102 protein-coding genes and 1 tRNA gene (2 of these 103 only partly in view) are annotated in these 115,343 nt (G+C 64.2%); 39 read left to right on the top strand and 64 right to left on the bottom strand.

What is annotated here, in order from left to right; genetic code table 11:
* From rnd to ACQY4Y_RS22705, 4 genes are all read left to right on the top strand, one after another.
* Nucleotides 1–195: the 3' portion of a ribonuclease D gene (gene rnd / locus ACQY4Y_RS22720; protein WP_428492845.1), read on the top strand. 987 nt of this gene lie to the left of the window's left edge; the window shows 195 of its 1,182 coding nt (coding positions 988–1,182); its start codon lies off the left edge, out of view; it ends in the stop codon at nt 193–195.
* Nucleotides 196–271: 76 nt separating this feature from the next.
* Nucleotides 272–1,594, top strand: a complete 1,323-nt coding sequence (ahcY, locus tag ACQY4Y_RS22715; RefSeq protein WP_428492844.1) for an adenosylhomocysteinase — start codon at nt 272–274, stop codon at nt 1,592–1,594.
* Nucleotides 1,595–1,779: 185 nt separating this feature from the next.
* On the top strand, nt 1,780–2,040 hold the full coding sequence (locus ACQY4Y_RS22710) for a hypothetical protein (RefSeq protein ID WP_428492843.1): 261 nt from the start codon (nt 1,780–1,782) through the stop codon (nt 2,038–2,040).
* A 133-nt stretch (nt 2,041–2,173) separates the two neighbouring features.
* Nucleotides 2,174–3,130 (top strand): acetamidase/formamidase family protein, encoded by a 957-nt coding sequence (locus ACQY4Y_RS22705; RefSeq protein ID WP_428492842.1) that lies wholly within the window; start codon nt 2,174–2,176, stop codon nt 3,128–3,130.
* Nucleotides 3,131–3,189: 59 nt separating this feature from the next.
* Here the strand turns inward: ACQY4Y_RS22705 and ACQY4Y_RS22700 are convergent, their stop codons facing one another.
* Nucleotides 3,190–3,372 (bottom strand): hypothetical protein, encoded by a 183-nt coding sequence (locus ACQY4Y_RS22700; RefSeq protein WP_428492841.1) that lies wholly within the window; start codon nt 3,370–3,372, stop codon nt 3,190–3,192.
* A 52-nt stretch (nt 3,373–3,424) separates the two neighbouring features.
* On the opposite strand from ACQY4Y_RS22700, the gene ACQY4Y_RS22695 reads away from it, so the two are divergent.
* Nucleotides 3,425–3,595, top strand: a complete 171-nt coding sequence (locus ACQY4Y_RS22695) for a hypothetical protein (RefSeq protein ID WP_428492840.1) — start codon at nt 3,425–3,427, stop codon at nt 3,593–3,595.
* Between the two features lie 168 nt (nt 3,596–3,763).
* On the opposite strand, the gene ACQY4Y_RS22690 is transcribed toward ACQY4Y_RS22695, so the two are convergent.
* Both ACQY4Y_RS22690 and ACQY4Y_RS22685 read right to left on the bottom strand, forming a co-directional pair.
* Complete coding sequence (locus tag ACQY4Y_RS22690; protein ID WP_428492839.1) at nt 3,764–4,414, bottom strand: hypothetical protein; 651 nt, start codon at nt 4,412–4,414, stop codon at nt 3,764–3,766.
* 41 nt (nt 4,415–4,455) lie between these two features.
* Nucleotides 4,456–4,704 (bottom strand): helix-turn-helix domain-containing protein, encoded by a 249-nt coding sequence (locus tag ACQY4Y_RS22685; protein WP_428492838.1) that lies wholly within the window; start codon nt 4,702–4,704, stop codon nt 4,456–4,458.
* A 138-nt stretch (nt 4,705–4,842) separates the two neighbouring features.
* On the opposite strand from ACQY4Y_RS22685, the gene ACQY4Y_RS22680 reads away from it, so the two are divergent.
* Nucleotides 4,843–5,814 carry an IS1595 family transposase gene (locus ACQY4Y_RS22680; protein WP_428493698.1) on the top strand — a complete coding sequence of 324 codons (972 nt, stop codon included), beginning with the start codon at nt 4,843–4,845 and terminating at the stop codon, nt 5,812–5,814.
* A gap of 14 nt (nt 5,815–5,828) precedes the next feature.
* On the opposite strand, the gene pyrF is transcribed toward ACQY4Y_RS22680, so the two are convergent.
* The 6 genes from pyrF to ACQY4Y_RS22650 form a co-directional block, all read right to left on the bottom strand.
* Entirely contained in the window at nt 5,829–6,593 is a 765-nt protein-coding gene (pyrF, locus tag ACQY4Y_RS22675; RefSeq protein WP_428492837.1) for an orotidine-5'-phosphate decarboxylase, read from the bottom strand.
* A 618-nt stretch (nt 6,594–7,211) separates the two neighbouring features.
* Nucleotides 7,212–7,376, bottom strand: coding sequence for a hypothetical protein (locus ACQY4Y_RS22670; protein WP_428492836.1), 165 nt, complete (start codon nt 7,374–7,376; stop codon nt 7,212–7,214).
* Nucleotides 7,377–7,497: 121 nt separating this feature from the next.
* Nucleotides 7,498–7,926 carry a hypothetical protein gene (locus ACQY4Y_RS22665; RefSeq protein WP_428492835.1) on the bottom strand — a complete coding sequence of 143 codons (429 nt, stop codon included), beginning with the start codon at nt 7,924–7,926 and terminating at the stop codon, nt 7,498–7,500.
* Between the two features lie 78 nt (nt 7,927–8,004).
* A complete protein-coding gene (locus tag ACQY4Y_RS22660; protein ID WP_428492834.1) occupies nt 8,005–8,160 on the bottom strand; it encodes a hypothetical protein in 156 nt (51 codons plus the stop codon).
* Between the two features lie 502 nt (nt 8,161–8,662).
* A complete protein-coding gene (gene gltA / locus ACQY4Y_RS22655) occupies nt 8,663–9,970 on the bottom strand; it encodes a citrate synthase (RefSeq protein WP_428492833.1) in 1,308 nt (435 codons plus the stop codon).
* Between the two features lie 181 nt (nt 9,971–10,151).
* The gene (locus tag ACQY4Y_RS22650; RefSeq protein ID WP_428492832.1) at nt 10,152–10,358 is read right to left on the bottom strand and encodes a hypothetical protein; all 207 of its coding nucleotides are present in this window, start codon (nt 10,356–10,358) and stop codon (nt 10,152–10,154) included.
* Nucleotides 10,359–10,471: 113 nt separating this feature from the next.
* On the opposite strand from ACQY4Y_RS22650, the gene ACQY4Y_RS22645 reads away from it, so the two are divergent.
* From ACQY4Y_RS22645 to ACQY4Y_RS22605, 9 genes are all read left to right on the top strand, one after another.
* A complete protein-coding gene (locus ACQY4Y_RS22645) occupies nt 10,472–11,332 on the top strand; it encodes an LpxI family protein (RefSeq protein WP_428492831.1) in 861 nt (286 codons plus the stop codon).
* Nucleotides 11,329–11,715: a lactoylglutathione lyase gene (gene gloA, locus ACQY4Y_RS22640; RefSeq protein WP_428492830.1), complete on the top strand. Its 387-nt coding sequence runs from the start codon at nt 11,329–11,331 to the stop codon at nt 11,713–11,715. The genes ACQY4Y_RS22645 and gloA overlap by 4 nt, the downstream gene beginning before the upstream one ends.
* 134 nt (nt 11,716–11,849) lie before the next feature.
* The gene (locus ACQY4Y_RS22635) at nt 11,850–12,962 is read left to right on the top strand and encodes a CaiB/BaiF CoA transferase family protein (protein ID WP_428492829.1); all 1,113 of its coding nucleotides are present in this window, start codon (nt 11,850–11,852) and stop codon (nt 12,960–12,962) included.
* 159 nt (nt 12,963–13,121) lie between these two features.
* The gene (locus ACQY4Y_RS22630) at nt 13,122–13,796 is read left to right on the top strand and encodes a lipid-binding SYLF domain-containing protein (RefSeq protein WP_428492828.1); all 675 of its coding nucleotides are present in this window, start codon (nt 13,122–13,124) and stop codon (nt 13,794–13,796) included.
* A 57-nt stretch (nt 13,797–13,853) separates the two neighbouring features.
* A tRNA-Gln gene (locus ACQY4Y_RS22625) sits at nt 13,854–13,927 on the top strand.
* Between the two features lie 297 nt (nt 13,928–14,224).
* Nucleotides 14,225–15,466 carry an ABC transporter substrate-binding protein gene (locus tag ACQY4Y_RS22620; RefSeq protein ID WP_428492827.1) on the top strand — a complete coding sequence of 414 codons (1,242 nt, stop codon included), beginning with the start codon at nt 14,225–14,227 and terminating at the stop codon, nt 15,464–15,466.
* Nucleotides 15,467–15,717: 251 nt separating this feature from the next.
* Nucleotides 15,718–16,587 (top strand): branched-chain amino acid ABC transporter permease, encoded by an 870-nt coding sequence (locus ACQY4Y_RS22615; protein ID WP_428492826.1) that lies wholly within the window; start codon nt 15,718–15,720, stop codon nt 16,585–16,587.
* Complete coding sequence (locus tag ACQY4Y_RS22610) at nt 16,588–17,502, top strand: branched-chain amino acid ABC transporter permease (protein ID WP_428492825.1); 915 nt, start codon at nt 16,588–16,590, stop codon at nt 17,500–17,502. It abuts the gene before it with no gap.
* On the top strand, nt 17,499–18,962 hold the full coding sequence (locus ACQY4Y_RS22605; RefSeq protein WP_428492824.1) for an ATP-binding cassette domain-containing protein: 1,464 nt from the start codon (nt 17,499–17,501) through the stop codon (nt 18,960–18,962). The genes ACQY4Y_RS22610 and ACQY4Y_RS22605 overlap by 4 nt, the downstream gene beginning before the upstream one ends.
* 210 nt (nt 18,963–19,172) lie before the next feature.
* Here the strand turns inward: ACQY4Y_RS22605 and ACQY4Y_RS22600 are convergent, their stop codons facing one another.
* The gene (locus ACQY4Y_RS22600) at nt 19,173–19,787 is read right to left on the bottom strand and encodes a PEP-CTERM sorting domain-containing protein (RefSeq protein ID WP_428492823.1); all 615 of its coding nucleotides are present in this window, start codon (nt 19,785–19,787) and stop codon (nt 19,173–19,175) included.
* 573 nt (nt 19,788–20,360) lie between these two features.
* On the opposite strand from ACQY4Y_RS22600, the gene ACQY4Y_RS22595 reads away from it, so the two are divergent.
* The 3 genes from ACQY4Y_RS22595 (at nt 20,361) to ACQY4Y_RS22585 (ending at nt 22,654) form a co-directional block, all read left to right on the top strand.
* On the top strand, nt 20,361–21,251 hold the full coding sequence (locus ACQY4Y_RS22595; protein ID WP_428492822.1) for an NAD(P)-dependent oxidoreductase: 891 nt from the start codon (nt 20,361–20,363) through the stop codon (nt 21,249–21,251).
* A 103-nt stretch (nt 21,252–21,354) separates the two neighbouring features.
* Entirely contained in the window at nt 21,355–21,723 is a 369-nt protein-coding gene (locus ACQY4Y_RS22590) for a response regulator (RefSeq protein ID WP_428492821.1), read from the top strand.
* 175 nt (nt 21,724–21,898) lie between these two features.
* Nucleotides 21,899–22,654 (top strand): LexA family transcriptional regulator, encoded by a 756-nt coding sequence (locus ACQY4Y_RS22585; RefSeq protein ID WP_428492820.1) that lies wholly within the window; start codon nt 21,899–21,901, stop codon nt 22,652–22,654.
* Between the two features lie 64 nt (nt 22,655–22,718).
* On the opposite strand, the gene ACQY4Y_RS22580 is transcribed toward ACQY4Y_RS22585, so the two are convergent.
* The 9 genes from ACQY4Y_RS22580 to ACQY4Y_RS22540 form a co-directional block, all read right to left on the bottom strand.
* Complete coding sequence (locus ACQY4Y_RS22580) at nt 22,719–22,895, bottom strand: hypothetical protein (RefSeq protein WP_428492819.1); 177 nt, start codon at nt 22,893–22,895, stop codon at nt 22,719–22,721.
* Nucleotides 22,888–23,880 (bottom strand): ABC transporter ATP-binding protein, encoded by a 993-nt coding sequence (locus ACQY4Y_RS22575; RefSeq protein ID WP_428492818.1) that lies wholly within the window; start codon nt 23,878–23,880, stop codon nt 22,888–22,890. Before ACQY4Y_RS22575 ends, ACQY4Y_RS22580 begins: the two co-directional genes overlap by 8 nt.
* A complete protein-coding gene (locus ACQY4Y_RS22570) occupies nt 23,873–24,838 on the bottom strand; it encodes an ABC transporter ATP-binding protein (RefSeq protein WP_428492817.1) in 966 nt (321 codons plus the stop codon). Before ACQY4Y_RS22570 ends, ACQY4Y_RS22575 begins: the two co-directional genes overlap by 8 nt.
* 10 nt (nt 24,839–24,848) lie before the next feature.
* Complete coding sequence (locus ACQY4Y_RS22565) at nt 24,849–25,769, bottom strand: ABC transporter permease (protein WP_428492816.1); 921 nt, start codon at nt 25,767–25,769, stop codon at nt 24,849–24,851.
* Entirely contained in the window at nt 25,769–26,737 is a 969-nt protein-coding gene (locus tag ACQY4Y_RS22560) for an ABC transporter permease (RefSeq protein WP_428492815.1), read from the bottom strand. The genes ACQY4Y_RS22565 and ACQY4Y_RS22560 overlap by 1 nt, the downstream gene beginning before the upstream one ends.
* A 230-nt stretch (nt 26,738–26,967) precedes the next feature.
* The gene (locus ACQY4Y_RS22555; protein ID WP_428492814.1) at nt 26,968–28,491 is read right to left on the bottom strand and encodes a cation:proton antiporter; all 1,524 of its coding nucleotides are present in this window, start codon (nt 28,489–28,491) and stop codon (nt 26,968–26,970) included.
* Nucleotides 28,492–28,633: 142 nt separating this feature from the next.
* Nucleotides 28,634–30,451, bottom strand: a complete 1,818-nt coding sequence (locus ACQY4Y_RS22550) for a TRAP transporter large permease subunit (RefSeq protein WP_428492813.1) — start codon at nt 30,449–30,451, stop codon at nt 28,634–28,636.
* Between the two features lie 14 nt (nt 30,452–30,465).
* Nucleotides 30,466–31,473, bottom strand: coding sequence for a TRAP transporter substrate-binding protein (locus tag ACQY4Y_RS22545; protein WP_428492812.1), 1,008 nt, complete (start codon nt 31,471–31,473; stop codon nt 30,466–30,468).
* Nucleotides 31,474–31,577: 104 nt separating this feature from the next.
* Entirely contained in the window at nt 31,578–32,432 is an 855-nt protein-coding gene (locus ACQY4Y_RS22540) for a LysR substrate-binding domain-containing protein (protein WP_428492811.1), read from the bottom strand.
* 91 nt (nt 32,433–32,523) lie between these two features.
* Between ACQY4Y_RS22540 and ACQY4Y_RS22535 the strand changes: the two genes are divergently transcribed.
* Nucleotides 32,524–33,024, top strand: coding sequence for a DinB family protein (locus ACQY4Y_RS22535; protein ID WP_428492810.1), 501 nt, complete (start codon nt 32,524–32,526; stop codon nt 33,022–33,024).
* 14 nt (nt 33,025–33,038) lie between these two features.
* Here the strand turns inward: ACQY4Y_RS22535 and ACQY4Y_RS22530 are convergent, their stop codons facing one another.
* Genes ACQY4Y_RS22530 through ACQY4Y_RS22520 form a run of 3 tightly spaced genes read right to left on the bottom strand, consistent with a single transcriptional unit; the run spans nt 33,039 to nt 34,888 of the window.
* Entirely contained in the window at nt 33,039–33,803 is a 765-nt protein-coding gene (locus ACQY4Y_RS22530; RefSeq protein ID WP_428492809.1) for a TerC family protein, read from the bottom strand.
* 33 nt (nt 33,804–33,836) lie between these two features.
* A complete protein-coding gene (locus tag ACQY4Y_RS22525; RefSeq protein ID WP_428492808.1) occupies nt 33,837–34,556 on the bottom strand; it encodes a Bax inhibitor-1/YccA family protein in 720 nt (239 codons plus the stop codon).
* Entirely contained in the window at nt 34,553–34,888 is a 336-nt protein-coding gene (locus ACQY4Y_RS22520) for a hypothetical protein (RefSeq protein ID WP_428492807.1), read from the bottom strand. The genes ACQY4Y_RS22525 and ACQY4Y_RS22520 overlap by 4 nt, the downstream gene beginning before the upstream one ends.
* Before the next feature lie 377 nt (nt 34,889–35,265).
* Here ACQY4Y_RS22520 and ACQY4Y_RS22515 point away from each other — a divergent pair, with 377 nt between their 5' ends.
* Entirely contained in the window at nt 35,266–37,356 is a 2,091-nt protein-coding gene (locus ACQY4Y_RS22515; RefSeq protein ID WP_428492806.1) for an acetate--CoA ligase family protein, read from the top strand.
* Between the two features lie 75 nt (nt 37,357–37,431).
* Here the strand turns inward: ACQY4Y_RS22515 and rsmA are convergent, their stop codons facing one another.
* The 10 genes from rsmA to ACQY4Y_RS22465 all read right to left on the bottom strand — a co-directional run bounded on the left by rsmA (nt 37,432) and on the right by ACQY4Y_RS22465 (nt 50,585).
* Complete coding sequence (rsmA, locus tag ACQY4Y_RS22510) at nt 37,432–38,253, bottom strand: 16S rRNA (adenine(1518)-N(6)/adenine(1519)-N(6))-dimethyltransferase RsmA (RefSeq protein WP_428492805.1); 822 nt, start codon at nt 38,251–38,253, stop codon at nt 37,432–37,434.
* 17 nt (nt 38,254–38,270) lie between these two features.
* Entirely contained in the window at nt 38,271–39,641 is a 1,371-nt protein-coding gene (locus ACQY4Y_RS22505; protein WP_428492804.1) for a peptidylprolyl isomerase, read from the bottom strand.
* Nucleotides 39,642–39,653: 12 nt separating this feature from the next.
* Nucleotides 39,654–41,819 carry an LPS-assembly protein LptD gene (locus ACQY4Y_RS22500; protein ID WP_428492803.1) on the bottom strand — a complete coding sequence of 722 codons (2,166 nt, stop codon included), beginning with the start codon at nt 41,817–41,819 and terminating at the stop codon, nt 39,654–39,656.
* A 155-nt stretch (nt 41,820–41,974) separates the two neighbouring features.
* Nucleotides 41,975–43,087 carry an LPS export ABC transporter permease LptG gene (gene lptG, locus ACQY4Y_RS22495; protein ID WP_428492802.1) on the bottom strand — a complete coding sequence of 371 codons (1,113 nt, stop codon included), beginning with the start codon at nt 43,085–43,087 and terminating at the stop codon, nt 41,975–41,977.
* Between the two features lie 3 nt (nt 43,088–43,090).
* On the bottom strand, nt 43,091–44,266 hold the full coding sequence (gene lptF / locus ACQY4Y_RS22490; RefSeq protein ID WP_428492801.1) for an LPS export ABC transporter permease LptF: 1,176 nt from the start codon (nt 44,264–44,266) through the stop codon (nt 43,091–43,093).
* Nucleotides 44,263–45,588 (bottom strand): NAD(P)/FAD-dependent oxidoreductase, encoded by a 1,326-nt coding sequence (locus ACQY4Y_RS22485; protein ID WP_428492800.1) that lies wholly within the window; start codon nt 45,586–45,588, stop codon nt 44,263–44,265. Before ACQY4Y_RS22485 ends, lptF begins: the two co-directional genes overlap by 4 nt.
* Nucleotides 45,570–46,265 (bottom strand): methyltransferase domain-containing protein, encoded by a 696-nt coding sequence (locus tag ACQY4Y_RS22480; protein ID WP_428492799.1) that lies wholly within the window; start codon nt 46,263–46,265, stop codon nt 45,570–45,572. Before ACQY4Y_RS22480 ends, ACQY4Y_RS22485 begins: the two co-directional genes overlap by 19 nt.
* A 24-nt stretch (nt 46,266–46,289) precedes the next feature.
* Nucleotides 46,290–47,345, bottom strand: a complete 1,056-nt coding sequence (locus ACQY4Y_RS22475) for a type III polyketide synthase (protein ID WP_428492798.1) — start codon at nt 47,343–47,345, stop codon at nt 46,290–46,292.
* A 269-nt stretch (nt 47,346–47,614) separates the two neighbouring features.
* A complete protein-coding gene (locus ACQY4Y_RS22470; protein WP_428492797.1) occupies nt 47,615–49,081 on the bottom strand; it encodes an FAD-binding oxidoreductase in 1,467 nt (488 codons plus the stop codon).
* A 202-nt stretch (nt 49,082–49,283) separates the two neighbouring features.
* Nucleotides 49,284–50,585: a substrate-binding protein gene (locus tag ACQY4Y_RS22465; RefSeq protein WP_428492796.1), complete on the bottom strand. Its 1,302-nt coding sequence runs from the start codon at nt 50,583–50,585 to the stop codon at nt 49,284–49,286.
* Between the two features lie 371 nt (nt 50,586–50,956).
* On the opposite strand from ACQY4Y_RS22465, the gene ACQY4Y_RS22460 reads away from it, so the two are divergent.
* From ACQY4Y_RS22460 to ACQY4Y_RS22445, 4 genes are read left to right on the top strand one after another with little or no spacing between them, the layout of a single operon-like run.
* On the top strand, nt 50,957–52,291 hold the full coding sequence (locus ACQY4Y_RS22460; RefSeq protein ID WP_428492795.1) for a substrate-binding protein: 1,335 nt from the start codon (nt 50,957–50,959) through the stop codon (nt 52,289–52,291).
* 15 nt (nt 52,292–52,306) lie between these two features.
* Nucleotides 52,307–53,182 (top strand): branched-chain amino acid ABC transporter permease, encoded by an 876-nt coding sequence (locus tag ACQY4Y_RS22455; RefSeq protein WP_428492794.1) that lies wholly within the window; start codon nt 52,307–52,309, stop codon nt 53,180–53,182.
* Between the two features lie 37 nt (nt 53,183–53,219).
* Nucleotides 53,220–55,139 carry an ATP-binding cassette domain-containing protein gene (locus tag ACQY4Y_RS22450; RefSeq protein WP_428492793.1) on the top strand — a complete coding sequence of 640 codons (1,920 nt, stop codon included), beginning with the start codon at nt 53,220–53,222 and terminating at the stop codon, nt 55,137–55,139.
* Nucleotides 55,126–55,824 (top strand): ABC transporter ATP-binding protein, encoded by a 699-nt coding sequence (locus ACQY4Y_RS22445; RefSeq protein ID WP_428492792.1) that lies wholly within the window; start codon nt 55,126–55,128, stop codon nt 55,822–55,824. Before ACQY4Y_RS22450 ends, ACQY4Y_RS22445 begins: the two co-directional genes overlap by 14 nt.
* Before the next feature lie 110 nt (nt 55,825–55,934).
* On the opposite strand, the gene ACQY4Y_RS22440 is transcribed toward ACQY4Y_RS22445, so the two are convergent.
* Together ACQY4Y_RS22440 and ACQY4Y_RS22435 are read right to left on the bottom strand one after the other, a co-directional pair.
* A complete protein-coding gene (locus ACQY4Y_RS22440; protein WP_428492791.1) occupies nt 55,935–57,182 on the bottom strand; it encodes a cytochrome P450 in 1,248 nt (415 codons plus the stop codon).
* Between the two features lie 237 nt (nt 57,183–57,419).
* Nucleotides 57,420–58,793, bottom strand: a complete 1,374-nt coding sequence (locus ACQY4Y_RS22435; protein ID WP_428492790.1) for an MFS transporter — start codon at nt 58,791–58,793, stop codon at nt 57,420–57,422.
* Nucleotides 58,794–58,902: 109 nt separating this feature from the next.
* Between ACQY4Y_RS22435 and ACQY4Y_RS22430 the strand changes: the two genes are divergently transcribed.
* From ACQY4Y_RS22430 to ACQY4Y_RS22385, 10 genes are all read left to right on the top strand, one after another.
* Nucleotides 58,903–60,150: a glutamate-5-semialdehyde dehydrogenase gene (locus ACQY4Y_RS22430; RefSeq protein ID WP_428492789.1), complete on the top strand. Its 1,248-nt coding sequence runs from the start codon at nt 58,903–58,905 to the stop codon at nt 60,148–60,150.
* Nucleotides 60,151–60,238: 88 nt separating this feature from the next.
* On the top strand, nt 60,239–60,658 hold the full coding sequence (gene acpS, locus ACQY4Y_RS22425) for a holo-ACP synthase (RefSeq protein WP_428492788.1): 420 nt from the start codon (nt 60,239–60,241) through the stop codon (nt 60,656–60,658).
* A gap of 180 nt (nt 60,659–60,838) precedes the next feature.
* Nucleotides 60,839–61,594 carry a signal peptidase I gene (gene lepB, locus ACQY4Y_RS22420; RefSeq protein WP_428492787.1) on the top strand — a complete coding sequence of 252 codons (756 nt, stop codon included), beginning with the start codon at nt 60,839–60,841 and terminating at the stop codon, nt 61,592–61,594.
* Entirely contained in the window at nt 61,595–62,275 is a 681-nt protein-coding gene (rnc, locus tag ACQY4Y_RS22415; RefSeq protein ID WP_428492786.1) for a ribonuclease III, read from the top strand.
* A 136-nt stretch (nt 62,276–62,411) separates the two neighbouring features.
* Nucleotides 62,412–63,323 carry a GTPase Era gene (era, locus tag ACQY4Y_RS22410; protein WP_428493697.1) on the top strand — a complete coding sequence of 304 codons (912 nt, stop codon included), beginning with the start codon at nt 62,412–62,414 and terminating at the stop codon, nt 63,321–63,323.
* A 227-nt stretch (nt 63,324–63,550) separates the two neighbouring features.
* A complete protein-coding gene (locus ACQY4Y_RS22405) occupies nt 63,551–65,368 on the top strand; it encodes an acyl-CoA dehydrogenase family protein (RefSeq protein WP_428492785.1) in 1,818 nt (605 codons plus the stop codon).
* 57 nt (nt 65,369–65,425) lie between these two features.
* Nucleotides 65,426–66,196 carry a DNA repair protein RecO gene (recO, locus tag ACQY4Y_RS22400; protein WP_428492784.1) on the top strand — a complete coding sequence of 257 codons (771 nt, stop codon included), beginning with the start codon at nt 65,426–65,428 and terminating at the stop codon, nt 66,194–66,196.
* On the top strand, nt 66,186–68,405 hold the full coding sequence (gene parC, locus ACQY4Y_RS22395; RefSeq protein WP_428492783.1) for a DNA topoisomerase IV subunit A: 2,220 nt from the start codon (nt 66,186–66,188) through the stop codon (nt 68,403–68,405). The genes recO and parC overlap by 11 nt, the downstream gene beginning before the upstream one ends.
* A gap of 153 nt (nt 68,406–68,558) precedes the next feature.
* Nucleotides 68,559–70,505 (top strand): acetate--CoA ligase, encoded by a 1,947-nt coding sequence (acs, locus tag ACQY4Y_RS22390; protein ID WP_428492782.1) that lies wholly within the window; start codon nt 68,559–68,561, stop codon nt 70,503–70,505.
* Nucleotides 70,506–70,981: 476 nt separating this feature from the next.
* On the top strand, nt 70,982–71,365 hold the full coding sequence (locus ACQY4Y_RS22385; RefSeq protein ID WP_428492781.1) for a hypothetical protein: 384 nt from the start codon (nt 70,982–70,984) through the stop codon (nt 71,363–71,365).
* A gap of 284 nt (nt 71,366–71,649) precedes the next feature.
* Here ACQY4Y_RS22385 and ACQY4Y_RS22380 read toward each other — a convergent pair whose 3' ends face one another.
* The 9 genes from ACQY4Y_RS22380 to ACQY4Y_RS22340 all read right to left on the bottom strand — a co-directional run bounded on the left by ACQY4Y_RS22380 (nt 71,650) and on the right by ACQY4Y_RS22340 (nt 83,392).
* Nucleotides 71,650–72,963, bottom strand: a complete 1,314-nt coding sequence (locus tag ACQY4Y_RS22380; RefSeq protein WP_428492780.1) for an AAA-associated domain-containing protein — start codon at nt 72,961–72,963, stop codon at nt 71,650–71,652.
* 12 nt (nt 72,964–72,975) lie between these two features.
* Nucleotides 72,976–74,703 carry an ABC transporter permease gene (locus ACQY4Y_RS22375; RefSeq protein ID WP_428492779.1) on the bottom strand — a complete coding sequence of 576 codons (1,728 nt, stop codon included), beginning with the start codon at nt 74,701–74,703 and terminating at the stop codon, nt 72,976–72,978.
* A gap of 97 nt (nt 74,704–74,800) precedes the next feature.
* The gene (locus ACQY4Y_RS22370) at nt 74,801–76,255 is read right to left on the bottom strand and encodes an N-acyl-D-amino-acid deacylase family protein (RefSeq protein WP_428492778.1); all 1,455 of its coding nucleotides are present in this window, start codon (nt 76,253–76,255) and stop codon (nt 74,801–74,803) included.
* Between the two features lie 179 nt (nt 76,256–76,434).
* Nucleotides 76,435–77,424: an oligopeptide/dipeptide ABC transporter ATP-binding protein gene (locus ACQY4Y_RS22365; RefSeq protein ID WP_428492777.1), complete on the bottom strand. Its 990-nt coding sequence runs from the start codon at nt 77,422–77,424 to the stop codon at nt 76,435–76,437.
* Nucleotides 77,421–78,398: an ABC transporter ATP-binding protein gene (locus tag ACQY4Y_RS22360; protein ID WP_428492776.1), complete on the bottom strand. Its 978-nt coding sequence runs from the start codon at nt 78,396–78,398 to the stop codon at nt 77,421–77,423. The genes ACQY4Y_RS22365 and ACQY4Y_RS22360 overlap by 4 nt, the downstream gene beginning before the upstream one ends.
* A complete protein-coding gene (locus ACQY4Y_RS22355) occupies nt 78,395–79,279 on the bottom strand; it encodes an ABC transporter permease (RefSeq protein WP_428492775.1) in 885 nt (294 codons plus the stop codon). Before ACQY4Y_RS22355 ends, ACQY4Y_RS22360 begins: the two co-directional genes overlap by 4 nt.
* Nucleotides 79,276–80,301 (bottom strand): ABC transporter permease, encoded by a 1,026-nt coding sequence (locus ACQY4Y_RS22350; RefSeq protein ID WP_428492774.1) that lies wholly within the window; start codon nt 80,299–80,301, stop codon nt 79,276–79,278. Before ACQY4Y_RS22350 ends, ACQY4Y_RS22355 begins: the two co-directional genes overlap by 4 nt.
* The gene (locus ACQY4Y_RS22345) at nt 80,226–81,779 is read right to left on the bottom strand and encodes an ABC transporter substrate-binding protein (RefSeq protein WP_428492773.1); all 1,554 of its coding nucleotides are present in this window, start codon (nt 81,777–81,779) and stop codon (nt 80,226–80,228) included. Before ACQY4Y_RS22345 ends, ACQY4Y_RS22350 begins: the two co-directional genes overlap by 76 nt.
* A gap of 311 nt (nt 81,780–82,090) precedes the next feature.
* Complete coding sequence (locus ACQY4Y_RS22340) at nt 82,091–83,392, bottom strand: NtaA/DmoA family FMN-dependent monooxygenase (protein ID WP_428492772.1); 1,302 nt, start codon at nt 83,390–83,392, stop codon at nt 82,091–82,093.
* Between the two features lie 249 nt (nt 83,393–83,641).
* Between ACQY4Y_RS22340 and ACQY4Y_RS22335 the strand changes: the two genes are divergently transcribed.
* The gene (locus ACQY4Y_RS22335; protein ID WP_428492771.1) at nt 83,642–84,031 is read left to right on the top strand and encodes an MAPEG family protein; all 390 of its coding nucleotides are present in this window, start codon (nt 83,642–83,644) and stop codon (nt 84,029–84,031) included.
* A gap of 72 nt (nt 84,032–84,103) precedes the next feature.
* Here ACQY4Y_RS22335 and ACQY4Y_RS22330 read toward each other — a convergent pair whose 3' ends face one another.
* Nucleotides 84,104–85,837 carry a hydantoinase B/oxoprolinase family protein gene (locus ACQY4Y_RS22330; protein ID WP_428492770.1) on the bottom strand — a complete coding sequence of 578 codons (1,734 nt, stop codon included), beginning with the start codon at nt 85,835–85,837 and terminating at the stop codon, nt 84,104–84,106.
* A gap of 310 nt (nt 85,838–86,147) precedes the next feature.
* On the opposite strand from ACQY4Y_RS22330, the gene ACQY4Y_RS22325 reads away from it, so the two are divergent.
* Nucleotides 86,148–87,533, top strand: a complete 1,386-nt coding sequence (locus tag ACQY4Y_RS22325) for an MFS transporter (protein ID WP_428492769.1) — start codon at nt 86,148–86,150, stop codon at nt 87,531–87,533.
* 127 nt (nt 87,534–87,660) lie between these two features.
* Here ACQY4Y_RS22325 and ACQY4Y_RS22320 read toward each other — a convergent pair whose 3' ends face one another.
* Together ACQY4Y_RS22320 and parA are read right to left on the bottom strand one after the other, a co-directional pair.
* Nucleotides 87,661–88,101 (bottom strand): CopD family protein, encoded by a 441-nt coding sequence (locus ACQY4Y_RS22320; protein ID WP_428492768.1) that lies wholly within the window; start codon nt 88,099–88,101, stop codon nt 87,661–87,663.
* Nucleotides 88,098–88,718, bottom strand: coding sequence for a ParA family partition ATPase (gene parA / locus ACQY4Y_RS22315; protein WP_428492767.1), 621 nt, complete (start codon nt 88,716–88,718; stop codon nt 88,098–88,100). The genes ACQY4Y_RS22320 and parA overlap by 4 nt, the downstream gene beginning before the upstream one ends.
* A gap of 136 nt (nt 88,719–88,854) precedes the next feature.
* Here parA and ACQY4Y_RS22310 point away from each other — a divergent pair, with 136 nt between their 5' ends.
* On the top strand, nt 88,855–89,295 hold the full coding sequence (locus ACQY4Y_RS22310; RefSeq protein WP_428492766.1) for a GNAT family N-acetyltransferase: 441 nt from the start codon (nt 88,855–88,857) through the stop codon (nt 89,293–89,295).
* Between the two features lie 206 nt (nt 89,296–89,501).
* On the opposite strand, the gene ACQY4Y_RS22305 is transcribed toward ACQY4Y_RS22310, so the two are convergent.
* Both ACQY4Y_RS22305 and ACQY4Y_RS22300 read right to left on the bottom strand, forming a co-directional pair.
* The gene (locus ACQY4Y_RS22305) at nt 89,502–91,580 is read right to left on the bottom strand and encodes a hydantoinase/oxoprolinase family protein (RefSeq protein WP_428492765.1); all 2,079 of its coding nucleotides are present in this window, start codon (nt 91,578–91,580) and stop codon (nt 89,502–89,504) included.
* Between the two features lie 71 nt (nt 91,581–91,651).
* Nucleotides 91,652–93,301, bottom strand: a complete 1,650-nt coding sequence (locus ACQY4Y_RS22300) for an amidase (protein WP_428492764.1) — start codon at nt 93,299–93,301, stop codon at nt 91,652–91,654.
* 248 nt (nt 93,302–93,549) lie between these two features.
* Between ACQY4Y_RS22300 and ACQY4Y_RS22295 the strand changes: the two genes are divergently transcribed.
* Both ACQY4Y_RS22295 and ACQY4Y_RS22290 read left to right on the top strand, forming a co-directional pair.
* Complete coding sequence (locus tag ACQY4Y_RS22295; RefSeq protein ID WP_428492763.1) at nt 93,550–93,984, top strand: hypothetical protein; 435 nt, start codon at nt 93,550–93,552, stop codon at nt 93,982–93,984.
* A complete protein-coding gene (locus ACQY4Y_RS22290; RefSeq protein ID WP_428492762.1) occupies nt 93,981–95,120 on the top strand; it encodes an AI-2E family transporter in 1,140 nt (379 codons plus the stop codon). The genes ACQY4Y_RS22295 and ACQY4Y_RS22290 overlap by 4 nt, the downstream gene beginning before the upstream one ends.
* A 12-nt stretch (nt 95,121–95,132) precedes the next feature.
* Here ACQY4Y_RS22290 and ACQY4Y_RS22285 read toward each other — a convergent pair whose 3' ends face one another.
* From ACQY4Y_RS22285 to ACQY4Y_RS22210, 16 genes are all read right to left on the bottom strand, one after another.
* Nucleotides 95,133–96,161 (bottom strand): ABC transporter permease, encoded by a 1,029-nt coding sequence (locus ACQY4Y_RS22285; RefSeq protein ID WP_428492761.1) that lies wholly within the window; start codon nt 96,159–96,161, stop codon nt 95,133–95,135.
* 35 nt (nt 96,162–96,196) lie between these two features.
* On the bottom strand, nt 96,197–97,690 hold the full coding sequence (locus ACQY4Y_RS22280) for a sugar ABC transporter ATP-binding protein (protein ID WP_428492760.1): 1,494 nt from the start codon (nt 97,688–97,690) through the stop codon (nt 96,197–96,199).
* 81 nt (nt 97,691–97,771) lie between these two features.
* A complete protein-coding gene (locus tag ACQY4Y_RS22275) occupies nt 97,772–98,797 on the bottom strand; it encodes a sugar ABC transporter substrate-binding protein (RefSeq protein WP_428492759.1) in 1,026 nt (341 codons plus the stop codon).
* Between the two features lie 216 nt (nt 98,798–99,013).
* A complete protein-coding gene (locus ACQY4Y_RS22270) occupies nt 99,014–101,224 on the bottom strand; it encodes a xanthine dehydrogenase family protein molybdopterin-binding subunit (protein WP_428492758.1) in 2,211 nt (736 codons plus the stop codon).
* A 10-nt stretch (nt 101,225–101,234) separates the two neighbouring features.
* On the bottom strand, nt 101,235–102,209 hold the full coding sequence (locus ACQY4Y_RS22265) for an FAD binding domain-containing protein (protein WP_428492757.1): 975 nt from the start codon (nt 102,207–102,209) through the stop codon (nt 101,235–101,237).
* A gap of 3 nt (nt 102,210–102,212) precedes the next feature.
* Nucleotides 102,213–102,803 (bottom strand): (2Fe-2S)-binding protein, encoded by a 591-nt coding sequence (locus tag ACQY4Y_RS22260; RefSeq protein ID WP_428492756.1) that lies wholly within the window; start codon nt 102,801–102,803, stop codon nt 102,213–102,215.
* Nucleotides 102,804–102,898: 95 nt separating this feature from the next.
* A complete protein-coding gene (locus ACQY4Y_RS22255) occupies nt 102,899–103,348 on the bottom strand; it encodes a PTS sugar transporter subunit IIA (protein WP_428492755.1) in 450 nt (149 codons plus the stop codon).
* 14 nt (nt 103,349–103,362) lie between these two features.
* Nucleotides 103,363–104,061 carry a response regulator gene (locus ACQY4Y_RS22250; protein WP_428492754.1) on the bottom strand — a complete coding sequence of 233 codons (699 nt, stop codon included), beginning with the start codon at nt 104,059–104,061 and terminating at the stop codon, nt 103,363–103,365.
* Between the two features lie 10 nt (nt 104,062–104,071).
* Entirely contained in the window at nt 104,072–106,858 is a 2,787-nt protein-coding gene (locus ACQY4Y_RS22245) for an ATP-binding protein (RefSeq protein WP_428492753.1), read from the bottom strand.
* A gap of 1,081 nt (nt 106,859–107,939) precedes the next feature.
* Nucleotides 107,940–108,545, bottom strand: coding sequence for a K(+)-transporting ATPase subunit C (locus ACQY4Y_RS22240; protein WP_428492752.1), 606 nt, complete (start codon nt 108,543–108,545; stop codon nt 107,940–107,942).
* Nucleotides 108,546–108,690: 145 nt separating this feature from the next.
* Nucleotides 108,691–110,793, bottom strand: a complete 2,103-nt coding sequence (gene kdpB / locus ACQY4Y_RS22235) for a potassium-transporting ATPase subunit KdpB (protein WP_428492751.1) — start codon at nt 110,791–110,793, stop codon at nt 108,691–108,693.
* 72 nt (nt 110,794–110,865) lie between these two features.
* Nucleotides 110,866–112,593 carry a potassium-transporting ATPase subunit KdpA gene (gene kdpA / locus ACQY4Y_RS22230; RefSeq protein WP_428492750.1) on the bottom strand — a complete coding sequence of 576 codons (1,728 nt, stop codon included), beginning with the start codon at nt 112,591–112,593 and terminating at the stop codon, nt 110,866–110,868.
* A gap of 31 nt (nt 112,594–112,624) precedes the next feature.
* A complete protein-coding gene (gene kdpF, locus ACQY4Y_RS22225) occupies nt 112,625–112,714 on the bottom strand; it encodes a K(+)-transporting ATPase subunit F (protein ID WP_428492749.1) in 90 nt (29 codons plus the stop codon).
* A 249-nt stretch (nt 112,715–112,963) separates the two neighbouring features.
* A complete protein-coding gene (gene lpdA / locus ACQY4Y_RS22220; RefSeq protein ID WP_428492748.1) occupies nt 112,964–114,364 on the bottom strand; it encodes a dihydrolipoyl dehydrogenase in 1,401 nt (466 codons plus the stop codon).
* Complete coding sequence (locus ACQY4Y_RS22215) at nt 114,357–114,896, bottom strand: N-acetyltransferase family protein (protein ID WP_428492747.1); 540 nt, start codon at nt 114,894–114,896, stop codon at nt 114,357–114,359. The genes lpdA and ACQY4Y_RS22215 overlap by 8 nt, the downstream gene beginning before the upstream one ends.
* Nucleotides 114,880–115,343: the final stretch of a glycosyltransferase gene (locus ACQY4Y_RS22210; RefSeq protein WP_428492746.1), read on the bottom strand. Its footprint extends 622 nt past the window's final position; 464 of the gene's 1,086 nt are visible here — the last part of the coding sequence; its start codon lies off the right edge, out of view; the stop codon is at nt 114,880–114,882. Before ACQY4Y_RS22210 ends, ACQY4Y_RS22215 begins: the two co-directional genes overlap by 17 nt.

The following is a 115,343-nucleotide window of genomic DNA, read 5'->3' as shown; positions in this document are numbered from 1 at the left end:
GAACAGCATCATGTGGCGCCGCGCCTGGTTGCGAATTCGGACGACATCGAGCGACTGGCGCTGGAGGACAGCCCCGATATCGGGGCGTTGCATGGCTGGCGGCGCGAAGTGTTCGGCCATGATGCCCTGCTGCTGAAACAGGGACGTGTGGCGCTCGGGGTCGATGGCAGACGGGTGAAGTTCATCGCGATCTGAGCCGGCCGCCCGACTTATCTTGCAAACATGCAGATATCTTTATATAGCGCCGCGACCAGTCAGGAGCAGGCACACCATGGCAACCACCGCGACGCAGGATTTCAAGGTGAAGGATCTTTCCCTCGCCGAGTGGGGCCGCAAGGAAATCAGCATGGCGGAGACCGAGATGCCCGGCCTGATGGCCATTCGCGAGGAATTCGGCAAATCGCGGCCGCTGAAGGGCGCGCGCATCGCCGGTTGCCTGCACATGACCATCCAAACCGCGGTGCTGATCGAGACGCTGACCGCGCTCGGCGCGTCGGTGCGCTGGTCGTCGTGCAATATCTTTTCCACCCAGGATCATGCCGCGGCCGGCGTCGCGGCGGAGGGAACTCCGGTGTTCGCCTGGAAGGGCCTGAGCGAAGAAGAGTTCTGGTGGTGCATCGAGCAGACGGTGCGGGGTCCCGCCCAAGGGACTGGTGAAGCCTGGACCCCGAACATGATCCTCGATGACGGCGGCGACCTGACGCTGCTGATGCATCAGAAATATCCTCAAATGCTGGCCAATGTCCGCGGCATCTCGGAGGAGACCACGACCGGCGTGCATCGGCTGTGGGACATGGCGACGGCCGGCACGCTGCTGACCCCGGCGATCAACGTCAACGACAGCGTCACCAAGTCGAAGTTCGACAACCTGTATGGCTGTCGCGAATCCCTGGTGGACGGCATCCGCCGCGGCACCGATGTGATGATGGCCGGCAAGGTCGCGGTGGTGAACGGCTTCGGCGATGTCGGCAAAGGGTCATCGGCGTCGCTGCGCAATGCCGGCTGCCGGGTGATGGTGACCGAGATCGACCCGATCTGCGCGCTGCAGGCCGCGATGGAAGGTTACCAGGTTGTCACGATGGACGACGCCGCGGCGTTGGGCGATATCTTTGTCACCGCCACCGGCAATGTTGACGTGATCACCCTCGACCACATGCGGGCGATGAAGCACCGCGCGATCGTCTGCAACATTGGCCATTTCGACTCGGAAATTCAGATCGAATCGCTGCGCAACTACAAGTGGGAGAACGTCAAGCCACAGGTCGATGAGGTCGTGTTTCCAGACGGCAAGCGACTGATCGTGCTGTCCGAGGGCCGGCTGGTCAACCTTGGCAACGCCACCGGCCACCCCAGCTTTGTGATGAGCGCCAGCTTCAGCAATCAGGTGCTGGCGCAGATCGAATTGTTCAATGCGCCGGCAGGACGCTATGAACGCACCTTAGTGTACACCCTGCCGAAGCACCTCGATGAAAAGGTCGCGGCGTTTCATCTGGCCAAGGTCGGCGCGAAGCTCACCAAGCTGTCCAGCAAGCAGGCGGGGTATCTCGGCATCGCCGAAACCGGGCCTTTCAAACACGATCTGTATCGCTACTGATTAGGTCGCGTTATTCAATTCACCGGCTTGTCATGGTAGCAGGCTGGTGGACTCGACCGGGTCATCCTAACTGACCTCGGTGTCGCCTCACTGACCTCGGTGTCGCCTCGGGCTGCGCTGGGTTGCCGGACTGTCCGAACGGGGCGCAACGCGGCGAGAATACGACCCGATTAGGAAACATCCCAATGTTGACTGGTCATCCCCTGCAGAAGCCGCCGTTCACGACTGCGGTGCGTCAGGCGTTGCAAGGTGTTAACAACTCGATGATCGAAGCCGACTTGTTGTTCCTGGAAGCCTGGGAGATGCATCGATCATCGCATCTGGGCGTCACCCTGCGTGTCAGTCAGATCCGGCGGGCCAACCCAGTGCTTGCCGCGGCGATCGATGCCGAACTCAAGGGGGCAAGGTTCGAAGCGACTGGTTCGACCGAGGCCAAGCACAACTAACCCGACGACGCGTTTCAGCGGTGCGCCTGCGGATGCCGGTGAGTGTCGCGCCGGTTGGCATCGTGATCGGCCGGACCGGTTGTGCGTGTCCGACCGATGTGGTGGCATCACGGTCCACCGAGGGGACCGATGAATGCCCACCCATAAGCTTGCCGCCACCCCCGAAACCGTGCGCTGGGGCGTCTTCAACGCTGCCTTTCCGCCCCTCATTACGGCAGCGTCGGGCGATACGGTGGTGCTCGAATGCGTCTCCGGCGGTCCGGAGGTGATGCCCGGGGCGAGTTCTGGTTTGAAGGTTCCGCCGGCTCTGGCGGCGATCCATGCGGCTAACGTGCCGCGGGCACCGGGCCACATCATCACCGGTCCGGTCGCCATTGCCGGTGCCGAATCCGGCGATGCGCTGGAGGTCCATATCGACAAGATCGAGTTCGGCAGCGACTGGGGGTATTGCGGTTTCCGCCCGTTGGCCGGGACCATCCCGGAGGATTTTCCCGAACAATTCCTGTCCCACATCCAGGTCGACCGCGCGCGCAAGACCTGCCGCATGCCGTGGGGCACCGAGCTGAGCCTTTCGCCGTTTTTCGGCGTGATGGGGGTCGCGCCGCCGCCGCATTATGGTGCGATCTCGACCGTGCAGCCGCGCGAGCACGGCGGCAATCTGGACAACAAGGAACTCGGCGCCGGCTCGACGCTGTTTCTGCCGGTCTGGGCCCCAGGCGCGCTGTTTTCCGCCGGCGACGGGCATGGCGTGCAAGGCGATGGCGAGGTCTGCATCAACGCGCTGGAAATTTGTTTGACCGGCACTTTCACCCTGACGGTTCACAAGGGCGGCGGGGCGCGCGACCCGCTGCTGACCTACCCGAGGGCCGAGACCGCCAGCCACTATATCTCGATGGGCATGCACGAAGACCTTGACGTCGCGATGAAGACCGCGTTGCGGCAAATGATCGCCTTCATCACCGAACGCACCAACCTGTCGCGTCAGGAAGCCTATCAGTTCTGCTCCCTGGCGGTCGATTTCCATGTCACGCAGACGGTCAACGGTGAAAAAGGCGTGCACGGTCTGCTTAAAAAGGGGCTGCTGATTTAGCTTCGGGTCGCTGGGTTGGCCGCGCCCCTGGGGCCCCTGGGGATAGGGCGCGGCATGCCTCAGGGACTGAAGAAGTTCGCCGAAACCGAGGATCGCGCGATCAGTTCGCGCAGCGCGGGGTTGTCCTCGCTGTTTTCAGCGGCCAGTGTTTCCATCGGCACGAAGAACTCGTGCGCGTGAGGAAGCTGGTGGCGAGCGAAGCCCTTGTAGTGATCGCTTTTGAGTCCGTAGAGAACCCGCATCTCACGAACCGGTATCACCACGTCGTTGAATGGTTCGTGCGGGATGATGCCCGTGGTCCTCCATCTCGGTGTCGGATCGGTCTCGGTAATCGGTGCCAGCAGCCACTCGATCGGGCAGACGCACATCATCGAGTGGGTACTGGGGGCGAAGCGCGATCGCTTGTCGAGCAAGTTCTGGATCGTGCTGCAGGCCTCGATCGCCAGGATGTCCGGTATTATGTAGCAGATACACCAATATCGTTGACATCAACTAATAGCGAGGATATCATGAAGACTATGGAGCAGCTAAAGATTGAGGTGACAGAGGAAATGATCGACGCGGGAGTCGACGTATTGTTGGACTCTCGTTATGGCCGTGACTCCCTCGCTCGGTCGGATGAAGTAGTTTATACTATCTTTCTTCGGATGTTTGAGGCATCCGAACCTTCTCCGCCAGAGCCTTAACCTCTTGTGTCAAGGATTGGAAGAGACGCTGCACTTGCGTTATGTCTCGAATTGTCATGGATGTTTTTGTCTCGGCCGGCTTCGGATTAAATCTCAGGTTGGGGTCGTCCGAGTTTGGTTGAAGTAACAGGCTGACGCCGGCAGGGTGAGGATCAACCCCGGCTGGGTCTCCCATAACCACAAATCCGTCCTCCGATATGCGGAGAATTGCCAGATTGAGCTTTGGACCAAACGTTCCTGATTCAGAAGCGCCTGGCAGTTGCACGACTAAGCGAAAATGCGCTAGCGAATTTCTTCGTTCCGACGCTAGTTGCAACCTCCTTCTAAGTCCCGGCTTCTTTGTGACCCCTATCCATTCGATTAAACCAGGATGATCTGCGGAAAGACTTAATCGAGCAGCACGGTGGACAAGATCAAGTTTGTCTGAGAAGTCCCTGAAGTTATAGAAAATAGCAGATGCCACCTCTTCGATGCGACACGTTGAAACGCTAATGAAGACGCTGCAAAGCGCGCTCTCTACGTGCTGCCAGGTTGCTATTGCCGTTCCAAGCGATTGATAAAATGGGGAGAAAAGGGGCGGATTGGTTTCAACGCCCATATAGCCACTCGGACCGGAAGGCTTTGACACAGAGTTGTTTCCTAGACTCTGGTGTCAGACGTGCTAGGCTGGGCGACCCCAACGGCAGGTCTGCCGTCCTGGAACGTGAGTACTACCCCAGCCGCTTCCAAAGCGCGGCGGATAGCATCGAGGTTGTTCCCGATCGGAGTCCGTCGTCCTTTCTCGAAGTCGCGTATCGTGCTGAGTGAAACATTGGCGCGTTTGGCTAGATCATCCTGTGTCCAATCTAGCCATCCTCGGGCCGCTCGGCTTTGCTCAGGGGTCAACATATTTTCCACACCTCGTCGGACGAAGCTCACACTGCGTATCTAACTACCCCAATATTTTTATCAACGCCAACGATTTCCGTTGCCGTCAACCAAAGCATTGTATATAACTTACATCAACGAAAACCGTTGAGATATCCCGTGTCCCAGCACTTCCTTCTAACCGCCAAGGCCCGCACCCTATCGCTGGGCGCTATCATGCGGATGTCCGATGACGAAGCCCACGCCAAGTTTGAGGCGGTCCGGTTCGCCGACAACGGTGGCGTTGCGTTTTGCCCCTACTGCGAATGCACCAAGGTCTACACCTACCGCGCCCGCAAGATCTGGAAATGCGCCGCGTGTGGCAAACAGTTCAGTGTCACCAGCGGGACGATTTTCGCCAGCCACAAGCTTCCAATCCGCGATTACCTCGCTGCCATCGCTATTTTCGTCAGTGCCGTCAAAGGTATATCCGCGCTGCAACTCGGCCGCGACCTGGATGTCCAATACAAGACGGCGTTCGTCCTGGCGCACAAAATCCGGGAAGCCATCGGCGCGGGTCGGGACAGCGCCATCCTAAGCGGCACGGTTGAGGTGGACGGCGCCTACTTTGGCGGCAAGACGAAGGAAAAGAACATCAAGGCCGATCGCAAAGACCGCAGGCTGGCCGAGGAACAGACCGGCAAGCGCCAGTCGGTTGTGGTGGCTCGCGAGCGCGGTGGTCAGACCTTCACCACAATCGCCTCAAGCGAAGCCGCTGCGGTGCCAACCATAAGGGATCATGTGATGCCAGGCGCGATTGTTCATGCCGACGAAGCCGCCGCTTGGGACCGCCTGCACGCCCGCTACGAGATGCACCGGATCAATCACTCGGTTGCCTACAGCCAGGACGGCGCTTGCACCAATCAGGCCGAGTCATACTTCTCTCGGCTGCGCCGCGCGGAGATCGGCCAGCACCATCATATCAGCGGCAAACACCTTGCAGCCTATGCCGGCGAGATGGCTTGGAAGGAAGACAACCGGCGCTCGGCAAACGGGAGGCAGCATGAGATGGCGACAGGCGCGGCGCTGGCCCATCCGGTTAGCCGGATTTGGGCGGGGTACTGGCAGCGTGGTGGGACTAGCACCCGCTAGAAATCCTATTCGTATCAGGACCGTTGAGAGGCGACAGCACGCTCCATCTCAGCGATGATTTTAGCCGCCGATCTGGCTGGATCGGGTGCTCCGTAGATCGGACGACCAACGATTAGGTAGTCGGCGCCAGAACAGATCGCATCAGTCGGTGTCCCTGACCGGCGATGATCGTCAATAGACGCTCCGATCGGACGAATTCCCGGCGTCGCGACGATAAACACCTTACCCTTCCGCAGGGCCATATCTTTGATAGCACGGAGATTATCGCTCGCAGAAGCAATCACTCCATCACAGCCAAAATCCAGCGCGCGTTCAGCGCGGTGACTGATAACTTGCTCGGTAGTTGCGTCAAAGCCCATGTCGCGAAGGTTCTCGTTATCAAGGCTGGTAAGCACCGTAACCGTAAAAATCTTCAGGTTGTAATCCCCCCGGCCGAGCGCTGCCGCCTTAACCACCGACTCGTTGTGATGAACAGTGACAAAGCTAACACCTCGCTGAGCAGCAGTACGAACAGCATTTTCAATCGTGTTCGGGATGTCATACATTTTTGCGTCAAGGAAGACCTTCTTATCCTGGCGGATGATCTTTCCGACAAGGCCATCGAAGCCATCGGCCGTCCACAATCCGAATCCGACCTTAAAAACAGACGCGACGCCATCTAGACGATCCACCAACTCAGACGCTTGTTGAATGGACTGGACATCCAGCGCCACGATAAGCCGATCACTGACAACCTTCGGTGTGACACTAGCTCCAATAGACCCTGCGCCGTCAGGCATAACCGACTCCCCCCGTGTCGTCACGCCGCACCGTCCATGAGTTGTGCGGAAGAATCCAAGTAAGGGCACCATAACCAGTCTATTCGATTCGCGAATCACAAATGTCCGTATATCGCATCGATCTTTAACGGCCCCGAGGGTGCAGTTTGTAGGTTAGTGGCGCGGCCACTTCAAGGCTGCACCCTGGTCGTCCGCTAGCACCGTGGTGACGCATCCGTCGCATTAAAATAGCCTTCGAAAGGGCGAATCGTGTCCCTATAGTCCTGCAATTCCCCATTTGGCCAGGATCAGGCCAGCGACGGACATCCCGATTGGGACTGGCAGAAGCTCGAACGCAGCGGCGATCCGCGACGGATATGAATAGAACTCGTCATAGATATAACCAGTCGGCGCGTATGCGGTAACAGCCCCCGCCAAGCACAATGCGACGTCGCCTACGATGTTAAGCCAAACACCTACAATGATAGCAAGGATGTGCATGGGTAGCTGCCGGATGGAATACACCGGAGACTGCCGACAAATGGTAAAGCAATCATTAATCGACGATCCAGCCAACGCGAGCGCACGCGGTAAAAAGTGTGCGCACGCGCGGGCAGGACAGCAATTAGCTGTTGATGATTAGCTGCGGGCGACGATCGGAAGACGTGTCGGGGCGGAAATGCCGGCGTAACCGCCACCCAGAACAACGCGGCCGAAATCTTTTGTGTTCTGGGTGTCGCGCAAAAAGCCCGCTTCAATCTGCGCGCTATCACGAGACGAATTGACGAGGATAATTTGTTTCATTTTCGGGCCTCTGTTCTTCTGTTTTCTTCACACGCTCAACACCGAGCGCAACCGCAGGTTGCATATCGGTAGTTAATTATTGGTTAGCGGGAAACGTGAATTGCAGACGATCGCGCGTTTGCTAACCGGCGATCGTCCAGCCAACGGCGCCGTCAATTTGCTTCTCGGAAACCATGCCGTTGGTCCGCTGGTACCGAAGCGCCATGTCCACCCGCTTGTTCATCTGGCGCCGCAGCTTGGGATCGCCCGTGTTCAGGCCCCGCTCCGCGACGATCCTGCCCGCTAGGTCCTTTGCAGACAGCGGTTTGCCCGCTCGCCGCAGATGATCCAGCACCGTCCTGCTGATTGACCCGAACTCGCCAGCTTGCGGAGCGCGGCGGTAGCGGGGGCGGATCGTGTCCACCTTATAGTCGGGGTCAATCTGACGGATTACCGCATCCAGGCTCGCCAAATCGGCGTGCATCTGCTGCAATTCGCCTTGGGTTTTGTGGATGGCGCCAGTCAGATCGGCGCGGCGAATTACGAGAGCGGCTAGAATGGGGTCGGTCACAATGGGCGTCCTTCACGAGTCGCCCATTTGATACCACGTCAACGCTATGCGTTGATATCCGCTTTCTTGGTGTATCTGCTACATAATACCGAGGATGTCGACGAACGGTTCGGCGAAGCTGCCGCCGAAGTTCAGCCACAAGCCGTCGGGCAGGGTGCGCAGCCGGGTGCTGCCGGGTATCTTGAGGTATGGACCGGTGATCCGGGTTTCATCTTCAGATGGTCGCCCGCGCAACCAGGCCTCCTTGCCGCGCCTTGGTTTGACGCCGGGTGGGCGCTGACCCCACCGCTTGAGGCGGCTTTTCACCAGGAGGTCTAATGACGCTTTTGCCCGCATAAGGTCCACCCTGGAAGCCACAACCTATGCGTGTAATAGCAAAACAAAATTTGCGGGAAAGCAGACATATCACGAAAAGGTGAATACGTCGAACTGTCCCAATCATTGTTCTTATCTTGAGATGATCACCTCGGGATAAGGCCGTTGGTGCGGCAAAACCGCCGCTACGCGCAACGGACCGATGAAGGTTTCATCGGTAATTATCATTACCGTCAGCTGGGTATTCTATTTCCATTAAATAACGTCTTAACATCGTGCCACAAGTGCGTTTTGGGATGCGTAGCGGCCTAATTTCAGTGAGCGAAATTCAAATCCGGAGCGAAAAAAACCGGCGTCCCACTGGGCCCCCCGGTTTTCATCGGACCGTGGCTGGCGCGGAAATCGCTTTATGGGCCCAGCCTCAGTGCCGCTGCGACGGCGCGATGTAGTCGCGCCGCGGCGCGCCGGTGTAGATCTGCCGCGGCCGGCCGATGCGCTGCTGCGGATCCTCCATCATCTCTTTCCACTGACTGACCCAGCCAACGGTGCGCGACACCGCGAACAGCGCGGTGAACATGCTGGTCGGGAAGCCCATCGCCTTGAGAATGATGCCGGAGTAGAAATCGACGTTCGGGTAAAGCTTGCGATCGACGAAGTAGCGGTCGGACAGCGCGATCTTTTCCAGTTCCAACGCCAGATCCAGCAATGGATCGCCCTTGATGCCGAGTTCCTGAAGCACGTCGTGGCACGCCTTCTGGATGATTTTTGCGCGCGGGTCGTAATTTTTATACACCCGATGGCCGAAACCCATCAACTTGGTATGATTGTCCTTGTCCTTAACGTCGGCCAGGAAATGCTTGATGTTCTTGGTGTGGCCGATTTCGGCCAGCATTTTCAGCACCGCCTCGTTGGCGCCGCCATGGGCCGGACCCCACAGGCTGGCGATTCCGGCGGCGATGCAGGCGAATGGGTTGGCCCCGGTCGAGCCGGCGAGGCGCACGGTGCTGGTGGAGGCATTCTGCTCATGATCGGCGTGCAACATCATGATCAGGTCCATGGCGCGGGCCAGGATGGGATTGATCTTGTATTCCTCAGCCGGCACGGCGTGGAACATGTAGAGGAAGTTTTCCGCGTATGACAAATCGTTGCGCGGATACATGAACGGCTGGCCGATCGCGTATTTGTGCGCCCAAGCGGCGATGGTCGGCACCTTAGCGATCAGGCGGAACGCGCTGATGTGGCGGCTCTCGGGATCATGGATGTCGAGGCTGTCGTGATAGAACGCCGACAGCGCGCCGACCACGCCGCACATCACCGCCATCGGGTGGGCGTCACGGCGGAAGCCGTTGTAGAAGGTGCGCAACTGCTCATGCAGCATGGTGTGCAGCATCACGCCGTCGTGGAATTCCTTGGCCTCGGCCTTGTTCGGCAGTTCGCCGTTCAGCAGCAGGTAGCAGACCTCGAGGAAGTTGGATTTTTCCGCGAGCTGCTCGATCGGATAGCCGCGATACAGCAGGATGCCCTCATCGCCGTCGATGTAGGTGATCTTGCTGTCGCAGGATGCGGTGGCTCCGTAACCCGGGTCATAAGTGAACAGGCCAAGGTCGCCGTACAGCTTGCGGATGTCGAACACGTCCGGACCGACGCTGCCGGACAACAGCGGCAAGCTGGTCGATTTGTTCGAGCCATCCAGGGTTATGGTGACAGACCGTTTGGCTGGGGCGCTCATGCGCGATGTCCTCATCTGGAGTGCGATAGGCACGCCACCGCCCGACAAATGGGATCCCCGGCAAAGGGGCAGTCGCGCCGGCGGGGCGGTCAGGACAGGATTATGGCGCTCCGCGCCGCGACGCAACCTTCGCACACGCAGCAGAGCCGCGTCTAAAAATTGAACCGAAGTGAGACCGCCGCTAGTGCATCACCAAATGACGGCGCGGACGCAACGCCGGGATCGGCCGCGCCTGCTCGGCCTGGCAGGCGCGAACGGCCTTGCGCAACGCCAGTAAGGTTCGGGGGAGATTGAGATTTACTGCTTCCTCGGCCAGCATGGTCAGGCACTGCAGCACGCTGGTTACGGTGGCATGCCGAGCCGCTTCGGGCAAATCGTCGTCAATCATGACTGGCGTAATCTCTGTAGGCTGTCTCACCCGAGCGTGAGATAAAAGCCGAGCGTGTATGCGGAAAAATCGGTGCCGTTTGCAATGATAGAGTCTGTCTTTCGGAATATGCAATGAAAAAACAGGCAGAAATGCCACGCCGGCTGGGTATCATTGCCGGCGGCGGGCTGCTTCCGGCGAAGGTCGCGGCGGCGGCGCGGGCAGCGGGGCGGGGTGTGTTCATCGTCGGTCTGGATGGCTTCGCCGATCCGGCGGTGCTGGCCGCGTGGCCGCACGAGATGCGCCGGTTCGGCGCGGCCGGGCGCATCATCGCCAGCTTGCGCGAGCATGGCTGCCAGGATCTGGTGATGATCGGTCCGGTGCGGCGGCCTTCGCTGCTCGATCTGCGGCCCGACGTCGAGGCGGCCAAGTTGCTGGCCCGCATCGGACGCGCCGCGTTTGCCGGCGATGACGGGCTGCTCGTCGCCGTGATACGCGTGCTGACCGAGGAAGGTTTCCGGGTCATTGGTGCGCACGAGATCATAAGCGAGGCAGTGGCGCCGAGCGGGGTGCTGACCGCGGTGACGCCCGATGCCCAGGCGATGGCCGACATCGGACGGGGCATCCAGGTTGCGCGACTGTTGGGATCGGCCGATGTCGGGCAGGGGTGCGTCGTGCAGCAGGGTCTGGTGCTGGCGGTCGAGGCGATCGAGGGCACCGATGCGATGCTGGCCCGCGCCGGGGCGCTGCGCCGCGATGGGATCGGTGGGGTATTGGTGAAGCTGGTGAAACCCGCCCAGGACATGCGGGCCGATTTGCCCACGATCGGGCCGCAGACGGTTCGCCATGCCGCCGCCGCCGGGCTTCGGGGGCTTGCTTTCGAGGCCAAGGCAACCATTCTGGCGGACCGCGAGGCCTGCTTGGCCGCGGCCAACGCGGCGGGGCTGTTCCTGCTGGGCCTCGATCCTGAAACCGATGAGGGAGACCTCCAATGAGCCGTTACCTGCACACCATGCTGCGCGTCGGCGACCTGCAGCGCAGTGTCGATTTCTACACCAAGGGTTTTGGCATGAACGAAATCCGCCGCAACGACGTGCCCGACGGCAAATACACCCTGGCATTCGTCGGTTACGGCACCGAAGAGAGCAATACGGTGATCGAACTGACCTACAATTACGGCACCGAAAAATATGATCTCGGATCGGCGTTCGGTCATTTGGCCATCGGCGTGCCGGACGTGGCCGCGACCACCGAACAATTGCGCAAGTTTGGCGCCAGGGTGACGCGCGAGCCGGGTCCAGTGAAGTTCGGCAAGACCATCATCGCCTTTGTCGAGGACCCGGACGGTTACAAGATCGAACTGGTTCAGCGGCACTAGGCCTGGAACGATCGGGGGACGATCAGGCCGCATCCGGTTGCGCCGTCCCCCTGCCGCGGCGTTTACTCGGCTGATAAAAATCAAAGCCGGCCCGATCAAGGGTTCGGCTGACGAATAGGAAAGGAGGCGGCCGCATGGGACCGTTGGCGGGTGTGAAGATCGTCGAATTCACCGGCATTGGCCCGGCGCCGATGGCGGGAATGATGCTGGCGGACATGGGGGCGACCGTGCTGCGGATCGACCGCGCGGCCGCCGCCGACCTGGGCGTGCCGATGGCCCAGGAGCATGAATTCACCCATCGCAGCCGAGCGGTCCTGAAGCTCGATCTGAAGCGGCCCGAGGCGATCGCGCGGGTGTTGCGTCTGATCGATGGCGCCGACGCCCTGATCGAGGGGTTCCGTCCCGGGGTCATGGAACGCTTGGGTCTTGGGCCCGAGGTCTGTCTGGGCCGCAATCCGAAGCTTGCCTATGGGCGGGTGACCGGGTGGGGGCAGCAAGGTCCGCTGGCCCAAGGCGCCGGCCATGACCTGAACTACATCGCCCTGACCGGCGCGCTGCACGCGATCGGACGCGCCGGGCAGAAGCCGACGCCACCGTTGAACCTGGTGGGCGACTACGGCGGCGGCGCGCTGTACCTGGTGACCGGATTGCTGGCGGCGATCATCGCGGCGCGTACCAGCGGTGCCGGCCAGGTGGTCGACGCGGCGATGGTCGATGGCGCGCTGTCGTTGATGACGCCGATCTACGCCATGCAGGCCGGGGGGCGATTGAACGCTCCGCGCGGCGAGAACCAGCTCGATTCCGGTGCGTACTATTACGAGGTCTATGAGTGCGCCGACGGCCAGTTCATCTCGCTGGCGCCGATCGAGGCGAAGTTCCACGCCGAACTGCTTCGCCTGCTGGAGATCGATCCGGCGTCGATGCCGGCGCAGCGCGACCGTGACGGCTGGGCGGCCTGGAAGGAAGTGCTGACCGCGCGCTTCCGGACCCGCACGCGCGACGATTGGTGCCGTATCCTGGAAGCCACCGACGCCTGCTTCGCCCCGGTGCTGTCGATGGCGGAGGCACATCGGCATCCGCACAACCAGGCACGCGAAGCGTTTATCGATGTCGGCGGCCATCGTCAGCCAGCGCCGGCGCCGCGGTTTGGCGCGACACCGCTGGCCCACCCCCGGGCGCCCGGATCGGTGTCGCTCGCCGAAACGTTGGCGGCCTGGAACCTGTCGCCGGGTGACGTCGCGGTTTGACCGTCACTGCCGTAACGGTTTCCCAGATTTTGGCGGCGAACGTTCCGACTGTGTCATCACGCAGTCGTCATCAATCGGGTGCTACCGTCGAACTGGCGGAATGAAATATGCAACTCCCGTGGGCGTAGTGATTTCGCCAGAGCAAGAAAGGAAGATGAAATGCTGACACGAGCGGAATTTCTAGGGGGGGCCACGCTATTTACCGGAATGCTGCTGTCGCCGTTGGCCCGGGCCCAGTCCGATGAGATGTCGGTTATCCAGGGCGCGGAGAAGGTGTTGCACGATCTGCGCAAGGACAAGGAGTTCGGCAACGCGCAGCAGTTGCTGCGCCGGGCGCGCGGCGTGATGATCGTGCCGAACCTGTTGAAGGGTGGCTTCTTTGTCGGCGGCGAGGGCGGCGAGGGCGTGATCCTGGCGCGCGGTCGGCAGGGCTGGGGGCAGCCGGCATTCTATGTGATCGGGGCGGCCTCGTTCGGCCTGCAGATCGGCGCCGAGGCGGCGGAAGTAATTCTGTTCTTCCTGACCGAGAAGGGCCTGAACGGCGTGCTGAACAATGACTTCAAGATCGGCGCCCAGGCCGGCATCACCGTCGTCACTCTTGGGTCGAACGTCGAGGCCGCGCTGAGCGGGCCGAATGCGCCGGATATCGTGGCGTGGTCGTCGGCGAGCGGACTGTATGGCGGGCTGACTGTGGACGGGTCGGTGATCCGGGCGGAGCCGAACAAGGATTCGACCTTCTATGGGCGCCGCTTGACGTCGAAAGAGGTGCTGTTTGGCCCGGTCACCAGCCCGCGGACCCAGACGCTGCGCCGACAGTTGACCAGTCTGGCTTAAGCCCGATCCTGTTGCGGCCTCTGGGCGGGCGTGGTATGGCGCCCGCCCTCGGCCAATTGGGGGATAGTTTAGCGGTAAAACTCCCGGCTCTGACCCGGGCATCCTTGGTTCGAATCCAGGTCCCCCAGCCAGGCGCCGACCGGCGCCGCACACTCAGGGCACGCGACCGGGGGGCACGCGACCGGCGTTGAACGCAACTTCTGTACAACGCGACGGGCCTGCCAATCACGCCTGGGTCGGCCAAATGTGCCGCTGGAGCGGCCGGTTTGCCCAGGCCCCGCTGTCGTTCTTGTCATGACAGAACGGGTTGCGCCGGTATCCACATTCCAGCAACTTGTAACTCTGGTCAATCTTGGCTCGGGCAAATCCTGGCTCGGGCAATCACTGCGGATGGTGTACGAGTGAATATGACAAAAGAGAAACGGTCGATGCGCCTTGGGCACAGGAACCTCTTGCTTGGCGCGGCATTTGGGTCTGCCCTCGCGGCCGGTGCGGTGCCTGGACCCGCCAGGGCGGCGGACCCGATCAAGATCGGCGTGATCGCCGAAACTTCGGCGATCAGCGGGGTGGGCATTCCCAACGCCGCCAAGATGGCCGCCGAGGAGATCAACAAGGCCGGCGGGGTCAACGGCCGGATGATCGAGATCGTCGCCTATGACGATCACAGCTCCGCGGTCGACGCGGTGCGGGCGTTCCAGCGCGCCGCGCAGCAGGACAAGGTCTCGGCGGTGATCGCAAGCTACATCAGCGAGGTTGTGCTGGCGCTGGAGCCTTGGGCCGGTCGGTTACACATGCCGATGATCACGCCGGGCGCGGCCAGCAACGAGATCACCAAGCGGGTGCACGACGACTACAATCACATGAAATACGTGTTCCACGGCTACCTGGCGTCCACTCAGATCGCCGATGTGGTGTGCGAGGCGGCCAAGACCCTGATGGTCGGCGACCTGCACATGCACACCTCAGTGGTCATGAGCGAGGATGCCGCCTGGACCATCCCGCTGGATCAGGAGTACCTGAAATGCCTGCCCGCCAGCGGGCTGAAGGTGCTCGACCATATCCGTCTGTCACCCGACACCACCGACTTCACGCCGATCTTCAGCAAGATCGAAGGCGAGAAGCCGGACGTCATCGTCACCGGCATCAGCCATGTTGGCGTGCAGCCGACGACGCAGTGGCAGCAGCAACAAGTGCCCATGCCGATGTATGGCGTATCGAGCCAGGCCACCAACAGCACCTTCTGGAAGGACACCAATGGTGCCACCGATGGGGTGATCTTCAACTCGGTGGCGGCGCCGGATGTGGCGGTGACACCTAAGACCATCCCGTTCGCCAAGAACTATCAGGCGAAGTATGGCAACCTGCCGGGCTATGCCGCCTATCAGTCCTACGATGATGTTTTCATGTGGGCTGACGCGATCCGCAAAGCCGGCGGCACCGACCCCGACAAGATGGTCGCCGCGATGGAGCAGACCAATTATGTCGGCACCATCGGGCGGATCCAGTTCCTGCCGAAGACCGACACGTTCGCGCACGGCATGAAGATCGGCGATGGCTACATCACCGGCCTGATGGTGCAGTGGCAGAAAGGCAAGCAGGTGACCGTGTGGCCGGCCAAGGTCGCCACCGGCAAGTTGCAGTTCCCGGCATTCACCAAGCTGCCGCGGTGACCTTCCGGCGCGTTGCCTTGAATGCTGCCATGGCCGGGCCGGTCGATCGACTGGTCCGTCGGCCATGCCCAGCCGCCCGTCGCGGCCGTGTCGTAACCGGTGGTTAATGGGTTGGATTGGCCTTGGCCGACGTGCCGCGATATGACGCCGGAGCGATCCTTTATTGGGCCGCCGCATGGTCCGACATGCGCCCACGCTGACGCCACGGCGACCGCCGCTTTTCGCAACCCGGTCGGGCCGGACGGCGTTTGATGCTCGCATTGCAAATCCTGATCGACGGATTCGCGATCAGCAGTCTGTATGCCCTCGGTGCCACCGGCTTCGCCCTGATCTTCGGGGTGTCCGGCGTGCTCAACCTGTCGCACGGTGCGATCATGATCGTCGCCGCGGTGATTGCGTGGTGGGTGGCGGAGACCGCCGGGGCCTATGTCGGGGCCGCCGCGGGGGTCGCCGCCAGCTTGGCCTGCGCGTTGATCACCTACCGGGTGATCGTGCGCCCGATCCAGAATTCGCCATCCATTCCGCGTGAGGAAAAGGAAATCTTCGTACTCACCGCCACGCTGTTGTGGGGCATCATGCTGCAGGAGGCGATTGCCTACCTGTTCACCAACAATCCCAAGACGGTGCGTCCACTGGTCGAAGGCGTCGTGATGATCCTCGGTGTGCGTACGCCGTGGAACGAGGTGCTTACAGCGGCGCTGTCCTGGGCGGTGATCGGGCTGCTTTACCTTCTGGTCAACCGTACGCGCACCGGCAAATCGCTGCTTGCGGCGGCGATGAATCCACGCGGGCTGACCCTTCTGGGGTTCGAACTCTCCAGCATCTATGTCCTGGTTTGGGTGATCTACGGCGTGCTGGCCGGAATTGCCGGTGTGCTGCTGGGCGCCTTTCTGGGGGTGAGTTCCGACAACGCCGGCACGCTGACTGCCAGCGCATTCTCGATCGTGGTGCTGGGCGGCCTGGGCAGCGTTTCGGGCTCGCTGATGGCGGCCTACGTGGTCGGCTATCTCGAGACACTGACGGCTTACTTGGTGTCACCCTCGATACGTACCGTGCCGGCGCTGCTGCTGCTGGTCGCGGTGGTCTATGTCCGGCCGCAAGGCCTGCTCGGGCGCAGATAGATGCGGTCCCGGACCTTTCTCGTTGTGGCCCCGGCCCTGCTGGTGCTGGCGCTCCTGCCACTCGGCGTCGGCGGCTACATCCTGGGGTTGCTGACCTTGGCGTACTACTATGCCGTGTTCGCCATGTCGTGGGACTTACTGTTCGGCTTTGCCGGTGAGGTCAACTTTGGCCCCAGCTTCCTGATCGGCGTCGGTGCCTATACCGCGGCACTACTGAATCATTATTGGATGTGGCCAATTCCCGCCTGCCTCATCGCCGGCGCCATCGCCGCGGTCGTCGCCGGGGCCATCCTGGCGGTGCCGGCGCTGCGCCTGACGGGTCCGTATTTCGGCCTCGTCACCCTGGTAGCCGTGTTGCTGCTGCAAAACCTGCTGGTACTGTTCGCCGGCGTCACCGGGGGCGAAATCGGGCTGGACCTGCCGGACGTGCTGTCGATCGACGATACCACCAACTACTACTACGCGCTGGGCTTCATGACGGTGAGCGGCGCTATCCTGTTCGGGCTGTCGGTGTCCCCGGTCGGGCTGATCCTGCAGGCCAGCGGACAGGACGCGATCGAGGCCGCCGCGCTCGGCTTCAACGTCACCAAGCACAAGCTGGCGGCGTTCTGCATCAGCGCGTTCTTCTCCGGCCTGGCAGGCGCGATGCTGATCTTCTACCTCGGCACCGCCTCGGTCGGCACCGTGGTGGACATCGCCGTCGGGGTGAACGTGATCATTGCCGCCGTGCTGGGTGGGCGGCGCACCATCATCGGCGCCGCTGTCGGTTCGATCTTCCTGATCGGCGCGGGCGAAATCCTGCGTCCGCTTGGCCAGTTGTCGACCTTCGTGGTGTCGGCCATCGCGCTGCTGGTGATCCTGTTCTTCCCCGGCGGTTTCATGGGACGCCTGCTGCAGGCCGGAGGTCGCGAATGACCGCGTTGCTGGAGGTCAACGGCCTGACCAAGCGGTTCGGCGGACTGGTGGCGGTGAATGATATCGGTTTCTCGATTAGCCCGGGCGAGATCCTCGGACTGATCGGTCCGAACGGGTCCGGCAAGTCGACGGTGATGAAATGCATCATGGGGATCGAGCGGCCGAACGCCGGGCAGGTCAGGCTGGCCGGCGTCGATGTGGCCGGGTGGCCGACCCATCGCATCGCCCGCCAAGGTGTCGGGATCGTCTTCCAGCACGCTCGTCCGCTGCATCGCCAGACCATCCTGGAGCACATCAAGCTGGCGCTGCTGCCCGACAATCTGCTGATGCTGGCGACCGATCACGGTGTCAGCCGCCGAGCCGAGGAGATCGCCGCGCGCGTAGGCCTGACCAATGTGATCGATCGGCTGCCGCGCACCCTGGCGTTCGCCGACCTGCGCCGGCTGGAACTGGCCAAGGCGATCGCGCGCAATCCCAAGGTCGTTCTGGTCGATGAACCGTTCGCCGGCCTGACCTCGGGCGAGGTCGCTGACTTTTCCACCCTGATCGGCAGCTTCCGCGCCGAGGGCCACGCGGTGTTGCTGGTGGACCACAACGTCAAGAGCGTGGCCGCCCTGGTTGACCGCGTGCTGGCGATGTATCTGGGCGAAAAAGTCGCCGAAGGCACCGCCGACGAGGTAATGCGCAATGAAACCGTCCGTCGGGTGTATCTCGGCGGCAAGATCGAAACCGCCGCCAGGCCGGAACGGCAGGGCAGGGACCGCACCCCGTTGCTGGATGTTCGTGGTTTGGGCGTGCTGTATGGCAAGGCCACCGCGCTGGAGAACGTTTCGCTCCATGTTGGCGAGGGTGAGTTCGTATCGGTGGTCGGTCTGAACGGCGCCGGCAAGACCACGCTGTTTAACGCAATTTCCGGCCTGCTGCCCTATAGCGGCACGATCGACTGGCGCGGCCAAGCGCTGGCTGGCCGGACACCCGGCGCGATCGCCCGCGGCGGCATCGTGCAATGTCCTGAAACGCGGGAGTTGTTCGGTGACATGTCGGTACGGGAAAACCTCGATCTCGGTGGCCAGCACCTGGCCGTGGCGGAGGCGGCGAAGCGACTCGACTGGCTGTTCGGCCTGTTCCCGATCCTGCAAACGCGACAGAGCCAGACCGCCAGAACATTGTCTGGCGGCGAGCAACAAATGCTGGCGATCGCTCGGGCACTGATGATGCAGCCAAAACTACTTATACTGGACGAGCCTACGCTGGGTCTGGCGCCGGTCATTCTGGAACAATTGTCGAAAGCATTGGAGGTATTACGTCTAACAACGGATATCACCGTGCTGCTGGGTGAGCAGAATGTGACCTTCGCATTGCCCCACGCCGATCGGGTCTATGTCATCGAACACTCCAAAATCGTCTGGCAGGGCGACCCCGCGCGATTCGCCGAAGAAGCCGGCGCCGGGTATTTTTAGGCGGCAACAAAGCTTCGTATAACTAAACGAGGCCCGGATGAGCGCAGCCGTCTGCCGGAGCAGCGGCAACTGCATCGGGGCCGTTTGGTGAGCTTTGGGCATGCTGTCGGGCGAAGTATGCCCTGACGTCAGCCGACAACGTTACGGTGTGCCTTCACCTCGCCAAGGGAGAAGGTCCGGGGCGGCACGAGGCCGCCCCGATTCGTGTCATCAGGCCGCTGAAGCAACCGGCGCGCCGCTGCGACGGCGCTGGGAAACGTAGCCAAGGCCGATCAGCCCAACGCTCAGCACAGCCATCCCACTCGGCTCGGGGACTGCGAAGTTGATTTGGTAGTTCGGGTCTGTGGCATTGCCGAGGGCCAGATAGCTGTCGATGGCATAGGAACCGGCTGCCAGGTAGCCGTCGTAAACGGTATAGGTCGAGCTCGGGCCTGACGAGAACGGGATGGCAATGGAAGCCAGCGTCGCCGAGGGCGATGTGCTGGTTGATGAACCGAGTTTGTCTAATTCAACATCGATGGCGTCGCCGATCCCATTGTTGCCGATTTCCTCTTGGATAAGCAGGTTGCCACCTGCGTAATAGAACGAGTATATCGAGGGATTGTTTGCGGTATTTACGAAGGCGCCCCCGCTGCCACCATTGTATAACGACAGGTTGCCGATCTGGTCGGTATTACTTTCGCCGAATCCGACTGTGCCGACAGATTGGCCGGGGAACGAAGTCGCTCCATTTGCGGCGGTATAGATCTCGGTCGCCCGAGCAATTCCGCTTAGGGCGATGACAAAGCCGAGGGCAGCGCTGGTTAGACACAGAAGGTTTCGCATGCGGATGTCTCCGGTTATGAGCCAACAATTGCTTGGTTTAGCCGCAGCAAATACAGCAAATATCGTGCCAGAACAATATTCTTTAACTTCACTACATATAGTATAATCTGAGAGAAGAAATAAATACGCCGCACGCGTTCGTCTGTTTATCCTCCGATAATTCCTGCGTATGTCTGTCGATTACTTTACACAATCGGTGTGCCGCCTTCGCACTGTCTGCCGCAGGCGGTGTTGGGCCGAATCCAACCATTGGCGAATTCCTCAACAGTGCCGTCTGCCCGTTCGGAAAAGAGTTGCTGGCAGCGGAGATTCGGTCGACGGACCCCCCTCCGCAAGCATCGCGATGATCTTCGGTGCAGCAGATCATGGCTTGGACCGGTGGTCCAATTCCGCCGCGGAAAATACGCCGACACCATGCGCGGGATCTCATTGGCCTGGCGTAGTTCGCGGTTCTCGCGTTCCAGCAATCTGATCCGCTGCCGCTGGCTTTCCATCGACCCACTGACAGACCCACCGCCTTCCGGCATGCTGGCGCCCGCCGGGCGGTCCGGCCTAATCAAGGAAACCACTACCATGAAAGTTGGCTTCATCGGCACAGGCAACATGGGCGGCCCGATGTGCCGGAACATCATCCGCAACACCAACCACGAGGTCGTGGTGTTCGACCTCAACCCCAACGCGGTGAAGGCCTGCACCGAACTTGGCGCGTCCGCCGCCAGTTCCGTCGCCGACGTCGCGTCACGCTGCGATGTGGTGATCACCTCGCTGCCGATCCCGCGCGTGGTCGAGGAGGTAACCCTGGGCACCGGCGGGATCGCCGAGAATGCCAAGGCCGGGACGGTGTTCATCGACCTTTCGACCAACTCGCCGGCGACCGCGAAACGGGTGAACCAGGGCATGCAGGCCAAGGGGATCGCAATGCTGGAGGCGCCGGTGTCGGGCGGCACAGCACGCGCGGCGGACGGCACGATCGTCATCATGGTCGGCTGCGACGCCGCCGTGTTCGAGCAGAATCTGCCGCTGCTGAAATCGTTCAGCGGCGAGGTGATCCACGTCGGCGAGATCGGCTACGGGTCCACCGCCAAGCTGATCAACAATATGCTGGCGTTCTGCAACTCCGCCGCCGCGGCCGAGGCGCTGATGATCGGCAAACGGTCCGGGATCGACCTGAAAAAGCTGGATGCTGTGATCCGCAATGCCAGCGGTATGTCATCGGGTTATGCCAGTATGTCGACAAAGACGCTGGCCGGCGATTTCAACGCGACGTTCGCCCTGGACCTGGCGCACAAGGATCTTCGGCTGGCGCTGGAGATGGCGGATGACCTTGGGGTTCCCGGGCTGATCGCGCCGCAGGTCATGAACCTGATGCGGATGGCACGCGGCATGGGGCTGGGTGCATCCGATTCGGCATCGGTGGTGCGGGTTTACGAAACCGCTCTGGGAGAGGATATTCGCGCCGGTTAAGCGAACGACGACGCCCGCTCGGCAGGCATGTGGCGGTGAACAGTGGTAATTGGACACCAAAGTGTGCTTGTATGCAGCGTTTAGACTCAGCCAGGGTGTCGAAATGAGCGAGCAGAGTCGGATTCTGGTTGTTGAGGATGATCCCCTGGTGTCAGAGGTCATCAGCGCTGCGCTTGACGACACCTATCGCGTCACCGTGGTCGACCGTGCCGCCGCGGCGGTGGCTCTGCTGCAGGGCGGCGGATTTCGGCTGATGCTGCTGGATTGCACGTTGCCCGGCGGAGTGGACATCAACCTGATCCCGGAGGCGGACAAGGCCGGTATCGCGGTGGTGCTGATGTCGGGCGATCCTGGCCGGATGTCGAAGCTGACCGAGCAGCCGCGGCCGTTCGTGCTCAAGCCGTTCACCCTTAGAGGGTTGATCGAGACTGTCGAAACCGTGCTGGCCGCCCCGAAGTCGGACGGCGTTTGAGCGAGCAGCGGATCGGTGGGGCCGGAGTTTGACCAGGGCTATTCAGGAATAGCGGAATCCTCCAGTATGCAGGACCAGTTCTCCGCAGAGAATTGTCAATAGCTAATTTGGCACAAACTTTTCAAAAATCGGCGGCAAACAGAGTCAATGGTGTCGCACGAGGACAGACTGATGCATGCCACGCGTTAGGACACAGGTCGAGGCATCTGGCGGCGGGTCCCACGGGGCCGGTTCGGAGAAACAGGCTTTCGTCGAGCGGCTGCAGACCATACTCGCGTACTGGCCGAGCGCGGACCGGCTGGCGCGGGCGATGGGTGTTTCGCCGTCAGCGTTTCGCAAATGGATGAAGGGCGAGGCGGAGCCAAGCCGGGAGCGACTCGTCGCGTTGGCTCGGACGGCTGGCGTTGGGGTGGCCTGGCTAGCCGAAGGCAAGGGACCGGAACCGGTATTTCAGCCGGCCGCCGGCGGCCGGCGCCGTCAGGGTGTGCGCGATGTCTCGGATGGCCCGGACTGGAGCGGCTTCGTGCTGTTGCCTCGGCGGCCGGAGGCAGCGGCGGCCGGATCGGTGACGCCGGAGGCACCTTCGGGCAGCGAATTCATCGCCCTGCGACACGACTGGGTACGGTCCGTGTGCAGTGTGGAGCCAAACAAAGTGGTGCTGGAGACAGCGGTCGGCGAGTCGATGACGCCGACGATCCGGGATGGCAATACGCTGCTGATCGACAGCACCGACCAGACGTTTCGGAATTTCGGCATCTACGTGCTGGAGATCAACGGGCAACGGCTGGTCAAGCGGGTGCAGCGCAAGCATGACGGCAGCCTGGTGCTGATCAGCGACAACAACGCATATCAACCCGATACCGTCAGCCCCGACGCGGCGAGCGACGTCACCGTGGTGGGCCGCGTGGTGTGGGCCGGCGGCACGGTATGACCAGGCGCCCGGCCGGCTGAGTCACGCCCCGATAGGTCCGACTCGACGCGATGAACCCCGAGGTTCAGTGCGTTGCGGTAATCGGCGCGCAATTGGTGCGCCCGGACGCGACGCAATCCTGGATCGCCGCGGAGTGGCGCAACTGCTGGACCACGAACAGCACGCCGACGATCAGGGCCAGCAGCAAAGCCAGCCCGACCGCGGCACGCCGCGGTGATCGGCCGTCATGGTCGTCAGCCATCGCGACCTTCCTCGACGGCATGGCAGGCGACCTCGACGCCATCGGCGGCAACGTGCGTCGGCTTTTCCTCCCGGCAGCGCTTGTTCGCCAGCGGGCAGCGCGGATGGAACGAACAACCGGGCGGCGGCGCGATCGGGCTGGGAAGCTCGCCGCCCACCGGGGTTCGCGCGCGTCCGACCTGCTCCAGATCGGGAATCGCATCCAGCAGAAGCCTGGTGTAGGGGTGGCGGGGGCGGCGGAAGATCGCCTCGGCCGGACCTTGTTCGACGATGCGGCCTAGATACATCACGCCCAGGCGGTCTGCCATATGTCGTACCACCGCCAGGTTGTGGCTGATGAACAGATAGGTCAGGCCGAGCCGCTGCTGCAGGTCGCGCATCAGGTTGAGGATCTGCGCCTGGACCGAGACATCCAGAGCGCTTGTGGGCTCATCGCAGACCAGGAAGTCCGGCTCGCTGGCCAGTGCGCGGGCGATGGAGATGCGTTGGCGCTGGCCGCCGGAGAATTCGTGCGGGTATTTCAGTCCATCGCGCACCGCGAGCCCGACATTGGCGAGCAGCGCCCCGACCCGGCCTTGCACCTCATTCGGCCGGGTTGCCAGGTGGAAGGCGCGGATCGGTTCGGCGACGATATCGCTGACCCGCCATCTGGGATTGAGTGACGCATAGGGGTCCTGAAAGATCATATTCATCCGCCGGCGCATCGCCGGCTGGGCACGGGCCGAGGATAAAGCTTGGTTCTCGAACAGGATATCGCCATCGCTGGGTTGATAAAGGCCGACGGCGAGGCGGGCGATGGTGGATTTGCCGCAGCCGGATTCACCGACCAGCGCAAAGGTTGATCCGGAGGCGATCAGAAACGAAACGTCGTCCACGGCGCGCAGCCGTCGCCGCGGCTCGCGGGTGAACAGCCGTTGTAGGAACGGGCGAGAGACGTCGAAGAAATGGGAGACCGCGATGGCCTCGAGGGTTGCCGGTTCAGCCATCGGCATGCAGCCAGCAGGCGGCCTGCGTCGGGCCGGCGTCCAGCAGCTCGGGTTGTTGCGCGCGGCAACGGTCGAACACCCGCGGGCAGCGTGGATGGAAGCGGCAGCCTGATGGGATGGCGTCGAGCCGGGGCATGGCGCCGTCGATCTGGCGCAGGCGGGTCACCCGGTGCTCGAGCGAGGGGATGCTGGCCATCAAACCGTCGGTGTAAGGATGCGCCGGGTGGCGGATGACGGCGCCGACCGGGCCGATCTCGGCGATGCGGCCGGCATACATGACGGCGACGCGGTCGGCGGTCTCGGCGATGACGCCCATGTCGTGGGTGATCAGCATCACCGCGGTGCCGTGGTCGCGCGTCAGGTCCTTCAGCAGGGAGATGATCTGCGCCTGGATCGAAACGTCCAGCGCGGTGGTGGGTTCGTCGGCGACGATCAGTGCCGGTTCGGCGCAAAGTGCCAATGCGATCACCACGCGTTGGCGCTGGCCGCCGGAGAACTGGTGCGGGTAGGCGTCGATGCGCTGGGCGGCGGCGGGGATGCCGACGCGGTCGAGCCAGCCCACGGCCTGGCGGCGGGCGTCGGCGTCGGACAGCCGCATGTGGGTCTGCATCGTCTCGGTCAACTGGCGGCCGATGGTGTAGAGCGGGTTCAACGTGGTCAGCGGGTCCTGGAAGATCATGCCGATGCGCCGACCGCGGATCTGGCGCAATGGTTCGGCGGCCAGATTGTCGATCCGGCTGCCGTCCAGCCTGATCTCACCCGCGGCGATGCGGCCGGGGCGTTCCAGAAGGCCGACGATGGCGGCCCCGGTCAGCGATTTGCCGGCACCGGACTCGCCGACCACTCCAAGGATTTCGCCAGTCTCGATGGCGAAGGAAACCCGGTCGAGCGCGCGCAGCACGCCGTGACGGGTGGGGAATTCGACGATCAGGTCGCGGACCTCGAGCAGCGGTGTCATCGCGGATGCATCATCTCAACCTGGGATTCAGCGCATCGCGCAGCCAATCGCCGAGCAGGTTGATTGCCAGCACCATCAGAATAAGGGCAATGCCGGGGAACACGCTCACCCACCACTGACCGGAGAAAAGAAAGTCGTTGCCGAACCGTATAAGGGTGCCGAGCGAGGGTTGCGTGGACGGTAGCCCGACGCCGAGGAACGACAGGGTGGCCTCGGCGATGACCGCCTGGCCCAGACCTAGCGTTGCGATCACCATGACGGGGCCGATCACGTTGGGCAGCACGTGGTTGAGCATGATGCGCCAGGATGGAACGCCGATCACCCTCGCGGCCATGACGTAGTCCTTGTTGCGCTCGACCAATGTGGACCCGCGCACGGTGCGGGCGAAATTGGGCCACAGGCTGATGCCGATGGCGAAGATGATGACGTAGATCTGCAGGGCCTCGCGCATGGTGCCGGGAAGTGCCGCGGTGATAACACCATCGACCAGCAACGCAGTCAGGATCGAGGGGAACGTCAGTTGCACGTCGGCGATGCGCATCAGCAGAGCGTCGCTGACGCCGCCGAGGTAGCCGGCGAGCAGGCCAACGCCGACGCCGACGACAATGGCGAACAGGGTGGACAGGACGCCTACCACCAAGCTGATCCGCATGCCGTACATGATCGCCGACAGCACGTCGCGGCCCTGGTTGTCAGTGCCCAGGATGTTGGACCAGTCGGCGTCCGGCATGCCGACCGGCGGCTTGAAGCTGTCCATCAGCGACAGCGAGGCGACATCCATCGGGTCATGCGGGGCGAGCAGCGGCGCGAACAGCGCGGCGACGATCAGGATCAGCGCGATCAGGGCCGACACCAGAGCCACCGGCGAGGTGCGAAAGCTGTAGCCCATGTCGCTGTTCCAGGCCCTGGAGACGAGCGAAGGATCGGCCATCAGCGGCGTATCCTGAGGCGTGGATCGACGGCGTAGTACAGCAGGTCGACCACCAGGTTGATCAGCACGAACACCAGCCCGATCAGCATCAGGTAGGCGGACATCACCGGAATGTCGGCGACCGCGACGGATTGGACCAGCAGCAGGCCCATACCGGGCCATTGAAACACCGTTTCGGTGACCAGCGAGAACGCCACGATGCCGCCGAATTGCAGGCCGATGATGGTGATGACCGGGACCAGCGTATTCTTCAGCGCATGGCCGAAATTGATGGTTCGGTTGGTCAGCCCGCGGGCTCGGGCGAACTTGATGTAGTCGGTGCGGAGAACTTCCAGCATCTCGGCGCGCACCAGGCGCATGATCAGGGTCATCTGGAACAGACCCAGGGTGACGGCGGGCAGGATCAGCGAGCGGATGCCGGCCCACGACGTCAACCCGGTGGACCACCAGCCGATCTGCACCACTGGCCCACGGCCGAAGCTGGGCAGCCAGCCGAGTGCGACGGAGAAGATCAGGATCAGCAGGATGCCAAGCAAGAAAGTCGGCAGCGAGACGCCGACCAGGCTGCTGACCATGAACACCCGCGACAGCAGCGTGTTACGGTGGATGCCGGTGTAGACACCCATCGGCACCCCGATCGCGAATGCCAGCACCGAGGCGGTGATCGCCAGTTCCAGCGTCGCCGGCAGACGCTCCTTGATCAGCAGGCTGACCGGCTGCGCCAAGCGGTAGCTGATGCCGAAATCGCCATGCAGCGAGAGCCACAGGAAATGGCCGTATTGCACGAAGAACGGCTGATCGAGGCCGAGCTGCTTGATCAGCGCCAGCCGCTGCGCCTCGGTGTGGTCCTGGCCGAGCAGAATGTTCACCGGATCGCCGATGTAGTTGAACAGGGCGAAGGCGATGAAGCCGACGACCAGCAGGACAGGGATAGCCTGAAGCAGCCGGGAACCGATGAAACCAAACATGGGAGCGGCCAATAAGGCGGATCGACGCGGCTTTGCCAAGGGGGGATTTGCGGCGATTTAGGGCGGCAGATTGGTCAGACATCCGGGTCCATGGTGGTCATGGGCCATCAGGGGGGCTAAGGCTGGCCGATCCAGCTTTGCAGCCCCGGATCGCTGCGCGGTTGCTCGAATGGCAGGGGTCGAACGGACGCGCGTTCGATCGACTCCCTCGGCAGCGGTTCGCTCGGTCGTCAGGCGCGGGTCGCGACCGCCAGATCCGCCAAATCCAATTCTTCCTCGATCCGGTGAAACGCCGCGTCACCGATCAGGCCATCGCGCCGCATTGCATGCAGACGTTGCCTTTTTGCAACCAAAGCCTTGGCCCTGAGCGCTTTCTCCGGGAATCTCGGACGTCCATCACCTTCGTGCGCCGACGCGCCAATCTCGCGTTCCAACTCCAGTTCGGACCGCAGAGCCTGGACGCTGTCAACCGTTTCGGCGCGAAGGGCAATGAGCGCTGCTTCCGCGGTAGCGACACGGGCCTCCCGCACTTCCCGGTTGACCGGATCATCATCGGTCAAGCGAAGCATGAGTACCAGTGGCCGGAGCGTCAGTCCCTGGATCAGCAACGTGCCGAGGGTGACGGTGAATGCCGCGAACAGTAGCATTCCGCGATCTGGAAAGTTGTGCGGCAGGGCGAGCGCGGTCGCGACCGTCACGAGGCCGCGTGTGCCGGCCCAGCCGATAAGCAAGCCGGTCCGCCAGTCGGGCAACGGACCATCGGACAAACTTGACACCCCGCGACGCCTGATTCGCCGCCCGCTCCAGAGCGCCGCCACCACGGTCCAGCCGATCCTGACAAATATCACAGTCAGCAGCACCGACGCGCCGAGGACCGCCCACTGGCCCAGATTGCCGCGGGGCGCGGCGGCAATCACCGGGCCAAGTTCGAGCCCGATCAGTAGGAATGCTAGCACGTTGAGCACGACCACCGCGGTATCCCATACCGCATAGGATGGGATGCGCAGGTGAGCGGGATGGTGGGCCGGAGCGGTGCGGGCAAGCGTCATCGCATAGACAACGATAGTGAGGATCGGTGATAGCCCGACCCGTTCCGCAATGACCCAGACACCGAAGGTGCTGACGAACTGAAGTATGATTGAAGACGGCGCATCATCGATCCGACGGATGATGCGTCCGACGAGCCAGGCGAGCGCTGGACCGGCCACGACACTGCCGACCAGCGAAAGCAGGAAGGCAGGGGCGATGACCTCCGCGCCGATACTGCCGTTAGCAAGCACTGCGCCGACCGCGAGACGATAGATCAGAAGTGTCGAGGCATCGTTAAGCAGCGCTTCACCTTCCAGGATCACCGCCACGCGGTGTGGAAGTTTCACGTCCCTCAGCACCGTCGTAGCCGCCACCGCGTCGGGCGGAGCAACGATTGCGCCGATGGTCACGGCGGCCGCCCAAGGAATGGTCGGCACCAGCAGGTGCACGACCACGGCAACAGCTCCCGTCGTCAATCCCACCGCGATCAGGGCCAGACTGAACACCGGTACCCAATTACGCTTCAGATCGCGAAGCGAGGTGTCGTAGGCAGCGTCCAGCAAAACAGGGGCGACAAACAGCGTCAGCACAAGCGCTGGATCGAGATGCAGGTTGACATCGATCGGGGCAATGGCAACGGCCGCGCCGGCAAGCGCGAGCAGGACCGGATAGGGCAGGCGGGATCGCCGCGAAACGCCTAGCAACATCACCGCCGCTGTCAGCATCACGAGTATCGTTTCAAAGCCGAGCATGAGAACCCCGTCGACGTTGATCGTGCGCGGAGGATGGCGCACCAGCCTATGAGTTTGCTGGCGGGCACGACGGGCCTGCGCGGCCTTCAGGGCACACGCTTTCGGATCGAAATGCCTAGGGCAGAAACCCAGTCGAAATCCAGGGCACTGCCGCGACGACGATCAGCGCCACGACCAGCACCCCCATATACGGCCAGATCCGGCCAAAAGCCTCGTCGCTGGAGACCTTGCCGATCAGGCAGGTCTGGTAGAAGCCCACGCCGAAGGGCGGTGAGAACAGCCCGATGCCCATCGCGAAAATCGCTACGATCGCGTATTGCACCAGGTGGATCCCAAGCTGCTGGGCGATCGGGAACAGCAGCGGCCCGAACAGCACCATCGCCGGCAGACCCTCCAGCACGCTGCCCAGCACGACGAACAGCAGCATCGAAACCGCCATGAAGCCGTATTTGCCGCCCGGCAAACCGGTCATCATATCCGCCAGCGTTTGCGCGAAGCCGGCCTGGGTCAGCGACCAGGCCATCGCGCTCGCGGTGCCGATGATCAGCAGGATGGCACCGGACAAGGCCGCCGTCTCGACCAGGATCGGCACCAGCCGGCGCCAATCGAAGCAGCGATACACCGCGATGCCGACGACGATGGCATAGACCACGCCAACCGTCGCCACCTCGGTCGCCGTGGTGATGCCGGCGAGCACCGCGTAGCGGATCACGAAGGGCAGGATCAACGCCGGAACCGCGACTACGAACAGGCGTCCCACCGTTGCCGCCCCGACGCGCCCCGCGCTGGGGCGCTCATGCCGGGTGCGGAAGAACACCAGCGCCGCCAGCCCAATCGCGGCGAATGCCGCCGGCAACAACCCCCCAGTGAACAGCGCCGAGATCGATACCCCGGTCACCGCGCCCACGATGATCAGCACGAGGCTGGGTGGGATCGTCTCCGACATCGCCGCCGAGGCGGCAAGCTGCGCCACCAGTTCGCCGGGCGCCGATCCGCGACGGCGCATCTCGGGCAGCAGCACAGGGGCCACCGCTGCCTGATCCGCCGCCTTCGACCCGGAAATGCCCGAGATCAGATACATCGCGACGATGAGCACATAGGACAGTCCGCCGCGCCGGTGACCCACCAGCGCCGCCAGGAAATCGACCATGGCCCTGGCGATGCCGGTCATTTCCAGCAGCAGACCCAGCACTACGAACATCGGCACCGCCAGCAGCTCGATCGAGGACATCCCCTGGTCCATCTGGCCGAGCACGACAGCCAGCGGAATGGTGGTGGTGAAATAGATGTAGCCGAAGGTGGCGATGCCGAAGCTGAAGGCGATCGGCACGCCGATGAAGATGCAGATGCCGACGATGCCGATGAAGAAAATCAGCAGATCGGCGTTGCCGAGATCGTCGAACTCCGGCTCCAGGCTCCACAGCACCAGACCGATTGCGATGCCGATGCCCAGCACCAGGACAAGTTCACTCCAGGTCGTGCCTCGGAATAGCTGGCGAATGGCGACGTAGAACAGCAGAGCCAGCGCCACGAGCTGCCCGCCGATCTCCCACGAGCCGGGGATTTGCATGACCGGCGTCAGGATCGCTTGCTGCTGAACGGCGTAGGAAATGCCGGGGACGACCAGCCCGACCGCTACTACCGCGACGATCAGCGCCGCCAGACGCCGGGCGAAGCGCTGCCCGCGGACACCGATCCGGCCCACGATCACGGTCATGCGCATGTGCTCGCCGCGGCTGAGCGCGATCACCGCACCCAGGCTGACCAACCATAGGAACAGGATCCCCGCGAGTTCCTCGACCCAGACCAGCGGGCTGTTCAACAGGTAGCGCCAGACAACGCCGGCAAACAGGATTGCGATCTCGACGACAACCAGGATCGCGGCGACGCCTTGCGTTGACAGGTCGATCAACCGGTCAAGCCGCCGTAGCATCGCGCTGGCCGGGTTCAGGCGGTCAATCCGGTCGCCTTCTCAAGCGCGGCCCAAAGTGCCGGGCTGAACTTGGCTTTCCAGGTCTTGTAAAATCCGGATTTGACCAAAGCGGATTGAAACAGCGCCTTGTCGGGGGTGGCAAATTCCATACCCTGCTGCTTCAGCTTCGCCTCCAGCGTGCCGTCCAGCTTCTGGTTGGCGGCGCGCTGCTGTTGGGCCTGCGCGTCGAACGTGTCCTCGACGATCTTGCGGTAGTTCGCCGGTATGGTGTTCCAGAACATGCCGTTCGCCAGCAGCCAATAGCCCACCCACATATGGTCGGTCAGCGAACAGTATTTCTGCACCTGGTAGAATTTCTGGGTCTCGATATTGCCGAGCGGGTTTTCCTGGCCGTCCACGACGTGGGTTTGCAGGGCGGTGTAGAGCTCGGACACGTTGATGGTGGCCGGGGCAGCGCCGAGGTCCTGGAACAGCGACAAGGAGATCGGGCTGGGCGGGACGCGGATCTTGAAGCCGTGCAGATCCTCGGGCGTGTTGATCTGCTTTGTGCTGGCGGTGATCTGACGGAAGCCTTCGTCCCAGATGCGATGCATCGGGATCAGGCCGGTCTTGGCGATATCGGCGCGGACGATGTCGCCGACGGCACCATCCAGCGTGTTCCAGGCCATTTCGGGCGATTTGAACGCAAAGCCGATATTGTCGATCGCGGCACTTGGCACCAGGGTGGCCAGGATGTTGTCACCGATCGCCATCATTTGCATGGCGCCGGAACGCAAGTTGGACAGCATGTGGGTATCGTCACCCAGTTGGCTATTCGGGAAGATCTTCACGTCCACCGCGCCGTCGGTCGCGTCCTTGATTTTCTTGGCTGCCTCCGTGGCGTTGACGGTGGTCGGGTGGTCGGTGGACAGATCCAGGCCGAAGCGGATGACATAGTGGCTCGCCGCGGTGGCGGGACGGATCGCCAAACCGCCGGAGGCGACCGCCGCGCCGGTCAGAAATTGCTTGCGGGTCATCAGCATGGGTTGATCCTCCGGGTGCGGCGACCGATGATGGCCGCTTCAAGGCAACGACAATCACGACACGCGATAGGCGTCAACGGGACCAATCGAACTTGCTGGCGTCGCTAGCGACCCGCCTCGCTGATCAGCCAGTCACGGAATTGCCGTAGCTGGCGGATCCGCAGCCGGTCGGGCAGGGCGACGAACCAGTGGCCCTCGGGGGTAGCGATCGGCGGGTTGGGGGCGATTTCGGCGAGGATTCCGCCGGCCAGCATGTCGGCGACCAGGTTGCGATCGACCACCGCGGCGCCGATCCCGGCGGTGGCCGCCTGCACCGCCAGGGCTCGGGTCTCGAATGTCAGGGTCGGCGCGGTATTGCGCCAGCCCAGGGCGGCGGCGATGGTCGGCCAGTCCGCGTCGCGGGTGCGGGCGGCGAGGCGGGGCAGATCTTGCGGCTGGGCTTGGGCTTGCAGCATGCGCGGGTTGCTGACGACGACCGGGCGGTCGCGGAATAACAGTGTTGCCTCCAGATCCGGCCAGTTGCCTTGGCCCCAGCGGATTGCGCATTCGAACGGTTCGGTGGACAGGTCGACTGGTCGCATGCCGGCACTCAGCAGCAGGCGAGTGTCCTGGTAGCGAGACTGGAAGCCGGTCAACCGGGGAACCAGCCAGAGCGTGAGAAAACTCGACAGCGCTGAAATGCGGACATCGCCGGCCTGGTGTCCGGCCTCGGTGATCGCGGCATCAATGCTGTCGAAGGCCGCGACCAGGCGAAGGCCAAGCCGTTCACCGGTTTCAGTGAGCCGGGTGTGCGCGCCGCGGCTGATGAACAGAGTTATCGCCAATGTCTGCTCCAACTGGTGCAGCAGGTGGGACACCGCGGAAGGGGTCACGTTGAGCGCGTGCGACGCGCCCGCAAGGGTTCCGGTGCGGGCTGTCTCGGCGAACGCGCGCAAGGCACGCAGGGACGGGGACGACATGAGAAATCCTCATGCTGCTGGTTCGCCTTCTCACTACCTGTTGTCGGTTGTTTGCGCCAGGATCGCATCTCCTTGGAAAGCGGAGCGATGGATGTTGAAAGCCTATTTCGATCAGTTCGCGGTCTATAACCGCTGGGCCAACCGGCGGGTTTACGACGACGCGGCAACGCTGCCGGACGAGGTACGCAAACGTGGCGCCGGACTGTTCTTCGGCAGCCTGCACGGGACGCTGAACCATATGCTGGTGGCGGATTACATCTGGATGCGGCGCTTCACCGATGACGGCCCGCGACCGGAGCGCCTGAACCAGATTTTGTATGAGGATTTCTCCGAACTGCGGGCGGCGCGGCAAGCCGAGGACGAGCGGATCATCGGGTTTGTGACCGGGCTGGGGGAGTATGACCGGGAGATCACCTACCAGAATTCGACGGGAAACACGTTCCGGCAGGCGCTTGGGCCGGCGCTGGCGCATTTTTTCAATCACCAGGCGCATCATCGCGGCCAGTTGCATGCCGGGCTGACAATCGCTGGAATACGCGAGCCGGCTTCGCTGGATCTGTTGGTACTGCAGCGCTCCGGAAATGGCGCGTAAATCTGTTGCATGATTCAGGCATCTAGAATGCTCGGCGCCCTTGGCTTCTGCTGCATGAAACGCCGTTTCATCCGCCGACGTTTCGCCGACAGCAGATTAAGCGCCTCGACCATGATGGAGAATCCCATCGCGGCGTAGACATAGCCACGCGGCACATGGAATCCGAGGCCGTCAGCCATCAGCATCGTGCCAATCAGCAACAGGAACGACAGCGCCAGCATCTTCACCGAGGCGTGCCGATCGATGAACGACGACAACGGGTTCGATGCAGCCAGCATCAACATCATGGCGACAACGATAGCTGCGACCATGACCCAGATTTCGTTGGCGATGCCGACCGCGGTGATGATGCTGTCGAGCGAGAAGACGATATCGAACAGCACGATCTGGACGATGGTGGCGACGAAGCCTGGCTGACGGCCCGCGGCCGGTTCGTGCTCGTCCTCACCTTCGACACGCAGGTGGATCTCCCGCGTGCCTTTGAACATCAGGAAGCCGCCGCCGCCGAGCAGAACCAGGTCGCGCCAGGAGAAATTCCAATCCCCTAAAGAAACGACCGGCTCGGTAAGGTGAACGATGAAGGCGATCGACCCAAGCAGCGCAAGTCGAGTTCCTAGTGCCAAGGCAAGGCCGATGGTGCGGGCCTTGCCTTGGCGCTCCGGCGGCAGCCGCCCGGCCAGTAACGCGATGAAGACAAGGTTGTCGACGCCCAAGACGATCTCGAGCGCCGACAGGGTGATGAAACTTGCCCAGATGTCGGGGTCCATCAGCCAATCCATGACAGTCAGCCGCGACGTTCCCGGACCTGCCGATCAGCGGGCACGGCGATCGCCGGACAGGTTCAGCAGCATGACGAACAGGTTGATGGCGTCGAGGTACAATGTCAGCGCTCCCATTAGCGCGGTTTTCGCCAAGTCGCCCATGCCGCCGGCGTAGTAAAGCTGCTTGATGCGCTGCGTGTCGTACGCGGTCAGCCCGGTGAAAACCAGCACGCCGATAATCGAGGTGACGAAGTGCAGCATGCTGGATGCGACGAAGATATTCACCACGCTCGCCAGGACGATGCCGATCAGGCCCATGAACAGGAATGACCCGAGGCGCGACAGGTCTCTACCTGTCGAGTATCCGTAAAGACTCATCGCGGCGAACGTCCCGGCGCTGATGAAGAAGACGCGAGCGATGCTGGTCCCGGTATAGGCCAGCAGGATGCCGGCAAGCGATAGCCCCACCAGGCCCGAATAGGCCCAGAATACCGCTTGCGCGGTGGCGAAGCTCATGCGGTCGATGCGTAAACTCAGAAACAGCACCGCGGCCAGTGGGGCCAGCATGACCAGCCAGATCAGCGGAGTTCCTGCGATCTGCTGGTAGAAGCCGGTGGCGGTGGCGAGGTAGGCGACCAATCCGGTCAGGCCGACGCCGGCGGCCATATAGTTGTAGACCGACAGCATGTAGCGGCGCAGCCCGGCGTCGATGGCCGGCCCGCCAATTCCAGCAGGGCCGGTCGCTCGGCTGGTGTAGGCGTCGATATTCATCGGACTTCCTTTCTATCGGGAGTTGGGCGCAAAGCGCCCATCCAGTGAGGTCGGCGGCGCTCGATCCATTCCAGGACGCGATCGGTGACGCGTCGTAACATCGGAACGTCATCGGCCAGCAGCACAATGCCAAGCGGCAACATCCATAGGCCGAGGATCGGCAGGATGCTGAAGATGCTGCCGATGATCAGCAGCACGCCGGCCGGGATTCGCAGCCATTTTGCCGATGGCCGGCGCAACCAGCGAACCACGTGCTGAAATCGTTCCGGCAGGCGCCGGATCAGCAGGTCCAGGCGGCGTTCCCGCTCCTGGTCCCGTTCAGCGTCACTCATCATGGCTTGATCTTGGATACGAACAGGCAATGCCACGGCTCCTTGTTGCAGGGACCGTGTCGCGCCGACTGTGATGGGTTGGTTGATCGGGGGGGTTGGCGAGATCATCGGGCCCACGGATCAACCGCTTCCACCACACCAACGTGGAACACGGCGATCCGACATCACGAGGTTGGACAACACCATGTTGTCGTCCTCGTCAGAGGGGCCCGGATCTATTGAGCCACGAATTGGAGTATCGGCCGGGATTTTCAAGTCTGGTGCGCGCGCGTTTTGCTCCCGGGCGCCTTGCTGTTGCGATAGGATGACGCTGGGTCCACGATGAATGGGCGGCAAGGTAACGCCGCGCCACAGAAACTGGGGAACCGTTCATCATCATGTCTCGATTTGCCGCGCTGACGCCGCTTCTGGCGCCTCGTTCCGTTGCCGTCCTTGGCGCATCCTCGGATCCGACGCGCATTGGCGGGCGGCCGATCGCCTATATGCGGGCACAGGATTTTCCTGGCGCGCTGTATCCGGTCAATCCAAACCGGTCGGAAATCCAGGGACTGAAGGCCTATCCGTCGGTGGCCGACCTGCCCGAGACACCGGATGTGGCGATCGTTGCGGTGCCGGCTGAACTGGCCGCTGGCGCGATCGACGACCTTGCGAAGCGCGGCACCAAAGCCGTGGTAATGTTCACCGCCGGCTTTGCCGAGATGGATGATGCCGGGGCGGCTGCCCAGGCCAAGATGGTGGCGACGGCACGGGCGGCGGGGATGCGTATTCTCGGGCCGAACTGTCTGGGCGTGTTCGACGCCAGGCAATCGTACTATGCAACGTTTTCGTCGTCCTTCGACAGCGGATGGCCGGTGCTGGGACGGATCGGCATTGCCAGTCAGTCCGGCGCCTATGGCACGCATCTCTACACGCTGGCCCGCAACCGCGGCATCGGCGCCTCGCTTTGCGTAATGACCGGTAACGAGGGCGACGTCACGGTTGGCGAATGTATCGGTTGGCTGGCGGAAAACCCCGAAGTCGATGTGATCGCGGTCTATGCCGAGGGCATCCGCGAAGCGCCCGGACTGATCGCCGCCCTGGAAGCCGCCCATGCGGCGAAGAAACCAGTCGTGATGCAGAAGGTCGGGCGCAGCGAATTGGGGACCAAGGCGGCGAAGTCGCACACCGCTTCGATCGCCGGCGATGATGCCGTCACCGAGGCGGTGATGGCGGAATTTGGAGTATTCCGCGCACGTAACAGCGAGGAGATGCTGGACATTGCCCACACCGCGACGCGCAAAATCTATCCGGTGGGGAATACCCTCGGCGTGATTACGGTTTCCGGTGGCGCAGGTGTGCTGATCAGCGATGTCGCCGAGAGTCTTGGCCTGGCGATGCCGGAAATGCCAGCCGAGGCACAGCGGAAGTTGCGTTCACTGGTGCCGTTCTGCGCGCCTCGGAACCCAGTGGACGCCACCGCGCAGGTTTCGAATGACGTGACGTTGGTCAAGACCTTTACCGAGTCGATGGTGCGGGAAGGCGGCTATAGTTCGGTGCTGGGGTTCTTCAGCATGACCGCCTCGTCGCGTCGCTGGCCGCAGATCCGCGAGCAGCTGAACCTGGTGCGGGTGGAGAACCCTGGCCGGTTGTATGTGCTGTCTGTCATCGTGCCGCCGGAACGACGCGATGAGTTGGAGGCCGATGGCTGGGTGGTACACGAGGACCCGACGCGGGCCGTCACTGCGATCGATGCGATGGGTCGTTACGGTGCCGCGTTTGCCGGCAAGCCCCGCAACGCGGCGCCGGCGATAGGACCGGTCACCCTGCCGGCTCTGACACCATCGGAAGCCGAGGCCAAGCGATTGCTCGGCAGCGCCTGCATCGCCTCGGCTCCGGAGGCTCCGTGCGCGACCGCGGACGAAGCGGTTTCGGCTGCGGAGCGTTTCGGCTTTCCGGTGGTGATGAAAATCCTTTCGCCCGACATCATGCACAAATCGGAAATCGGTGGTGTGCTGCTGGACCTGGCTGACGCGCAGGCGGTGCGTGCCGGCCACGCGGTGCTGCTGCAGCGAGCCAAGGCGTCGGCGCCCACCGCGAGGATCGAGGGCGTGCTGGTGGCGAAACAGTTGCAAGGCGGCGTCGAGTGCATCCTGGGTATTCACCGCGATCCGGTGTTCGGGCCGATGGCGATGTTCGGCCTGGGCGGAATCTTCGTCGAAATACTGAAGGATGTCGTTTTCCGCCGCTGCCCGTTCGGCACCGACGTGGCGGAGACGATGATCCGCTCGATCAAGGGCGCACCGTTGCTGCTGGGCGCGCGCGGGCGCCAGCCAGCCGATGTGAAGGCGCTGGCCGAGATGCTCTCGCGGCTGTCGGGGTTCGCTGTCGCTGCCGGCGATCGATTGCAATCGATCGATCTGAATCCGGTTTTCGCGATGCCGGAAGGGCAGGGCGCGTTTGCCGCCGACGCGGTGATCGAGATCGGCTAACCGCAAGTGCCAAGTCGGTAAGAGCGCCTCCGCCTCCGCCCTGGCCGGCACCGACGACCACGCAACCATTTTCCGTCAGCGCTGGCCGGCGGTCAGCCCGACCAGCCGATCGAACTCGGCCAGCGAAAGCGTCTCGGCGCGCCGCTCGGGCGCAATGCCAGCCCGCGCCAGCAGCGCTTCTCCACCAAGCGCGCGCAACGATCCGCGCAGCATCTTGCGGCGCTGCCCGAAAGCGGCGGCGGTCAGCGACTCCATGGCGGCAAAGCGGCCGGGGTCCGGCTGCGTCGGGCGCGGCGTCAGGCTAACCACCGCCGAGGCGACCTTCGGCGGCGGGGTGAAAGCCTCGGACGGCAGCCGCATGACGATGCGAGCCTCGCAGGTCCACTGCGTCAGCACAGACAGCCGCCCGTAGGCGGCGGTGCCTACGGCCGCGCAAATCCGCTCCGCCACTTCCTGCTGGAACATCAGGGTCAGCCGCTCGAACGAAGCGGCGCGACGCAGCCAGCGGATAAGCAGCGGCGAGGCGATGTTGTAGGGCAGGTTGGCGATCACCTGGCGCGGCGAAGCAACCAGGGATGCGGCCTCGATCGCCATCGCATCACCCTCGATCACACGCAACCGGGGACCGGTGGCCGCCGCCAGTTCGCACAGCGCGCCGATCGCGCGCCGGTCCAGTTCGATCGCGGTGATGCTGGCGGCGGCGGACGCCAACAGGGATCGGGTCAGTCCGCCCGGCCCGGGCCCGACCTCGATCACATGACGGCCCGCCAGATCACCGGCGTGGCGTACGATGCGGTCGGTCAGATTGGCATCGAGCAGAAAATGCTGGCCCAGTGAATGCCGGGCGGCAAGGCCGTGACGGGCGATCACCTCGCGCAACGGCGGCAGGTGAGCCAACAGTGGTGAAACTCGGCTCAGACCGGGTGATCACGCTCGTCGATCGTCGCCTTGCGACGCAGGTCGCGCATGGTCTGGCGCGACAGCATCTCGATCCGCTCCTGGATCAGGCGGTGCCGGATTTCCTCTGGCGTGATGGCGCCGAGGTTTTTCTGCTCGCGGGTGCAGACCGTGATCACCGCGATGCCGTCGCGTGAAATCAGCGGTTCGGTGGGTTTGCCCAGCGGAATGGTCTCCAGCAGCTTGCGGAACGCCGGGGGATTGACGCCTTCGACCCGAACCTCACCCGGATCGGCCGGATGGTTGGGTGAGTTGTTGGCCTTCGCCGCCGCGTCCATCTGGTCGCAGCTCTTCACCGTGGCACCGAGGGAGCGCGCCTTGTTCAGCGCCTGGCGCTGCTGCTCAGTTGGGTTCTGCGGATCGGTCAGTGGCGTGGTGAAGGCCATGAAGGCCTGGCGCAGGGTCACCATGGTCGCCATCTCGTTGCCGATTTCCCGTTTCGCCTGCAACATGACAACGGAAAATCCACCCGGCACGCGGACCGGATTGCTGATCGCGCCGACCGGCATCTGGGTGACGATGCGGGCGACGGCGGGGTCAAGCTGGTTAGTCTGCACCCAGCCGAGTTCACCACCCTCCAACGCCGACTCGGCCTGGCTGAACTGGGCCGCCACCACGGAAAACGCCGCCCCCTTATGAAGTTCTGAGATCACCGTCTCGGCGAAACGCTGCGCGTCGGCGCTATTGGCCGGATCATCGACCGGAATGAAGATCTCGGCCACCTGATATTCCGGCCGTCCGACTTGCTGGGCCGCTAGTTTCTGTTGTTCGGTCACGTCGGCCTCGGTCACGTCGAGCCGTTCCGAGACGATCTGACGCAGCATTTGCGACCAGGCAAGCTGGGCGCGGATCTGGTCGATCAGGGTGCGCGCGCTGACCCCGTCGGAGGCCAGCTTCGCCCGCAGCGCGCCGGGCTGCATGTTGTTGCGGGACTCGATGTCCTTGATCGCGGCGGCGATTTGGGCGTCCTGGATGACGATCTTGCGCCGCTGGGCTTCCTGCACGCGCAGTCGCTCGTCGATCAGTTGGCGCAGGATCTGCGGTCGCAACCGGTCGATCACGTCCGGTGACAGCCCCATTCCGGTGGACAGCGCAAACAGTCGGGCACGATTGGAGATATCGGCCTCGCTGATGACGTCGCCGTTGACCACGGCGGCGATCCGGCTGGTATCCGCCATCTTCTGGTCGGTCGGCGAACTGGCGGCCGAAGGGTTCGGTTTCACCGCTTTCGCCGGCGCCGCACCCAGCGCGCCGGTCGAGCAAGCCATCAGCAGCGCGAGCGCGCCCGGAACAGCCAGGGGGATGTGGCCGCGGCGAAGGGTCGGCATGTCAGGCACTCCCTACAGGGCGCGATAGCCGAATTGGCCGATCGTCTTGAAGGTCAACAGGAACAGCACGGTGGTACTGCCGCTATCGCCATTGATGCTGGTATAGCGGCGGTACAGCCGCAGATCAAAGATGAAGCACTCGTCCTCGTAGATCGCGTCGCCCGCGACCGAGACCATGCGGTTGGTCGCGAGGTCGCGGCGGACGTCTCCGCTGACGCGGTAGTTCCCCCACTTGGACGATGCGCCCAGCGTGATCTCATTGCGCGGAAAGTAGTAATTGTTGCCGATCGGAGGCGGCTGTGGCTGATCGTAGAAGGTGTACGGATCGAACGTGGTGTAGATGTAGCCGGCCGAAACCCGCAGCCGATCCACCCCGGCGGTGCCCACGGCATCGGCGAAACGGGTTGCCAGCGAGTCCTTGTCGAGCCGGGTGCGATAGGTCAGGTCGAGCCACTTTGTGGGCGTGAAGGTGCCGCGGGCGACGACGTCGGAAACCTGATCGTGCAGACCAGATGCTTCGGGGAACAGGCTATCTTTCTCGGTCCGATAGGATTGCCCGACAAGGCCGTCGAAGGTGGTGCCCCCCAGATACCACGCACCGTGCAGCCCGACATTGGCGCGCACCCCGCCATCCAGCCGATCGATTCCCGGAAAGCGGTTGAAGCCGAACAGATTGGCGTCGGTGAATTCGAAATCCAGGCTGTCCTCGTTCGGGATCTGCCGCAACTGGCTGTCACCGGTCTGCGGCGCGATGACCATCTGGGCGATCGGCTCAATGATCTGGGTACCCCAGGCGCCGCTGTTGCGAGCGAACGGCCAGCGGAAATCTACCGCCGCCTGCGGCAGAGCACGCGCAGTGCCGACACTGTGGTCGTTGGCGAAATTCGGGATCCCGTTGAAATCGGTTGCATCGTAGGCAGCGGCGTCGGCGTGCAGGGTGACCTTCCAGCGGTCGCCCAGCAAGCCCGAGAATGGCCGTTCGTAGTCCATCGTCAGCGCACCGCGGCGGGTGCTGGTGCCGCTGCTGCGGATCACGTTGAAGGCGCCGGTGGATAGCGAGAAGCGGCCGCCCAGCGAATCCGGCGTGCCGACGAAATTGTATTGATAGCGCGGCAGCACGGTCGGCAGCGCGCTGCTGTTGATCGCCTGGTTCAGCGCCTGGTAGAATTTCGAGTCCAGGCGGGCATACGAGCCCTGGCCGAAGCCCTCGATGTAGAACTGACTGATCAGCACGTTCTGATCGCCGGTCAGCCCCTCGGTCAGGTGGAAGTCACGCACATAGTCGGCCGAGGAGGCTCGGTTGACGCTGAAACCCCAGCGCCAGGTATCATCATAGGCGAACCGGCCGTTGGTCACGAACGAGCCCTGCGGCGAGCCATCGATGTAGCCACCCGACCCGTTCACCAGCAGCGAGCCATCGTTGAACTTGCGGCGATACTCGATATCGAGCTGCGGGCCGGCCTCGGTCGTCATCATCGGGATGAAGGTCGCGTCGGACTGATCGTCGATCACCTGGTAATACGGCTGACCGAAGAATGCGCCGATGTTGGACGAAGTGCCGAGCAGCGGCGGCAGAATGCCGGATTCCCGTTTCACCGACGGATCGGCGGTCCAGAAATACGGGAAGTAGGCCACCGGAATGCCGAACATCTGCAAAGTGGCGTCGTGGTACTCGATCTTCTTGTGCTCCAGGTCCTGCACGATCGACGTGGCGCGGATTTGCCACAGCGGCGGACGGGTGGGATCCTTGGCGCACAGGTTGCAGGTCGTGTAGACCGCCTTGGAAAGCTCGTTGATCTGCCCGCCGGTGCGCTGCACGCCATTCGCCGCCAGCTTGCCGTTCTGCTGCAACAGCGCGCGCATATCCTTAAGGATGCCGTCGTTCATGTTGTTCTGCAGCTCGGCATAGTCGGCGAAAAGCACCTCACCGTCGGGTTCCAGCAGCACCACGTGGCCGGTGGCGGCGGCGACGCCGCTGTTGCGGTCGAAGGTAATCTTGTCGGCGCGCAGCACGTGCCCGTTCTGCCAGGCTTCGACATGCCCGGTCGCGGTGACCAGGGATTTGTCCTTGTCGTAATCCACCTGATCGGCTGTGAAGGTGACCGGTTCGTTGCGGTTTACCTGGTGGCTAGACGGATTGGTGTTGAGCGCGCCGAACTGGGCGTGAGCCGGTTGCAAGCCGACGAATCCAAGCACGGCGCACAATGCGAGGACCCACCAGACCGAGTTTTCTGGGCGGTGCAGGTTGCGCCAGGCTTGGTTGCGCCGGGTTTGGATACGCCAGACTCTGGTCAGGACGGGCCGTGGTTCGGAATGCCGCACGCGATGCATTCTCAGCCGTCCTCCGTATGCAGCAGCAGGGCAACGGCGAGCATAAGGCCCGACGCAGCCGGCGCCCAGGCCGCCAGCACCACTGGCAGCGCGCCGGACTGGCCGATCTGCTCGGCGATCTTCGAAACCACGAACAGCGCGAAACCGGCCGCCACGCCGCTGGCGATCATCTGCGCCACGCCGCCGCGCCGCGCCGGGCGCATGGAAAACCCGGCGGAAACCAGCGTCATCGTCGCCGCCAGCAACGGCAGCGCAAGCAGTGCCTGGAAATGCAACCGGTGGCGCACTGACGAGAAACCGGACCGGTCGAGCAGGGCGATGAACCCGGGCAGCGCCCAGAACGACAGCGTATCGGGCGAGGCGAAGCTCTCCTGCACCCGGCTGACCGTCAGGTCGGTCGGCAGGTTGATCAGCCGGGGCGGCTCAGGCAACTGCTCGGGCCGGATCGAACGGGCGTTCTCCAACTCCCAGTGGCCCGGGCCCAGCGTGGCACTGGTCGCCTCGATGCGGCTGAGCAGCTTGTCCGACCCGTCCAGGCGGAACACGCTGACGCGCTGCGCGGTGAGCTGGCGGTGATGTAGTTCAACCTGCTGGGCATGGATGATGGCGACGCCTTTCGGCGAGCTCTGGCGGTCCGACTGGCGCAGCCAGAGCTGACCGCCGTTCAGCGCCAGCGGGCCGCCGCCGGTGCTGAGATAGGTGTTGTCCATCGCCTCCGCCTTGGCCAGCATCACCGATGACACCGGGCTGACCAGGGCGGTGGCGATGACGCCGAACAGCACCGCGCAAAGGGTCGGCGCGGTCAGGAACTCCCACGCCGAGACGCCGGCGGCGCGGGCGACAATGAGCTCGGACGAGCGGGTTAGCCGCCAGAAGCAAAGTATGCCGCCAAGCAGCACTGCGAACGGCAGGATCTGCATCGCCTCATACGGCAGCCGCAGCGCGGCGATCTGGCTGACCGTGCCGAAGCTGACATCGGGGTGGCTGGCCGATCGGCGCAACAGCTCGATGAAATCGAACATCGACACCAGGCCGGACAGCGCCAGCAGCATACCGAGCACGGAGAACGCGAACTGACGCACGATATAGAGCGAGAGCGTGACCGCGGCGGTCATCGATCAGGCTTCCGCCGGCTGCGGCTGAAACAGCCGGATCGGCGGCCCAAACAGTAGCCACGCACAAATCAGGCCCGGTACCGTGGCGTGCAGCCACATCAGGAACAGCAGGTTGTTGTCGCGCGCGCCCAGCGTGCCGAAAGCCAGGCCAAACGCCAACAGCAGGACCATGACGCCGACCGTGACCAGCGGCCGGGCGATGCCGCCATGACGCCGGAAGATCCCGCCCAGCGCCGAGAATAGACCGACCATGGCATACGACAGCGTGGTCAGCGGCGCGCTCAGTCGTTTGTGGCCCTCGGCCAGCCATTTCGACCGGTCACGCGCGAAATACGGATGCGGGTTCAGCAGGTCGCCGAGCGGCACTTCCGACATATCGGGCGGGCGGGCGCCTTCGTCCTTGGTGGCGTCGGCGAGGTCGATCTCGTTCTGCTTGAAGGTCAGCATGTCGAGCCGGCCGGACTGGTGGTCGATCTCCTGGCGACTGCCGTCCATCAGCAGCACGCGCGGACCCGACGGGCCGTCGATCAGTCGCCCACGCTCCGCCAGGATGGTGGCGTGAGCGTTGGGATTGCGTGCGTCATCGACCAGCACGCCGTGCAAGGTGCCGTCCGGGTCGCGCGAGCGGATATAGACGGTCAGCTTGTCCGATAGCGGGGTGAACACGCCATCCTGTAGCAGGAAGGCGGCGAGCCGGTTGCGGATTTCCCACTGGAATTGCTTGAAATCGTTCAGCGATGCCGGCACTGCCCAAAGGCTGAGGCTATAGCCGGCGATGGTCGCCAGCAGCGCCACCGCGAGGGCGGGGCGCGCCAGCGCCCAGGGCGACAGCCCGGCGGAGCGCATCACCGTCAACTCCCGGTCGGTCGCCATCCGCTGATAGGTGAACTGGATCACCACATAGGTGGTGATCGGCAGGATGACGGCGATGAAGCTGGGGATCAGCAGGCTGGTGAGATGCAGGAAAACCACCAGTGAGAGGCCTCGGTTGACGACCAGGTCGACGAAGCGCAGCGACTGGGTCAGCCAGATCAGCGCGGTGAGCCCGCCGGTCGCCACGAACAGCGCGACGAGCACCTGACGGAATATGTAGAAATCGAGCCGGGTGAGCATCTTGCCGGAGCGCATGGCGGCTTTCTGCGGCAGGCTCGGGCGCGATGCAACCCGACTTTTGTTCATGCCCCCGTAGGCTGACCCGACGGCGCTTGTGGCGAGGCGAGGCGGGTGCGATTCGCCGCCTGATGCAGCAGCGCGGGAAACAACGCAGCCGCCTGGGTAATGGCGGCTTGAACCGAACCGGTCATGCAAGCGTGATGCAGCAGGCCGGCCAGCCGCATCTGCCGGCGCAGGGTGCGTGCCAGGGCACGATGATAAGCCGTCGAGTCGGCACCCGCCAGCCAAGCCTCGGCGGCGCTGGCTCCGCTGTGCAGGGCGATGGCCATGCCGTCTCCGGTCAGCGATGGTATCACCGCGGCCTGGTCACCGAGACGGAACAGGCCGGGGGCGGCGAGCGCATCGGACCGGTAGCCGTAGGGGACTCCGGCAATGGCGAGCGGACGCGCCAGCAGCGCCCGCGCGCCGGCCAGCAGGGCGCTGAAACGGCGGCTGTGCTGCTGGATCCGAACGAGCAGGGTGGCCCAGGTGCCGCCATGGCGAAGCAGGGCCTGACGCTGGATCGCGATGCAGAGCACGGCCTGGCCATTTTCCACCGGCTGCATGCCGGCGTAGCCGCCGGGGAACAGGGTCAGTTCGATGGCGTCGCCCAACATCCGGGCCGCGTCGGGCGCGAGGGCGAAATACATTTTCATGCCGACCGCGCCGCGATCGGTGCGAGGACGCGGCAGGTCGCGCAGGTCGTGCTTGCCGGTCGCCAGGAAGACGGTGTCGGCGCTGAACGCGGTCTGGTCAGCGGTGCGGGCGGTCCACTGGCCCGGGGCGGCTGCTGGCGGCGCGTTTGCTTGGCATGTCGCAGCGGCTGGGTCCAGGCGGCCCGCTCGCAGAACAGCGAAGGCCTCGGGTGCGCCGGCCACGGGGGCGGTTGCCGGAAAAGTTGTGGCCAGACGGGATGTAGCCAGCGGGACGCGCGCCAATGCGGCGTTCGCCGATGGCGCGGCGGCCGGCGGCGCGACCTCGCGAGCCAGTTGGCGAACGGTTTGGCCGCCGCGCAGGATGGCGCCGACAGACTGGGCGTGGCGCAGCAGGGCGGCGTCGAAGCCGCGGCGCGACAGGCCCATGGCCGGGAATGGCAGCGCGGCCTGCGCCACTCGCTCGCGGTGGATCAGCCGGACGTAGCGGATCGGGGCGGCGCCGAGCGAAGCGGGATCGACCCCGAGTGCCTGGGCGCGCCGGATTGCGTCAATGCTGAGGAAGTCGCCGCACACCTTGTCGGTCGGCCCGCTGGCGCGCTCGATCATGATCGGGCAGCAGCCGGCTCGGGCCAAGGTGATCGCGGCGGCGGTTCCGGCCGGGCCGGCGCCGATGATCAGCGGGTCGCGACGCATAGCCGGAACGGAACGTACCAGGCGATCTTCGCCTGTTGTTCGGTGATGCCGGCGCGACGCAGCAACCCCTCCCACTCGGCGCGGATGAACGACCTGGCGATGGAGATCTGGCCGTCCTCACGCACGAACCGGTGCCACCGCGCGATCCGGGCGAGCAGTGGGAAACCGTAGTACGGCAGCACGTGGCGGTGCAGATCGCTGATGAACCAGCCTCTGGCGGCGTTGTCGGGCAGCCAGCGCAGGAAGCTGACCACCTGGTCATCGGTCAGGTGGTGAGTGAACTGCGAGGTGATGATGAAGTCGAATTTGTGCTCCGGTCGATAGGCGAAGGCGTCGCCGTTGATGAACTCGATGCCGGCCGCGTCCCCGGCCGCGTCCCGCGCCGCCGCGGTGGCCCAGGGGTTGAGGTCGATGCCGGTCAGCCGGGCATGCGGGAAGCGCGAGCGGATCTTGCGCAGTGCGTCTCCGTGGCCGCAGGCGATGTCCAACACCGAGAAATCATTGTTGGCGCGCTTGCCCAACCAGGACAGCATCGGGCGGTGCGTCAGGGTCACGACATTGACCCTGGACAGGTCGCGCAGGCAGCGCCGGTAGTCTTCGAAGTCGGCGCAGTCGGTATCCATCCGCTCCGGCTGCGTGCTGCGCTGGGCCAGCCCCATCGGCCGGATCAGGGTCATCGGAGCAGATTCATCGGGCTCGGTTCACGGTCGGCTGAAGCCGAAGCTCTCGACCGAGAGGCCGGGCCCGAAGGCCATCGCCATGCCGGTGCCGCGCGCGTCCGCGTCGAGCAAAATGCTGTGCAGCACGAACATCAACGTGGCCGAGGACATGTTGCCGTAGTTGCGCAGCACCGCACGCGAATGGCGCAGCGCGTCGGGACCCAGACACAGCCCTTGCTGCACCGAGTTGAGGATCGATCGGCCGCCGGCATGGACCGCCCACAGTTGGGGCGGATCGGGCGGCAGCAATGCGACGCCATGTTCCGGCAGCCAGCGGCGGATGCGGCCGGGCACCTGGCCCGACAGGTGCATCTCGAATCCGTCGTTGCCGATGTCCCAGGTGATCAGGTCGTGGCTGCGCGGGATGATGGCGGCCTGGAACCGTCCGAGGGCGATCCCGGTCGGGTCGGCGCTGACCAGCGCGGCCGAGGCGCCGTCGGCGAACAGCATGAAACTGAGCATTTTCGGCAGGTCTTGGAAGTCTTCCTGCAAATGCAGGCTGCACAGCTCCAGATTGACCACCAGCACGCGGGACGCAGGGTCGGCGCGCACGATCTGATCGGCCAGCTTCAGTACATTGACCGCGGCGAAGCAGCCCATGAAGCCGACGATGGTGCGCTGCGTGGCATCGGGCAGACCGGCTGCCCGCATGATCTGGAAATCCAGGCCCGGGGCGGTGAATCCGGTGCAACTGGCGACGATCAGGTGGGTGATCGCGTTCGGATCGACGTCCAGCTTGCGAAACGCCGTCATCGCCAGATCGAGCGCGTGCGGCTGATACAGCGCCATGCGGGCGGCGGTCGAGGGGAAGGCGCCGCGGCGGTAGAAGCCGGTGACGTCGAGGATCTTGTCGCGCGGCCGTGGCCCCGGTTCGAAGATCGCATAGCGGTGCTCGATATCGGACAGTTTGGCCATGCGGTCGAACAGCGCGCGCTTGTGCCAGTCGGCAACCGTGTCGCGGCCAAATTCGACAAAGGCTTCGTGAATGTCGTGCGGTGGGACCGCGGTGGTGATCCGGTTCAGCCAGGCCTGGGTCACGGGCGGTCCTTCGATGATCCCCAGAATGTGGGGGTGCGGGAACGTTACGCCAGGGTGGCGGCTGGCTATGGTTTGGCAATGTGACCGCCCCAGATGAGCCTGCCGGTTTCCCGCGTCCGCGCTCGGCGATCGCGACCAAAACTCCCAGCCGATGGACTTTGATCGTTTGTTTTCAGTGCTCTGGTTATTCTCTTTCTGCGGAGTCAGGCGACGAGGCTCAGATTTGTGACACTAGGCGTCAATAATGCCGGAGTCGATGGAGGGCGCCCTTAGGGCAGCAACTTGCCGGGGTTCATGATGCCGCCCGGATCGATCGCTGCCTTGATCCGCTGCATCAGCGCCAGTTCGGTGCCGCCGCGCCAATCCGGCATCATGTATGGCTTCAGCCGGCCGATGCCGTGTTCGGCCGAAAAGCTGCCGTCGTATTCGCGCACCACCTGGTTCACCGCGTCCATTATGACGTGGTCCTGGGCCAGGAACCATGCCGCTTCGGACCCGACCGGCTGCTCGAGATTGAAGTGAATGTTGCCGTCGCCGATATGGCCGAACGGAACCACCCGGACACCGGGCAGCAGCGCCTCGCAGGCGGCGGTGGCTTGGCGGATGAAGCCCGGAACTTTCGATACCGGCACCGAGACATCGTTCTTGACGCTGGCGCCTTCGCGCTTCTGCGCCTCGGAGTGTTCCTCGCGCAGCCGCCAGATCGCGGCGCGCTGGGCGTCGGATTCGGCGATCGCGGCGTCGTTGAGAATGTCGTCGCCCAGCGCCCGCTCCAGGATCTGTTCCATCATGTCGCGCAGGCCAGCGCCCGGGCGGGGCGAGGCGAGTTCGACCAGCACGTAGAATGGCGCGGGGGTCTCCAGCGGCAGCACGGCGCCGGGAATGTGCTTGACCACGAACGACATGCCGAGGCCGGACATCAGTTCGAAAGCGCTGATCGAGGCGGCGTCATGGGCCTGGAAACGGGTAAATAACGACAGCGCCGCCTCCGCCGAGTTCACGCCGCACAGTGCGACCGCGGTCTCTTTCGGTTGCGGCGCCAGCTTCATCACAGCGGCGGTGATGACACCCAGCGTGCCCTCGGAGCCGACGAACAATTGCCGCAGGCAGTATCCGGTGTTGTCCTTGCGCAACCGGCGCAGCCCGTTCCACACCGTGCCGTCGGGCAGCACCACTTCCAGACCCAGCACGAGGTCGCGGGCATTGCCATAGCGCACGGTATTGTTGCCGCCGGCATTGGTTGCCAGCACGCCACCGATTTGCGCGCTGCCTTCCGAGGAGATCGAGAGCGGCAGCAGGCAGCCTTGTTCTGCGGCGGCGAGTTGGGCGGCTTTCAGGGTGACACCGGCCTCGATCGTCAGCGTCAGGTCGGCGGCATCGAGGTCGCGGATGCGGTTCAGCCGAACGGTGGAAAGGATCAGTTCGGAGCCGTCCTCGTTCGGCACGGCGCCGCCGACCATGGATGTGTTGCCGCCTTGCGGCACGATCGGCGTGCCGGAGCGGGCGCACAGCGCGACCACGGCGGCGAGTTCCGCTGTCGTGCCGGGCCGGATGACCGCACTGGCGCGGCCTTGGTAGAGCCGGCGCCAGTCCTCTGCGTATGGCGCGGTATCGGTGGGTTCGGTCAGGATGCCGCGGTCGCCGACGATGGTTCGGATGGTGTCGAGCACGGCAGTGGGGACGCCGGCCCGGTCGGTGTCGGTCGGGGCGGTATTGGGTGCGGCGCTATCGGGCATCAGCGGGTCCTTTCGCTACGTCCTTTAGCGCGGGTGTAGGCGGGATGCACGCGGCGGCCGGCCAGAACCCAGCGCGCCAGCGTCCAGCCGCCGGTTCGGCCGGCATCTCGGCAGGAATCCCCGGTGACAGTATCGGCCCTGAACGACCTATCCGCGGTTTCCGGCCGCTGCCTAACCGGCGGCGCGTTCCCCCCGCCGGCCGTCAGGTGTAGGGACCCAGGTGGCAGCCGAACGCGTCAGCCGGCTGCATCAGGTTCTCTCCGGCCACCACTTCCAGTACATCGTAGTAGTCGTCCGGGCCCTTCATGTCGCTCTTCTTCTTGCCACGCTCAATGATTACCGGACGCACGAGCTGGTGGTCCGCGGCACGAAACCAGACCTCGCCGACCGTGGATTGAATATGTTTGCCGGCCTCATACGCCTTGATGACATCGACCGGATAGAATGTCCTTGCCCGCTCCACCGCATCCGCCCACATCGCAACCTGCATGTAGGCTGAATTGGCGCCCCACTCCGGCTTGTAGCCATAAGCCTTGTCGAACGCCTCGACAAATCCCTTGGCGATTGGGAAACGATCCTCCAGGGTCCACCAGAAGTCCGTCGCCGCGTAAACGCCCTGCATGAGGTCCGACCCGACATCCTTCGCCAGGAACGGCGTGTTGTAGGGCACCACGAGCGTCATCTTGTCCAGTACGCCGAACTGCTTGGCTTGCTTGATCGATTGCACGGCGTCATTGCCAAAATTGATGTTGACGAAGACATCAGCCCCGCTGTTGGCGATATTCAGCAAGTAGGAACTGAAATCAGAACTGCCCAGTGGGCACACCTGGTTGGTTGCCACCGTCCAGCCGCCCTTACCAAGGAATTCCTGCATCGACTGCCGCACGGTGTGGCCGTAGGTGTAGTCCGGCGTAAGAAAGGCGATTTTCTTGCCCTTGCCGAGCGACTTGATGAGCACGGGACTCAGTGCGTTGGCCGCCGTATAGGCGTAGAAGCATTGGCGGAAGGAGTACCGCGAACAGTCTTTGCCGGTGGTATCGTTGGAACCGGAGATGCCCGGCAGGTAGATCACCTTTTCCCGTTGCGCGAGCTTGTTGATGGCGACGGCGACGGCGGATGACACCGACCCGGTGATCATGATCGCCTTGTCCTCGCTGATGAAGCGTGACTGCGCCTGGACGGCGGCGTTCGGTTTCGCTTCGGAGTCGGCAACGCCGTGCCTCACCTGCTTTCCCAGGACCCCTTTGGTGGTGTTCGGTGAAATCTGGCGAATCAGCGCGTCGCCTTTGTTGAGGTGTTCAATCGCCAGTTGGTATCCCTTCAGCTCATCCTCGCCCGGCACCGCGTAGGTGCCGGTTCGCGGCAGGCAGATCCCGACGAAAACCGTGGCGCCGGAGACCGCAGCGGGATAGTCGCCGAGTGGCGGGTCATTGGCCGCGAACGCGCCGCGCGGCAAACCGGCCTGCAGCAGCGCACCGCCAACGAGGCCGGCGCCCGCCCCCAAGAGGTGGCGACGCGATGCAACCGACGACTTGATCGCCTGTACCATAACTGGACCTCCCAATCCCTTTGACATTCGTTGGCAGCAGCGCCTGATTTTTGACAAACAGCACATTTCTGCGACTGGCGGACTGCCACGGATATCCTGGTATCTTCTGGATACGCAAGATGTCTGACAATCGACAATGACGAATCGGTCGTACGGCACACTACACATAACGCGGAGGGTTTATCCAAGCGCCGTTTTCAGTTTGTTTAATGGTTTGCGAGCAGCGGCAACGCTGACTAATAGCTGCGGTTATCCCGCCGCACCGGCGGCGGGGAAGCCAATCGGCGCAAGTGGCCAGCGGCAACGACAACAGGGAGACCAGCGTGATGGACCAGTGGACGGATGCGTGGACTGTCTCGCGCCGCGGGATGCTGCGGACCGGGCTCGGCCTCGCCGGCGGTTTGGCGCTGGCGGGAAGGGCCGGCGCGGCCGACGCGCCGGTTGGAACCTTCCCGGCGGGCGTCGGCGCCGATTCCGTGATGATCGGTATCACCACGCCACTGACCGGCCCCTATTCCGCCGACGGGAAAGACGAACAGCTTGGCTACGAACTGGCGATTTCAGAGATCAACGCCGGCGGCCCGATCACCCGAAAATGGGGTCTCCAAGGCAAGGGCGTGCTCGGCAAGACCCTGCGCTACAAGATCGCGGACTCGCAGACCAAGCCGAACGTCGCGGTGCAGGCGCAGACCGGTTTCATTCAGAACGACAAGGCGATCATGATCACCGGCAGCGTCAGCAGCGCCACCGCGGTCGCGCTGGAGGAATTGGCGCAACGCGACAAGGTGTTGAACATGGTCGGGGCATCGGGATCAAACGATACCACCGGAAAAGACTGTCAGCGCTACGGGTTCCGCTCTCAGCCATCCGCCTACATGGCCTGCAAGGCGTTGGCCCCGGTGGTGGCCAAAGCCCTGGGCAAGGATCTGAAAGCGGCTTACCTGGTGCCGGATTACACTTACGGTCACTCGGTCTTCGATTCGTTCTCCACGTTCGCCAAACAGCACGGCTGGTCGGTTGCAACGCAGCAGCTGGTTCCGCTGGGTACCAATGACTACAGCTCCGCATTGCTCAATATCGCCAACAGCGGTGCGCAGGTCTTTGTCAACGTGGCATTTGGCGCTGATGCGGTGGCCTCGACCAAGCAGGCGAAGCAGTTCGGCGTGCTGCAGAAAATGAAACTGGTGGTGCCCAATATTTCCTCGTTCCAGGCGAAGGAGGTCGGGGCCGAGCTGATGCAGGGGGTCTACGGCACGTTCGACTTCTGGTGGACGCTGGAAGATCACTATCCACTTGCCAAGGACTTCGTGCGAGCTTTCGTGCAAGCGCACAAATACCATCCGCGCTGGGGTGCGCATATCGCCTACATGCAGACGATGATCTGGGCCGTGTCGGTGCAGCGGGCCAAGACCTTCTCGCCGGTCGAGGTGATCAAGGCGCTGGAGGCATCGAAGGCCGATCCGTACGAAACCACCCTGGGCAAGGTCTATTACCGAGCCGAGGACCACCAGTTGGTTCGCCCGGTGCCGGTGGTGAGGGGCAAGGCGCCGTCCGCCATGCAGAACCCTGATGACTTCTACGAGGTGGTCGAGGTCGTCCCCGGGGAGCAGGTCATGAGTGCGCCTGACGCGTTCGGCTGCCATCTCGGCCCATACAGCTGACGCCGGCAGTCTCCTATGCCCAGCGCGGCGCTGCTGCTCTCCCAGGCGTTCAACGGCCTGGCGCTTGGTTCGCTGCTGGCATTGGTCAGCAGCGGGCTGACCATCATCCTGGGCGCCCTGGGAGTGCTGAATTTCGCCCACGGGGCGCTGTTCATGCTGGGCGCCTACGCGATCTTCGTGGTCTTGCAGGCCACCGGCTCCTTCATCCTCGCACTGGCGGCTGGTTGCCTGCTCATGTTCGTGGTCGGCGTGGTGATGGAGATGCTGATCGTGCGCCTGTTCTACCAGCGTCCGCCGGAGGACCAGATCCTGGTGACATTCGGCGTCGGTATCGTCCTGGTCGAGGCGGTGCGGGCGGTGTTCGGCGGCAACAGCCAGCACGTGCCGGTGCCAGCCTGGGGCGAAGGCGTCACCCAACTCGGGTTCCTGATCTACCCGACCTTCCGGCTCGAGGTCATTGGCATCATCGCGGTGACCCTGGTGCTGATGTGGCTGGTGCTGTATCGCACGTCCATCGGCCTCGTGGTGCGCGCGGGGATCGACAACCCCGGCATGGTCGGCATCCTGGGCATCAACGTGCGGCGCGCCTTCCTGCTGGTGTTCGCCGCCGGGGTCACCGCCGCGGGCCTCGCCGGCATGATCTACGCGCCGATCATCGCGGTCACGCCGGACATGGGGGACAGTTTCCTGGTGGAATCCTTCGTGGTGATCGTCATCGGCGGCCTCGGGTCATTTCCCGGCGCGGTCGTGGGCGGCCTGATTGCCGGCGAGATCGTCAGCCTGACCAGCGCCTTCAACTCGGCCTATTCCGAGGTGATGCTGTATGCCGTCATGGCGCTGTTGCTGACGGTTTATCCACAAGGCCTGTTCGGCACCGAGGGTCGGGTATGAAGCGCCGGTTTCACGGCCGGCGAAAGCCGCTCAGCCGATGAGGCGCATCCCGCTGCTGCCGGAACTCGCGCTCAGCATCGTGCTGGTCGTCGTGCCGTTGGTGCTGCCGTATATCGGCGGATCGCTCGACATGGCGCAGCGGATCCTTGACTGGGGCATCCTCGGCCTCGGCTTCGATCTGTTGTTCGGTTGGACCGGGTTGCTCTCGTTCGGGCAGGCGGCGTTCTTCGGCACCGGCGGGTTCGTCGCCGCCTATCTGCTGGTGAACAACATCCTGGGCAGCGTGTGGCTCGCGCTGGCCGTCGGCACGCTCGCCGCGGGCCTGTTCGGTGTCATGGTCGGAAGCCTGGCGGTGCGGCGCATCGGCATCTACTTCGCCATGATCACGCTGGCGTTCGGCCAGATGTCCTATTTCCTGGAAAACTCGCCGCTGTCGGCCTACACCGGCGGAGAGAACGGCCTGCCCGGCGTGCCGGTACCGCAAATCGGCTGGGGCGCCTCGGCGATCGTGCTTCACGCAGGATTGCCGATGTACGGCGTGCTGGCGGTGTTGTTCGTGATCGGCTTTTGGCTTGCCCGCCGGATCGCCGATTCACCGTTCGGCGTGGTGCTGCGCGCCATCAAGGAGAACACCCCGCGCGTCGCCATGCTGGGGCATGCGGTGCCGCTGTACAAGCTGGCCTCGTTCGTGATCGCGGCGATGTATGCCGGGTTGGCCGGCGGATTGCTGGGGGTTCTGCAGAGCTACATGCCACCGGATGCGTTCGCGCTCGACACCTCGGGCCAACTTGTGGTGCAGACCGTCATCGGCGGTGTCGGCACGTTGATCGGGCCGCTGCTAGGTGCGGCGTTGTGGTTGTGGCTGCGCGACAATCTGCAGGTGATCCCTGGCGTCGGGGCGCTGTGGAAGCTGATCCTGGGGTTGATCTTTATCGGGCTGGTGATTGCGCTCCGCCGCGGAATTGCCGGGGAGATCCGCCATCGCTGGCGCCGGCGCGCGCACCCGGCCACGGCCGAACCGGCCGCGATCCCGGACGCCCCGATCCCGGCCGCCCCGACCCCGGCCGCCCCGACCCCGGACGCCCCGACCCCGGACGCCGCAACGCCAGCTACTGCGACCCAGGCCGCCGCGGCACCGGAAACCATGTCCCTGCCGCTGGTCGCGCCGCTGGTGCTCGGCACCCCCGGGATACCGGCCTTGGAAGCAAGCGGCCTGTCGAAGCACTACGGCGGCCTGCGCGCGGTCCACGATGTGTCGTTCGCGATCCGGCCGAATTCCATTCATGCCGTCATCGGCCCCAATGGCGCCGGCAAGACCACGCTGTTCAAGATGCTGCTCGATGAAGTGCATCCGACCCTGGGCGAGGTCCGCCTGCACGGTCGGCGTATCACCGGCCTGGGCGTGTCGCGGGTTGCCCAGCTTGGCATCGGCAAGAGCAACCAGCTCAACACGCTGTTCCCTGACTTGACACCGCGAGAGAGCCTGCGCATCGCGGCTCTGGCGCGCAAGCGGGGGGCGTTCCGGCTTGACCTGATGCGCCGCGCCGACGGCATCGCCGACGTCGAGCGCCAGGTTGCCGCCGCCTTGGCCACCGTCGACCTGCAGCAGCGGTCCGACGTTCCGGTTCATATGCTGGCGTATGGCGAAAAACGCCGGCTGGAAATCGGCATGGCGCTGGCGACCGGTCCGAACGTTCTACTGCTCGATGAGCCGCTGGCCGGCATGAGCCCGACCGAACGCGCCGCCACCCGCGGACTGATCCGCTCGATCGGCAAGGACCGCACCCTGGTGATCATCGAGCACGATATGGACGCGATCTTCGAGTTGGCCGAACGGCTGACGGTGCTGTACGACGGCAATCTGCTGGCCGAGGGCACGCCCGATGAGGTGCAGCGCAACCAGGCCGTGCAGGACGCTTACCTGGGCGGGATGCGGGAAATCCATGAGCCTGCTTGAAGTCGAGGCGATCAACAGCTTCTACGGCGACAGTCACATTCTGTTCGACGTGTCGCTGCACGTCGAACAGAACGAGGTGGTTGCCCTGCTTGGCCGCAATGGCGCGGGAAAGACCACCACCCTGCGCACCATCATGGGGGTGTTGGCGCCGGCGAGCGGGGGTATCAAGCTGGATGGCAAGTCGATCGAGCGTTTGCCGCCCTATGTCATCGCTGGGATGGGGATGCAGTTGGTACCCGAGGAACGCGCGATCTTCGGTGCGCTGACGGTGGAGGAAAACCTCCGCCTCGCGGCGTTGACCGCGCCGAAGGCCTGGACGCTGGAGCGCATCTACGCGGTGTTTCCCCGCCTGGCCGAGCGGCGCGCCTCCGGCGGTCGGGCGCTGTCGGGCGGCGAGCAGCAGATGCTGGCGATCGCGCGTGCGCTGATCCGCGATGCCCGGATCATTCTGCTGGACGAACCGTTCGAGGGACTGGCCCCGCTGATCGTGCGCGACCTCGTGCGGGTCAGCCGCGAACTCGCACAGCAGGGCCGGACCATCGTCATCGTGGAACAGAATGTCGTCGCCGCGCTGAGCTTCGCGGATCGGGTGTACGTGCTGAATAATGGTCATGTGGTGTGGACCGGCACGGCCGACGCCCTGCGCGCCGATCCGGCGTTGATGAAGACCCATCTCGGGGTTTGAGCCGCGACCACGAGGGCCGAGCCGATTGCGGCACTGCCTAGGCCAGCGCCGACCGAGGCCGTTTCCCCCCAATTGCCTCCTGGCTCGTCGAAATCGGCGAGGCTTCTCCCTCAGCCCGGAATCCGCACAGGCATCGAACGAATCCCCCGGATGAAGTTCGAGTACACCCGCTCCGCATCCCCCACCACCTCGATCCTTGGGAACCTCGGCAACAGCTCCTGCCACAAAATCTTCAATTGCAGCTCGGCCAGCCGGTTGCCGACGCAGCGATGAATGCCGAATCCAAACGACAAATGCTGGCGTGAGCGGGGTCGGTCGATGATGAAGCTGTCAGGATCGTCGATCGCCTCGGGATCGCGATTGCCGGAGATGTACCACATCACCACCTTGTCCCCGGCCTTGATCCGTCTTCCGTCCAGTTCGGTGTCCCGCGACGTGGTGCGGCGCATATGGATCACCGGCGTCTGCCAGCGAATGATCTCCGACACCATGCCGTCGATCAGGCCGGGATTGGCTTGCAGCTTGCTGTATTCGTCGGGAAACTGGTTCAGCGCCAGCAGGCCGCCGGACATCGAGTTGCGGGTGGTGTCGTTGCCGCCGACGATCAGCAGCGCCAGGTTGCCCATGAACTCCTTCAGCGGCATGTCGCGCGTCGCGGCGCCGTGCGCCAGCATCGACAGCAGGTCGAACTTCGGCGGCTGGCCGCGGCGCTGGTTGAACAGCCGGCCGATATATTCAGCCATGGTCTTCAACTCGGCGAACCGTTCCGCTTCGGAATGAACCGGCGATTCCGGGGCGTTGACGTTGCAGATCGCCACGTCGGACCAGTAGGTCAGCTTGCCGCGTTCCTCGAACGGGAAGTCGAACAGCGTAGCCAGCATCATCGTGGTCAGCTTGATCGAGACCTCCTGCACCCAGTCGAAGGTCTGGTTGCGCGGCAGCGCATCCAGCACCAGCCGGGTGCGCTCGCGGATCACCGGTTCCATGTTGGCCAGATTGGCCGGCGCGACGATCGGGCTGGCCACCTTGCGCTGCTCGTCGTGCTTCGGCGGGTCCATCCGGATGAAGCTGGGCCGCTGCATGTCGGCAGGCTGGTCCTCGATCTGGATGCCGCCGATCTCGTTCGAGAACACTTGGTGATGCACCTCGCAGTGCATGATGTCCTTGTATCGCGACACCGCCCAATACGGACCGAACAGACTGTCCGGCACGTAGTGGATCGGGTCCTCGCGCCGCAGCCGCTCAAAATAGGGGCGCCAGGCGTCATCTTGGTAAAGCTTGGGATCGGAGACGTCGAACTGGTCCAGCGGCAGGCTGTAGGCGGGGCTGGACGGGTCAATATCGACCGGTGCGTTCATTGTTGTTTCCTCGCTTTTTGGCAATTTGTAGCAAACTACTCAGCCGGGCAGCCGGGGACCGAACTCCGCGGGCGGTGGGCGAACCATCACCTGGAGTTTTTTTGTGCCCGTGATCATGCCGTTTGCGATCTAGCTGTCAAACCGGGCCAGTCATCGTCACGGCGATCGCCGGCGCCGGCTGAAAGGATCGGGGCACAACACCGAAGGGCACCAGCCGCCACGCAGGTCGCGACCGGCTCATCGCGACAACACCTCCAGGCTTTGCCGATTGCTGGTCGGCCCCAGAATGCCGACCGCCAGCACGATCACCAGCATGGCGATGGCGATCATGGTGAACACCCCCATAGTGCCGTACGCCGCCAACAGGAAGGTGACCGCGTAGCCCACCAGAATCGAGCTGACCCGACTCCAACTGAAGGTGAACCCAACCGCCTGGGCGCGCATCCGGGTGGGGAACAGCTCCGCCGCGTAAGGGTGGAAGATCGCCACCAGCCAGTTGGTGCACAGCGAAACGCCAGCCCCGCACAGCAGGATCGACCCATTGGATCGCGCCTGCGAGAACAGCAATCCGAACACGCCGATGCCGATCGCGGTGCCGACCAGTTGCCACTTGCGTTCGAACCGTTCGGCGAAGAACAGCCCGAGCGCGGCACCGACCGGGGCCAGCAGCGTCATCGTCGCGGTGAACGCCAGCGAATGGGCGATCGCAAAACCCTGGCGCACCAGCATGATCGGCACCCAGGTGATGAAGCCGAACGCCGCGATCGTCTGGCAGAACTGGAACAACGACAGCATGATGGTGCGACGCCGATACGCCGGGGCAAACATCTCGGTCCATGACCCGCGCGCCAGCACCGGTTCGACATGGTGCGGATCGGGCGCCGGCAGGTCGCGGCCGAGTTCCGCGCGCACCCCTGCCTCCATGCGCGCCATCGCCGCCTCCGCCTCGGCATGGCGGCCCCGGCTTTCCAGCCAGCGCGGCGATTCCGGCAGGTTGCGGCGAATGAACAGCACCACCACCCCGCCCAGCGCGCCGACGATCACCACCCAGCGCCAGCCATCCAGGCCCAGGATCCGCTGCGGCACCAGCAGCCATGACAGCAGCAGCGCCACCGGCCCCGAGGTCAGCACGATCAGGATGCTGAACGCCATGTAGCGGCCGCGCCAGCGCCGCGGCGTGATCTCGGCGATGAACGAGTCGTTGTTGATCAACTGCACGCTGATGCCGAAACCGGCGATGAACCGCAGCAGGTCGATGACCACGGCGGAACTCTGCAACGCGGTCAGGAAAATGGCGATCGAATAGGCCAGCATCGACCAGGTGAAGGTGGCGCGCCGGCCGAACCGGTCCGACACCCAACTGAACACGAACGCCCCGACGAACATGCCGAGAAAAAACGCCGCCAGAAAGCTGGCGAAGCTGTTCCAGGCCAGCAGGCCCGCGGCGTTGGTGGTGAATATGGTCTTGGTCAAACCCAGCGATATGCCGCCCGGCATGGCGAATTCGTAGAACTCGAACCAGCCGCCGATGGCGATCAGGGCGACGAGTTGCACGAAGTAGCGCGACGGCGGCAGTCGGTCGAGGCGCGCGGCGATTGAGCCCGTGGTCATCGATTTCCTCCAGTCTGTCCTTCAGGGCAGCGCCCGGACCATGGCTTGGTCAACCCAAACCTGGGATCGGACACTGGAAAGCTGACGGTTTATTGGGCACATTGGCGCGATGGAAGCGACCGAACACCTGAACGCCGCGGCCGGTGCGGCCCGCGCCGCCGGCCACACACTGGCGCGAAGCAGCGCGGCGGCGCGTGATCGCGCGCTGGCGGCGATGGCCGACTCGCTGCGTGACGGCATGCGCGCGATCCTGGCCGCCAATGCGGCCGACGTCGCGGCCTACAACGGCACCGCCGCCTTCCTGGATCGGCTGACGCTGACCGAGGCGCGGATCGAGGCGATGGCCGCCGGGCTGGAGCAGGTGGCGGCGTTGCCCGACCCGCTGAACCGGATACTGGCCGACTGGACGCAGCCGAACGGGCTGCGCATCCAGCGCCTGGCCACGCCGATCGGGGTGATCGGCATGATCTATGAAAGCCGCCCCAACGTCGCCGCCGATGCCGCTTCCCTGTGTGTCAAATCGGGCAACGCGGTGATCCTGCGCGGCGGTTCCGACAGCGAGCGCAGCGCTCAGGCGATCAATCTGGCGCTGCGGCGGGGCCTGGCGGCATCCGAGCTGCCGGAGGCCTGCGTGCAAATGGCGCCGAACGCCGACCGGTCCTACGTGGCGGCGATGCTGGCGGCCGCCGGGCAATTGGACTTGATCATCCCGCGCGGCGGCAAGTCGCTGGTCGAGCGGGTGCAGCGGGACGCCAGGGTGCCGGTGCTGGCCCACGCCGAGGGCTTGAACCACACCTACGTGCACGCGGCGGCCGACCCGGCGATGGCCAGGCGCATCCTGGCAAATGCCAAGATGCGGCGCACCGGGGTTTGCGGGGCGACCGAGACGCTGCTGATCGACCGCGCGGTGGCAGGGTCGCTGCTGCCGGTCCTGGTCGAGGATCTGCGCGCCCTGGGATGCGCATTCCGAGCCGATGCCGCGGCGCGCGACGTGGTTGCGTGGCTGCCGCCGGCGTCCGCCAGCGACTTCGATACCGAATGGCTGGATTCGGTGCTGTCGGTCGCGGTGGTCGATGGCGTGCCGGCGGCGCTGGCCCACATCGCGCGCCACGGCAGCGAGCATACCGATGCGATCGTGACCGAGGATGCAGCCGCGGCGCGGCAGTTTCTGCAAGGGGTGAACAGCGCGGTGGCGCTGTGGAACGCCTCCACCCAGTTCTGCGACGGCGGCGAGTTCGGCTTCGGCGCCGAGATCGGCATCGCCACCGGGCACATCCACGCCCGCGGACCGGTCGGGCTGGAGCAGTTGACGACGTACCGCTATCTCGTCATCGGTTCCGGTCAGGTGCGGCCCTGATCCGGTTCGCCGCTGCCGGACTGGCCGCAGCCAGGATCGCCGCGCCCGGGTTTGTCATGACCACCTGGGCGATGTCGGAGTCCGTGCCGTGATCCTCGGCATCGGGTCCGATATCTGCGACATCCGCCGCATCGAAAAGGCCATCGAACGTCACGGCCCGCGCTTCCTCGAGCGGGTGTTCACCGACGTCGAGCGTTCGAAGGCGATGCGACGGACGGAAAAAATCCGAGCCGCCACCTTTGCCAAGCGATTTGCCGCCAAAGAAGCCGCGGCCAAGGCGTTGGGCACCGGCTTCCGCGGCGGGGTGTTCTTCTCCAACCTCGGCGTGGTCAATCTGCCCAGCGGCCAGCCGACGCTGCAACTGACCGGCGGGTCGGCGAACCGGTTGGCGGCGATCACTCCGCCGGGCATGACGGCCCAGGTGCATCTGACCATGACCGATGAATATCCCTATGCCTATGCCCAGGTGATCATCTCCGCCATCGCCGCACCTCACACAGTTCCTTGACAGGGTAGGACCGGGTGGGCTTGATCCGCAAAGTTGCTTCCGCCTGTGCACCGTGGCATCCGCTGCACGCCGGCAAACCTCGACATATAACGACTTCTGGCCCAGACCACGACTTCCGGCGCACGCCGCCGTGGAACCCAAGCTGCGCGTCACTCACGACACTGAAAGTCCGTTGCCCACATGGCGCCCACCAAGGCGAAACCTCGACGCCAGTCCAATGCCTGGGTCGAGAACATCAAGACCATCGTCTATGCCGGGCTGATCGCCATCGGCGTACGCACCGTTGCGTTCGAGCCGTTCAACATCCCGTCCGGCAGCATGATCCCAACGCTGCTGGTCGGGGACTACCTGTTCGTGGCGAAATACAGCTACGGCTATTCCACCTACTCGCTGCCGTTCGCCCCGCCGCTGTTCTCGGGCCGCATCTTCGGTTCGCTGCCCAAGCGGGGCGATGTGGTGGTGTTCAAATACCCGCACGACACCTCGATCGACTATATCAAGCGCATCGTCGGGCTGCCGGGCGATCGCATCCAGGTCAGGCAGGGTCAGCTCTATATCAACGGCCAGCTTTGCCCGCGCCAGCCCGAAGGCGACTACACGACCGACGATAACGGCGTGAAAATGGTGCGCAAGCTCTACATGGAAACCCTGCCGGACGGGGTGAAGCATGAAATCCTGAAAGAGCGTGACGACGGCTGGGTCAACAACACCCCCGAATACGTCGTGCCGCCGGGTCACCTGTTCGCCATGGGCGACAACCGCGACAACAGTGCCGACAGCCGCTTCATGGACGGCGTCGGCTTCGTGCCGACCGAGAACCTGGTGGGGAAGGCGGAAATCCTGTTCTTCTCGATCGATGCCGAATATCCCTGGTGGGAATTCTGGGAATGGCCGGCTGAAATCCGCTGGAGCCGCCTGCTCAAACCCATTCATTGAATGAGCCATTCCTTCGCCTCGACGCTCGGCCACGAATTCAAGCGTCCGGACCTGCTGCGCGAGGCTTTGACCCATCGTTCGGCCGCCCACGGCAGCGGCCGGGGCGGGGGAGCTCATGCATCCAACGAGCGCCTGGAATTCATCGGTGACCGCGTGCTGGGGCTGACCATCGCAGAATGGCTCGCCGAACGCTTCCCGCGTGAACAGGAAGGCGACCTGGGCCGGCGGCTGGCCTATCTGGTGTCACAACCGGTGCTGGCGGCGGTGGCCGAGACGGTGGGTCTGGCCGCGGTGCTGTCGGTCTCGCCAGGAGAGGCCAAGGCCGGCGTCGCCAAGCGGGCGACGGTTCTGGCCGACGCGCTGGAGGCCGCGCTGGGCGCGCTCTACCTGGATGGCGGCTTGGACGCGGCCCGCGACTTCGTGCGCCGAGCCTGGCACCATGCGATGGTTGACCAGGCCGATCCGCCCAAGGATGCCAAGACGGCGCTGCAGGAATGGGCGCAGAAACGCGGCAAGGATCTGCCGGTCTACCAAATCACCGCCCGTTCCGGGCCACCGCACGCGCCGGCCTTCACCGTCACTGTCAGCGTGGGCGAGACAGCGGCCAACGGCACCGCCGGCAGCAAGCGCGCGGCCGAACAACTCGCCGCCGACGCGCTGCTGGTCCGCTTGGCGGCATGAGGGACGCCACTGGCGAGGCGTGGCGTGATCGCGGCCGCGAGGCTTGCTGCGATCGTCCTGGTGCCGCGACGAGGCCGGGCGTGACTACGCCGTGGACAACGCCGGGCGTGACGCCGCCGCCGCTTGGGCTACTCGCATGACCGCGCCGCCGCCGCAAAGATGTGGCTACGTCGCCATCGTCGGCGCGCCGAATGCCGGCAAATCCACTCTGATGAACCGCCTGACCGGCGCCAAACTGTCGATCGTGTCGCCGAAGGCACAGACCACGCGATTCCGCGTTCTCGGCATCCTGATGCGCGCCGAATCACAGGTGTTGCTGGTCGATACGCCCGGCATCTTCCGCCCGAAACGCAAGCTGGACCGAGCGATGGTGGCGGCGGCCTGGACCGGAGCCGCCGACGCCGACGTCACCATGCTGCTGGTGGACGCCCGCTCCGGCTTGCGCGAAGACGTGCGCGAAATCACCGAACGGCTGGGCGCTTCGGGAAGACGCTGCTGGCTGGTGCTGAACAAGACCGACCTTGTCCCGCCGCCCGCGTTGCTGCCGTTGACCGCCTCGCTCGGTGCCCTGGCCGGCTTCGAGGAAAGCTTCATGGTCAGCGCCCAGACCGGCGACGGCGTTCGGCTTCTGGCCGACGCGCTGGCCGCGGTGGTGCCGGAAGGGCCGTGGCTGTTCCCCGAAGACGACCTGACCGACCTGCCTGACCGGCTGCTGGCGGCCGAGACCGTGCGTGAGCAGATCTTCATGCAGACCCACGAAGAGGTGCCGTATGGCGCCACGGTCGAGACCGAGTCGTTCAAGGACCGCAAGGACGGCTCAGTGCGTATCGAGGTCACCGTCTATGTCTCGCGGCCCGGCCACAAGGCGATCCTGATCGGTGAAAAAGGCAGCAAGATCAAAGCCATCGGAGCACGCGCCCGGCAGGATCTGGGCTCGCTGCTGGACCGTCCGGTGCATCTGTTCCTCAACGTCAAGGAACGCAAGGGTTGGGACGAGGAGGGCGCTCGGCTGCGCGCGATCGGCCTGGACGATCCGGGCAAGGCGTGAGGGCGAGAGTGGTCCGTCTTGGTCCGACTCCCCGCAACCAGCAGACATCGGCACCCAGAAAGCAGTATGGCATAAGTAATTACTTGGAAGAAATGTAGCAAGAAACGGGAAGCCTCGCACGTAGCGGATGGCGACGGCGCGGACGCGGCGGTTGCCGCGTTCGTTGACGCTCCCGACACCGGCCGATATTTTGGCCCCATATCAAAATCCGTTAAAGGAAATTTTCAATGTCCTCGACCGCGGAACTGCTTGACGGCCGGAACACGGACGAAACACCGCCAGCAGCGCCGCCGCCCGCGCTTCCGCCGAGTCGTGCCGTCGGTCACATCGCGCCCGACTGTGCCGGAATGAATTTTTACGACATCGACGCCAGCCTGCACGCCTCGCTGCGCCTCAACATGGAGGCCGCGACATACCGCCACTTCGAGACCTATTTCAGCCAGCTCGGCCAGGTGGCGGGCGGCCGCCTCGATACCTTGGCCCGCATTGTCGATCGCAATCCGCCGACGCTGCAGCATCGCGACCGGTTCGGCCGGGACCTCGACAGCATCGTCTATCATCCGGCCTATCGCGAGATGGAGAAGATCGGCTTCGAGGACTTCAAGCTGCACGCCATGTGCCACGCCTCCGGCCACTTCGGCCTGGATCGCCCCGCGCCGCAGGCAGCCAAGTATGTGTTCCAATATCTGTTTTCTCAATCCGAATTCGGCATGATGTGCCCGCTGAGTATTACCGATGCAACGATCCACGTGTTGCGCGCCTCGGCCAGCGAGGAACTGAAGAACTACCTGTTGCCCAAGATGCTCTCGACCGACCTGTCGACGCTGTGGAAGGGCACGCAGTTCATGACCGAACGCGCCGGCGGGTCCGACGTCGGCTCGCTGGAGACCACCGCGAGGCTGGAAAACGGCATCTGGCGCCTATACGGCGACAAGTGGTTCGCCTCCCACACCGACGCCGATGTCGCGCTGATCCTGGCCAGGCCCGATTGTGCCCCTGGCGGCACCGCCGGGATCGCCCTGTTCGCGCTGCCGCGCACCCTGCCGGACGGGTCGCGCAACAGGTATCGCATCGTCCGGATCAAGGACAAGATGGGCACAAAATCCCTGGCGACCGGCGAGCTCGTGCTGGAGGGCGCCGAAGCCTATTTGGTCGGCGACGCCGGCCAGGGCCTGAAGCAGATGATGCAGCAGGTCAACATGTCGCGCCTGTCGCACGGGGTGCGCGCGGCCGGCATGATGCGCCGCTGCCTGCACGAATCGCTTCAGGTCGCCCGCAACCGCGACGCCTTCGGTGATCGGCTGATCCGACATCCGCTGCTGCGCCGTCAGGTGATGAAGATCATGGTGCCGGCCGAACAGGCCCTGTCATTGTCGATGCTGGCCGCCGGCTACATGGACCGCGCCCGCGCCGGGTCCAATGAGGCGTCCCAGGTGATCCGCATCCTGACCCCGCTGGTGAAATTCCGCGCCTGCCGCGACGCGATCTCGGCCACCCGAGCGGCGATGGAGACGCGCGGCGGCAACGGCTACATCGAGGAGTGGGTCAACGCCAAGATGGTCCGTGATTCCCACATCGGCGTGCTGTGGGAAGGCACCAGCAACATCAATGCGATCGATGTCGTGCGCCGCGCGGTGTCCAAGGCCAAGGCGCACGACATCCTGTTCGCGGTGCTGCACGCCAAGCTTGCCGAGTCCGACCTGCCCGGCGCGTTTCGCCAACGTCTCGCCGCCGCGCTGGACAAGAGTTTTCGCTTCATCGTCCATGTCGCCAGCGATCCGGCGCGCGAACACATGGCCCGCCAGGCGGCGAGCGGCCTGTATAACGCCGCCAGCGCGATTGTGCTCGCATGGGAGGGTGCGCACGACCACGGCGACGCCAGGAAATTGCTGGTCAGCCGCCTGGTACTGGAACATCGTGTGGAGCCCACCGACCCGCTGGCTCCGGCCGACGGCGAATGGGAACATGAGGCCTATGCCACGCTGCTGGATCGCGATCAGTGCCCCTCGCTGCCCGAGGTGAACCGGCTTCTCGTCGCCGACTGACCAGGGGCCGAACCGCACGGCATGGCGCGCGGCCCGCATCCGGGGTAAACCGCCGCCATGGAATGGGACGCGCCGGCGATCATCCTGGCAACCAGGCCGTACGGTGAGGGCGACGCGATCGCCACGGTCATCACCGAGGCGTTCGGTTTGCATCGCGGCCTGGCGCGCGGCGGCGCCTCGCGCGGCAAAGCCGCCACCTGGCAGCCCGGAAACATGGTGCAGGTGCAATGGACCGCCCGGCTGTCGGACCAGCTTGGCAGCTTCACCGGCGAACTGATCCATGCCGGCGCGGCGCAGGCAATGGCCGAGGCGATGCCGCTGGCGATGCTCAGCTCGGTCTGTGCCGTCGCCGAGGGCGCGCTGCCGGAACGCGAGCCGTTGCCGCGAATCTTCGCCGGGATGCTGGGATTGATCCCACGCCTGCCGCTGGGTGCGGCCGAACTGGCCGAACTGGTGCGGTGGGAAACCGTCGTGCTGTCCGACCTCGGCTACGGCCTCGATCTGTCGGCCTGCGCGGTGACTGGACGGACCGAGGGGCTGGCCTATGTCTCGCCAAAGACCGGGCGGGCGGTGACTCGCGACGGGGCAGGGGACTGGGCGGATCGCCTGTTGCCTCTGCCCGGCTTCCTGCGTGCGGACGCGGCGGAAGATGCGCCGGCCGATGCTGGCGACTGGCGCAACGGTTTGCGCTTGACCGGGCATTTCCTGGCGCGCGATGCATTCGGCCACCAGCATCGCCCGCTGCCTCAGGCTCGGCGAATGCTGTACGACCGGGTCGCCCAGATGGCGGACCAGCAGAAGGACGACGCTTCGAACCATGCCGGATGATCTGACAGGCCTGATCCAGGAAACCCACCTTAAGGACGCGCTGTCGGAGCGCTACCTGGCCTACGCGCTATCGACCATCATGTCGCGCTCGCTGCCCGATGTGCGCGACGGGCTGAAGCCGGTGCACCGGCGGCTGATCTACGCGATGCACCAGTTGCGGCTGGACCCCACCGCCGGCTTCAAGAAATGCGCCCGCGTGGTCGGCGACGTAATGGGTAAATACCACCCGCACGGCGATGCCTCGATTTACGACGCCATGGTGCGCATGGCCCAAGAGTTCGCCGCGCGCTACCCGCTGGTCGAGGGCCAGGGCAATTTCGGCAATATCGACGGCGATAACCCGGCGGCGATGCGCTACACCGAGGCGCGGCTGACCCTGGTGGCGCAGGCGATGCTGGCCGGGATCGACGAGGACGCGGTGGATTTCCGCCCGACCTACGACGGCGAGGAAGCCGAACCGATCGTTCTGCCGGGCGCCTTCCCGAACCTGCTGGCGAATGGCGCGGCCGGCATCGCGGTGGGGATGGCGACCTCGATCCCGCCGCACAACGCGGGCGAAATCTGTGCCGCGGCCATCCACCTGATCCAGCACCCGGCGGCCACCACGGCCGAGCTGCTGGCCCATATGCCGGGCCCGGATTTTCCCACCGGCGGCGTGCTGGTGGAAGACCCTGTGGCGATCACGGCGGCCTACGAGACCGGCCGCGGCGGATTTCGTCTGCGCGCGAAATGGGAGGTCGAGAAGGCCAAGCACGGCACCTGGACGATCGTCGTCACCGAGATCCCGTACCAGGTGCAGAAATCCAGGCTGATCGAGCAAGTCGCGCAGTTGATGGAGGACAAGAAGCTGCCGCTGCTGGGCGACATCCGCGATGAAAGCAGCGACACCATCCGCCTGGTGCTGGAACCCAAGACTCGAGGCGTCGAGCCCGAGGTGCTGATGCAGACGGTATTCCGCGCGACCGCGCTGGAGACCCGGTTCCCGCTCAACATGAACGTGCTGGATGCCACCCGCACGCCGCGGGTGATGCCGCTGCCGGAGGTATTGCGCTGCTGGCTGGATCACCGGCACGAGGTGCTGGTGCGCCGCTCGAACCACCGGCTGGCCGCGATCGAGCGCCGGCTTGAGGTGCTCGACGGCTACCTGCTGGTCTACCTCAACCTGGACGAGGTGATCCGCATCATCCGTGAGGAGGAACAGCCAAAGCCGCGGCTGATCGAGCGGTTCAGCCTGTCCGATGTGCAGGCCGAGGCGATCCTGAACATGCGCCTGCGCAGCCTGCGCAAGCTGGAGGAGATGGAGATCCGCAAGGAACACAAGAACCTCTCCAGGGAACTGAAGGACCTGCGCACCTTGCTGGACAGCGACAAGCTGCGCTGGGTGCGGATCGGCGAGGAGCTCGAGGATATCCGCAAGCGGTTTGGGGCCGGGCCGCTGGGCGACCGGCGCACCGAGCTTGGCACCGCGCCGGCGGCGGTGGAGTTCAACACCGATGCGTTCGTGGAACGCGAGGCGATCACCGTGATCCTGTCGGACAAAGGCTGGCTCCGCGCGATCAAGGGGGCGGTGGCCGATCCGGCTGAGCTGAAGTTCAAGGAGGGCGACAAGCTGCGCCTGCTGCTGGCCTGCCAAACCACCGACCGGCTCACCCTGCTGGCGACCAACGGCCGGGCGTTCACCTTGAAGGCCGCCGACCTGCCGCGCGGCCGCGGCGACGGGCAGCCGGTGCGGCTATTGGCGGAACTGACCAACGAGGATGACATCACCGCGCTGTTCGTCGCCGCCGAGGGATCGAAATACCTGATCGCGTCCAACACTGGGCGCGGCTTCATCGTGCCGGCGGCCGAACTGGTGGCGGAGAAACGCACCGGCAAGCAGGTGCTGAACCTGAAGCCGAAGGAGGAAGCGGCGCTCTGCGTGCCGGCCGAGGGCGATCACGTTGCGATCATCGGCGAGAACCGCCGCCTGTTGGTGTTTCCGCTGGAACAAGTGCCGGAAATGGCGCGTGGATCGGGGGTCATTCTGCAGCGCTACAAGGATGGCGGGCTGGCGGATGCCAAGGTGTTCAGTCTGGCCGATGGGCTGACCTGGAGGCTGGGAGATCGGCTGCGAACCGAGACCGATCTGCGGTCCTGGCTGGCCGAGCGTGGCACCTCCGGGCGGCTGCCGCCGAACGGATTCCCGAAGACACCGAAATTCGGGGGTTAAACGCGCAATTAGGGCGAAAATCAGCCGGCCTGGAACGGGCTCTGGTGGCGGGCCCGGAATGCCAATTTTGCACGATTGCCGCGCCGGCGGCTTTCGCGCCGCCGAGGGCTGACCTAGGCTGCGGCGCAATTGGCAGCAAGGGAGAGCGCCGCTATGTCCGCCGACCAGACAATCGAGGTCAAGCCAGAGATCGCCGCCCGCGCCCACGTCAACGCCGCGAAGTTCCAGGAGATGTACGATCGCGCGTCGAAATCTCCAGACGCGTTCTGGGCCGAGCAGGCGAAGCGCATCGCCTGGGTGAAACCGCCAAGAAAGATCAAGAACACCAGCTTCGGCGACGAGTCCGGCGGCGACGTCTCGATCCGTTGGTATGAGGACGGCACGCTGAACGCCTCGGCCGCGTGCCTGGATGCGCATCTGGCGACACGCGGCGACCAGGTGGCGATCATCTGGGAAGGCGACGATCCGAACACGCAGAAAGCCATCACCTACCGCGAATTGCACGAGCAGGTGTGCCGCTGCGCCAATGCTCTGAAGACGCTGGGCGTCGAGCGAGGCGCAAGGGTGACGATCTACATGCCGATGGTGATCGAGGCGGCGGTGGCGATGCTGGCCTGCGCGCGCATCGGCGCCATCCATTCGGTGGTGTTCGGCGGCTTCTCCCCCGACAGCCTTTCCAACCGCATTCTGGACTGCCGCTCCGAGGTGCTGATCACCGCCGACGAGGGCCGCCGCGGCGGCCGGCGGGTGGCGTTGAAGACGAATGTGGACGAGGCGCTGAACCAGTGCCCCGACGTGAAGACCGTGCTGGTGGTGAAGGTGACCGGGGCCGACGTTCAGATGCAGCGCGGCCGCGACCACGACTACGCCACCGTTCTGGCCGCCGCCTCACCGGATTGTCCGCCGGCCGAGATGGGCGCCGAGGACCCGCTGTTCATCCTCTATACCTCGGGCAGCACCGGCAAGCCGAAGGGGGTGCTGCACACCACCGGCGGCTACATGGTCTGGGCCAGCTTCACCCACCAGCTGGTGTTCGACTACAAACCCGGCGAAATCTACTGGTGTACCGCAGATGTCGGCTGGGTGACCGGCCACACCTACATCGTCTACGGCCCGCTGGCCAACGGCGCCACCACGCTGATGTTCGAGGGCGTGCCGAACTACCCCGATGCCGGCCGGTTCTGGCAGGTGGTGGACAAGCACAAGGTCAACATCTTCTACACCGCCCCCACCGCGATCCGCGCCCTGATGCGTGAGGGCGACGCACCGGTGAAGCAGCATGCGCGAACCAGCCTGCGCATTCTGGGCACCGTCGGCGAACCGATCAATCCGGAGGCCTGGATGTGGTATTACCGCTTGGTGGGTGACGAACGCTGCCCGGTGGTCGATACCTGGTGGCAGACCGAAACCGGCGGCATCCTGATCAGCCCGCTGCCCGGTGCGACCGCGTTGAAGCCCGGCAGCGCGACATTGCCGCTGCCCGGCGTGCAGCCAATGCTGGTGGACGCCGAGGGACAGGAACTGACCGGCGCCGCCGAGGGCAATCTGTGCCTGACCGACAGTTGGCCCGGGCAGATGCGTACCGTGTTCGGCGATCATGAGCGCTTCGTGCAGACCTACTTCTCCACCTTCAAGGGCAAGTATTTCACCGGTGACGGTGCTCGGCGGGATGCCGACGGCTACTGGTGGATCACTGGGCGGGTGGACGACGTGATCAATGTCTCCGGCCACCGCATGGGCACCGCCGAGGTGGAAAGCGCGCTGGTGGCGCATCCGAAAGTGGCGGAGGCGGCGGTGGTCGGGTTCCCGCACGATATCAAGGGCCAGGGCATCTACGCCTATGTCACGCTGCGGGCCGGCTACGACCCGTCGGATGGGCTGCGCAAAGAACTCGTGCTGTGGGTCCGCAACCAGATCGGCGCCATCGCCAGCCCGGACGCCATCCAGTGGGCCCCGGCGCTCCCGAAGACCCGCAGCGGCAAGATCATGCGCCGCATCCTGCGCAAGATCGCGGCGAATGAGACCGATAGTTTGGGGGACGTGTCTACGCTGGCCGATCCGGGGGTGGTGACGGAACTGGTGGAGGGGCGGGTCGCTTAGGTTTTGCTGTATTGCGCCCGCCCGGCCGTTGGTCGGAGTGCTGGACAGGCACGCGACGATGAGCCGGCGGGGCGTATCATATTGAGCGGGAAGCGCAGGAGGCCGAGCGGCAGCGGATACGGTTTGAGGCATTGCACGATAACGTCCGAGCCCAATCGCAACTTGCGCATTTCGCGCGACTCGCGCACTGCGCGCGGAAGAGGAGTGCATCAGCAGAATGGCGGTGACCGTTCCCGCGTCCGAGTTCACCCGCAACTTCGGCGGCTATCGAATGCGCGCTCAGCGCGAAGCCGTTGCCGTATCGAGTCACAGCTAGATCACCGGCCACTTCATCGGACCCGAAGAATACGAAGAGTTCTAGCGCTACCGAGAAAACCGCCGCAGCTTCGCCACCATCGACCTGCCTGAAGCAAAAGTTGCGGACATCGGTGCATCCAGGATGGACGAACGACACAAGCATCTCGACACCATGCTGGATGACCAAAAGCCAGACCGCATGCCCGATTCCTAATCCGGAACCGGGCCGGGTCGTTGCTTACCCATACCTTTGGCGCCACGAATACAAGGCCGGACAGCAGGAAGGGCGCAAGGACAGACCCAGCATCATCGTGCTTGCGGTTGAGCGCGAGATTGACGGCGCGCCGCTCGTCGCCGTATTGCCGATTACACACAGCGCGCCAGGCAGAGGAACCTCCGCGATCGAAATATCGCAACCAGTCAAGCGACATCTCCGCCTCGTCGACGACAGCTCATCGGTCGTCTTCCCTGAGGGGCTGATTTCTCTGGCCTGGCCACGATTTGCGAAAAATCCGCAACACCGACCGCTAGGACCACGGATTTCTGTCGCCACACTACTTTGACCAGATACTTGCAGCCTTTCTTGCCTGCCACCGAAAGGGCAAACGCCGCAGCAAGCCACGAGCCTAATTATCAGTCGTCGATTCTGCCTGTCACCGGATTATAGTTGAGCGGGGGTGTCATTCCCGCAGGCTTTTCGGCGTAGCTTGAGACCGAGCCCGAATTTGCGAACCAGTTGACTGCCTTGGAAAGAAATATTTGGGCGTCCGGCCTGAAGTCATCGGCATTATCGAGTGACCCCGCAATGATCGCGCATTGCCCAGACCTAGCCTGAATGCGAGCGCTTCTATTCAATATCCTCCAAACTGAACTGCTCCGCTTCCTCATCATAACTGAACAACTCCGCATACCGCCCCCAGGCAATCACCGTGCGCAGCGTATCCTCGGCATAATCCGGCGACATATGATCTTCCAGCTCGTCGCGAAACCGCACCGCCGACGCCCGATGGTTCCACCGCTCATCCAGCACCTGACGGATCATGGTGACCAGCGGCACATGCTGGCGCAACGCGGCACCAAAAATCCGCTTGCGTTCATCGGTATCAGCCTCGACGAACCCACGCCCCAGATCGGTCAGCGCGATGTCACCTTCCTCCAGCACCGCGAACCGCAGCAGTTGCAGCGTCTCACCCAGCGGCAGCAGATCATCGACCTCGTACTGCAGCGAATTCGCCAGCGCCGGCAGGTCGGCGCGCCCGTCGTAGGGTTCCGTCGCCAGCGTCTCCATCAGCCCCGACATGATGTTGGTGCCGACCTTCGGCAGCGGCGTCGCCAGCGGCGAGACCGGCGCGGCCGTCGCGGTTTTCGGGCCCGCCGGCGGGCGCCGCGTCATGATGCCGTAGATATCGTCCACCATCTGGCGGAAATCCTCGTCCAGACGGTTCCTCGGATGCGGAAACGGCACCTTCAACTCATTCGCCACCCGACCGGGGTTGGACGAAAACACCAGGATGCGGTCGCACATCAGCACCGCCTCCTCGATGTTGTGGGTCACCATCAGCACCGATTTCACCGGCAGCTTGCCATCCACCCACAGATCGATCAGATCGGTGCGCAGCGTCTCGGCGGTCAGCACGTCCAGCGCGCTGAACGGCTCGTCCATCAGCAGCAGGTCGGGATGCACCACCAGCGCCCGCGCCAGGCCGACGCGCTGGCGCATGCCGCCCGACAGTTCCTTTGGGTAGGCGTTTTCGAACCCACCCAGGCCGATCATGTCGATCGCCGCCTCCGACAGCGTTTCCCGCCGGCTGCGGGGCACCGCGCGTGCCTCCAGGCCGATCTCGACGTTCTCCTGCACCGTCAGCCAGGGGAACAGGGCAAAACTCTGGAACACCATGGCCACGCCGTCGGTCGGCCCGTCCACCTGCTTGCCACGCCAAGTCACGCTGCCGGCGGTCGGCTTCAGCAGCCCGGACACGATCCGCAGCAGCGTCGATTTGCCGGATCCGGAGCGACCCAGCAGGGCGACGATCTCACCTTCATGCAGCGTCAGGTTGACATCGTCCAGCACCACGAGGTCGGCGTTGGCATCCTTGTGGTAGGCCTGCCGGCAGCCCTTCACCTCGATCAGGCGGGGCCGGGTCGCAACCGCTGTGTCCATGAAGCTGTGTCCTCAGGCCAGGGTGAGGCGCCGCTGCGCGTAGCCATACATGGGGCGCCACAGCAGGCGGTTGAACAGCACAACGAACGCCGACATCACGACGACGCCCAGCACCACCCGCGCCATGTCGCCCTTGTCGGTGGCATCGGCGATATAGGCGCCCAAGCCATGCGCCTGCAGCTTGGTGTTGCCCCATGACGCCACCTCGGCGACGATCGCGGCGTTCCATGACCCGCCCGAAGCGGTGATCGCACCGGTGATGTAATACGGGAAAATCCCCGGGATGATCACCTTGCGCCACCACAGCAGGCCGCCGACGCGAAAGTTGCTGGCAACCTCCTTGAGGTCGCCCGGAAAGGCCGCGGCGCCCGCGATCACGTTGAACAGGATATACCACTGCGTGCCCAGCACCATCAGCGGCGTGAGCCAGATGTCGGGGCTCAGGTGAAAGTAAACGATGAACAGGACGAATGGAGGAAACAGCAGATTGGCCGGGAACGCCGCCAGGAACTGAGCGATCGGCTGGGCGCGACGAGCCCAGACCGGGCGCAGGCCAAGCCAGACCCCGATCGGAACCCAGATCAGGGTGGCCACGATCATCAGCACCACGACGCGAAGCAGGGTGATCAGCCCAAGCCCCACGGCGGTGCGGACGTCGCTCCAGCTCAGCGAATGCGAGGCAAACTGCGCGACCCGCCAGGTCGCCAGCCCGACCACCACCACCAGCACCGCCGCCCAGGTGATATCCACCGCACGCGACGCCTTGGCCGACGACACGACCCGCGGCCGGCCGGCGAATGAAAACCGCATCCCACCGATGAACGCAGCGGCATCGCCGACCAGTTCGCCGCAGAACTTCAACAGCCGGGTGCGCCGCATCAGCCGCAGCATCCAGGGATCGGAGGCGGTTGCCCCAGCCGTGGTCTCGAACCGGAACTTGGCCGACCAGGCCACCAGCGGCCGGAACAGCAACTGGTCGTACAGCAGGATCACCAGCAGCATGGCCAGGATCGCCCAGCCGACGGCGGTGATATCCTTCTTCTCCAACGCCAGCGCGACGTAGGACCCGATGCCGGGCAGCTTCCAGGAGCTGTTGCCGACCGAGACCGCCTCGGACGCCACGACGAAGAACCAGCCCCCAGACATCGACATCATGGTGTTCCACACCAGGCCGGGAGCGGCGAACGGCACCTCCAGTTTCCAGAACCGCTGCCACGACGTCAGATGAAAGCTGATCGAGGCTTCGTGCAGGTCGGCGGGCACGGTCTTCAGCGATTGATACATGCTGAACGCCATGTTCCACGCCTGGCTGGTGAAGATGGCGAAGATCGCGGCCAGCTCCAGCCCCAGCACCCGGCCGGGGAACAGGTTCATGAAGAACACCACGGTGAAGGTCAGGAACCCCAGGATCGGCACCGATTGCAGTACGTCCAGGACCGGCACCAGCACCAGCGCGGCGCGCCGGCTCTTGGCCGCGGCGGTGCCATAGGTGAAGGTGAACAGCAGCGATGCGGCCAGTGCTGCGAACATCCGCATCGTGGTGCGAAGCGCGTATTCCGGCAGATTCGCCGGATTCAACGTGATCTCGGTGGCGCCCGGCGCGTCGATCCGGGTCATGGTGCCCTCGGCGACGTGGCCGACCGCGATCAATGCGCCGATCACGCAAACGAACGCCGCCGCATCCCAGAGGTTCGGCAGGCGCCATCCGGCGGCCATCGAGGGGAGTGTCGTGGCGGGCATATCGCTGCAGGTTGTTTCCGCTGAGGTCTAGGTGAAAGCCCTGTTAGCCTGCGCATACCCGCCTGTCACGCCCGAATGGCGTGGCAGTTGGGTGACATCAGGGCCGGTCGCGGGTAACCAGCCGACCCGCCCGCGCACGCGTCGCCCCGTCAGCGAAAACATACGCTGACTGGCCGTTGATCCAGGTCTCCAGAATGCCCTCGGCGGGTCGCGTCGGGGCATCGTAGGTCGAGGCGTCACGCACCGTGGCGGGATCGAACAGCACAAGGTCGGCATAGGCCCCGGCGCGGATCACGCCGCGATCCACCATGCCGAACACCGAAGCGGTATGTCCGGTCATTTTGCGCACCGCCTGCTCCAGGCTGAACAACCCAAGGTCGCGGGCATAGTGGCCCAGCACACGCGGGAAAGTGCCCCACAGCCGCGGATGCGGGTAGGAATCATGCGGCAGGCCGTCACTGCCGATCATCGCCAGGCGGTGCGCCATGATGCGCTGCACGTCCGGCTCGTCCATCTGGAAGTAGATCGCACCAGCCGGCGTCAGCCGTTCCGCCGCTGCCTTCGGTTCGATGCCCCAGTCCTTGGCGATATCGGCCAGCATGCGGCCGGCCAGTTCCGGATGCGGCACCGACCAGGTGATCTGCACCGGCACGTCGTCGCGCAGCCTGCCGGGCATCAGCACGGTCGACCCCGCCGCGTAGGGATAGATGTCAAAATCGACCTTCTGGCCGGCGGCGCCGCGCTCGATCAGCGGCAGCGTCTCGGCGCTGCGGCCAAAATTCTCCGGCATCGAGCATTTGTGGTGGCTGATCACCACCGGAACATCGACCGCTCGGCCAATCTTGAGGGTTTCCTCGATCGAGGCCAGCACGTCATTGGCCTCGTCGCGCATGTGGGTGACATACAGGCCGCCGGCGGAGCGCAGCGCTTCGGCGACGGCGATCACCTCGTCGGTCGGCGCCATCATGTTGGGCGGATAATACAGCCCGGTGGAAAAGCCCGAGGCGCCTTCGGCCAGGGCCTGGCGCAGCCGCGCCTGCATGTGGGCGGCCTCCGCGTCGGTCGCGGCGCGCTGGGTGTCGCCGCCCATCGCCTCGACGCGCAGCGACATGTGGCCGATCAGCGCATAGGTGTTCACCGGCGACGGGTCGCGCGCCAGGCGGTCGGCGTATTCGGCGAAGCTGTCGTAGGCGAACCAGCTTTCATCGCCCAGCAGGTCGAGCGGTGGCGCCGGACGCGACTTCATCCGCACCGGCGACAAGGAGATGCCGCAATTGCCGACGACAACCGTGGTGACACCCTGCGACATCTTGCACAGCATGCATTCCGGCCCGCACAGCACCGCCCGGTCGTCATGTGTGTGCGCATCGATAAACCCGGGCGCGAGGGCCATGCCGGCGGCGTCCACCTCCCGATCTGCAGCCGTGCCGCCAAGGTCGCCCACCGCGGCAATACGATCGCCGGTGACTCCGACATCGGCGGTGGTGCGGGGGTTACCGAGGCCGTCGAACACGGTTGCATTTCGGATGATCAGATCGCAGCGCAGCGCCATGGCTTGTTCCGTCCATCTCGTTCATGGAATAAAGGCGATCAGTTTAATCCGAGACCATCGCCATGACCATCGCCGAGCCTTTCCGCGGTCGTCGTGCTGACGATCGCCTCCATCGGGCCAGCCAAGGACGTTTAGTCTCCGGAAGCCCCAGAAGCATGGTCGCGGCTTTGGCGGACCGTTCAAGCCGCCGGTTGCTCCGCAACCAACAGACACGCCGCCACGTGTTTCGGTCCGACCGTTTCCAGCGCCGGCACGCGTTCCGCACAGGCCGCCATCGCATGTGTGCAGCGCGGCCGAAACCGGCACCCACCTGCCGTCGCGCCGGTTTCCACCGGCAAAACCGAGCGCCGGCGCTCCCGCCGGTCCAGTCCACGCGGCAGCGCATCCAGCAGCGCCTGCGTGTAGGGATGGCGCGGCGACGTCAGTACCGCGGCCGGGACGCCGCTCTCCACCTCCCGGCCGGCATACATCACTGTGATTCGGTCGCAAATCCGCCCCACCACGGCCAGATCGTGACTGATAAGGACAATGGTCAAGCCCAGGCTTTTGTTCAACTCTCGCAACAGGTTTATGATCTGACCTTGCAACGAAACATCCAATGAAGAAACCGGCTCATCGGCGACCAGCAGCGACGGCTGCATGGCCAACGCCCGGGCAATGCCAACGCGCTGCCGCTGGCCGCCCGAAAGTTCATGAGGAAAACGATCCAGGAATTGAACATCCAGACCCACCTGGCCAAGTAGCTCGCTGGTCCGGCCAGCGACTGCCTTCCCATCCAAGCCGCGGGCAACGACAGCCTCATTCAGGATCGTGCGGATGCGCTTGCGCGGGTTCAGCGACGAGTGCGTATCCTGAAATACCATCTGCACGTCGCGCCGATATGACCGCCTCGCCTCACCGGACAGCGTGTTCAGTGCGTTGCCGTCCCATTCGATCGATCCACCGGAAGGCGCCAGCAGCCCGACGATCATCTGCGCCAGCGTGGACTTTCCGCAGCCACTCTCGCCGACCAGCCCCAGGATGCCGCCTCGTTCGATAGAGAGCGAAACACCATCGACGGCGGTCACCACGCGCTGCACGCCTCGCAACCGATCCTTCATCCCACGCCGCAGCCGATACGATTTCCGCAGATCGTTCAGCCGCATCAGTGGAGGCGCGTCCGCCTTCATGCCGGCACCCTCTCTTCGGTGCGGAAACAGACCGCCATCTGCTGTCCATGCCACCGGATCGGCGGCTGTTCCGCTGAACAGCGGGATTCAGCGAGATCGCAGCGCGGGGCGAACGGACATCCCGGCAGCAGCTCACCGGTCTTCGGTGGCAGTCCCGCAATGGTCGGCATTGCGCCCCGGTTGCCATCCAGGCGTGGAACGCAGCGCAAAAGTTGCCGCGTGTAGGGATGCCGCGGCGAGGCGAACAACGCGCGCACGTCACCGCTCTCGACCACGCGTCCGGCATACATCACGGTGACCCTGGTCGAGATCTCGGCAACCAGTTCCAGGTTATGGCTGATGAACAGGATGGCGATGCTGAATTCAGAACGAATCCGATCCAGCAGGTCCATCACCTGAGCCTGCACCGTCACATCAAGTGCCGTGGTCGGTTCATCGGCGATCAACAGGCTGGGATTGCACGACACGGCGAGCGCGATCATCACCCGCTGGCGCATGCCACCGGACAGTTCATGCGGAAACGCCAGTAAACGTTGGCGCGGATACGGTATGCCAACCAGTTCCAGCAGTTCCTCCGCCCGCGCCATCGCCGCTCGGCGACCCAGCGGCTGATGTGTGCGGATCGCGTCGGTCAACTGTCGCCCGATCGACAAAGCCGGATTCAGCGCAGTCAACGGGTCCTGGAAGATCATGCCGATCTGGCTGCCGCGTAGTTTGTTCAAGTCACCGGCCGAGCATTCCCGCAGGTTGCGGCCACCAAACGTTATTCGGCCGCTGGTCACCGCTCCGCCAGGTGGCAGCAAACGCATGATTGCCAGCGCCGTCATGCTCTTGCCCGAACCGGATTCGCCCACAAGCCCAACGACCTCGCCGGGCGCGATACGCAGGTCCACGCCGTGCACCACCGAACGCGTCGCATCACCGGATCGAAAGCCAACGTGCAGTCCGTCGATACGCAACAGGTCTTCCGTCATGCGGTCAGTGCCTGTGTGGTGTGTCGAGGGTCCAGCGCGTCACGCAACCCGTCGCCCAGCAGGTTGAACGCCACCACGCTGAGCGAAATCGCCGCGCCAGGGAAAACCGACAGCCACCATTCCCCCGAGAACAGATAGTTGCGTGCGTCGGCGAGCATGTTGCCCCAGCTTGGATCGGGCGGCTGTACGCCCAGGCCAACGAAACTGACGGATGCTTCGATGATGATGCCGATCGCCAGCAGCAGGGTCGCCTGGACGATGACCGGCGACAGGCAGTTCGGCAGCACGTCGGAGATCATGATTCGCAACGATCCCACGCCTTGCAGCCGTCGCGCGGCGACGTAGTTTGCCCGGGATTCCGCAAGCGCGCTGGCATGCGTGATGCGAGCCAACGTCGGTACATACAAGACGCCCAACAACACCAGCAGCTTGACTTCGTTGCCAAAGGTGATGCCGACGACGGTGAACGGGCCGACGCCGAGGATGCCCACAAGGGCAATTGCCCAGATCAACAACGGAATCGCCGCCATCGCGTCCAGCAACCGCATCAGTAGTTGTTCCAGCCACCCACCGCTGAAAAAACCTGCCAACAGCCCAAGCGATATGCCCCCGGTGCATCCGATGACCATTGCCAGAACAGAAACCTCAAGCGAAGCGCGACCGCCCCAGATGACGCGACTGAGGACGTCTCGACCGGCCTGGTCGGTGCCAAACAAATGGCCCGATCCGGGTTCCAGCAATGACGCAGTCATATCGACGGCCAACGGATCGTACGGTGCGATCAACGGCGCGGCCAAACCGTCAGCAACGATCAGCAGCACCAGGACGGCGCCTATGAAACCGCCGGCGCCGCCAAACATTGCCATCAGCCGGCGGATCATGTCCTGACCGCCGCAATGCGCGGATTGAGCCACGCATTCGTCAGATCCGCCGCAATGTTGGCGAGGATGAAAATGAAGGTGAAAACCATGACGATCCCCTGCACCAAAGCGAAATCACGCTGCTGGATAGCGGTGAGCAAGGCCGCGGACAGGCCGCTGATGTTGAAAACAGCCTCGATGATCAGCGCCCAGCCGAACATATAGCCGAACGACATCCCGGCGACCGTTACCACCGGAACCAGCGCATTGCGCAACGCGTAGACCAGAACACGCCGACGCGGCAGCCCGGTGGCGCGGGCGGTGCGCATGTAGTCCTGTCCCAGCACCTCCAGCATGCTGGATCGGGTCATCCGGCTGAGCACCGCCATATAGAAAATCGCCAGGCAGAATGTGGGCAGGGCGATGGAATCAAGATGTTGCCAAACGCCTGCCGACCAGGGTTCGACTCCGCCAGGCGGGAACCAATCCCGATCCACCGCGAATGCCATGATCAATACCAGAGCCAGCCAGAACCCCGGCACGGAAACACCGAGCACCGCGATTAGGCGGACGCCATAATCCAGCATGGTGTCGCGCAATAGTGCAGACAGCGTACCCGCAATTACCGAAAGAACGCACGAAAAGACGAATGCTATAATGACGAGTTCCAAGGTCACCGGCAGCGTGGCGGCAATGTCGGGTTCAACCGGCCGGCCGGTAATGAACGAGGTTCCCAAACTGCCGTGGAGAAGCACGCCTTTTAGCCACAGGCCATACTGCACGACCACAGGACGATCCAGGCCGTGATCATGTTCGAACTGAACGATCTGCGCCTGCGTACCGTCCTGCCCCAGCACGATACGGGCCGGGCTGTCCGGAATCGCTCGGGTCACCAGAAACAGGCACGACGAGACGAGCACCAGGGACAGAACCGAAAAGCCAACTCGGCGAAGCAGCAGCGCGAGCATCAGGAGATCGAAGCATCGTAAACGTTTATGGTGAGACCGCGACTGGGCCTGAAGTTCTTGACCCTGGCGCGCCACAGATTGGCCGCGGCGAAATAACCGACCCAGGTGTAGTAGGACGTTTCTGCCATGTGCACCATCAGCTTGGCGTAGACCGGCTTCAATTTTTCACGGTCGTTTTCAGCGAAGGCGATTTTCAGCGCGGCCACAACCTCGGGGTCTACGGTGTTGCCGGACACGTTCGCCATGAAGCTGTTGGCGGTGAAATTCGCCATCAGGAAATAGGTCGCCTCGCCCGGCGACATGAAGTTCGCGAACCCCGACTGGTAGCCTCCGCCCATGATGTGCGATTGCACGATCTGCGATGAAGATACCCGCAGATTGACCTTGATGTTCAACTTCGCCAATTCCGACTGCACGAACACCGCCGCATCCTTCGCATCCAGAAGGTACGGTTCGGCGCTAACATCCATGTCGAATTCGGTTCCCTTCGGATAGCGGGATTTCGCCAGATGCTGCTTCGCCAGATCCAGATTGTAGGCCGTCATGTCGTCGGCCTTTTTGTCATACCACCAGCCAGAAGCCGGGGCCGGAATGCCGGATGGTTCCACCAGCCCGTAATAGATCTTTTCGGCGATCGTCTTGCGGTCCACCGCGTGCTGGATGCAGCGGCGGAATTCGATATCATCGAACGGCGGCTTGCTGGGGTTTTGGAACATCACCGTCCAACCGCCTAATGTCGGCACCGCCCCGCCCTGGATGCCTCTTCGCGTTTTCAGCCGCGAAAATTCACGCGCCGGCGGTGCCCCGATAATATCCGCCTGTCCGGCCAGCAGGAACGCCACCCGTGTCGCGTCCTCAGGCACGATTTTCACCACCACCCGGTCCCAGTGCGGCAATCCCTTCTGCCAGTAGTGCGGGTTTCGGCGCATACTGATGTAATCGTTCGGTTTCCATTCCTCGAACATGCCGGGGCCGGTGCCCACACCTTTGGGCGATACACGGAAGTATTCGTTGCCGTACTTCTCGCGCGAGCCTTTCGGGAACACCCCCATGAATTTCGTCAGGAATGACGTCCATGGCGCAAACGGCACCTTCAGATGCACATGCACACGGTGCGGTCCATCCGTCTCCACATGCGACAGACGGTTGAAGATCGGGCCCCGGGACGCCTTGTTCGCCGGATTGATGATATATTCCAGGCTATACTTCACATCCTCGGACGTCATCGGCATACCATCATGGAACAGCACGTCGTCGCGTAACTCGAACGTATAGACAAGAGCATCGGCGGAAATCTCTGGCAGTGCGGTGGCAAGTTGCGGCTTCAGGTTGCCGTCGATATCGAACTCGACAAGGTTCTCGAAAATCGATTCACTGATGATTTCCCAGTCATGGCTGGAACTGTTTATCGGGTCGCAGGTCACCGGATTGGTGGACAACGCGACCGTCAGCGTGCCGGTTTCGTCCGCTCGAGCGGTGCGGATCCACGCAGACGACAGCACCGAAGCGGCACCTGCCAGCAAGCCGGAGCGTCGGGTCAGTCCATGCATCATCGCGTGCCGTTCCTTGGGGCCTGGGTTGTCACGTCCGGTGGATCCTCCTGCTGAAGCGAGGCGGAACGTTTAGCTCCCAGGCGCGCCATGTTTCCGGCGTCGTCGCTGTATCTACCAGCAGCAAGCGGCGTGCCACGGTCACTGCCGTGTTGAATGCCGCTCGTGCCCAGAACGCGGGCGTTGCGTGACTGAGGTACAGGCACTACGGGGATGGCAGTTCGATCAAATATCACCACGGCGCCTGCCGCTTCTCGGCGCCCCGTAGCGTCGCGGCTGGCAAGTTCATCACGGCGTACGTCGCAATCGGCCAGTTAGAAGGCGCGCAGGTTGTCGCGCAGCATGGCGTGCTCGTATGTCTTGCGCACGAGTCCGCGCTTCTGCAACGCTGGGGTTAGTCCGTCGGCGATCTCGGTGATGTAGCGCCGGGTGAAGTCCGGATCCATGAACAGGAAGCCGTCACCACCGACGGCGTCCATGATCTCGGCCATTTGGGCAGCGACCCGATCCGGCGTGCCGACCAGATCGGCATCGCTCAATGACCGCCCCTGCATGGCGATCTCGCGCGGAGTGCGCCCGGAATAGGCTTTTGCGACCGACAGATGCCCGTTCGAGGTCAGTTCCGGCAGCTTCTCGTCCAGATCGTACTTGGAAAAGTCGATGCCGGTCACCCGCGACATGTTCGCCAGGGCGAATTCGATATGGCTCTCGGTGTCCGCCAGCCTCTCCTGCTTGCGGGCCAGCGCCGTGTCCATGAATTCGTCGACGATCGGGGCAACCAGGAACATCACCTTGATGTGGTCCGGATCGCGTCCAAACCCCACAGCCTGGGTCCGGATGTCATCGCGGTACGCCTTCATCGCCGCCACGCTGCCGGCCGAGGCGATGATCGTGTCCGCCCAGCGCGCGGCAAAGCTTCGGCCCCGCGGCGAACCTCCGGCCTGGCAGATCACCGGATGTCCTTGTGGCGATCGCGGTGCTGACAGTGGTCCGCGAGAGCGGAAATATTTGCCCTCATGGAACACCGGACGGACCTTCGCCGGGTCGGCGAAAATCTCGCGTTCCTGATCGATGACCATCGCCTCAGCGTCCCAGGAGTCCCAAAGTTTCTGCACCACCTCGACATATTCGTCCGCCATATCGTAGCGCTCGTCGTGCGGAAATTGCCGTTCGTGACCGAAATTCTGAGCACCGCCGTCGTTGCTGCCGGTGACCAGGTTCCAGCCGGCGCGTCCGTCGCTGACATGGTCCAGGGTGTTGGTCAGACGGGCAAGCAGAAACGGATTGTACTCGGTGGTGGACAGAGTGGTGATGATGCCGATCCGCTGCGTCGCCTGGATCATGAACGGCGCCAGGACGGCCGGATCCAACTTGGGCGAATCGACCGCCAGCCGCAGGTAGGTCTCGTGCGAATTCTTGTAGGTGTACGGAACGTTGCAGGAGTCCTCGACCATGACGTAATCAAAGGCGGCCCGCTCCAGCTCTTTTGCGAGGTGAACCAGAAGATCGGGTTTGACCCAGCCGTGTGGGTTCGGTCCGCCCCACAGGTTCCGCCATCCTTTCGGGCCATAGCCCTTCATGATGAACCATCCCAGGTGAAAGGGCTGCTGTGCCATCGGCATTCGACTCCGTCTCCGCAGGTATGACCGTGCAAGACAAATGCCATGACGAGGCGCCTGCGCACTTTGCCGATTCGGAGTGGTTGAAGGATGCCGAGCTCTGTCAACACGCGCCCGGAGCTGAAGGGTGCTGAACTCTCAAGCGGCGATCAACGGCTTGCTGCCGCACGCATGGCGGGCGGTGGCTTGTTCGGTCCATCTCGTTCATGGAATAGAAGCCAATAGTTAAATTCGGAGACCATCGCCATGACCATCGCCGAGCTGTGCCTTCTCGCGGTCGTCGTGCTGACGATCGCATCCATCGCGCCGGCCAAGCTGAGCGGAGCGCGGGACTTCGACAACGCCAATCCGCGCGATCCCGGGTTCTATCGGCCGGGGCTGCGGGCGCGGTCACAGGGCGCGCATTTGAACGGCAATGAGGCGTTTCCGTTCTTCGCCGCCGCGGTGATCCTGGCCGAAATCAAGTCGGTGCCGCAGCCTACGCTGAACATCCTCGCCGTTGCATTCGTCGCCGCCCGGCTGGCCTATGTGCTGTTGTATCTGACCAACCGCCCAAGCTTGCGCTCGATGGTCTGGTCGGTCGGGTTCCTGATCAACCTGGTGATCTTTTTCGCGCCCATGTGGGCGGGACGCTGATCCCGCGAAGCGCGGGGCAGGGCGCCTATTCCGCAAGCCGTCGTCTCACCGCCGTGGCACTCGGGATGCCGGTCAGCCAGGCAAGCGCATCCGTGCGGTTTCCGCCTGATCGACCGCGCACGTGTCGGTCAGCGCGACCTTGTAAAGCACCCTGGCGTTGTCGCGCGATACCAGACCGTCGCGGACGTCGCGGGCAACCAGCATCGGGTCGCGGGCGGCGGGGTCGCCCATCCCGGCGCCGCCCGGTAGCTCCAAGATCAGCCGGTCGCCGTCCGGGATCACCTGCAACCCCTTGGTGCGCAGCACCGCGCCGGATTTTCGCGCGACGCGGCCGACCGCGCCATTCAATCCGCCGTCGCGCCCCTTGGGCGCGTTGGCGACGCGGTCGAAGCTGGCGTTGACGGCGAATTCCAGATTGCCCTTGGTGGCAATCTCCATGATCTGCCCGACGCCGCCGCGGCTGCGTCCCGCACCGCCCGAATCGGGTTTCAGTTCCTTGCGCCACACCACGACCGGCGCCACGTTCTCGGTCGCCTCCACCGGCATGGTGCGCACGCCAGACGGAAAAGCCGTGGCATTCAGCCCGTCCTGACTCGGCCGCGCCCCGGTGCCGCCGGAGTTGAAGGTGATGATCTCGAAATCGGCGACCACCGGCTTGTTGCCGCGCGCCTGGCCCGAAATCGCGCCGCCGCCGCGCAACGGGGGATTCCACAGTGCCGAGGCACCCTCGGCGGTCACCCGTTGCGGCACCGCCTGGTGCAGACAACCCATCATCAGGTCAGGCAGCAGATGGCCGATGACATGGCGCACCGAGACCGGGTAGGGACGCGGCGCGTTCAGGATACAACCGTCAGGTATTTTCATCCGAAACGGTTCCAGCGAGGCCCAGTTGTTCGGTATCTCGGGTGCCACCACACACTTGATCCCAAAGCACGAATAGGCTCGGCAGTAAGCCGGCGGAACGTTTATGCCGCGTGACGACAACCCCGAGGTGCCGGCGAAATCGACCTCGATGCCATCGGCTTCGATCCGCATCGATGCCGCGAGGCGGACCGGTTCCTCATAGCCGTCGGAGTAGATCTCGCTGTCATAGGTACCGGCCGGCAACCGGGCGATTTCCGCCAGCGTCGCGCGGCGCGAACTGTCGAAGATGAATTGCGCCAGCGGATCGAGGCCGATCATGTCGAATTCGTCCATCATCTCCACCAGGCGTCTCGCCCCGGCGTCGTTGCAGGCGCACAGCGAGTAAATGTCGCCTTCCAGTTCGACCGGCAGGCGCGATCCGGCGCGGATGAAGTCGAAAAAGGTTTCATTGGGCCTCGCCTGGTCGAAGCACTTTACGATCGGGATATACATGCCCTCTTCGTAAACCGACCGGCCCTCGGGCCCCATGCCGAGGCCGCCGATGTCGATGACGTGGGCGGTGTTGGCGAGCAGGCCAACAATCTTGCCGCCATGGAATGCTGGCGTCACGACCGTCAGGTCGTGCAAGTGGCCGGTTCCAAGCCAGGGATCGTTGGTAATGTAGTGATCGCCTGGCCGCATCACGGCGGCGGGGAATTTGTTCAGGAAGTGCCCCACGCTCTCGGCCATCGAGTTGACGTGCCCGGGGGTGCCGGTGACCGCCTGGGCCATCATCCGCCCAGTCAGGTCGAAGATGCCCGCCGAAAGGTCGCCGGCCTCGCGCACCGTGGTGGAGAACGCGGTGCGGATCATGATCTGCGCCTGTTCCTCGACCACCGCGATCAGGCGGTTCCACATGATCTGGCGATGGATCTGCGCAAGCGCATTGGTTTCGTGGGACATGCATCGGCCCTGAATGATCGGGAAGTTCTGATCAACACTCTGGCATGCGGCCGCGACGCTGTCATCGCCCCGCTCGTCGGACTTTGATTTCGCTTGCATCGCGCCACGCGAACACCGCACAGTCGCCGCGGCAGAGGGCGGACAACAACCGCCCCGTCGCCAAAGGGAAGCAACATGTAGGGCAGGCAGCACTCCAAGGTGCGGCTTAATCGCGGTCGTACGCGGCCATATCCGAAACCGCAACTGAATCCTCCGCGAGTTCCGTTCTTCGCACCCGCCGTCCCGCCTGATCCGGGAGGACAGCACGGCCATGTCAGAAGAAAACGCTGCGACGAGACTTGGACGCAAACTCGACTCTATTCCATTTTCCGCATACCACCTGCTGCTGATCATGGCACTCGGTACCGTCGGTTTCATCGAGGGCTACGACCTCGCGCTGGGCGGATCGCTGATCGTGCTGGCCAAGCAGCCGCTGCAGCTGTCGCCGGACGCCATCCGATGGCTGGTCGCTGGACCGACTTTCCTGGTGGTGATCGGCGGCTTCAGCGCCTCGGCGCTCTCGGATCGGCTGAGCCGCAAGACGATCATGCAGATCGGCGTCGTCATCAGCACGTTCTTCACTTTGCTGATCCCGCTGGTGCAGAACGTCGAGCAACTGATCATCCTGCGCCTGCTCACCGGCATCGGGCTCGGCTTCGCGATCCCGGCACCGTTTCCGATCGCGGCGGAACTGATGCCGGCGCGGCATCGGCGAACCTACGGCGGTATCTACGAGGTGATGCTGGCCAGCGCCTTTACCCTGCTGCCATTCGTGGCCTTCCTGCTGGCCGGCAATCCTTTGGGGTTCCGGCTGATCGCTCTGCCCGGCGGTCTGGCGCTGGGCGTGGTGCCGCTGCTGGTGTATTTCGCGATCCCGGAAAGTCCGCGCTGGTATCTGCTGCGCGGCGAAACTCAGAAAGCGGTCGAGGCGGTCAATCTTATCATTCGGCGAAGCGGCAGCAAGGTGCCGCCACTGACCGTCGCGGCGCTGGGAACCGGGGTCAGCCTGGGCCGCCAGCAACTGCCTCCGTTCGTGGCGCTGTTCCGCGCCGGCCAGATGCGTTGGACCGCGGTCGGAATCCTCAGCGGTGTCAGCGCCAGCGCGGCCTATTACACCTGCGCGATCCTGTTGCCGAAGGCGCTGGTGGACCAAGGCGGCGCGGTGGCACTGAGCTTCGGCCTGAGCTCCGTGCTGTTCATGGCGAGCATCCCGGGCAAGCTGTTCACCGGGTACCTGATGGAGATCATTGGCCGGCGCTGGACGATGACCTACTCGCTGGCCGGATCGCTGCCGGGAATCGCGCTGATGGCGGTGGCTCACGCGACCGGGGCGTTCGCCGCGGTGGTGTTCATCGCCGGGGCGTTGATCGCCGGCTTCACCGTTTTGGCGGCGTTTCCCTGCACCCGGGTCTATCTATCCGAGCAGTTTCCCACCGACTTGAGAGGTCGAGGCCATTTCTTTGGGGAATCGACCGCACGGTTGTTCGCCGGCGTCCTGTTCCCGCTGTTCCTGGAACGCTATACCGCCTCGCCGGTGGTGTTCTTCGGCACCCTTCTGGCGGTGGTCGCGGTCGGCGCCTGCGTGCCACTGCTGTTCGGGCGTGAAACCGTCGGCCAGTTGGAGACCGTTTCCGAGGCGGTTGAATTAGCGGCGTGAGAGTCGCTTGGCGAACCGCTTCCCCGGCCAAGACGACCGATTGTCGGATCCGGCGGCGCATCCGTCGCGGCGCCGCCTGGGGTTTCACCGCATCGGCCCGAAGGCCCCCGCCGACAACAGATTTTTGCTACAGCAACCCCGCAACGATGACAGCGATCAGGCCCATGACCAGATTGACCCCGATCAGCGTCCGGATGCGGCTAAGGCAGGAAGCCATCCTGGCGCGATCAGTGGTACGGCGGAACCTGCGGTACGGGCCAAGATACATCGCCAAAAAGACGGCTGCCATCAGCAACCCAAGCGCCAGCATGGCGTGGACCTGCCACGGCGCACCAGGCATCCCGCCGACATAAGGGAGCATGGCGAAACCAGTGATAATAATCGCCGGCATGACGTGCCACACGATGAGGAAGAATTTTTTGAACACTTGGGTGTGCAGAAGCATCCGTTGAGGTGCCTCGATCACTTTCAAACTAGGCTGCAGCACCACGAAAGCGAAGAACATGCCGCCCACCCAAAGCACTGCGCACAAAAGATGCAGCATTTTGAGACCCGCAAAAACCGTCATCCAAGCATCTCCAATAACTCGCTCAGGAGCGCACCTAGCTCATTTGCCGCGATCGAGCGAGGGGCGGCCTCGCTGACGGCCAGTCCTCTGGCGAAGGCTGTGGCGAAGCCAGTTCGGTTGCCAATCGTGGCAGTCAAAAGCGGTTTGCCGCCGCGCTGGAGCAAGGCCGTCACCGTCTCCCGCAGCTTGCCGGACGACGGCATGCGGTTCAGAACCATTGCGGCTTTCCGTTTCTCCGCGGCGACAAGTTGCAAGGTGCCCTCGGCCGCCCAAGCGTCAGGCGGACTTGGCTGCACTGGGATAAGCACAAGGTCTGCGCCGCGGATCGCCAGACGGGCGTCGCTGTCGACTTGAGGGGGGCTGTCGATGACCACGAAATCGTGGTGCGCTTTCAGACGATCCAGCTCGCGGCTAACTCGCCAGCCTGAGACCTCCGAAAAGGTCAGCTTCGATGCGGTTTTGGGTCTTAGTTCGTGCCAACGAGCCAGTGTGTGCTGTGGGTCAATATCTAGCAGCGCGACCTTTCGTGAAGGTAGCAGCGCGGCGCCCAAGTTTGCCGCCAGGGTCGTCTTGCCGGTGCCCCCTTTCTGCTGGGCTACTGTGATCACGATCGCCATGCGACCCGGCTCCTGCGTAGCTGTACGGTTTCAGCACATCCCGGACGGGGATGAGGGCTCGCCTTTTAATGAGGCCGATCGTATCCTATCCTGGAAAGTTATCTACTAAACTGTCGCGGAATTTGCTGGAAGCAGGATGCCAACTAAACGGTCAACCGGCGAACAGGGCTATCGTCTTGACGCGCCCCGCGGTGGCCAGGACTGGCAGGCGTTTCACAGCATACGCCGCAAGGTCTTTCGTTTGCCTCGACCGACTGAGGCAGACAGCCCGAACAGCCATGCCTTGCTTTTGTTCTTGGAGGGTGAGCCCATCGGCGCGATCCAGGTAGACGATTTGAGTAACGCTGCAGCCGCCCTCCGGCTCGTTGCCATCGATCCGGCTTGGCAAGGCGAAGGGCATGGGCGAGTGATGCTGGAACGAGCGGAGCAATTCGTGAGAGAACAGGGTTGCTGCAAGACAGTCGTTTACGCGACACCGGAGGCCGCCGGATTCTATCAAACCGCTGGCTATGAGGAAGAGGATTGGGACGCTGTCTACATCGGCGGCATGGTTCAGATGCAAAAGAAGCTTGAATGATCTCACCCACGGCTCATCTCCTCCGGGGATCGGCCGCGCGAACGATACAGCCTGTGCCGTGAAGCCAGCAATTATGGGTGATTCCCGTCTCGCCAGCAGAAACTGTTAACTCGATGGCTCATCGATAAACGGTTAGGCAACCGTCCCGTGGCCCCTCGATTTGCAAATCGTCTCCCGGGGCCTCGTCAGACCGATCCGCGCCTGCCTCAGCCCGTCCGCACCATTTCGATATATCCCAGTCCGTTAACCGTCGCCCGCCATCCCGGACCGATCAGGGTCGAGGTTTCATCCTCGGCCACGATCGCCGGACCGCTGATCCTGGCCCATGGTCGCAGCGTCGCCCGGTCGTGCATCGCCCACGGTGTCACCGCGCCGGTGGTGGTGTCGCGCACCGGCCGGGTGCTCATCGCCGCGGCCTCGCTCGTAGCCACGTCGTCCGGTCGCGGCCCCGGTTTGACATCATCGGTTACCGTGGTGACCACCACGGCGTAACTCATGATCTCGACGTCCGATCCCGGAACCGGGCGATCGAAAAACCGGGCATATTCGGTATCGTAACGGGCACGGATCGGCGCCACGTCCGCCGCACCCAGCACGCCATTCGGCAGCGGCACCGGTATTTCGTGGCCCTGCCCGACATAGCGCATATACGCAATGCGGGTTTGCACCACCGGCGCGCCGAAGCTGCCTTGCGCCACGGCGGCCTCGGCCTGCCGCCCCATCTCGTCCAGCAGGTCGTTCACCGCCGCCACGTCGAAGCTGGAAAACCGCTGATAAAGGCTGCGCACGACCTCATAGCCGACCGGAGCGCGCAGGAAACCGATGGCGCTGCCGACGCCCGCGCCCAAGGGCACCAGCACGCGATCGATGCCGATCTTCTCCGCCACCCGGCAGGCATGCACCGGCCCGCCGCCACCGAACGCGATCAGTGTGCGCCCGGCATAGGTCTTGCCCGATTCGATGGCATGGACGCGCGCGGCGTTCGCCATGTTCTCATCGACCATTTCCACCACGCCGAGCGCCGCAAGCTCGGCCGTCAGCGCCAGCCTGGTGCCGACATCGGCCGCCAGCGCATCACGCGCCGCTGCCACGTCCAGTCGCATGGTGCCGCCGGCAAATCTGCCTGGGTCGTAACGACCAAGCGACAGGTTAGCGTCGGTGACGGCGGGATGGATGCCACCACGTCCGTAGCACGCCGGCCCCGGATCGGCGCCGGCGCTTTCCGGCCCGACCGCGATCCGGCCCATCGTATCGACATGCGCCAGCGACCCGCCGCCGGCGCCGATCTCGACCATCTCGATCACCGGGATCCGCAGCGGCAAACCCGAACCTTTGCGGAAACGCCCGACCCGGGCGACCTCGAAGCTGCGCGCGGTCTGCGGCTTGAAGTCGTCGATCAGGCAGATCTTCGCGGTGGTGCCGCCCATGTCGAACGACAGCACGCTGTGCAGACCGCACTCGCGGGCGATGTGGGCCGAGAAGATGGCGCCGCCGGCCGGTCCGCTCTCCACCAGGCGGATCGGAAACCGACATGCGGTCTCGATCGTCGTTAGTCCCCCGCCCGACATCATCAGGAACAACGGCGCGGAGGCACCCGCTTCGTGCAGATCGGCCTCCAGCCGGCGCAGGTAGCGCGCCATCATCGGCTGCACATAGGCATTGGCGACGGTGGTGGAAAACCGCTCCCATTCCCGCATCTCAGGCGAGACCTCCGACGACAGCGAAACCGGGACGTTCGGCAGCGCGTCGTGCAGGATCGCCTGGATGCGTCGTTCATGCACCGGATTGACGAAGGCGTGCAGCAGGCCGATGGCAATGCTCTCCACCTGTTCATGCTTCAGCAGCGGGATCAGCGCGTGCACCGCGGCCTCGTCCAGCGGGCGCAGGATAGCCCCGGTATTGTCCAGCCGTTCGCCAACCGGCAGGCGCAGATAACGCGGTACCAACGGCTCCGGCAGCACGATGTTCAAATCGTACTGATCGTAACGACTTTCGTTGCCCATCGCGATGACATCGCGAAACCCTTCAGTGGTGATCAGCGCGGTGCGCGCGCCCTTGCGCTCGATGATGGCGTTGGTCGCAAGCGTGGTGCCGTGGATGATCAGTTCGATATCGCCAGGTGCCACCCCGGCTGCCGCGATGATACCGCGGAACCCATCCATCACCCCCCGTTCGGGGGCGCCCTGCGTGGTCAGCACTTTGGTGGTGGTGCGCCTGCCGCCGGCCTCCAGCGCCAGATCTGTAAATGTGCCGCCGATATCGACGGCAAGACGGGCAGGCTTCATCAGGGTTCCTCGAAACGGTTGACGAGGCATTGCGCCGATATGAAAGTTCCGCTCATCAACCCCTGGACCGCCTAGCCGCCAGGCTGAAACACGTTGGCCGGCTCGGCGGTGAACTCCCAGGACCGCCCCAGATGGCCGACCATCTCCTCCACATAAGGCGCGGCCGCGCACAGCTGTTCGAAATGCGGTTCGGGAACGCTTAGTCCGCGACGCTTGCACAACATCGCGATCTCGCCGCGTCTCGCCCCGCTGATATCGGCCTTCGCCGGCGGGGGCACCGGCGGCGCGGCAAGCGGGGGGGCACCGGCCTTCAGCACCGGCCGCCGGCGCCGCCACGGAGTCGCATCCTCGTACGCCTTCGCCACCCGCAGCACGGTGGCGTCGGCGAACGGTCGCCCGACCACCTGCATCGACAGCGGCAGTCCGTCATCAGTGAACCCGATGCATTGCACCAGCGCCGGGCCGCCGGTCACGTTGAACGGCGTGGTCACCGAACTGCGCTGCCAAAAGTTGATCGTCCGCCAGGCGTCCAATCGGCTCGCTGGACCGGGGCCCGCGGTCAACAACACATCGTATCGATCGTACAGCGGCGCCATTTCACCGATCATCACCCGCCGCTCCCGCGACGCCTGCACATAGTCGGCTCCGCTGATCAGCAGCGCTCCCAGCACCCGGCCCAGGAAGTCGGCGCCGAAATCCTGCAGCCGCTGGCGCAGCACCGGTTCATGCACTGCCAGCAGCTCACTTTCGGCACCGGTGATCTTCACCGCGTGATAATCGGCGGCCGGCCGGATGCAGACGTCCTCGATCGTCGCGCCAAGCCCACGCAGCACGTCATAGGCCTGCTCCAGCGCCGTCTTCAGCGCCGCCGGGACCGGAACGTCCTGTTCATACAGGTGCCGCAGCACGCCGATCCGCAGACCCTTCACCCCCTCGGCCATCCCAGCTCGGTAATCGGGCACCGCGCGCCCGGCGCTGGCCGGGTCCTTCGGATCGTGCCCGGCGATCGCCTGCAGCATGATCGCGCAGTCCTCGACGGTCCAGGTTAGCGGCCCAGCATGGTCATAGCTGAAACTGTTGGTGTAGACCCCGGATCGGCTGACCAGCCCATAGGTCGGCTTCAGTCCCACCAGGCCGCACAAAGCGGCCGGATTGCGGATCGACCCGCCGGTGTCCGACCCCAGCGCCCCCGGCGCCAACCCCGCCGCCACGGCGGCGCCGGACCCGCTCGACGACCCGCCGGTGAAGTGCTCGAGGTGCCAGGGATTGCGCGCCGCCGGCCAGGGCAGGTCGAACGACGGGCCGCCATGGGCAAACTCGTGGGTCGAGAGTTTCCCCAGCAGAACCGCGCCGGACTGATACAGCTTGCTGACCGTCGTCGCATCAAAACCCGGCACATAATCCGCCCGCGTGCGGGAATGGCACGTGGTTCGGATACCGGCGGTGCAGTAGATGTCCTTCAACGCGAACGGAATGCCATGCATCGCGCCGCGATAACGACCGGCGCTGATTTCCGCCTCGGCGGTCCGCGCCGCCTCCAGCGCTCGCTCCGCGGTAACCAGCAGGTAGGCGTTCAACTGCGCGTCGTAGGCCTCGATCCGTTGCAGATAGGCCTGCGTCAACTCGACCGGGGACAGATGCCGCCGTTCGATCAATCGCGCCGCTTCGGCGATCGACAGGTCGTGCAGGTCGCTGGCGGTGCGGGCGGCGTCTTCGGGCACTGGCCGATCTCCCCTCAGGATTGGATCTGCGTTTCCTCGCCGCGGTCGCCGCCGCCTGGGCACCGAGTTTCGCCAGTATCACCATAAGTGCAAGAGCTCGGCCCGTCTTGGCCCATGCCGTCTTGGCCCATGTCGTCTTGGCCCATGTCACGTTGCTATCAGTCGGATGTGCGATCCGCCGCTATCTGCGTTACAACTGCATCGCAATGTGCTGACAAGGCGGTATCGTGCGACGAGAAAGCATTCTGATGATCTGGGTCGGCGGCCTGGTGCTGGCAGTGGTACTCTACCTGGTCGGACCCGACCGATTCCTCGACGCCTGCCTCAACTTGTACAACGCGATCGACGCGGCGTTGCGCGGCCTGGTCGCGATGCTGGGGGCGCAGACCTACAGCGTGGTCCGAGCGCTGGCCATCGCGATCTATGTGGTGTTCGTCGTGCTGGCCGTGCTGGCATCGCAGCGGGGGCATCGCGGGTTCGCCGCGCTGTTGATTGTCAGCGCGGTCTTCCTGATCATGGTCTGGCGTCCATACGGCGCCTATCCGGTTCCGATCGGCCGCTGGCTCGCCGCCCTGGCGCTGGTGGTGATCGGCGCCGTGGTGATGACCCAACGCCTGACCCTCAGGCCGTTCAACCGCGACCGACCGTTGCCGCCCTATCCGCCCGGAGGCCGCCCGCAATGAACCCCGACACCGCGAGGCCAGGCTCCGAGGCCGCCCTCGCGCGAAACCCCGATCAGGGCGCCATCGGGCCGGAGGGCGCCCCGGCGGTCGTCTCCGCCACCCAGCAAGGCGCCAGGGCGGCCCTGGCGGTCGTGCTCATTGGGTTGGGGCTGTGGACGCTGCACCGCTACGTGCCGGCACTGATCTGGGCCGCCATCCTGGCGATCGCGGTCTGGCCGCTGTACCAGCGCGCCATCCGCCGCTGGCCGCCGGGCAAGCACAACATCCTGCTGCCGTCCGTGTTCACCGTGCTGATCGCGCTGCTGTTCCTGGTTCCCCTGGCAATGGTTGCCGTGCAAGCCGGCAAAGAGGTGCATGGCGTGATCAACCACATCGCCCAGGCCCGCTCCGACGGCATTCCACCTCCGGAATGGCTCTCCCACCTGCCAATCGGCGCCCGGCAAGCCACCGACTGGTGGCAGGCGAACCTGGCCAACCCGGATGCCGCCAACGAACTGCTGCGCCGCGCCCGCCAGTCGCAGCTGGTATCGAACAGTCGAGAGATCGGCGCCGATATCGCTCATCGCGCGGTGCTGTTCGGCTTCATGCTGTTGACGCTGTTCTTCCTGTTCAAGGATGGCGAGGGCCTCGGCAACCAGTTGCAACGCGCCAGCGCTCGGGCGTTCGGACCGGCCGGCGAACGCATCGGCCGGCAGATGATCGCCTCGGTGCACGGCACGGTCGACGGCCTGGTGCTGGTCGGCCTGGGTGAGGGCTTCATCCTGGGCATCGGCTACGTCATCCTTGGCGTGCCGCACCCCACCTTGTTCGGCCTGTTCACCGCGATCGCCGCGATGGTGCCGTTTGGTGCGGCGGTGGTGTTCGGGATCGCGGCGCTTATCCTGCTGATTCAGGGATCAGTGGTCTCCGCCATCATCATCGGCGCGGCCGGCATGGTGGTGACGTTCGTCGCCGATCACTTCATCCGCCCGACGCTGATCGGCAGTGCTACCCGGCTGCCGTTCCTCTGGGTGCTGCTGGGAATTCTGGGCGGGGTGGAGACCTGGGGGCTGCTGGGCCTGTTCCTCGGCCCGGCGATCATGGCCGCGCTGATGCTGCTGTGGCGCGAATGGGCCGCACGGCGCCCGGCGGCCTGACCGACAGCAGCTTCAATCCTCGGTCGCGACGCGCAGACGCTGCGCATAGACATTGATCACCAGCGCGGCTAGCAGGATCAGCCCCCGGATCAGGATCTTCAGGAAGCTGTCGATGTTGTTCACATGATCCAGGCCATTGTTCAGCACACCGAGCACGAAAAGCCCGACAAGGGTGTTGCCGATGCCGCCGCGCCCGCCGAACAGGCTGGTGCCGCCGACCACCACCGCGGCGATCGCATCCAGCAGATAGCTGTCAAACTCGTTCTGCTGGGCTGAACCGAAATGCGCCACACCCAGCATCCCGGCGATGCCGGAACAAACCGCAGAGATAACCATCACCGTGTTGATGACCCGCTTGACGTTGATGCCGGAATATTCCGCCGCCTCGCGGTTCCCGCCGACGATGTAAACATAGCGGCCGAAGCGCGTATAGGTCAGCACGAAATGGGCCGCCAGCAACAGAGCCGCCGCGACGATCACGATCCAGGGCACGCCGCCCAATGACCTCGACCCCAGCGTCGCGATCAGGTCGGGCACCTTGTAGGCGATCTGGCCGCGCACCAGCAGCGCCGAGATGCCGGCCGCGATCTGCATCATCGCAAGCGTCATGATGAAGGACGGAATGCCGATCAGGGTGACACCCAACGCATTCACCAGGCCCAGCACGGCGCAGGCCAGCAGTGCAAGTCCGATCGCCACTACGCCCGGCAGCGGCAGGTTGGCAATGTTCACATAAGAATCCTGCGCGGTGAAATAGGCAACCACGATGCCAGTGGCATTGGCGATGCCGGCAACGGAGAGGTCGATCTCGGCGCATAGGATGACGAACGTTAGTCCGACCGCGATGATCCCCGTCACCGACACCTGGGTCAGGATATTGCCGACATTGTCCAGCGTCGCGAACGACGAGCTTGCTACGCTGAAAAACACGACCAGGCAGATCAGGGTGATCAACGGCGCGATGTTGCGCATCTGGCTGCGCAGCAACGAACCAAGCCCGGCGCGCCCCCGACGCACTTCGCCGGTCCCTTCAGCGCTCATCCCGGACTGCTTTGCATCAAGAGTTTCATCGTAGCCTAGGCCGCCTCCAGCAGGCGATCCTTGCTGATCAGCTCGTCGGCGAATTCGCGCACGATCACCCCTTTCTTCATCACGATAATCCGGTCCGCGAGCGACAACACCGTTTCGGGTTCGGTTGACGCGACCACGACGGCAAGACCCCGGTCGCGTAGTCCCCGCACGATCTTCACGACGTCTTCCTTGGCTCCGACATCCATGCCGCGCGTCGGCTCCGAAAGGATCAGCAGCCGCGGCGGGAACGTCAGCCATTTCGCCAGCCCGACCTTCTGCTGGTTGCCACCCGACAATGACCCAAGTCGCGTCTCGACACCGGGTGGCCGGATCTGCAGCGCCTTCACCTGGGTGCGCGCGATATCCTGCTCGGCGGCCGGCTTGAGCAGCACGCGGGAAATCCGCCCGAGCACGCTGACCGATATATTCTTGTAGATCGGTTCCTCGAGAAACAACATGGAACGCCGGCTCTCCGGAACGAACGCAATGCCGGCTCGGCACGCCGCCGCGGTGCTGGCGAACCGCACCTCGCCGCCCGCCAGCCGCAGCACGCCGCGATCGGGCCGCAGCTTGCCGAACAATGTCCGCACCAATTCAACCTGGCCGCATCCCATGAAACCGTAGATCCCCAGCACCTCGCCGGCGCGCGCCGTCAGCGAGACGTCGCGATAGGCGGGGTCGAGTGACAGCGCCTGGGTTTCCAGCACGGTCGCCGCATCGCGGTGGCTGTCGAGCCGAATGTCGCTGCGGTAGCTGTCGCCCAACTCCTGATGGCCGGCGCCGATCATGCGCTCGATCAGCTCGGTCTTGCCGGTCTCGGCGGTGGGCGTGGTGGCGATCCGGCGACCGTTGCGGAACACCGTGATGGTGTCGGACACCAGCAGGATGTCATCGAGGAAATGCGAAATGAACACGATCGAGCGGCCCTCGTCGCGCAGGCGACGCAGCACCGCGAATAAGCGCTCGACCTCGGGTGGCGACAACGCCGAGGTCGGCTCGTCGAGGATGATGATGCGCGCGCCGGAAAACAACACGCGCGCCAACTCCACCATCTGCTGCAATCCGATCGGCAGCTCGCCAATCCGCATACCCGGATCGATGTCGAGGCCGAGCCTGGCGAGCTGGCGACGCGCCTCGCGCGCCATCCGGCCCCATTGCATCAGGCCGGCGCCGTTGACCGGCTGGGCGCCCAGGAAGACGTTCTCCGCCACCGAAAGATCAGGCGCGATGCTGAGTTCCTGATGCACCATGCCGATTCCGCCGGCCAGCGCGTCGCGCGGCGATCGGAAATGGACCGGCTGGCCGTCGAGCCGGAATTCGCCGCCAAAGTCGCCGTGGACGCCGGCGATGATTTTCATCAACGTCGACTTGCCCGCGCCGTTCTCCCCAACCAGGCCATGAATTTCCCCGGTGCGCAGCAGGAAATCCACGTCGCGCAGGGCTTCGACCCCGCCGAACGACTTTGAAATGCCAATCAGTTCAAGCAGCGCCGTCGCCATCTCAACACTCGCCGCCGGCCCGGCCGGATCGCGCCGGCCGATACGTGCCGAAAAGATGCTTCACCGCAATGGACTCGTCAGTCAGATCAGGAAGTGCTCTTCCATCCACGCCATGCCGGGCGCGTTGTTCTTGGTCACCACCGGACCGTCGACGACGATGTTCTTCGGGATCCCCTGGCCGGTTTTTTCGCCGTTCAAGGCCGCGACGCCGGCGACGATCGCCCCACCATGGATGCGGCAGGAAGGGTTGCGCACGGTGGCGAACATCCGCCCCTCGGCGACCGCATTGAGCGCCGCGGGCATCGCATCGACACCACCGATCAGGATGTTGGTGCGGTTATGCGCCTTCATGATGTTATAGGCCGCCAGCGCCATGTCGTCGTTGTGGAAGAATGCCGCGTCGATCTTCGGATACTTGGTCAGGTAGGTCTCCCAAAGTTGGGCCGACTTCGAAACACTCCAATCCGCCGGCTGGGTTTCCAGCACCTTGATGTTCGGGTAGTGCTTGACGACTTCCTCAAAGCCTTTCGCCCGGCCCTGCGCGCCGGTATGGCCCAGCGCGCCTTGCGTCATGATGATGTTGCCCTTGCCGCCGATCGCGGTGACCAGCGCCTGGGTCACCGCCGAACCCATGAACACGTTGTCCGGGGCCAGGAAGGCATGCACCTTGATCTGGTCGAGCGGGGCGATCAGCGTGTCCATGTCGATCACCGGGATGCCGGCGTCGATCATCTTCTGCACCGGCTGGATCAGCGTGCCGATGCCGAACGCCTGAATCGCCGCGAAGTCCCATTTCTGCGAGGCCATGTTGTCGATCGCGGCGCGCTGCTTCACCGCGTCCAGTTCGCCGTCAAACCACGTCACCTCGACGTTGTACAGCTTGCCCCAGTATTCCGCCGCCTGTTTGCCCTGCGCGCACCAGGTCGCCTGCAACCCGGCATTGGAGAACGCGGCTTTCAGCGGCTTTTCGGACCGCCCCACCGCTGCGGCCAACGCCGGACTGGCGCCGAACCCACCCAGCAGCGCTGACGCAGCGGCCGCCGTGGCAGTGGCAGTGGCGAAAAAATCGCGACGTGAATGTGGCAGCCCGGTTTTGTTTTCGGACACGTTTCACTCCCTATCGATCCTCGCCCGCTGAAGCGCCCATCGGCCGATAGCTCGAAGCGCCCCAGGGGCTCGTTTTGTCGCATGATCAGCGCGTTTGGAACGTTTTGCCCGACGCGATCATGCTCTTGGTAACCTGGACCACAAGACTGTGGCATATTCGGCGTGACGAAACTAGGCGGCGCGTTGGCCGTCGCCAGCCTCATGCAACGACGTCGCTCAGACCTCGGTCAGCACGTCCTCGATCCGGATCGGCACCTTGCGAACCCGCACCCCGGTGGCGTGATACACCGCGTTGGCGATCGCCGCGGCAACGCCCACCATCGGCAACTCGCCGATGCCCTTCGCCCCCAGCGGGTTGGAGTTTGTGTCGTCGTTCGGCACCACGATGGTCTGGATATCGGGAACGTCGGCGTTCACCGGCATCAGATACTCCGCCACGTTGCTGTTGACGATCCGACCGGTTTCGCCATCCACCAGTGTCTCCTCCAGCAGCGCCATGCCGATGCCGTAGGTGATGCCGCCGATCAACTGGCTGCGCGCGGTCTTGGCGTTCAGGATGTGGCCGGCGTCGAACGCGCCGACGAAACGGCTGACCCGGATCTCGCCCAGGTCGGGATCGACCCGCACCTCGGCGAACTGGGCACCGAAAGCGTGCATCGAAAATTTCTGCTTTTCCGCACCGGGCCGGGTCCCGGCCTCGGCCTCGACGAACGATCGGTTGCCGCGCTCCAGCAGCGCCGAGATCGGCACCCGGCGATCCGCACCGATCACCAGTCCATCGCTGATCCGCAGCGCATCGCGCGACTGGCCGCGCCAACCCGCATCGGCGTCGGCCAGCGCCAGGTCCTTGATCTTGTCCACCAGCGCCCGACAGACCGCCAGCACGCTGGGCGCGACGCTGGCCACGGTCATCGATCCGCCGGAAACCGGGGCAGGGGGCAGGTCGGAATCACCAAGTTCGAAACGAATCCGCTGCATCGGCACACCGAGTGTCTCCGAGGCCACCTGCGTCATCACGGTGTACGTGCCGGTGCCGATATCCTGGGTTCCGCACTGCACCACGACGCTGCCATCCCGGTCCATCCGGGCCTTGGCGGAGGACGGCATCCGATTGGTCGGATAGGTGCTGGTGGCAAACCCCCAGCCGATCAATATATTTCCATCACGCATCGAACGCGGGCCGGCCGAGCGCTTTTCCCAGCCGAATGCCTCGGCGCCTTGCTGGTAGCAAGCCCGTAGCGCCTTGCTGGCGAACGGCTTGTTCTCGTGCGGGTCGGTCTCGGCGTAGTTTCGCAGCCGAAACTCGATAGGATCCATCTTCAGTCCGACAGCCAGCTCGTCCATCGCCGATTCCAGCGCGAACACGCCCGATGCCTCGCCCGGCGCCCGCATATAGGTCGGCAGCGACGCATTCAGCGCCACCAGGCGGTGAGTCACCCCGACATTGGGACAGGCATACAGCATCTCGGTCGCCAGCCCGACCGATTCGCAGAACTCACCCAGAGACGGTTGCGACATGGAACTGAAACCATCATGCCGGACCGACACCAACGACCCGTTGATATCCGAAGCCAGCTTCAGCTTCTGGATGGTCCGCGGCCGATAGCCGTTCGAGGTGAACATCTGCGCCCGGGTCAGCACCAGCTTGACCGGCCGCTTGACGGTGCGCGCCGCCAACGCCGCCAAGGTCGCCGGCGGCCACGTGTTGCCCTTGCAGCCAAAGCCGGCACCAAGATAGGGGCAAAGCACCCGCACGTCGGACTTGTCGATGCCGAACTGACCAGCCAGCGCCGCCTGAGTACCGGAAATCCCCTGCGTCGTCGTCCAGACCGTCAGCTTGCCGCCGTTCCAGGCCGCGATCGTGGCGTGCGGCTCGATCGGATTGTGGTGCTCGATCGGCGTAACATAGGTCGTATCGAGCTTCACCGCGCCGCTGTGGAAGGTGCCGTCCGGATCGCCGCGATTAGAATCGGGCGGCCGCTGACCGTTGCGGAAGTGCTTCGGTTTATACGCCTGCCCCAGCATGGCGTCCATCGAGGTGCTGGGTTCGCCGCGGTGATAATGGACGCCCACCGCCGCGGCCGCGGCCTGGGCCTGCTCCAGCGTTTCGGCAACCACCACGCCGACGTGCTGGCCGTTGAACAAGATGTCGTCGTTCTGCAGCAGCGGGCCGACCATCGCCTGCGGAACGTTGGCGGGATGTGACAGCCGGGCCGCATTGTCCGGCGTGATGATCGCCAGCACCCCCGGCATGCCCTGCGCCTCACGCAGGTCGAAGCCGGCAATCGATCCAGCGGCTATGGTGCTTTGCACCAGAACGGCGTGTACCACGCCGGGAACGCGGAACTCGGCGGCGTACCTGGCCGCGCCGGTTACCTTCAAATGCCCATCGATACGATCGATCGGCCTGCCGATCATGGCTTCCATCGACGCCTCCTCAGGCCGCTACGGTTTGCAGCGCGCGCAGCACGGAACGGCGCAGCAGCACCAACTTGAACCCGTTCATCCGCGCCGCCCTCGCTCCGGCGCCCGACAGTCCGGCCGCCTGCTTCAGGCTGGCAGCATCGGCCGGCTTGCCGATCAGCGCCGCCTCGACCTCGGGCAATCGCCACGGTTTGGTGCCGACCCCACCCGCGGCCACCCGAGCCGCGCGGATGCTGCCGGCGTCAATATCCAGCGCCACCGCCGCGGAGACCACCGCGAATTCGAAACTCGCTCGGTCGCGCACCTTCAGGTAGTGCGAGCGCCGAGCCATCGCCGAAGCCGGCAGGTCGATCCCGGTGATCATCTCGCCCGGCCGCAGCACCGTTTCGATATCCGGAGTATCGCCCGGAAGCCGATGAAAATCTCCGATCGCCACCTTGCGCGTGCCGTCGGCGCCGGTCAGCGTCAGTTGCGCATCCAGCACCGTCATCGCCACCGCCATGTCACCCGAATAGGTGGCGATGCAGTGCTCGCTCCCGCCCAGGATGGCGTGCATCCGGTTTTCCCCATTGATCGCCGGACAGCCCGAACCCGGAACCCGCTTGTTGCACGCGAAACCAGTATCGCGGAAATAACCGCACCGCGTCCGCTGCAGCAGGTTGCCGCCCATCGTTGCCATGTTGCGGATCTGTGGCGAGGCAGAGGCCAGCAGCGCCTGCGACAGCACCGGCCAGCCCTGAACCACATCCGGATGCGCCGCCACGTCGCTCATCCTGGCCAGCGGCTCCAGATGCAGCCCCTCGGCACTGGCGCGGATTCCCATCATGCCAAGCGGCTCAAGATCGATCAGCCGGGTCGGCGTCTCGATGTCATCCTTCGCCAGTTGCAACAAATCCGTTCCGCCAGCAATATACTTCGCCCGCGCCCGCGCGGCGGCGGAGATCGCCCCCCTGGTGTCGGACGGGGCTTCCAGCGTGAAGGCCTGCATCGCTCAGCCCTCCCGCGCCGCTTGCCGCACGGCGGCGACGATATTCGGGTACGCCCCGCAACGGCAGATGTTGCCGCTCATCCACTCGCGGATCTGGTCGTCGCTGCCGGCGTGGCCTTCCTTGATCAGCGCCGCCGCCGACATGATCTGGCCGGGCGTGCAGTAGCCGCACTGGAACGCGTCGTGCTGCATGAAAGCGGCCTGCACCGGATGCGGATGGGCCGGGCTGACGGCCAGGCCCTCGATGGTGGTGATCGCCTTGCCCTGGCAGCGCGAGGCCAGCGTCAGGCACGACACCACCCGACGCCCGTCCAGATGCACGGTGCAGGCCCCGCAGGCGCCACGGTCGCAGCCCTTCTTGGTCCCGGTCAGTCCGGCATGCTCGCGCAGCGCATCCAGCAGCGACGTCCGGTGATCGACCGTCAGATGCGCGGTCTTGCCATTCACCCGCAGCGTCACCGGCGTAGTTTGCGCCACTCCGAGCGCATGACCCTGCGCCGGGGAAGCATCATCGGCCCGCGCCAGCGGCGACGCCAGCGCCGCTCCCCCGGCCGCCCCGGCAATCACGCCGCGCCGCGTAATGGATGTATCCATGACTTTCTCCGCCTAATGCGCCGGTAATTGGGAACGGAGCCGGGTGGTTCGGCTCACAATCGGGTGCGATGCCGCCGACGAACGCTCCTGAGCGGTTAATTATCGGTAAGAATCTCGAAGGCCAAGTCGGGCGTCTCGGCCTTTACCAACCGCGCGACCCGCTCCTGATCGCGGAACCGTCGCGATATGGCGGCCAGCGCGGCGACGTGGGACGCCTCGGCCGAGGCCGGGATCAGCAGCACGAACACCAGACGAACCGGCTTGGCGTCGATCGCATCGAAGTCGATCGGCCGGGCCAGCCGCAACAGCAGACCCAAGTAGCTTTGCACGCCCTCCAGCCGGGCATGCGGCAGGGCGAACCCGGCCCCAAGCCCGGTCGATCCAAGCTGCTCCCGAGCCATCAACGCGGCCTCCACCGCGTCGGGCTGCAACGCCGGCACCAGGCGCCGGAAGGTCCGCCCGATTTCGCCCATCAATTGAGCCTTGTCGCGGGCCCGCGCATCCAGCACGATCCGGTCGGGCGTAAGAAGGTCGGCGATGTCCATTCAGGCTGGGCGTCCTAATCGTTGATCCGTAACCGGTAGCCTACCCCGGTTTCCGTCAGAATGTGGACAGGCCGCTCCGGGTCGGCTTCGATTTTCTGCCGCAGCGCACGCACATAGATCCGCAGATACTGCACATCGGTGTCGCCACCCCACACCTCACGCAGAATCATCTTGTGGGTCAGCACCTTGCCCGCATGTTGCACCAGCAGCCGCAGCACGGCGTATTCGCGCGGCGAGAACTTCACCTCCGCGCCACGCACGGTGACGATGCGGCGCACCAGATCGACGCTCAGGTCGCCGCCGCGGAAAATCGGTGTCTCGCCTTCCTGCTGCAACCGATGGCGCTGCGCCGCCCTGATCCGAGCCAGCAATTCATCGATGCCGAACGGCTTGGTGACGAAGTCGTCGGCGCCCAGGTCGAGTGCATCGACCTTGGCTGCCTCGTCGCTGCGGCTGGACAGCACGATGATCGGCACCGCCGACCCCGCGGCGCGAATGCGGCCGATGACCTCGGTACCGTCAATGTCGGGCAGGCCAAGGTCCAGCACGATCAGGTCGGTGGCTTTGCGGCGGGCGATATCGACCGCCGGAAGCCCGTCTTCGATGTCAGTGACGACGTAGCCCTGGCTGGACAGCCCGGCGCGCAGAAACCGCCGGATCGCCGGCTCATCGTCCACCACCAGAACCCGCAGCGGCACGCTACCTGAGGTCACGGCGCGGCCCTCATGATGTGGTCGCCTCAACCTCGGGCGGCAGCGCGTCGATCGGCACCGGCAGGGTGATGACGAACACCGCGCCCGGCCTATCGTTGCGGTTTCGCGCCGATATAGTGCCGCCCATCGCCTCGACGAAGCCGCGGCAGATCGCCAGGCCCAGCCCCGTTCCGGCGCGCCGGCGATCGCCGCCCGCGCGATGGAATTTCTCGAAGATCCGCTCCAGCTCCGCCCCCGGGATGCCCTCGCCCTCGTCGATGATGCGAAGCGTCACGGTATCGGCGTCGCGGCTGGCCGCGTTGATGGTCAGGTCGCGGCTGGCCGCGATGGTGATCAGGCTGCCCGCGGGCGCGTGCTTGGCGGCGTTGTCCAGCAGGTTGAACAGCACCTGCTCGAACAGCACCATGTCCAGCGCCAGCAACGGCAGATCAGCCTCCAGGTCGAGCTTGACGTGGTGCGCCGCCAGGATGTTGGACGCGCGATGCAACGCCGACCCGACCACGTCGGCCAATTCGGCAAGACCGGTGCGTGGCGCCAGGGCGCCCGATTCCAACCGCGTCATGTCCAGCAGATTGCCGATGAACCGGTTCAGCCGGTCGGACTCCTCGATAATGGTGCCAAGCAGCACCTGTTTGGTCGGCGCGTCCAGCATAACGTCCTGCGACCGCAGGCTGCTGGCCGACCCCAGGATCGAGGCCAGCGGGGTGCGCAGGTCGTGCGAGATCGACGTCAGCAGCGCCGAACGCAGCCGGTCGGTCTCCACTTGCAGGCGCGCCAGGTGCAGGTCGCGCGCCAGGTTCACCCGCTCGATTGCCAGCGCCGCCTGATCGGCCAAAGCGTCCAGCAGTCGCTGCTGATCGGGCGTCAGCAAGGGTCCAGGCTCGTCGCGGATGATGCCCACTACGCCCAGCGGGCCGCGCCCGGTGCGCAACGGCTGGAAAAGCCATTTGCCGCCCGGCAACGTGTCCGATCCGCGGCCGGCGATGTGGTTCTTCTCCCACGACCATTTGGCGGCGGCGAGGTCGGCTTCGTCCAGCATGTCCTCGGGCGGGAACCCGGCCCGAACCGCGATGCTGCCGCGCGCGCCACCGGCTTCCCCGCCAGCCGGCCTGCCCACTGCCTTATCCTCCGCCGGAGGCAGCAGCAACACCACGCGCACCTTCAGCATCAGCGCGATCTGGTGCGCGGTGGCCCACAGCAGATCGTCCAGCGTCACCGCCACCGCCAGCTTCCGGCTGAACTGATACAAATCGTCGGTATGACGTGCACGCAGCCGAGCCGACAACGCCTGGCCGCGCACCCGGGCGGCCAGATTGCTGGCGATCACCGCGACGACGGCGAAGAAGAACAGCGCCACCACGTTGTCGGGTTCGGCGATGGTGAAGGTATACAGCGGCGGCAGGAAGAAGAAGTTGTACGCCAGCATGGCCACCAGGCAGGCCAGCAGCGACGGTCCCAGGCCTTCCAGCACCGCCCCGATCAGCACCGCCGTCAGGAACACCAGGGCGGTGTTGGTCACTGCCAGCCACTCGCGCAACGCGATCCCGATCGGCACCGCCGCCAGCACCAGCGCCGTGGCGACCACGAACGGCCAGGGATCGAACCCTGAGGCCGAGCCGACCGTGACCGGTGACGCCAGGGCATCGCCGCGTTCGGGAGGAACCTCGATCACATGGATATTGATGCCGCCGGCGCGATTGATCAGGCGCTGGGTGATCGCGCCGCCCAGCAACTGCCGCCAGCGTGGGCGCTGCGACTTGCCGACGATCAGATGGGTGACGTTGTTGGCCCTGGCATAGTCGATCACCGAATCGGCGACGTCCTGACCGGGGATCAGCACCGGCTCCGCGCCCAGCCTTTCCGCCAATCGCAGAGCCACTACCACGCTGTCCTGTTCGGCGGCGTTGGTTCGGGCGGCGCCAGTGGTCTCGACGTTGATCGCGGTCCACGGCGCGCGCAACTGGTCGGCGAGGCGCTTGGCATGGCGCACCGTGGCGGTGGCCTTACGGCCGCCCTGGACACAGACCAGAACGCGCTCGCCGGCGGCCCACGGGCCTTCGATGGCGTGGCTGCGCATATAGTCGACCATCTGGTTGTCGACCCGCTGTGCCGTGCGCCGCAACGCCAGTTCCCGCAGCGCCGTCAGGTTGCCGGCGGCGAAGTAGTGCCGCACCGCACGCTCGGCCTGCGCCGGCACATAGACCTTGCCGTCCTTCAGCCGCTGGATCAGGTCCTCCGGAGTCAGGTCGATCAGCTCGATGTCGTCGGCACGCTCGATCACCGAATCGGGCACCGTCTCGCGCACCCGGATGCGGGTGATCCGCGCCACCACGTCGTTCAGGCTCTCGACGTGCTGGATGTTCAACGTGGTATAGACGTCGATGCCGGCCGACAGCAGTTCCTCGACATCGAGGTAGCGTTTCGGATGGCGGCTGCCGGGCGCGTTGCTGTGCGCCAGTTCATCGACCAGCACCAGCCGCGGATGGCGCGCCAGGATGGCATCGAGATCCATCTCCGTCAGCGTGCGCTCGCGATACGCAATGCTCTGCCGCGGAATGGTTTCCAGCCCTGCGATCAACGCCTCGGTCTCGGCTCGGCCGTGGGTCTCGACCACGCCGATCACCACGTCCACGTGCTCCCCCCGCCGCCGCTGCGCGGCCGACAGCATCTCATAGGTCTTGCCGACACCCGGCGCGGCGCCGAGGAAGATCTTCAGCCGGCCGCGCTGTGACTTCTCCGCCTCTCGCAGCAGCGCTTCCGGCGAGGGGCGCCGGCCGCCGTTCGCGCTATCGCCCATTGCTTGTCCGTTTCAGGGCTTGTCCGTTTCAGGGCTTGTCCGTTTCAGGGCTTGTCCGTTTCAGGGCTTGTCCGTTTCAGGGCTTGTCCGTTTCAGGGCTTGTCCGTTTCAGGGCTTGTCCGTTTCAGGGCTTGTCCGTTTCAGGGCTTGTCCGTTTCAGGGCTTGTCCGTTTCAGGGCTTGTCCGTTTCAGGGCTTGTCCGTTTCAGGGCTTGTCCGTTTCAGGGCTTGTCCGTTTCAGGGCTTGTCCGTTTCAGGGCTTGTCCGTTTCAGGGCTTGTCCGTTTCAGGGCTTGTCCGTTTCAGGGCTTGTCCGTTTCAGGGCTTGTCCGTTTCAGGGCTTGTCCGTTTCAGGGCTTGTCCGTTTCAGGGCTTGTCCGTTTCAGGGCTTGTCCGTTTCAGGGCTTGTCCGTTTCAGGGCTTGTCCGTTTCAGGGCTTGTCCGTTTCAGGGCTTGTCCGTTTCAGGGCTTGTCCGTTTCAGGGCTTGTCCGTTTCAGGGCTTGTCCGTTTCAGGGCTTGTCCGTTTCAGGGCTTGTCCGTTTCAGGGCTTGTCCGTTTCAGGGCTTGTCCGTTTCAGGGCTTGTCCGTTTCAGGGCTTGTCCGTTTCAGGGCTTGTCCGTTTCAGGGCTTGTCCGTTTCAGGGCTTGTCCGTTTCAGGGCTTGTCCGTTTCAGGGCTTGTCCGTTTCAGGGCTTGTCCGTTTCAGGGCTTGTCCGTTTCAGGGCTTGTCCGTTTCAGGGCTTGTCCGTTTCAGGGCTTGTCCGTTTCAGGGCTTGTCCGTTTCAGGGCTTGTCCGTTTCAGGGCTTGTCCGTTTCAGGGCTTGTCCGTTTCAGGGCTTGTCCGTTTCAGGGCTTGTCCGTTTCAGGGCTTGTCCGTTTCAGGGCTTGTCCGTTTCAGGGCTTGTCCGTTTCAGGGCTTGTCCGTTTCAGGGCTTGTCCGTTTCAGGGCTTGTCCGTTTCAGGGCTTGTCCGTTTCAGGGCTTGTCCGTTTCAGGGCTTGTCCGTTTCAGGGCTTGTCCGCTTCAGGGCCTATCCGCTTCCGGCTTGGTTCCTGACCAACCGCCAGACGGTCGCCGGTCCGGCTCAAGAATGATTTAGCGCATCCAGAGCCATGTTCAACCGCAGCACGTTGACATGGGGCTCGCCGATCAGCCCGGCGATACGCCCGGTGACGTGATCCTGCACCAGTTGGCGCACCTGCTGCTCGGGCAGCTTGCGCGCCTTGGCCACGCGCGGCACCTGAAACAACGCCGCCGCCGGCGAGATGTCGGGGTCGAGCCCGCTGGCCGAGGTCGTCACCAGGTCGATCGGCACCGGCGTTCCGGGGTTCTCGGCGTGCAGCTTGTTTGCATCCGCGCTCACCCGGTCCAGCAGTGCCTTCGAGGTCGGGCCAAGATTAGACCCGCCCGAGTTGGCGGCATTGTATGGCGCCGGCACCGTCTTGCTGGCGTCGTTCGGGTCGGTGTCGGTGGTGGCGGACGGACGGCCGTGAAAGTAGTTAGCGGCGGTGAAGTTCTGCCCGATCAGAGTGGACCCGATGACCTTGCCGTCACGCTCGATCAGGCTGCCATTGGCTTGGTGTGGGAAGATAACCTGGGCGATGCCGGTCATCGCCAACGGGTAGGCCAGGCCAGTCAGGATCGTCATACAGGCGATCATCACGATAGCGGGACGGATTTGCTTGAGCATTGTCGTTGTCCTAGGCAAAGGATTTGCACGCAGATAAACACGGATGAACGCGGATCGAGTGAGTAAAGCCCGCCGAATCTTACCTTCCTATCTGTGCTAATCCGCGTGCATCTATGTTGAAATTCCGCGGCCGATACGGCCCCGGCTAAGCCAACCCCATCGCGGTCACCGCCAGATCGATCAGCTTGATACCGATGAACGGAGCGACGAGCCCGCCCAGCCCATAGATCAGCAGGTTGCGCCGCAGCAGCGCGGCAGCGCCGATCGGGCGGTACGGAATGCCCTTCAGGGCCAGTGGAATCAATGCCACGATAATCAGCGCGTTGAAGATGATCGCCGACAGGATCGCGCTCTGCGGATTGCTCAGCCGCATGACGTTCAGCGCCTGCAACTGCGGATAGATCACGATGAACATCGCCGGGATCATCGCGAAATACTTCGCGACATCGTTGGCGATCGAGAATGTGGTCAGCGCGCCGCGGGTCATCAGCAACTGCTTGCCGATCTCGACGATCTCGATCAGCTTGGTCGGATCGCTGTCGAGATCGACCATGTTGCCGGCCTCGCGCGCCGCCATCGTGCCGGTGTTCATCGCCACCCCGACATCGGCCTGCGCCAGGGCAGGGGCGTCATTGGTGCCGTCGCCGCACATCGCCACCAGCTTGCCCTGGGCCTGCTCGTCGCGGATCAGCTTCAGCTTGGCCTCCGGCGTAGCCTGCGCCAGGAAATCATCGACCCCCGCCTCGGCGGCGATCGCCGCGGCGGTCAACGGATTGTCGCCGGTGATCATCACCGTGCGGATCCCCATCCGGCGCAATTCGCTGAACCGCTCGCGGATGCCGCCCTTGACGATGTCCTTCAGGTAAATGACCCCCAGCAGCCTGCCGTCCTTGGCAACAGCCAGCGGCGTGCCACCGGCCCTGGCGATCTCCTCTGCCTTCGCGGTCAGTTCCTTCACCGAGGCGTCAGACACGGTGGGACGCACCGCCGTGGTCACCCCGCCGTTCTGCCCGCCGCTGCGCTGGGAGCGCACCCAGTTCAGCACCGCGTCCACCGCGCCCTTGCGGATCGACGATCCCTCAAAGTCGATGCCGGACAAACGTGTCTGCGCCGAGAACGCAACGAACTGCGCGCCCATCGGCGCCATCTCGCGCCCGCGGATGTCGTACTTCTCCTTCGCCAGCACCACGATCGAGCGTCCCTCCGGCGTCTCGTCGGGCAGCGAGGACAGTTGCGCGGCATCGGCCAGTTCGACCGGAGTGACACCGGACAGCGGAAAGAACTCGGTCGCCTGCCGGTTGCCCAGAGTGATCGTTCCGGTCTTGTCCAGCAGCAGCGTATCCACATCTCCCGCCGCCTCCACCGCTCGGCCTGACATCGCCAGGACGTTGAACCGCACCAGGCGGTCCATGCCAGCGATGCCGATCGCCGACAGCAGCGCGCCGATCGTGGTCGGAATCAGCGCGATGAAAAGCGCCACCAGGATGACCACCGAGATCGACCCCCCGGCATAGGTCGCGAAGCTGGGGATGGTCGCGACGGCGAATACGAAAATCAGCGTCAGGCCAGCAAGCAGGATGTTCAGCGCAATCTCGTTCGGCGTCTTCTGCCGCTCGGCGCCCTCCACCAGCGCGATCATCCGGTCCAGGAAGGTCGACCCCTGCGCGGCGGTGATGCGCACCTTGATCCAGTCCGACAGCACCCGCGTGCCGCCGGTCACGGCCGAACGGTCGCCGCCGCTTTCGCGGATCACCGGGGCGGATTCCCCGGTGATGGCGGATTCGTCGATCGAGGCGATGCCTTCGACTACCTCACCATCGCTGGGGATCAGTTCGCCGGCGGCAACCAGCACGAGGTCGTTCTGCCGCAAATCCGGCGCCGCCACGGTTTCGGTTCCCGTCGCGGTCACCCGGTTGGCCATGGTGTCGGTCCGCGCGCTGCGCAGTGACGCCGCCTGCGCCTTGCCGCGACCCTCGGCGACGGCTTCGGCCAGGTTGGCGAACAGCACGGTGATCCACAGCCACAGGATGATCTGGAAGGTGAAGCCGATATGCGCTCCCCCGGTCACCAGGTCGCGCAGGAAGATCACCGTGGTCAGGGTAGCCACGACCTCCACTACGAACATCACCGGATTGCGGATCATCAGCCGCGGGTCGAGTTTACGGAACGCCTGGCCGATCGCCGGCAGCAGGATGGCGGTGTCCAGCAGGCTGGACTTGGTATCGCGGGAGCGAGTTCTGGTGTCCATCTAAGGTGCCCTAACAGCATGATCATGCGCAGCGGAACGTTGAAGCGCGTGAATCATGCGACAAACAAAACGCTAGAAAGTGGTACCGGCGTGCATCGCCAGTTGCTCGACGACCGGTCCAAGCGCCAGTGCAGGCAGGAAGGTCAGCCCGCCGGTGATCAGGATCACGCCGACAACCAGGCCGACGAACAGCCCACCATTGGTCGGGAAGGTGCCGGCCGATGTCGGCACGATCTTCTTCGCCGCCAGCGACCCGGCAATCGCTAGCATCGGGATGATCATCAGGAAGCGGCCGATGAACATCGCCATGCCCAGCGTCGCGTTCCAGAACGGCGTGTTGGCCGACAGCCCGGCGAACGCGCTGCCGTTGTTGCCGGTCGCCGAGGTGTAGGCATACAGCGCCTCGGAAAACCCGTGCGGCCCGGCGTTCGAAAGCGCGCTCAGCCCGGGCTGGATCACCACCGCGACGGCGGTGAAACCAAGCATCGACAGCGGCAGGATCAGGATGCCGAGCATGGCCATCTTGACCTCCTTGGCTTCGAGTTTCTTGCCGAGGTATTCCGGCGTGCGCCCCACCATCAGCCCGGCCACGAACATCGCCACGATGACGAACAGCAGCATGCCATAAAGCCCTGACCCGACGCCGCCGAAGATGATCTCGCCCAGCATGATGTTGACCATCGGCACCATGCCGGCCAGCGGCGTAAGGCTGTCATGCATGTTGTTGACCGCGCCGCAGGACGCATCAGTGGTGATCGTGGTAAACAGCGCCGAGTTGGCGATGCCGAAGCGGACCTCCTTGCCTTCCATGTTGCCGCCCGCCTGCAACGCGCTGGCAGTCTGATCGACCCCAAGGTGCGCGAACAGCGGGTTGCCGGCGGCCTCCGACCAGTACGCCGTGGTCACGCCGGCCAGGAACAACACCCCCATCACCGCGAAGATCGCCCAGCCCTGGCGCTGGTCGCCGACCATGCGGCCGAACACGTTGGTTAGCGCCGCGCCGATCGAGAAGATCAACAGGATCTGGATCAGGTTGGTCAGCGCCGTCGGATTCTCGAACGGATGCGCGGAGTTGGCATTGAAGAAGCCGCCACCGTTGGTGCCCAGCATCTTGATCACCTCCTGCGAGGCGACCGGACCTTGGGCGATGATCTGCTTGCCGCCCTGCAGCGTGGTGACGTCGGTATAGGCGGACAGGTTCTGCGGCACGCCCTGCCACACCATAACCAGGCCGATCACGATACATATGGGCAGAAGTATATACAACGTGCAGCGCGTCAGATCGAGCCAGAAATTGCCCACACTCTGCGCCGAGCGGCGCGAAAACCCGCGGATCAGCGCCAGCGCCAGCGCGATGCCGGTGGCGGCGCTGACGAAGTTGTGCACCGTGAGCCCGGCCATCTGCACCAGGTAGCTCAGGGTAGTTTCCGGCACATAGGATTGCCAGTTCGTATTGGTTACGAAACTGACCGAAGTGTTGAACGCCAGATCGGGCGACACCGCGTCCAGGTGCTGCGGATTGAACGGCAGCGTCGCCTGCAGCCGTTGCAGCGCGTAAAGCACGACGAAGCCGGCAAAGGTGAATGCCAGCATGGCGACGGCATAGGTGATCCAGTGCTGCTCGTCCGCCTCATCGACGCCGCACAACCGATAAATGCCGCGCTCCAGCGGCCTGAGCAGCGGCGAAAGCGGTGTGCGCTCGCCGCCGAAGACGCGCGTCATGTAGCCCCCCAGCGGCTTGACCAGGAGCGTGAGCAGAACGCAGTACAGAGCGATCTGCAGCCAACCGTTGACTGTCATGGGAGTGGTGTTCCGGGCAATCTGGCGCGACCTAGAAGCGTTCGGGCTTGATCAGCGCGACGACGAGGTAGGCCAGGATGAAGACGGTCACCAAACCGCCCAGTGCGTAGTCCAGCATCATCGGCGTGGTCCTACAGGTGATCGCAGGCGAAGGCGTAAAGCACGCAGATGTAGAGAAACGCTGCGCCGGTGGCGATGAAGATCAGGTCGAGCATGGTCGTGTTTCCCTCGGGCGCCGCAACGCGGCCGCCGATTATTCAACGGGCCAGCAGATAGGCCGATGAACCTTAAGGAACCATGCGGTTTGTTCGGTCGCTATATAGTATTTCCATATAAACCGGGACCTCCCGGCAAGCCACCGGCGCTTAAACTAGAAGTGGATCGACCGCTTATAGGCGTCCAGCACCGCCTCGTGCATCGTCTCGCTCACCGTCGGATGCGGGAATACCGTATTGATCAGCTCGGTTTCCGTGGTCTCCAGCGTGCGAGCGATGGCGTAGCCCTGGATCATTTCGGTGACCTCGGCACCAACCATATGCGCCCCAAGCAGCTCCCCGGTCTTGCCGTCGAACACGGTCTTGATCATGCCCTCGGGCTCGCCCATGGCGATCGCCTTGCCGTTGCCGATGAACGGAAATTTCCCCACCTTGACCTCGTGCCCGCGCTCCTTGGCCCTGGCCTCGGTCAGCCCGACCGAAGCAACCTGCGGCCGGCAATACGTGCAGCCGGGAATGTTAAGCACGTCCATCGGATGCACATTGTTCAGGCCGGCGATCTTCTCCACACACAGCACCCCTTCATGACTCGCCTTGTGGGCCAGCCAGGGCGGCCCGGCAAGGTCGCCGATGGCATAAACGCCAGGCTCGCCGGTGCGGCAGTATTCGTCGATCACGACATGGCCGCGATCGACCTTCACCCCGGTGCCGTCCAGCCCGAGATGCTCGACGTTGCCGACGATCCCGACCGCGGAGATCACCCGATCGACGCTGATCTGCTGGCTTTTGCCGCCGGCTTCAACCGTTACGGTCACGTTGTCGGCGCCCTTCTTGACGGTCTTCACCGCGGCGCCGGTAATGATCTTCATGCCCTGCTTCTCGAACGCCTTGTGCGCGAAACTGGAAACCTCCTCGTCCTCGACGGCGAGAATGCGCGGCAACACCTCCACCACCGTCACCTTGGCGCCCATGTTGAGATAGAAGCTGGCGAACTCGATGCCGATCGCCCCCGATCCGATCACCAGCAGCGATTTCGGCATCATCGGCGGCACCATCGCGTCCTTGTACGACCAGATCAGTTTGCCGTCGGACTCGATCCCGGGAAGCTGCCGGGCGCGCGCGCCAGTCGCCAGGATGATATGCGGCGCTTTCAGCGTGGCTGTGTCCTTGCCGTCCTTGCTGACCGATACCGTCTGCTTGCCGGCCAGCTTTCCCGCACCGTCGAATACGGCGACCTTGTTCTTGCGCAACAGATGCGCGACGCCCGACGAAAGTTGTTTCGCAACCGCACGCGACCGTTTCACCACCTTGCCAATGTCGAAACGAGGCTCCACCGCGTCGAAACCGAAATCCCCGATATTGTGCAGCAGATGGTTGATCTCGCTGGTACGCAGCAGCGCCTTGGTCGGGATGCAGCCCCAGTTCAGGCAGATTCCCCCCAGGTGTTCGCGCTCCACCACCGCGGTCTTCATCCCCAGCTGGGCAGCACGGATGGCGGCGACATAGCCGCCGGGGCCGCCGCCAAGGATGATCAGGTCGAATGCTTGCTCAGCCATGCGAGGTTCCTTCTGCCAGCGCGGCGAGCGCGGCGCCGTCCAGCAATAACGTATGCCAATCCACGATCGATTCGGCACCAATACGACGATAGAACTCGATCGAGGGTCGGTTCCAGTTCAGCACACGCCATTCGACGCGGCTACAATTCTCCGCCACGGCCCGCCGCGCCAGTGTGCGCATCAGGGCGATGCCGATGCCGCTGCCGCGGTAGGCCGGATCGACGAACAGGTCTTCCAGGAAGATGTTCGGCCGCAACTTGAAGGTGTTCAGCGTATAATAGAACAGCGCGAGGCCCACCGGCTCGCCGGCAACCTCCGCCAGAAGTGCGTGAACGCGGGGCAGGGGCCCGAACAGCGCTTCGCGCATCTCGGCCTCGGTGGCGGTAACCTCATGGCCCAACCGTTCATACTCAGCCAACGCTCGGACCAGACGCAGGATGGGGCCAACGTCAGTCGCCGTGGCGTCACGGATCAAGACCCGAGGCCGTGCCGCAGGGTCGTTTTGAGACTGCACGTTAGTGCCGGGAGCCATGGCTCAATGCATCCGCCATCCCGGGAGCCGCCGCGGCCGTGATCGCGGCAACCATATTTCGAACGTATTGTTCCGTGGTGTAGCATCGCTCGAAACGTTCGAGTGCTTTTCCGGCCAACCGATCCCGCAGCGACGCGTCCTCAAGCAACCGCCGTATCGCCGTTCGCATTTGATGGACATCCCCGATATCGACGAATAATGCGTCCTCGGTGTCGGTGGCGTATTCAAGCGTCGTCGTGGTTCGGGTGACGACCACCGCCTTCCGCAACGCGCTCGCCTGCAGCAGCACCATTTGCCCAGCAGAAACATCATCGCTGGCGAGCGGAACGACGACGAACAAGGACTTGGCCAGCGTATCTATATAGTCGGGGCCGAAGCAGTCCCGCATCACCATGATCTGCCGACTTTGAATGATGCCGGCAACCGAACTCGCGAGATTGCAGATGA

Origin of the sequence: Rhodopila sp. (genome assembly GCF_965277165.1) — a bacterium.
Lineage (GTDB): Bacteria > Pseudomonadota > Alphaproteobacteria > Acetobacterales > Acetobacteraceae > Rhodopila.
Note: the sequence above shows the minus strand (reverse complement) of the source record. Positions and strands in the feature narration are given on the sequence as shown.

Bases quoted from the DNA above. Each gene is read 5' to 3' on its own strand.
- ACQY4Y_RS22670 (WP_428492836.1), bottom strand. From the start codon at position 7,376: ATGAAACAAATTATCCTCGTCAATTCGTCTCGTGATAGCGCGCAGATT.
- lptG (WP_428492802.1), bottom strand. From the start codon at position 43,087: ATGACCGCCGCGGTCACGCTCTCGCTCTATATCGTGCGTCAGTTCGCG.
- ACQY4Y_RS22215 (WP_428492747.1), bottom strand. From the start codon at position 114,896: ATGGCTCCCGGCACTAACGTGCAGTCTCAAAACGACCCTGCGGCACGG.
- ACQY4Y_RS22445 (WP_428492792.1), top strand. From the start codon at position 55,126: ATGAGCCTGCTTGAAGTCGAGGCGATCAACAGCTTCTACGGCGACAGT.
- ACQY4Y_RS22505 (WP_428492804.1), bottom strand. From the start codon at position 39,641: ATGCCGACCCTTCGCCGCGGCCACATCCCCCTGGCTGTTCCGGGCGCG.
- ACQY4Y_RS22545 (WP_428492812.1), bottom strand. From the start codon at position 31,473: ATGCTGATGACCCGCAAGCAATTTCTGACCGGCGCGGCGGTCGCCTCC.
- ACQY4Y_RS22485 (WP_428492800.1), bottom strand. From the start codon at position 45,588: ATGCGTCGCGACCCGCTGATCATCGGCGCCGGCCCGGCCGGAACCGCC.
- ACQY4Y_RS22540 (WP_428492811.1), bottom strand. From the start codon at position 32,432: ATGTCGTCCCCGTCCCTGCGTGCCTTGCGCGCGTTCGCCGAGACAGCC.
- ACQY4Y_RS22600 (WP_428492823.1), bottom strand. From the start codon at position 19,787: ATGCGAAACCTTCTGTGTCTAACCAGCGCTGCCCTCGGCTTTGTCATC.
- ACQY4Y_RS22535 (WP_428492810.1), top strand. From the start codon at position 32,524: ATGTTGAAAGCCTATTTCGATCAGTTCGCGGTCTATAACCGCTGGGCC.
- ACQY4Y_RS22585 (WP_428492820.1), top strand. From the start codon at position 21,899: ATGCCACGCGTTAGGACACAGGTCGAGGCATCTGGCGGCGGGTCCCAC.
- ACQY4Y_RS22710 (WP_428492843.1), top strand. From the start codon at position 1,780: ATGTTGACTGGTCATCCCCTGCAGAAGCCGCCGTTCACGACTGCGGTG.
- ACQY4Y_RS22380 (WP_428492780.1), bottom strand. From the start codon at position 72,963: ATGGACACAGCGGTTGCGACCCGGCCCCGCCTGATCGAGGTGAAGGGC.
- ACQY4Y_RS22595 (WP_428492822.1), top strand. From the start codon at position 20,361: ATGAAAGTTGGCTTCATCGGCACAGGCAACATGGGCGGCCCGATGTGC.
- ACQY4Y_RS22455 (WP_428492794.1), top strand. From the start codon at position 52,307: ATGCCCAGCGCGGCGCTGCTGCTCTCCCAGGCGTTCAACGGCCTGGCG.
- ACQY4Y_RS22520 (WP_428492807.1), bottom strand. From the start codon at position 34,888: ATGAGTGACGCTGAACGGGACCAGGAGCGGGAACGCCGCCTGGACCTG.
- ACQY4Y_RS22280 (WP_428492760.1), bottom strand. From the start codon at position 97,690: ATGGCGACGGCGCTGCTTGAACTGATTGGCATTTCAAAGTCGTTCGGC.
- ACQY4Y_RS22310 (WP_428492766.1), top strand. From the start codon at position 88,855: ATGCCAACTAAACGGTCAACCGGCGAACAGGGCTATCGTCTTGACGCG.
- ACQY4Y_RS22590 (WP_428492821.1), top strand. From the start codon at position 21,355: ATGAGCGAGCAGAGTCGGATTCTGGTTGTTGAGGATGATCCCCTGGTG.
- ACQY4Y_RS22260 (WP_428492756.1), bottom strand. From the start codon at position 102,803: ATGGATACATCCATTACGCGGCGCGGCGTGATTGCCGGGGCGGCCGGG.
- lpdA (WP_428492748.1), bottom strand. From the start codon at position 114,364: ATGGCTGAGCAAGCATTCGACCTGATCATCCTTGGCGGCGGCCCCGGC.
- ACQY4Y_RS22365 (WP_428492777.1), bottom strand. From the start codon at position 77,424: ATGAAGGCGGACGCGCCTCCACTGATGCGGCTGAACGATCTGCGGAAA.
- pyrF (WP_428492837.1), bottom strand. From the start codon at position 6,593: ATGCCTGACGGCGCAGGGTCTATTGGAGCTAGTGTCACACCGAAGGTT.
- ACQY4Y_RS22285 (WP_428492761.1), bottom strand. From the start codon at position 96,161: ATGAGCGCTGAAGGGACCGGCGAAGTGCGTCGGGGGCGCGCCGGGCTT.
- ACQY4Y_RS22515 (WP_428492806.1), top strand. From the start codon at position 35,266: ATGTCTCGATTTGCCGCGCTGACGCCGCTTCTGGCGCCTCGTTCCGTT.
- ACQY4Y_RS22295 (WP_428492763.1), top strand. From the start codon at position 93,550: ATGATCTGGGTCGGCGGCCTGGTGCTGGCAGTGGTACTCTACCTGGTC.
- ACQY4Y_RS22460 (WP_428492795.1), top strand. From the start codon at position 50,957: ATGGACCAGTGGACGGATGCGTGGACTGTCTCGCGCCGCGGGATGCTG.
- ACQY4Y_RS22580 (WP_428492819.1), bottom strand. From the start codon at position 22,895: ATGGCTGACGACCATGACGGCCGATCACCGCGGCGTGCCGCGGTCGGG.
- ACQY4Y_RS22645 (WP_428492831.1), top strand. From the start codon at position 10,472: ATGAAAAAACAGGCAGAAATGCCACGCCGGCTGGGTATCATTGCCGGC.
- ACQY4Y_RS22375 (WP_428492779.1), bottom strand. From the start codon at position 74,703: ATGCCCGCCACGACACTCCCCTCGATGGCCGCCGGATGGCGCCTGCCG.
- ACQY4Y_RS22320 (WP_428492768.1), bottom strand. From the start codon at position 88,101: ATGACGGTTTTTGCGGGTCTCAAAATGCTGCATCTTTTGTGCGCAGTG.
- ACQY4Y_RS22435 (WP_428492790.1), bottom strand. From the start codon at position 58,793: ATGACCACGGGCTCAATCGCCGCGCGCCTCGACCGACTGCCGCCGTCG.
- ACQY4Y_RS22325 (WP_428492769.1), top strand. From the start codon at position 86,148: ATGTCAGAAGAAAACGCTGCGACGAGACTTGGACGCAAACTCGACTCT.
- parA (WP_428492767.1), bottom strand. From the start codon at position 88,718: ATGGCGATCGTGATCACAGTAGCCCAGCAGAAAGGGGGCACCGGCAAG.
- ACQY4Y_RS22360 (WP_428492776.1), bottom strand. From the start codon at position 78,398: ATGACGGAAGACCTGTTGCGTATCGACGGACTGCACGTTGGCTTTCGA.
- ACQY4Y_RS22255 (WP_428492755.1), bottom strand. From the start codon at position 103,348: ATGGACATCGCCGACCTTCTTACGCCCGACCGGATCGTGCTGGATGCG.
- ACQY4Y_RS22370 (WP_428492778.1), bottom strand. From the start codon at position 76,255: ATGGCGCTGCGCTGCGATCTGATCATCCGAAATGCAACCGTGTTCGAC.
- ACQY4Y_RS22570 (WP_428492817.1), bottom strand. From the start codon at position 24,838: ATGACACCGCTGCTCGAGGTCCGCGACCTGATCGTCGAATTCCCCACC.
- ACQY4Y_RS22290 (WP_428492762.1), top strand. From the start codon at position 93,981: ATGAACCCCGACACCGCGAGGCCAGGCTCCGAGGCCGCCCTCGCGCGA.
- ACQY4Y_RS22335 (WP_428492771.1), top strand. From the start codon at position 83,642: ATGACCATCGCCGAGCTGTGCCTTCTCGCGGTCGTCGTGCTGACGATC.
- ACQY4Y_RS22440 (WP_428492791.1), bottom strand. From the start codon at position 57,182: ATGAACGCACCGGTCGATATTGACCCGTCCAGCCCCGCCTACAGCCTG.
- ACQY4Y_RS22575 (WP_428492818.1), bottom strand. From the start codon at position 23,880: ATGGCTGAACCGGCAACCCTCGAGGCCATCGCGGTCTCCCATTTCTTC.
- lptF (WP_428492801.1), bottom strand. From the start codon at position 44,266: ATGAACAAAAGTCGGGTTGCATCGCGCCCGAGCCTGCCGCAGAAAGCC.
- ACQY4Y_RS22405 (WP_428492785.1), top strand. From the start codon at position 63,551: ATGTCCTCGACCGCGGAACTGCTTGACGGCCGGAACACGGACGAAACA.
- ACQY4Y_RS22635 (WP_428492829.1), top strand. From the start codon at position 11,850: ATGGGACCGTTGGCGGGTGTGAAGATCGTCGAATTCACCGGCATTGGC.
- kdpF (WP_428492749.1), bottom strand. From the start codon at position 112,714: ATGATGCTGGACTACGCACTGGGCGGTTTGGTGACCGTCTTCATCCTG.
- ACQY4Y_RS22530 (WP_428492809.1), bottom strand. From the start codon at position 33,803: ATGGATTGGCTGATGGACCCCGACATCTGGGCAAGTTTCATCACCCTG.
- ACQY4Y_RS22385 (WP_428492781.1), top strand. From the start codon at position 70,982: ATGACCAAAAGCCAGACCGCATGCCCGATTCCTAATCCGGAACCGGGC.
- ACQY4Y_RS22555 (WP_428492814.1), bottom strand. From the start codon at position 28,491: ATGCTGACAGCGGCGGTGATGTTGCTAGGCGTTTCGCGGCGATCCCGC.
- ACQY4Y_RS22470 (WP_428492797.1), bottom strand. From the start codon at position 49,081: ATGCCCGATAGCGCCGCACCCAATACCGCCCCGACCGACACCGACCGG.
- ACQY4Y_RS22345 (WP_428492773.1), bottom strand. From the start codon at position 81,779: ATGATGCATGGACTGACCCGACGCTCCGGCTTGCTGGCAGGTGCCGCT.
- ACQY4Y_RS22650 (WP_428492832.1), bottom strand. From the start codon at position 10,358: ATGATTGACGACGATTTGCCCGAAGCGGCTCGGCATGCCACCGTAACC.
- ahcY (WP_428492844.1), top strand. From the start codon at position 272: ATGGCAACCACCGCGACGCAGGATTTCAAGGTGAAGGATCTTTCCCTC.
- ACQY4Y_RS22305 (WP_428492765.1), bottom strand. From the start codon at position 91,580: ATGAAGCCTGCCCGTCTTGCCGTCGATATCGGCGGCACATTTACAGAT.
- kdpB (WP_428492751.1), bottom strand. From the start codon at position 110,793: ATGGACACCAGAACTCGCTCCCGCGATACCAAGTCCAGCCTGCTGGAC.
- ACQY4Y_RS22480 (WP_428492799.1), bottom strand. From the start codon at position 46,265: ATGACCCTGATCCGGCCGATGGGGCTGGCCCAGCGCAGCACGCAGCCG.
- rnc (WP_428492786.1), top strand. From the start codon at position 61,595: ATGAGCCATTCCTTCGCCTCGACGCTCGGCCACGAATTCAAGCGTCCG.
- ACQY4Y_RS22615 (WP_428492826.1), top strand. From the start codon at position 15,718: ATGCTCGCATTGCAAATCCTGATCGACGGATTCGCGATCAGCAGTCTG.
- gloA (WP_428492830.1), top strand. From the start codon at position 11,329: ATGAGCCGTTACCTGCACACCATGCTGCGCGTCGGCGACCTGCAGCGC.
- ACQY4Y_RS22240 (WP_428492752.1), bottom strand. From the start codon at position 108,545: ATGCTCAAGCAAATCCGTCCCGCTATCGTGATGATCGCCTGTATGACG.
- ACQY4Y_RS22700 (WP_428492841.1), bottom strand. From the start codon at position 3,372: ATGCGGGTTCTCTACGGACTCAAAAGCGATCACTACAAGGGCTTCGCT.
- ACQY4Y_RS22265 (WP_428492757.1), bottom strand. From the start codon at position 102,209: ATGCAGGCCTTCACGCTGGAAGCCCCGTCCGACACCAGGGGGGCGATC.
- ACQY4Y_RS22430 (WP_428492789.1), top strand. From the start codon at position 58,903: ATGGAAGCGACCGAACACCTGAACGCCGCGGCCGGTGCGGCCCGCGCC.
- ACQY4Y_RS22690 (WP_428492839.1), bottom strand. From the start codon at position 4,414: ATGGGCGTTGAAACCAATCCGCCCCTTTTCTCCCCATTTTATCAATCG.
- ACQY4Y_RS22550 (WP_428492813.1), bottom strand. From the start codon at position 30,451: ATGCTACGGCGGCTTGACCGGTTGATCGACCTGTCAACGCAAGGCGTC.
- ACQY4Y_RS22355 (WP_428492775.1), bottom strand. From the start codon at position 79,279: ATGATCCGCCGGCTGATGGCAATGTTTGGCGGCGCCGGCGGTTTCATA.
- ACQY4Y_RS22340 (WP_428492772.1), bottom strand. From the start codon at position 83,392: ATGGCACAGCAGCCCTTTCACCTGGGATGGTTCATCATGAAGGGCTAT.
- ACQY4Y_RS22245 (WP_428492753.1), bottom strand. From the start codon at position 106,858: ATGGGCGATAGCGCGAACGGCGGCCGGCGCCCCTCGCCGGAAGCGCTG.
- parC (WP_428492783.1), top strand. From the start codon at position 66,186: ATGCCGGATGATCTGACAGGCCTGATCCAGGAAACCCACCTTAAGGAC.
- ACQY4Y_RS22685 (WP_428492838.1), bottom strand. From the start codon at position 4,704: ATGTTGACCCCTGAGCAAAGCCGAGCGGCCCGAGGATGGCTAGATTGG.
- ACQY4Y_RS22705 (WP_428492842.1), top strand. From the start codon at position 2,174: ATGCCCACCCATAAGCTTGCCGCCACCCCCGAAACCGTGCGCTGGGGC.
- ACQY4Y_RS22560 (WP_428492815.1), bottom strand. From the start codon at position 26,737: ATGTTTGGTTTCATCGGTTCCCGGCTGCTTCAGGCTATCCCTGTCCTG.
- gltA (WP_428492833.1), bottom strand. From the start codon at position 9,970: ATGAGCGCCCCAGCCAAACGGTCTGTCACCATAACCCTGGATGGCTCG.
- acs (WP_428492782.1), top strand. From the start codon at position 68,559: ATGTCCGCCGACCAGACAATCGAGGTCAAGCCAGAGATCGCCGCCCGC.
- era (WP_428493697.1), top strand. From the start codon at position 62,412: ATGACCGCGCCGCCGCCGCAAAGATGTGGCTACGTCGCCATCGTCGGC.
- ACQY4Y_RS22630 (WP_428492828.1), top strand. From the start codon at position 13,122: ATGCTGACACGAGCGGAATTTCTAGGGGGGGCCACGCTATTTACCGGA.
- ACQY4Y_RS22620 (WP_428492827.1), top strand. From the start codon at position 14,225: ATGCGCCTTGGGCACAGGAACCTCTTGCTTGGCGCGGCATTTGGGTCT.
- kdpA (WP_428492750.1), bottom strand. From the start codon at position 112,593: ATGACAGTCAACGGTTGGCTGCAGATCGCTCTGTACTGCGTTCTGCTC.
- lepB (WP_428492787.1), top strand. From the start codon at position 60,839: ATGGCGCCCACCAAGGCGAAACCTCGACGCCAGTCCAATGCCTGGGTC.
- ACQY4Y_RS22525 (WP_428492808.1), bottom strand. From the start codon at position 34,556: ATGAATATCGACGCCTACACCAGCCGAGCGACCGGCCCTGCTGGAATT.
- recO (WP_428492784.1), top strand. From the start codon at position 65,426: ATGGAATGGGACGCGCCGGCGATCATCCTGGCAACCAGGCCGTACGGT.
- ACQY4Y_RS22605 (WP_428492824.1), top strand. From the start codon at position 17,499: ATGACCGCGTTGCTGGAGGTCAACGGCCTGACCAAGCGGTTCGGCGGA.
- ACQY4Y_RS22270 (WP_428492758.1), bottom strand. From the start codon at position 101,224: ATGGAAGCCATGATCGGCAGGCCGATCGATCGTATCGATGGGCATTTG.
- ACQY4Y_RS22610 (WP_428492825.1), top strand. From the start codon at position 16,588: ATGCGGTCCCGGACCTTTCTCGTTGTGGCCCCGGCCCTGCTGGTGCTG.
- ACQY4Y_RS22450 (WP_428492793.1), top strand. From the start codon at position 53,220: ATGAGGCGCATCCCGCTGCTGCCGGAACTCGCGCTCAGCATCGTGCTG.
- ACQY4Y_RS22330 (WP_428492770.1), bottom strand. From the start codon at position 85,837: ATGTCCCACGAAACCAATGCGCTTGCGCAGATCCATCGCCAGATCATG.
- ACQY4Y_RS22565 (WP_428492816.1), bottom strand. From the start codon at position 25,769: ATGGCCGATCCTTCGCTCGTCTCCAGGGCCTGGAACAGCGACATGGGC.